Genomic DNA, 112,342 nt, shown 5'->3' with positions numbered 1-112,342 from the left:
GATGCGACAGATCCCAGACACTTCACCTGGAACTGTACGCGGTCGAAATCGCCTGTGCAAGCCCGCCAGGGCCCACGGTGAGGTCGACCGCTCCCGGCTCAACCGTCCTTCGTATCCGTCGGCATTGACGAAGGCTGGTGAGGCACATGACCTGCAATTGCGCATGTCACAGCCCCTCCCGGAAGCGCCTCGACTGGGTGAAGTGGGTGGGTCCGATCTACACGATCGGCAAGCTCGTCTTGGACCTGATCAAGCCGCTCTGGGGCGGGTAGCAGCACAGGGAACTAGCTAGCCGGAAGGCCCAGCTGGCCACTGTCTGAGGCGGCGGCACGACCGCCGCCGCCTCAGGCGTCCCCCTCCGGGAAAGGCCTAGCAACTGTCAGAATTTGGGCCCGGCGGGCTCACGTGCGCGAGGGGGGATTGCTAACCGATAGTGAGGGGCACATGCACCAGCTGAGGGACGTTGCTGTCAATTCGAGCAACAGAGAGTTCGATCGTGAGTTCAGTGCGCCCAAGGAGGGCGGTGTAGACCTGGACAGGTTCGGCGGTTCCCCAATCGCTCACCTCCAGGTACATGGCGCTGTAGGAGTATCCCGTCGTCAAGATCAGCTTTTCCCGATCCAGGGATACCGGATGTCGTTGATGACCACGGAAGACGTCGCCCCCGCCATCCGGGTCTTCGCTTACCACCGATACTGTCGCGCTGGTGGCGGATATTCCCATCAGGCTCAAGTCGACGCGCACGACGTCGTTATCACGTTCGCCCACCATCGCAGCCACGTAGCCCGCGGGGGTTGGCTGCGGTCTGCGCCCGAGTGCAACGGCGAGCACCTCATTTGCTGTGCCGATCGTTGGAATCACTCGAGAGTCTCGACCATCCTGATTTGAGCCGAACGCACCGAGGAGGTTTTTGAGGAAGTCCGAGTTCCCAGGACGCCAGGTCTTCTCGACAATGCCGATCGTCCGCGCGGGATCCGCGAGCAACCAGTCACGTATCAATGCGTTGATGTGGGGGTCTGCGAAGGAGTATCCGACAACGACCAAATGCGAAGCGCAGCGCAGCGCATTCTCAGCAGCTCGCAGCAACGCGAGCATCGGGCCGTCCGCCGAGAGCTTCTCGCGTTCACCGACAACAATCCAGGGCCGCCTGGGGCGGCCGTAGTCGTCGAGGTCTGCGGCGCCAAGCGTGTCAGACAACGTCACGACGATCGCGGGAGCTCCCATCGGATAGGTCGTCGAATCGAGTTCCCAATCAAGCGATCCGTGAAGTTTGTAGAGGTTCAGTCGGCCATCCACTTGATCGAAGATGAGCTCGACGCCCGGTGTCCACCGTTCGATGCCGCGATCAATCGGCGTATTCGTACTCGCCGCGAGCTCCTCGATTGTCGGGTCATAGTTGAGCGTTATGACGTCGAGGCCACCAGCCTGATCCTGAGCGAGTTGCGCGAGAGGGGTCAGGTACTCGACCGTTTGCACGGCGCTGAGGATGTCCCTCAGCTTGAACAAGATCTGTTCTTCTGCAGTGCGGAAGGGCTGGCTCCCAGGTGTTTGAGTGGCTGCTCGCGCTAGTTGAGAGATGGCGCTCGTCACAGAGGAGGCCGAGGGGCCCCGCGTAGCACGGTCGGGCGATAGCGCACGAATTACGTCTCTGCCCAGGTAGTCGGGTATGCGCGGGGAGCCGACCCCGAGTGCGCCCGGCTTCCAGGAGGCGACGAACGGTGCGGCTTCATGCGTCTTAGCTGCCTGAAGGAGACGTAGAGCGGATATCAGGCGCTCGATGTTCACGGCGTCGAGCGGGTTGTTACCGTCGTCAGCCGCGTACCCGACCATGGATCCATAGACGAAGTTCAGCGCCCGCACCCAGTCCGCCCCGGCGCTTTGACCTTGATTTGCGGCCTGAACAACGCGTTCGGCTAGGGAGACGGTGAGCGGGAGCCCTGCGTCTGCGGATGCGCCCGCGCCGAGAAGCACTGCCACACGTCCGGTCATGGTCACCATCCTTGCGCGGGGAGGTAGGAGAAGACGCATCTCGTCGCGCTCGGCGTGTCCACTCGTGGGAAAACGAGGCAGGCTTCTGTGTGAAGAGCGCTGAGCGCCATGTGCAGCTTGCCGCTCCGATCCGCGGGCAGCGTCGCTAGGCGGCGTGATTACTGAGTGACAACCAGGTTCGGTTCTGGAATTGGAACGGCATGCCAGTGCGCTAGGAGAACCCCGCGTCCCTCGCGGACCCGGCCCGCCGCGGCGAGACCCTGTCGCTCGTCTTCCTCATCGCCTACTGCGGGCTCGCGCTCCCGGTGCTCGCCATCGGGTTCGCCCTGACCTTCGCGCCCGAGATCGAGGTGCTGCTCATCTTCGTCTCGCTCGTGCTGGTGACGACGGTGCTCGCCGGTGTCGCGATGACGCGTCGGGCGGCCCGGCGGGCCTGACGAGGCGGAGCGGCCACCGGGGTCCCGGCCTCGCGTCTACCCCCGCCTACCCGTACGTCTCGGCCAGATAGCGGTGGGTGAGCGAGACCGCCATGGCGCCCTCGCCGACCGCTGAGGCCACGCGTTTGATCGAGTTGGCACGGACGTCGCCCGCGGCGAACACTCCGGGTTGGTTCGTCTCCAGGTGCATCGGCTGACGCGCGAGCGGCCATCGGGTGAGGTGGTCCGGCAGGAGGTCTCCGCCCGTCAGCAGGAAGCCCCGGCTGTCGAGCGCGACCGCCGAATCCTCCGCCCAGGCGGTGTTGGGCCGGCCGCCGATGCAGATGAACAGGCGCGCGGCCGGCACCTCGGTGGTCGTCCCCGCGGACGCGATGGTGAGCGCGCGGAGACGGTCGTCTCCGTGGAGCGCCGTGACCCTGGTGTCGACGAGGATCTCGATGTTCGGAGCCGCGAGCAGGCGACGGAGGAGGTAGGTCGACATGGTCGAGGACAGCGACGGACCACGGACGAGGACCGTGACCAGCTCGGCATTGGCCGCGAGGTTCATCGCCGCCTGCCCGGCTGAGTTCGCTCCCCCGACGATGTAGACGTGCTCGCCGACGCAGGACGACGCCTCGCTTGTGCCGGCGCCGTAGAACACGCCGGACCCCTCGAGCTCGTCCTCGAGTGGCAGGCCCAGCCGACGCCACTGCACCCCGGTGGCGCAGATGACCGCCCGCGCGGACAGCCGGGAGCCGTCCGCCAACTCCGCCTGCATGTGGTGGTCGCCGAAACTGCGGCTCAGGCTGTGCCGCATGACGAGGAGTTCGGCGCCGAACGCGATCGCCTGTCGTCGCGCCTGTTCGGCGAGCGCCGCCCCGGAGATGCCGTGCGCGAAGCCGAGGTAGTTCTCGATGAGGCTGCTCGAACCGGCCTGACCACCGACGGCGTCGCGTTCGACGACGGCGACGTCGAGGCCCTCGGACGCCGCATAGACGGCTGCGGAGAGCCCAGCCGGGCCGGCACCGTAGACCAGGACGTCGTACTCGCTGCGCTTCGGGCGCTTGATCCACCCGAAGTGCTCCGCGATCTGCGCCGGGGTCGGATCGGCGAGCCGGGTGCCGTCCGGGAAGACGACGACCGGGAGGCGGGTCTCCGTCAACCCGGCGCCGAGCTGGTCGCGGCAGTCCTCCTCGGTCTCGATGAGGACCGTCTCGAACGGGACGCCGCTGCGCGTGAGGTAGTCGCGGATCGCGAACGCCTCGCGCCCGAACGACCGCTCGAACACGAGCAACGGCGCCGTCGCCACCTCACCCACAGCGGTCATGAACCGAGCAGACGTTCCCAGTCGGCCGGCACCCGCTCACGTGGACCGGGGACCGTCTGCGATCGTGGGTGGCTGAGCGGGGGCGCGAGCGTGGGACCGGCGAACGACTCCTCCGTGCCGTAGTCGTAGAACCAGTCCTCGCCCGGTTCGTAGCTGCGGATCACCCGGTGGCCGGTCGCGGTCGCGTGCTTCGTGGCGTGCTTGTTCAAGGAGTCGTCGCAGCACCCGATGTGGCCGCAGAACGTGCAGCGGCGCAAGTGCAGCCACCAGCTGTCGGTCGCCTCGCACTCGACGCAGCCGGGGCCGGACGGCGCGACATCCGGCTTGATGAACTGCTCGACATCGTCCATGGTGGATCCCTTCCTCGCCTCGTCGTCCGACGACGTGGACCCACCGTACGTCGGCCGGGATGGACTGGCCTTCGACGGGCGTCGGAAGTCCGCAGGAGGGCCGGATCGGCGGTGCGTCAGCGTCAGCGCCGGGCGCGCTCGACGATGGCGGCGAGGGCGTCGAGATAGGACTCGAAGGCGACCCTGCCCTCCGCGGTGAGGGCGATGCGGCGACCGCGCCGGTCGGTGTCACTCTTCCCGACCTCGACCACCCCGGCATCGGCGAGCGCCGAGAGGTGCTTCGAGAGCGCCGACTTACTGACGCCGGTGATGCGCAGGAGCGAGGCGAAGTCGGCGTATTCGGCGGGAGCGAGCGCGGACAGCAGGGCGAGGCGTGCGGGCTCGTGGAAGAGCGGGTTCAGCGCAGGACGGCTGATGGCGGCGTCTTCGGCTCGGTGCTCGTCAGACATCGCGCGACCCCGACCGCCCGCCCAGCGTCGCGGAGCCGTTCGCTAGCCGCACCAGCGCGGGCAGGCAGGCGGCGAACACGACCACGGCTGCGACGACGGCCGACACCGTGTTGGGTACGGGGACGCCTGCGGAGCGGGCGATCCATTGGGTCACGACGTAGACCACGGCGACGGCCACGCCACTCGCGGTGAGCAGCAGGACGCCCCTCCGGTCAGACCAGTCGAGGCGGAGTCGCACCGGCCGCGCAAGGGACAGGGCGACGAAGCCGATGGCGACGAGTCCGAGCAGCCAGACCATGTCGAGGTCGACGACGACCCCGAGCGCGATGATGAGCACCGCAGTGAGGATCGCGGTGGTGAGTGCTCCCTCGCGGGCGGAGCGGCGTGAGGCGTCTCGCGCCTGGTTCAAGCGGTCCTGTGCGTCTTCATGATCCATGATCGACCTCCAGTCGTTGCGTCTGGAGAAACTATCACAGTGTTTCCCCAAAGGAAACAACCGACGCCGAGGTCGCTGCATCACCGGCCACGCGGTCGCGGCCGGTGCGGGTCAGAGCGACGGGAGCTTCGCGAGCGCCTCGTCGGCCTTGGCCTCACTGATGCCCAAGTCGTCGACGAGCAGTCGCCGCGCAGGCCCGGAGTCACCCCGGCGCAGGGCTTGGTACGCCGAGTCCGCGTCCGGTCCGAGCGCCGGCGTCGGCGCCTTCGTCACGCCGAGCTGGTCGGCGAGTTCCTGGGCGGTCGTGACGCCGTACGCCTTACTGATGGCGGCGGGCAGGCGGTAGCCCCCGAGTGCTCCGAGGTCCATGGGGTTCCTTTCGATGAGCCGGATCCCAGGAGCGTATGCGCGCGCACGAAGGCCGTCCGCACTCTTGCCCTCGGCCGACCATGGTGATACCTGCAGCCGGCTGCCGCTAGAGGTCGAGCGACAGCCGCCGACCGAGCGCCTCGATCGCCGCTTCGTCGCGCTGATAGTGCGACCACTGGCCGATGCGGGTGCACGTCACCAGGCCGGCGCGCTGCAGGGTCGCCATGAACTGCGAAGCGGTCGACTGGGAGACCTCCGCCCGCGCCTGGATGTGCTTCAGGCAGACGCCCACCTCGCTCGCCGGCCGATCCTGTGGCGGGAACGATTCGGGGTCCTTCAGCCACCCGAGGATCGCGAGGCGCGTCGGATGCCCGAGCGCCTTGAACACCGCCACCAGATCAGGCTCATCTGCGTTCACCATGGCCCAAGTCTATCGCTATATCGCGATTCACCGATGTTGTGTGAGACTGTGCATCGGTAAATCACGATCTAACGATGGAGAAGACATGACGCAACACACAGCACTCGTCGTCGGCGCCCGCGGCGTCATCGGCGGGAACCTCATCGCCCACCTCGAGACGCTCGGGTGGGACGTCATCGGTCTGTCGCGCCGCGGCGGAACGGACCGAGGTGCCGTCCGCCACATCGCCGTCGACCTGCTCGACCGCGACGTGACCATGCAGGCCCTGCACGGCCTGACCGAGGTGACCCACGTCTTCTACGCCGCCTACCAGGACCGCCCGAGCTGGGCCGAACTCGTCGCCCCGAACCTCGCCATGCTCACGAACGTCGTCGACGCCGTCGAACCCGTCGCGACGCACCTCGAGCACATCAGCCTCATGCAGGGTTACAAGGTCTACGGCGCGCACCTCGGACCCTTCGCGACACCGGCGAAGGAGTCCGACCCGCCGCACATGCCGCCCGAATTCAACGTCGACCAGCAGCAGTTCCTCGAACGCCGACGCGACGGGGCGAGCTGGTCCTGGTCGGCACTGCGCCCCTCGGTCGTCGCCGGGATCGGCCTGGGCAACCCCATGAACCTCGCCATGGTCATCGCCGTCTACGCGTCGATGAGCAAGGAACTCGGCATCCCGTTGCGCTTCCCCGGCCGACCCGGCGCCTACACGAGCCTCATCGAGATGACCGACGCGGACCTCCTCGCGAAGGCGACGGTGTGGGCGGCGACCACCGATGACGCCCGCGACCAGGCGTTCAACATCACGAACGGCGACCTGTTCCGGTGGTCGTCGATGTGGCCGAAGATCGCCGCGTTCTTCGACCTCGAGGTCGCGCCACCGTTGGAGATGCAGCTCGCCGAGGTCATGGCCGACAAGGAGGCCCTGTGGAACGCGATGGTCGACCGGCACGGGCTCGTCGCCACGCCCTATCGGGACGTCTCCTCATGGACGTTCGGCGACTTCGTGTTCGCGTGGGACTACGACGTCATCGCAGACACCTCGAAGTCCCGGCGAGCCGGGTTCCACGAGTACGTCGACACCGAGGCGATGTTCCTCGGCATCTTCCAGGAGCTGCGCGACCAGCGACTCATCCCTTAGCGGCGGACCCGTGACCGCTCGCCCGGCGGCCACGCTGACGCTGGCTCCGCAACAGCCCCAGCGCCATGGGCATGGCGATACCGAGGAAGCAGATCAGGGCGAGCACCGGTGTCGTCATGCGGGCATCCTGGCCGACCGAGCTGGGAACCAGCGGTCAGGATGCGAACGCGGAGAGCGCGGCCTTCGCGACCGCCGCGACGAGCGCGTCGTCATAGTCGGCGTCGGGGTCCAGGGTGGTGGTGAAGATCGACAGGATGATCGGCTCCCGACCCGGCGGACGGATGATCGCGACATCGTTTCGGATGCCACCCGCGCCACCCGACTTGTCGGCCACCGGCCAGTCGGCGGGCGCGCCGGCTCGGATCAGGGTGTCGCCGGTCGCGTTCCCGCTCATCCAGGTGAGGAGCGTCTCCTGGTCGGCGGACTCCAGCACGGAACCGTCGATGAGGCGGGAGAGGTCGTCGGCGAACGCGGCGGGCGTGCTGGTGTCCTCGGTGCTGCCGGGCTCGATCACGTTGAGCGTCGGCTCCGCGTTGACCACCGCGATCACCTTGTCACCGAGGTCGGCGAGCGCCGCGTCCAGTCCGCTCGGCCCGCCTATCCGGGCGAGGACGAGGTTGAGCGCCGTGTTGTCGCTCTGGCGGACCGCGGCTTCGGCGAGTTGCGACAGGGTGAGGCCGGTGTCGATGTGCTCGCTCGTCACCGGTGAGTAGCCGGCCGCCTCGACGTCCTCCGCCGACCAGGTGACGAGCTCCTCCCGCGCCGCGGCGGGCACCTCCTGGAAAAAGACGGCTGCGGCGAGCGCCTTGATCGTCGAGGCGTATCCGAAGCGCTCATCGGCCCGGTAGGACAAGCGGGCCCCGGACCCGGTGTCGATCGCGCTGACCCCGACGCGCGCGCCGAACTCGGCCTCCAGCACTTGGAACTCCGCCGAGCGGTCGGGTGCGGGGATGGGCGGTGACGACGGAGAGGTGGAGGCCACGACGCTCGGGGAAGGCGAAGAGGAGGGGGCGGTTGCGGCACACCCCACGAGGCCGAGCAACAAACCACCGGTGAGAGCGATGGCGACGGTGCTGCCGATGCTCCGGGTCATCGACGAACACCGGCGGTCGGGCCATGTTCCAGCTCGAACGAACGCTGCCGGCGGCGCGCACGCATCACCCGCCTGATGCCGAAGCACGCCCAGACGACCCAGAGCACCGCCATCGCCCAGCTCACGGTCATGCCGGTGACGGCGAACCAGACGCATCCGACGGCGAACAGCAGACCGGCGGCGAACAGCACCCAGCCGGTGAGGCGCTCGCGTTCGAAGGCGAGTCGTTGCTGCACGAGCGATTCCATGTGGAGGACGCTATCGCGAGATCGGGTGCGACCACTCACGAACCGATGAGATGCGGTCACCTCGCTCGGCCGCTGGTCACTCCTGCCCGGTGATCTGCTGGTCGAGCCGCTCGAGGTCTTTCGAGACGAGCTCGATGTCGCGGGCGAACTCGTCGTCGTCGAGCTCGATCTGGCGGACCGTGAAGACGACCTCCGCGCCCTCCGGGTGCGACAGGACCCGCACGGGGTTCGTGACCACCGTGCCCGTGGGCAGGGTGACGTCGTGATCGAGCACACCGAACCGGTTGTGCTCGACGAACCGGACCTCCACGCGGCCCATCGGCGATTCGACGAACAGGGAGTCCCCCTCGCGCACCACCGCGGCCTGCGCGAGCCCGGCGGCCCAGCGCGGCAGGTTGTCGACGTCCGACGCGTACTCGTAGACGGCTTCCGGCGAGGCGGCGATGACCCGACTGACGTGGTGGCTTCTCATCGTGGCATCATGCCAGCCCTGACGGCCGCACGGCCACCGCGTCAGCCGACAGCGCGGAGGCCGACCAGGCCCGCGGCGATGACCCGACGCGCTGCGAGAAGGCGCGCGAGAACGCCGGCGCACTGGCGTACCCGAGGCGCGAGGCGGTGCGGCCGACCGGCTCCCCGGCACGGAGCATGCCCTGCGCGAGCGTCACGCGCCAGCTGGTGAGGTACTCGGCGGGAGGCATCCCGACCAGCGCGGCGAACCGAGCCGCGAACGTGCTTCTCGACAGCCGTGCCTCCTCCGCCATCGACGTCAACGTCCACGGCTCACCCGGCGCCTCGTGGATGGCGACGAGCGTGCGTGCCAGCGCGGGATCCGCCAGCCCGGTGAGGAGGCCCGCCGGCAACCCGACCTCGTCCGTGTGGTCGAGCATCCAGCGGAACAGTTGCATGAGGACCACCTCGAACAGCCGGTCGACGATGACCCGCTGCCCGCAGGCACCGGCGTCGACCTCGGTGAAGAGGAGATCGAGGGCGGGCCGGAGCGTTGTCACTGCGTCGAGCGGGATCACGACGACCGGCGGCAACGCGAGGAGGAGCGGATGTGTGGCACCGCCCTCGACGTCGATGGTGGCGCAGGCGAATTCGGAGTCCTCGGTCGGCGCGTTGTGGAAGGCGTGTTCCAGCGGCCTCGGGTAGAACAGCAGGCTCGGGCGATCGACCTCGACGGTCTCCATCCGGCCGTCGGCGTGCTGATGCGTGACGGTCATCTCGCCGTCGCGGAGCACGTGCAGGAAGCCGCGCCCGGGGCTCGCCGCGAACGTGGTGACGCCGCACAGCGGGCCCGCGTGGAAGAGGCTCGCCCGGATCCGGAACTGTTCGAGCATCGACGACAGGCGGTCCACGGGGTACATACCGCCAGCATCTCAGACGATCTGCACCGAAGTCCAGACGTATTGCAACGAATCGTCCGGTGTCGGCGCGCAGGATGGGATCACCCCCGGAGACACCGGGCCAGTCAGAAGAGGAACCCAGCCATGTCACTCATCCCCCTCGTCGATCCCGAGACCGCGACCGGAACCACCAAGGAGCAGCTCGACCAGATCCGCGCCGCCTTCGGCACCGTTCCGGCAATGTTCAAGACCGTCGCGAACTCGCCCGCTGCCCTGACGAGCATGTGGTCGGCCTTCGGCGCGTTCGGCGCGAGCAGCTCGCTCGGCGCAGCCCTCGGCGAGCAGATCGCCGTCGCCGTCGCCAACCGCAACTCCTGCGAGTACTGCCTCGCCGCGCACTCCGCGCTCGGCCGGAAGGCCGGTGTCAGCCGTGACGCCATGGCGGCTGCGCAGACCGGGCAGTCCCACGACCCGAAGACCGCCGCCATCCTCGCCTTCGCGCTGCGGCTCGTCGAGCTCCGGGGTCAGGTCCCGTCCTCCGACGTCGAAGCGCTGCGCTCGCACGGCGTCACCGACGAACAGATCGTCGAGATCGTGGGCCAGGTCGCCCTGAACCTGTTCACGAACTACCTCAACGTCGCGCTCGAGGTGCCGGTCGACTTCCCGACCGTGGCGCTTCGCCCTGCAGCCTGAGCGGGGTGGTCCCGATGACCGAATCCTGGCTCCCCACCCTGCTGGCCGCCACACCGGAGGATGGCTATGCGCTCGCCATCAAGCTGTCGAGAACCGGCGTCAAGATGACCCAGCCTGACGCGGACGTCCGCGCACGTCTGCGGGTCGCCTATGCGGAGAACGCCGACAGCCTGATGGGCGCCTCCCAGGTGATCGCGATCAACTTCCAGACCGTCGCCGCAGCGAACGGCTACTGGCGCTGACCGCCGAACCGCCGCACCACGATCCCGCCCGCGGATGACGTCCACGAGGCGGGATCGTCCTGCGGACGGACGCCTCGGGCGGCAGCGGTTCGTAGCGTGGAAGCATGCCCCGAACCACCCGTCACCACCCTCCCCTGCAGCAGCCGATCACCGGGCGGAGACGACGACGGGGCCGCATCGTCGGCGTCGTCGCGGCGTCGCTCCTCGCGGTGATCGTGGGTGGCGCGATCGTCGCCGCACCGCTCCTGCGGTCGTTCGGGATCTACCTCGTCCCGCCGTCGCCGCAGACCTACGCGGAGGTCGCGCTCGACGGCATGCGCCAGGGCATCGAGGCGACGCCGAAGCGGTACGCGGAGGTCCGGGCGCGAGTGCTCTCCGAGGTCGCCGACGCCGACGTGTACACCGACACCTATGGGCCGCTCGCCGCAGCGGCATCCGAACTGGGCGGCCCCCACACGACGTTCGCCGATCCCGCTGCGGCCGCGGAGCAGTTCGGGCCATCCTCCGGGAACGAAGCGGACAACGAGCTCCCGACCGTGACCAGCACCGACGGCGTGACGACCATCCGCCTGCCGACCCTGATCGGCGGCGGGACGGGGCCGGACTCCTTCGGCCAGCGGTACATCGACACGGTGACGACCGCCATCGCAGACGCGGCGCCCAGCACGACCGACTGGGTCGTCGACCTCCGCGACAACCACGGCGGCAACGTCTGGCCGATGCTCGCGGCCGTCGCACCGCTGTTGGACGACGGCACGGTCGAGACGTTCGAAGCCGTCGACCGATCCACCGTGGTATCGGTGGACGGCGGCACGGTCTCCTCGGATGGTGCGCAGCAGGCCGCGGCGACGAGTCCGCAGCAGAAGGTGGACGGCCCCATCGCCGTGCTGATCGACGGGATGACCGGCAGCTCCGCCGAAGCGGTCGCGATCGCGTTCATCGGCCAAGCGGACGTGCACGTGTTCGGGCAGCCGAGTTACGGCTTCAGCACCGCCAACCAGCCGCTCCGCCTCTACGACGGAGCGGTGGTGAACCTGACCGTCGCCGTCGACGCCGATCGCACCGGCAAACGGTACGGGGTCCCGATCCAGCCGGACACCGTCGTCGACGACACGCAGCTGCAGGCCGCGGTCACGGACTGGCTCGCGACGTTCCGCTGAGCGGCGACCGCCCGATCAGCGGAAGTCGCCCACTTTGCCGCTCAACGGGCGTGGACGGACGCTCGACTCAGCGACGCACACACGGACCGGATGCGGACAGCACGATGACCGGCCCCCACTCGGGCGTTGTCGCGAACTCGCCAAGACGCATGTAGTAGCCGTTCTCGGAGAAGAACGAGACGGCGGTGGTGGCGTCCGAGGAGTTGTCGGCTGCGACCTTCTTCTCGACCCTCCACGCCGCTCGGTCGGCATACATCGCGGCAGCTTCGTCCAACCAGGCGTTCCGGTCGAAATCCTCCGCGACGCTCACCGTGACGATGCCGTTGAACTCGACGGCACCGCCGTTACATGCGACGTCGACCTCGTCCTCGCTCACCGTCGACGCTCCGTCCGGCAACGTCGCTTCGAACTCCTGACGCAGGGAGACCGCCGCCGCCTTGGCGGACTCGTAGCTGGGCCCTCGTTGGAACGCTCCACACCCCGCGAGGGCACCGACGATGCAGATGGCGAGGAGAGTGCTGACGGCGCGGCGCATGGGGACCTTCCTACCACGAAGGTCTGGTCCGGTGGACTCGCGAGGAACGTCCTCCGGCCCCCGCCCCCGGATCCTGACCTGCGGCGTTCCGAGCTGTCGGGCGCCTGGCCTCAGCGGAAGTCGCCCACCTGCCGCTCGACGGGCACGGTGCGCTCGCTGACCACATCGCCGGTGTGCGCGGTCGTGACGGTCTCGATGAGAACGATCTCGACCTCCTCCTCGGCGATCGGATTGTGCTGCACGCCTCGCGGCACCACGTGGAACTGCCCCGGGGTCAGCACCACCTCCTGGTCGTCGGGGAGCTGGATCCGGAGGGTGCCTGAGACCACGAGGAACATCTCGTCTTCGTTCGCGTGGTCGTGCCAGACCAATTGGCCGAGCAGCTTGGCGACCTTCACGTACTGATCGTTGACCCGCCCGACCACCCGTGGGGTCCAGTGGGCCTCGACCTGTCGGAGTTCGGCCGCGATGTCGATGCCGTTCAGAGCTGTCATACGACCATCGTCCCGGACCGGGTGCACGGGGTGCCGCACGACACCTCCAACGTTCCGGACACCGGTTTGGAGGACGCGCGGCCGGCGCATGCCTCGGCGCACCAACCGCTCGGCACACCTGGGGCGACCGACTGCTCGACTCCCCCGGCCCGGGGAACACCCGCGTAGGCTGCGCGCATGGGGTACCGGGACTGGGATGAGACCGCTGCGGTCGACCGCGTCAGCGACTGGCTCCTGAAGAACTGGGCGGTGCGGGTCGTCCTGGTGTCCGCCGTCGCACTGCTGGCGTTCGGCGTCGACGTCGCGTCCTCTCCCGCCGCCCTCCGCACGTGGATCATCATCGCGGTCCTGGTCGCGGCCTCGACGATCGCGCTCGTGCAGTTCGTCCGCGCTCGTCGACGTCGCCGGACGCACCCTCGGCCCGACCGAGCCGAGTAGGCGCGCCTGGGCCCCGCGAGCAACCGCCGATCGGTTCGCACCGGGAGCGGTCGGCTCCAGCCCGGCACGTGCACACCGACCGTGTCCTGGGCGGTGCCGTTCCACGTCACGTCGAGGCCGGCCACGTCTTTCGTCGATCGAGACGAAACCGGGGTACAGCTCCCGCTACCCCTGGAGCGCGGCGAGGATCGGCAGATACGCGAGGAAGACCGCACCACCGGCACCGAACCCTGCGATGACCTGCGCCGTCGTGTGCGCCCCCTCGCGGACGCGGGCCCAGCCGACGACGAGCGGCACGAGGAGCAGAGCCGCGGCGAGCGCCACGGGCAAGGACCCGAACTGCAGGATGGCGACGAAGGCCGCGATGGCCGAGTGGATCGACAACTTCCACACCAGGTTCACCGCCGTGACGACGAGCAAGCCGATGATCGCGGCGATGCCGACGGCCAGCAACCCGGCGTCTGCGCCGAGCCAGACGAGCAGTGACACGCCCAGCAGCACGGACACGAGCACGCACGCGAGGATCGGTCCCCGCTGCCGTCGCTCGGAGACGAACCGCCCGCTGACCCGCCCGGAGCGCGCCAAGAGGATGAGCGCCGCGTAGGGCAGGACCGCGATCAGCAGCGACGCGAGCAGGGCCGTCCAGACGCCGTGCGGCGCGGTGCCGACACCGGCCTGGACCAGTGCGAACGTCAGGAGCGGCGCGGGCCCGAAGACCTCCGAGACCACCTGGGCGACACGGAGGCTGCCGGTGGAGCGGGGAGCAGGGCGCATCCCTCGACGGTAGTGCCCGTTGGTGGTGGCCGCGTCATGTCGTCGGGCGTCGACCCGGTCGAACGGCCGACTATCCTCGGGAAGGTCAGGGCAGACGCGACGCCAACTCTGGACGGCAGCGCGGAATGGCGTCCCATCCATCGGCGTTCGAGCCGACGATCGAACGGAGCACGGCGATGACCTCACACGGGTTCGCGGGTCAACGAGTCGCACTGGTGACCGGTGCGTCGAGAGGGCTTGGTGCGGGGATCGCCCGTCGGCTGGGTGCTGACGGGTATTTCGTCGCCGTGAACTACCGATCAGGTGCCGAACAGGCGGCTGACGTCGTCGAATCGATCCGGCAGGCCGGTGGTGCAGCCGAGGCGTTCAGCGCGGACGTGACGGACGAGGAGTCGGTGGCCTCGCTCGTCGAGCGCATCACTGAGGCAGCCGCGCCCATCTCCGTGCTCGTCGCCAATGCCACCGGCCCCCAACCGTCGGTGCCGATCGACCGGCTCGGCTGGGACGACCACGTCGCCCAGTTGGCGTTCTTCGTGAAGAGTCCGACGCTGCTCGTGCGGGCCATCGCCCCGCACATGCGGGAGCAGCGGTTCGGCCGGATCATCCAGATCGGCTCGGACATGTTCGAGCGAGCGCTCCCCGAGATGTCCGCCTACGTCGCGGCGAAGGGTGCCCAGCTCGGGTTGACCAGGTCGTGGGCGCGCGAGCTCGGGCCGAACGGCATCACCGTGAACCTGGTCGCCCCCGGGTGGATCCCCGTCGAGCGTCACGCTGATGCGTCAGCGGACGACATCGCCGCGTACCTGGCCGAGGTGCCGATGGGGCGCATGGGCACGATCGACGACATCGCCGACACCGTCGCGTTCCTCGCCTCCGACCGGACCGGGTTCATCACGGGCCAGCGCATCACCGTCAACGGCGGCCACACCATCGACTGACGCGAGCACGCGACTCGCCGCGCAGCAAGCGTCGCCAGCGCGGGTCACATCCCAGGGGCGAGCCCACCGCGAAGCATCCGACGGAGGACCGCACGCTCCGCCACTGTCCAGAGCGCGCTCGTCGCCAGATAGACCGCGGCAGCGAACGGGACGATCGCCGCGAACCCGACGGAGACGAAGGGGAGCCAACGCACGATCACCGCGAGCGCACCAGCCTGAGCCGACGGGTTCGATTCCTCCGTGCCCGCTGGAGCGGCGTTCCACGCTAGCGTCGCGCGACGACTCAATTCGATCGCGCACCCGAGCAGCAGCAGAACGACGAGGAACGGCCAGATGGCGGTGACCGTGGTGCCGATCAGGTGGAACAGATTCGCGCCCAAGGGGACGCCGCCGACGACTGCGGAGAGGAGCTGGTTGGCGTGACCCGCGACCTCCTGATGTACGAACAATGCATAGACCGCAGACAGCACCGGGGCTTGGGCGAGTAGCGGCAGACATCCGGCGACGGGCGATGTCCTGTGGGCCTGGTAGAACTCGATGAGCGCGCGGTTCAGCGCTTCCGGCCTGCCGGCGTATCGGCGGCGGAGGGCAGCGAGCTCAGGGGCGAGCCGTCGTCTGGTCCGCTCAGCGCGCACCTGGGAGATGCCGACGGGGAGCAGGATCAGCCGGACGAGCGCGGTCAAGACGACGATGGCGAGCAGCGGTGCCCAGGAGCCCGTGACGGGTTCGAGCAGGGTGCCGATCGTTTCGACGAGCCCTGCCAGGCCATCGAGAACGGCGGAGAACAAGGGGATGGTGGAGAGGTCCATTGGTGGTCCTTCGATCGAGAACGGAAGAGGATCGTTCGACCGCCTCGGACCATCGGTGACGCGTTACAGCGCGCGGAACCGGGCCATCCTGGCGGTCACGATCGCCCGTCCGGGCGCTCGAGGGCGGGCATGACCCGGCGCATTCGGGTTGCCGTACGTGACCAGCACGCGAAGGTTCTCGACCTCGTGAAGGGACTCAGGGCCGAGACTCGAACGCGACATCCCGCGTGCGCCGAGGATGGCGGCGACGAGGACCACGGCGGCAGTCGCCGCTCCGATCAGACCGACCACGATCAGGGCCGGGATCACCACGCTCCCGCCGCTTCCCGAGCCGAGCAACGCGAACGTCCGCGCCACCAGCTCGAGCAGATCGATCATGGCTCGACGCTAGCACCGGTGACGGCCTGGATCGAGAGCGCCGTCGCCAGCGGGGGCCCGCGGCTAGGGTGGCCGGATGAAGAACACGGCTGGGGCACCCTGGGTGCGGCTCGGGCTCCTCAGCATCGTGGCGCTGACACTCGGATTGAGTACGTCCATGCCGCTGCCGCTGAAGCTCGTCGGAGTCGCGCTCCTCGCCCTCAACCTGGCGATCACCCTCCTCAAGTGGCGCGCCGCCCGCCGACGTCGAGCAGAGCAGCACGCGACGCAGGACGACATCGAACGCTCATAGTCGGCACTGCGCGCGAGCCCGCCGCCACGGCCGAGTCCTGAGCTCGGAGCGTGAGCAGACCATCCGGGTTCCCCTCCTCGACGTATGGATCCCCCGACGAATGGGATCCGGCGGGTTCGCGAGGCAGAGACCGGCCATCATGACCCTCGCGGCCATCCGTCGCAGCATCCCGGACCCGTTCGTTCCCGACCGTTGGCCGGGACACACGAGCCATAGCACCACAGACGTGATCGTCACCGACGTCTGCCCCTCGCGATCACGACCGAGGGCGACGGCGCGCAGTGAGGATGAATGCGATCAGTCCGCACACGAACTGCACCGCAGCGAGCACCAGCTGGAACACGTCGCCGGCCTCACCGGACCAGTCGACGAGGTGTAGCACGAGCTGCGCGAGCCCGGCGACCGTCAGCAGTGCTGCCGCAGCGAGCAGGAGGGTGGAACGTCTCCTACTCATGGGCGGCGGCGGCATGGACGTCAGCCTAGGTCGTCCCGGCCGGTCGTCGCCAGCGGTTCCCTCCCGTCATGCGCAGCTCCGTGTGCGGGGCACACTGCGCGCGCGACTCGCCAGCGGAGGCCTGCGGCTAGGGTGGCCGGATGAAGAACGCGGCTGCGGCACCCTGGGTCCGGCTCGGGTTCCTCGGTGTTCTCGCGTTGATCTTCGGCTTGAACCCGTCCATGCCGCTCCCGTTGAAGCTCGCCGCCCTCTCGCTCCTCGCCCTCAACCTGGCGATGACCCTCCTCAGGTGGCGCGACGACCGCCGGCGTCGAGCGGCGCAGCGACCGGTGCACGAGGACGGCGAACCCTCATAGTTCGCGGGCCACGCTCGAGTCCTGAGCTCGGAGCGTGAGGAGACCGTCGGGGTTCCGCTCATCGACGCATGGATCCCGTGAGGACCGGCATCCGGCGGGTCGGTGAGGCGTAGACCGGTCGTCATGACCCTCACGACCATCCTGCCCTCGCTCCGCCGCAGCATCCCGGACCCGTTCGTCCCTGACCGTTGGCCGGCACACACCAGCCTCAGCACCACGGACGTGATCGTCGCCGACGTCTCGATGCTGCACCTGGTCGCACGGCAGGGAACGCCGTGCGTCCACACGGCGGCAGCGGTGATCCCCTGCACCGGCGGGTGTCCGTCCTCCAGCGAGCAGACCTCCGTGATCGTCGCCAGCGTCGTCGCGGTGGCCTTCGGTGAAGACGGCCATCACCTCACCCTCGACGCCCGCCTGTCGGAAACCGACGCGTGCTGGTCGGAACTCCGCTTGATCGGCCGGGCGTCCACGACGCACTCCGTCGCCTTCCGCGTCGAGAACGAATCCGCCATCGATCCGGCGGGCGACGAGCCGTGCGTGCAGCTCCCGCGAGACCTCGTGGCTGGAGACCTGCTCGCCGTACCGTGTCGAGGTGGGGTCGCTCAGGCGGTCGGCTCGGTGTCCGGCTTCATCCAGAACGGTGAGTAGTGGTAGCCGTCCGGGTCGTCGAACTGGCGCTGGTACATGAACGGGTAGTCGTCGGTGTCGCCGACCCGTCCGCCCGCGGCGCCAGCACGCTCGACGAGTTCGTCGACCGCTTCCCGGCTGCCGAGGTCGAACGAGACCGTGACCTTCGACGGCGTGTCCGGTCCGCCGATGAGGTCCTCGGTGCCACCGACCCCGGCGTACATCTCGCGGCTGCCGAGCATGACGAACTGCTCGGGAGCGATCTCGAAGCAGGACACCTGCTCGGAGGACATCGCCGCGTTGCGCGTCCAGCCGAGGGCGTCGTAGAAGGCGGTCGCGCGTTCGACGCTCTCGACCGGGCAGGTGATGAAGAGGCTCATGCGGTCAAGCTACGCCCGGCACGAATCAGCCACAAGGACGATCTCCGGGCTGCGGTCGGCGCGATGCGCGACCGTCCGATGGCGACGCCGCGATGGTCGAGTCCATCGCCGCTGACCGGGCATGCTCTAGGCGAGTCCGGCCGCGTCGCCTTCTGCACCGTCGCCCGCTTGGGCGTGCACGATCCGCACCCGGGTGACCGAGAAGGCTGCTCGTTCGAACGCGTTCCGCATCGGCACGTTCGCGGCGTCGGTCGTGCCGACGATCCGGTCCTGCCCGTCGTCGTGGTGCACGTGGACCATCTCCGCCAGGAGGTCGTGGACGTACCCGTGTCCACGATGGTCGGGCAGCACGCCGAGATAGCTGATGCTCGCGTCGTAGGCGGTCCTGGTCGGGATGATGAACCCGACGGTCGTGCCGTCGAGGAGTTCGGCGACCCGCCACGCCTCGCGCTTCCCGGGCAGGGAGCGGTAGAACGCGAGGTCGTCGTCGGCGAGCGCCTGCACGCCTTCGCTGGCGACCATGTCGAGGGTGTGCGCGTCGAGCGTCCCGGTCGCGACCTGGGCGAACAGCTCGTGGAACCGCTCGTCCGGGGCTTCGACGAAGCGCAGGCGGGTCGAGCGCGGGGGTCTGGGATCGGTGCTCGACCTCGCGAAGCTGATGCGTTCGGTGGTGCGAGAAAGCCCTCCCCCGTGAGCCGCGGCCTCCCGCCAGCGGACGGCGGCGACCGCTCCGGGGTCATCCGCCCACCCCGGAGCGACGTCGACGTTGAACTCCAGTGCCGGGCCGGCGCCGAACGCGTCGACGCCGGCGCGGATGAGGGCCGCTCCGACCACCTCAGGGGCCGACAGCTCGGGGTCGGCAGCGAGGAGGTCGAGGGTGGCAGGTCTCGACGCGTCGGACTGTCCCCACCAGAGCGCGTGACCGACGATCCGCCCGTCCCGCTCGGCGACCCAGGTCCATTCCGGCCGATAGTTCCGGGCATCGACCTCGCCGCCGAAGCGCTCGAAGGCCACCGTCGTCACCGGGCCACTCATCGCCCAGTCGGGCAGGTGGCGCAGCTCAGGCTCGGTGGCTGGTCGGATCAGGACGTCTGCTCGGGTGTCGGTCATCCCTCCCACCTTGGCGAGGAGCGCTTGGTCTGTCCAGGGCGGATCTGGTGCGTCCAGACGCCGGCACCGCCGTCCGGCAGGGTGCCGCTCAGCGCGGTTCGGTCTTCGTCAGGTCCTGGGCGAGCATCACCAGGATGCCGCTCGGGCCACGCAGGTAGGTGAGTTTGTAGACGTCCTGGTAGTTCGCCACACCACGAAGCGGGTAGCACCCGTGTCGAGCCGCCGTGGCGAGGGCGACGTCGATGTCGTCGACCGAGAAGGCGACGCGGTGCATGCCGATCTCGTTGGGAGCTGTCGGTTCCGTCTCGATCGCATCCGGGTGCAGGTACTCGAACAGCTCGATCTGCCCATGACCATCCGGCGTCTTGAGGACGGCGATCTTGGCGTGGTTGCCGTCGAGACCGACCGCGGTGTCCGCCCAGTCGCCACTGATGGTGTCCCGCCCCGCGACCTCGAGCCCGAGATCGACGAAGAAGGAGATGGCCTCCTCGATGTCACGGACGGCGATCCCGACGTTCTCCAGCTTGATTGCCATGACCCGCATGCTACTCACCGATCGAGCGTTCACACCCTCCGGGAACGAACCTCGGCACCGACCGACATGCGGCCGACGCGGACGTCACTCGGAGGTGCGACGCTCCCGCACGGCGTCGAAGGTGCGCTGCAGGGCCGCCGTGGACGCCTCGTAGTCGACCTGGGCGACGCCGATGAAGAGGCAGTCGACGACCATGAGCTGCGCGATCCGACTTCCGAGCGCCCCCGACCGGAACGCGGTCTCCCGGGCGGCCGTCTGGAGGACGATGTCCGCGCCGCTCGCCAGCGCCGACTCCGCATGGTTCGTGATCGCGATCGTGGTCGCTCCTGAGCGGGCGGCGAGACGCAGGAAATCGACGGTGTCGGCGGTCGCGCCGGAGTGCGAGATGGCGACGGCGACCGACTGCTCGTCGAGGATCGCGGCAGCCGTCCAGGCCGCGTGCGAGTCGGGCCATTCGAGCGCGACGCGGCCGATGCGGGAGAGCTTGCGCTGGAGGTCGACGGCGACGATCGAGCTCGCTCCGACGCCGAAGATGTCGACCCGGCGAGCGCCGGCGACCGCTGCCGCTGCTCGCGTGAGCGCCTCGGTGTCGAGGGCCTGGGCGGTGTCGGCGATCGAGAGGGATTCGTTCGCGGCGACCTTCGCGACGATGTCGTCGAGGCTGTCGCCGGCGACGATGTCGGGCGATTGGGCGTTCGTGCCGGCCAGGGCGAGTCGCTCGCGGAGGTTCTCCTCGGTCAGGTCGTGCCGGAAGTCCTTGAAGCGGTCGTAACCGATCTTCCGCGTGAACCGCACGACCGTCGTCGTCGAGGTGGACGCCTCCTCCGCGATCTCCGCGACCGACCGCGTTGCGAACGCGCCCGGGTCGGCCAGGAGCGACTCCGCGATGCGGCGCTCCGAGGGGCGGAGTTCCTCGAGACGAGCGCGCACCTCGGTGGACACCGCCCGCGCTCTGCGCCCGTCGACTCCCATGCGTGCTCCCCTCGTCGGTCATCACTGTACCGTCGGCACCGCCCGACGACGGGTATGGAAAGTACCATCCCTCGCCCAAGCGTGTATCTTTGTGCCAAAGCTCCGAGCACGATCCAGGAACCAAGGGAGGTCCCGTGACCAGCTCCACACCGCCCATCACGATCAGCAGCGCCGCCCGGCGTCGCGCCATCGTGGCCGGCAGCGTCGGCAACTTCATCGAGTGGTACGAGTTCGGGATCTACGGGTTCCTCGCCACGATCCTCGCGGCCCAGTTCTTCAGCGACGGCGAGCAGACGGGTATCGAGTCGCTCATCGCGACGTACGCGTCCTTCGCCATCGCCTTCTTCTTCCGCCCGGTGGGTGCGGCCCTGTTCGGCCGGATCGGCGACCGGATCGGTCGGAAGCCGACGCTCATCCTCGTCCTCGTGCTGATGTCCGGAGCGACCGCCCTCATCGGCATCCTCCCGACGTACGCGTCGATCGGTGTCGCGGCGCCGATCCTGCTCACCCTCGTACGGATCCTCCAGGGGCTCTCCGCGGGTGGCGAGTTCGGCGGCGCCGTCTCGGTCATGACCGAGTTCGCCCCGCCAGGCAAGCGCGGACTCTATGGCGCCTGGCAGTCGTTCACCGTCGCGCTCGGCCTCCTCGGCGGCGCGGGAACCGTCGCGCTGCTGTCGGCCGTGCTGTCCGAAGCGGATCTGGCGGCGTGGGGCTGGCGGATCGCCTTCCTCCTCGCGATCCCGCTCGGCGCGGTCGCCCTGTTCCTCCGCCTCAAGCTGGAGGAGACGCCGGAGTTCCAGCAGATCACCGCCTCGGGTGCCGACGGCTCCGACACCGCCAAGGCCGCCGCCCAGCCAGTCGTCCGTGCCGGCGCTGCGGCGACCGCGAAGGCGATCCTCCTCGGCATCGGCCGCCTGATGGGGTGGTCCGCCGCGGGGTACACCTTCCTTGTCGTCATGCCCTCCTACCTGCAGAGCAGCCTCAACGCGTCGTTCCAGGAGGCCCTGATCTCGACCGTGCTCGCGAACGCCGGCTTCGCCGCGACGATCCTCCCGGCCGGATGGCTGTCGGACAAGATAGGACGCCGCTGGGTGATGCTCACCGGCACCGGCCTCATCGTCATCCTCGCGTTGCCCCTGCTCAACGTGCTCCAGAACCCGGACCTCGGAGTCGGCATCCACGGGCTCGCGGTGTTCGTCGCGGGAGCCGTCGTCGGCATGATCGCGGGCCCCGGCCCGGCCATGCTCGCCGAGATGTTCCCCACCTCCGTCCGCTACACCGGCCTCGGGTTGTCGTACTCGATCTCGAACGCCGTGTTCTCGGGCAGCGCCGGACTCATCATCACCTCGTTGATCGCCTCAACCGGCGACCTCGACGTGCCCGCGTACTACGTGATGGCGACGTGCGTGGTGAGCGCGATCGCGATCGGCACCCTCCGAGGCAACGCGCACCGGACGGAGCTGCGCAAGTGACCCGGCCCATGCGCGTCATCGGCCTCATGTCGGGCACGTCTCACGATGCGATCGATGCGGCCGCCGCCGAGATCAGCATCGACGGCGACACCCTCGTGGTCCGTCCGCTCGGCCTCATCACAGCCGGGTACGAGCCGGAGCTGAGGGCCATGATCACCGCAGCCCTCCCGCCCGCGGCCACGAGCGTCGAGGACGTCTGTCGCCTGGACACCCGGATCGGGCAGGCGTTCGCGGACCTCGCGGTCCGCGCCGTCGCCGAGTTGTGCGATGGGGAGGCAGATCTGATCGTCTCGCACGGTCAGACGCTGTTCCACTGGGTCGAGGACGGCCGGGTGGAGGGCACCCTCCAGCTCGGTCAGCCTGCGTGGATCGCCGAACGCACCGGCGTGACCGTCGTCGCCGACCTCCGTTCGCGCGACGTCGCGGCCGGCGGCCAGGGCGCCCCACTCGTGAGCATGATCGACGCCCTCTGGCTCGCGGGCGAGACCGCCGCAGCCGTCAACCTCGGCGGCATCGCCAACGCGACGATCCTGCGCCCGGGAACGGACCCGATCGCGTTCGACAGTGGACCCGCGAACGCACTCATCGACGCGGTCGTCGCCGAGCACACAGGTGGCGCACGGCAGTACGACGCCGATGGTGAACTCGCCGCGCGCGGCACCGTTCACGAGGAGACCCTCGAGCTGCTGCTCCGCGAGCCGTACTACGGGCGTCCCGCACCGAAGTCGACGGGCAAGGAACTCTTCCACCTCGCGTACCTGCGGCAGCAGCTCGCCGGCCGACCGGCGCTGCCTGTGGAGGACCTGGTCGCGACCCTGACCGAGCTGACCGCCCGGACCGTCGCCGACGCGGTCCGCGGGGTCGAACGCGTCATCCTCGCCGGCGGCGGGGTCCGCAACCCGCAGCTCGTCGCACGCATCCGTGCTGCGCTCCCCGAGGCCGAAGTCGTCATCAGCGACGACGCCGGGCTCCCGTCCGACGCGAAGGAGGCGCTCGCCTTCGCCGTCCTCGGCTTCCTGACGGTGAACGGACAGGCGGGCTCCCTGCCCTCCGCCACCGGCGCCTCCCACGGCAGCGTGCTCGGCGCGATCGTCCCCGGACGCGTCCTCCCGGCACGGACCCTCGACGGGCCGCCGCAGGGGCTACGGTTCGAAGCATGACGGCCGATGGAGCACCGCACCACCGCGACGGCCTCACACCGTCCGACCCAGAACGGAGGGCCCATCGTGCCTGAAGCCTCGAGTACCCTGGCCGCGCTCTCCACGGAGGGACGCAACCCGCGCACGATCGACCTCGACACCCTCGACACGCTTCGGCTGCTCGAGGTCATCAACGACGAGGACCGGCTCGTCGCGGACGCGGTCCGCGCGGAACTGCCGGACATCGCCCGTGCCGTGGAACGCATCACGGGAGCGCGACGGAACGGCGGACGCCTCATCTACCTGGGTGCCGGGACGAGCGGTCGGATCGGCCTGCTGGACGCGGTCGAGTGCCCGCCGACGTTCGGGACCGACCCTTCCGAGGTGATCGGGCTCATCGCCGGCGGTGAGCACGCGTTCGTGGTCGCCGTCGAAGGTGCTGAGGACGACCTCGAACTCGGTGCCGCGGAGCTCCGCGCAGCCGAGCTCCGACCCACCGACGTGGTCGTCGGGCTCGCGGCCAGTGGTCGCACCCCCTACGTCATCGGCGGCCTGCGCTACGCCCGCCAGCTCGGCGCAGCCACCATTGCGGTGTCCTGCAACAAGGGATCGCGGATCGGTGCCGAGGCGGAGATCGCCATCGAGGTGATGACCGGCCCCGAAGCACTGACCGGGTCGACCCGACTCAAGGCGGGGACCGCACAGAAGCTCGTGTGCAACATGCTCTCCACCGCGAGCATGGTGCGCTCGGGCAAGGTCTACTCCAATCTCATGGTGGACGTGCGGCCCACGAACGAGAAGCTCGTCGACCGTGCGCAGCGGATCGTCGTCGACGCCACCGGAGCCGATCGCGCCGTCGCGGACGCCGCCCTGGAGCAGGCCGGGTCACATGCCAAGACGGCCGTCGTCATGCTCCTCGCCGACGTCGACGCCGCTACGGCGACACGCTTGCTCGAAGCGAACGACGGCGACGTCCGTGCGTCCGTGTCCGCTGCTGCGAGCGCCTGAACAGGAACGAGAGGACCACCGTGGAGATCATCATCCTTCCCGACGCCGCCGAGGTCGGTCGGGTCGCCGGCGCGAAGATCGCGTCGATCGTGGCCGGGCGGCCTGAGCCGGTCATCGGCCTGGCGACCGGTTCCAGCCCACAGGGCATCTACGCGGAGCTGGCGCGTCGCGTCGCAGCAGGCTCGCTGTCGTTCGCCGGTGCCCGCGGGTTCGCGCTCGACGAGTACGTCGGCATCCCGGCGGAGCACCCCGAGTCGTACGCCAACGTGATCGCCCGCGAGGTGGTCGGTCCGCTCGGATTCGACCCGTCGCGCGTCCGCGTCCCCGATGGCCGCGCAGCCGACCTCGAGGCCGCCGCGCAGGAGTACGACCGTGCCATCGCCGAGGCCGGCGGTATCGACGTGCAGATCCTCGGCATCGGCGCGAACGGGCACATCGGGTTCAACGAACCCACCTCGTCGTTCGCCTCGCGCACGCGGATCAAGACCCTCGCGCCGAAGACCCGCGAGGACAACGCCCGGTTCTTCGACTCGCTCGACCAGGTGCCCACCCACTGCATGACCCAGGGGCTCGGCACCATCCTCGAGGCCCGCGAACTCGTGCTGGTCGCGCAGGGTGTCGGGAAGGCGGAGGCCATCGCGGCCTCGGTCGAAGGTCCGCTGAGTTCTTTCGTTCCCGGGTCCGCGCTGCAACTGCACGAGCACGCGACCGTCATCGTCGACGAGGCCGCGGCGTCGCGACTCAAGCTGGCGGACTACTATCGCTACACCTACGACAATCTGCCGGAGTGGCAACGCTTCGAATGATGGTCGGGCGATGGCCGACGACGCTCCATCCAGCTGAGGCGTCGCGTTCCCGCACCCGCATCCCCGCACGCCGCTGACGCCCGATCTCGAGAAGGAAGCCTCGTGGCCCACCCGACCACCGTCCCATCCCCCGCCACCCAGGCCATCGGCGAGGCTGTCGGTGATCCGGCCCGCATCCGGACCCGCGCGATCGACCGGGCCGCCTACGCCGGTGACGCGTCGCACTACCTGCTCACCCCGGAGGCCGTCGTCATCGCGGAGAGCGCGGCCGAGGTCGCCGCGATCCTGCGGGCGGCGAGCCGTTCCGCCGCTCCGGTCACGTTCCGGTCTGGCGGCACCAGCCTCTCCGGCCAGGCGTCGGGCTCCGGTTTCGTCATCGACACGAGGCAGCGGTTCAAGTCCATCGAGGTCCTCGACGGCGGCAAGCGCGTCCGGGTACAGCCCGGGGCGACGGTCGCTCAGGTGAACGCCCGGCTGACGCGACTCGGCTACCGTCTCGGCCCCGACCCGGCGAGTGAGGTGGCGTGCACGATCGGTGGCGTCATCGCGAACAACTCGAGCGGCATGGCCTGCGGGATCGACGAGAACACGTACCGCACGCTCGAGTCGATGGTGTTCGTGCTCCCGTCCGGCACGACGATCGACACCGCCGATCCCGCGGCAGACCGTCAGCTGCACGACGCCGAGCCGGAGCTCGCCGAGGGCATCGAGCGGCTGCAGCGGCGGGTGCGGTCCGACCCGGCGTCGGTCGCGTCCATCGAACGGCAGTTCTCGCTGAAGAACACCATGGGCTACGGGATCAACGCCTTCCTCGACTTCGACTCCCCCGTCGACGTCCTCCAGCACCTCCTCATCGGCTCGGAGGGCACGCTCGCGTTCGTCGCCGAGGCGACCTTCCGCACCGTTCCCGTCCTCCCGCTGGTGTCCACGGCGTTGGCCGTGTTCCCCTCCCTCGACGCGGCGACGCGCGCACTGCCGGAGCTGGTGGCGTCCGGCGCGGCGACGCTCGAACTCATGGACGCGACCTCGCTGACGGTCGGGCAGCGGCTTCCGGGCAGCCCGGCGGAGATCCAGGGGTTCACGCCGCAGGATCACGCGGCCCTCCTCGTCGAGTACCGCTCCGGCAACGCCGTGGAACTCAGGGACCGCGCGACCGCGGGCGGCACCTTCCTGAACGGCCTCGACGTGCACGCGCCGGTGGCGTTCAGCAGCGACGCGTCGCAGCGTGCGCGGGCGTGGGGGCTCCGCAAGGGGCTCTACGCCTCGGTCGCCGGCGCCCGCCCCTCGGGCACGACGGCGCTGCTCGAGGACATCGTCGTCCCCACGGCGGCACTCGCCGACACCTGTGCCAGCCTGCAGGAGCTGTTCGAGCAGCACGCCTATCGCGACTCGGTCATCTTCGGCCACGCGAAGGACGGCAACATCCACTTCATGCTCACCGACCGCTTCGAGGGCGATGCCGCGCTCGGTCGGTTCGTCGCGTTCACGGAGCAGATGGTCGACCTCGTCCTCGACGCGGGCGGCAACCTGAAGGCGGAGCACGGCACGGGGCGCGCCATGGCTCCGTACGTCCGTCGGCAGTACGGCGACGAGCTGTACGGCGTGATGCTCGAGCTCAAGCGACTCGTGGATCCGGCCGGCGTGATGAACCCCGGCGTGCTCATCGACGAGGACCCCGAGGCGCACCTCCGCGGGATCAAGCTGCAGCCGACGGTCGAGGAGGAGGTCGACCGCTGCGTGGAGTGCGGGTATTGCGAGCCCGTCTGCCCGAGTCGCGACCTGACGCTCACACCGCGGCAGCGCATCGTCGTGCGCCGCGCCGAGGAGTCCGCCCGGGCCCGCGGCGACATCGCTCTCGCCGAGGAGTTGGCGGACGACTACGACTACGCCGGCGTGCAGACCTGCGCGGTCGACGGCATGTGTCAGACCGCGTGCCCGGTGCAGATCAACACCGGCGCCCTGGTCAAGCGGCTGCGGCGCGAGGATGCGGCACCGGTCCCCGCCGCGGGGTGGAAGGCGGCGGCTGTCGGCTGGGGGCCCGCCACGAGGATCGGTTCGGTCGCGCTCTCGGGCGCCAAGCTGTTGCCGGCTCCCGTGGTCGGCGCGGTGACGGACGTCGCCAGGGCCGTGCTCGGCGCGGACACCGTGCCGAAGTACTCCGGCGACCTCCCTGGCGGCGGACGTTCGCGGAAGGCGCTCGGTCGCACCGTCGGTGCGGCGGACGGCCCGACGGTCGGCATCTACGTGCCGGCGTGCGTCAACAGCATGTTCGGTGCGGCGGATGGAGGCGACGGTGTCATGGGCGCCTTCACGCGACTCTTGGAGCGTGCGGGCCTGCAGATGATCGTGCCCGATGGTGTCGAGTCGATCTGCTGTGGGACGCCGTGGTCGTCGAAGGGCTTCGCGTCCGGGGCTGCCGTGAACGAGCAGCGCACGGTCGAGCGCGTCCGTGCGGCCGTCGCCGACAGTGGTCTGGTGGTCGTGAGCGACGCGTCGAGCTGCACGGAGGGCTTCGCGAAGCTGCTCAGCGAGAGTGGTGTCGTGGTGGAGGACGCGGTGGCGTTCGCGGCCCGCGAGATCCTGCCTCGGGTCGAGGTCGACGCCCGGATCGAGCAGTTGGTCCTGCACCCGACCTGCTCCTCGCGGCAGATGGGGCTCGACCCCGATCTCGTGCTGATCGGCGAGGCCGTCGCCGAGCGCGTCCACGTGCCAGACGACTGGGGCTGCTGCGCGTTCGCGGGCGACCGCGGAATGCTGCACCCGGAGCTCACCGCCTCTGCGACGAAGGCTGAGGCCGCTGAGGTCGCTGCCATCGCTGCTGATGCGCACGCTTCGTGCAACCGAACCTGCGAACTCGGCATGACCCGAGCGACCGGCGAGGACTACCGCCACGTGCTCGAGCTGCTCGACGCCGCGTCCGCCGGCTCTGCGGGTGGAGCTGGAGCACACCTGCGATGACGCGCTGAGTCACGGGTCGGCCACGTGCTTGTCGCCAACTCACCTGATAGTGTCACTTATACGTGTTAAGTGACACTACGTTGCGCGATAGAGACAGGTTTACGTGAACGGTTGGCCGAAGCATGAACTCCGCACGGTCGCGTGGCAAGCCACCGGCAGGCGCGGCAACCGTGACGACCGCATGCTCACGGAGATCACGGTGTCGTTGCCGCCGCACATCGCCAGGCTTACCGTTCCCCAGACGCCGCCGCGCGAGCTCCTCCGCGCCCGATACGAAACCGAGGAACTCGAGCGCGTCGCCGGCAATGCGCTGCAGCCGCTAGCCGGCTTCTTGATTCGAATGGAATCCGTAGCGTCCTCGCGCATCGAACAGGTTGAAGCCAGCACCACCGCGTTCGCGCGCGCCCTCGGCGGCCTGAAGGAGAATTCCTCTGCGGTGTCGATGGTTTCTGCCGGCAGTGCCATCACCGCACTGATCAGCGCATCCGAAACGACCATCGACCTCGACGACGTGCTCCATGCGCACGAGTTACTCATGCAGGACGACCCCGAAGAACGTCGCTACGCGGGCCGAGTGCGCGATGTCCAGAACTGGATCGGCGGATCACACTTCTCACCGCGCAATGCACTTTACGTGCCTCCGCCCCCGGAACTCGTGGCGGACTATCTCGCCGATCTTCTCGCTTTCGCGAACCGAGAGGACATCGATCCGATCACCCAGGCTGCTCTCGTGCACGCGCAGTTCGAGAGCATCCATCCATTCACGGACGGCAACGGTCGAATCGGCCGAGCCCTCATCGGTGCGGTGCTTCGCAGGCGTGGCGTGACTCCGGGAACCGTGCTGCCGATCGCGTCGGCACTCGCGGCCGACACCGACCACTACTTCCAACTCCTCACCGCTTACCGGGCGGGGGACGCCGAGGCGATCATCACCGATGTGGCTCTCAGCGTGGAAGTCGCGGCCCGGGAGGCTCGCGGAACCGCGAGGTCGTTCGCTCGCTACGCCGAGTCCTGGCGCCAGGAGACCGGCGTACGCGCCGGGAGCACCGCCGATCTCCTCCTCGACGTACTGGTGGCCATGCCGGTCTTCAATGCCGAGCAGCTCGCCGAACGTTCGGGGCTGGCGGATCGGGCGGTGTACCGGGCCATCGAACAACTCGAAGCGTCTCGGGTCATCGCCGAGGTCACGAACCGCAAGCGCGACCGCGTGTTCGCCGTCACTGACGTGCTCGACGAGTTCGAAGACCTCGACGAGCGGATCCGGTCGCGGATCACTCGACTGCGCACAGCCCCTTGAACAGGCCGACCGATGGAGCAGCGGTCAATCGGTGGGGCTACAGCGCGGGCGGGCGCTCGCCGAATCAGTCGGCGAGGATGACGTCAGCGCCGCGTACGGCGGGTGTTCAATAGGTAACCGGGACCGAGGCGGACGTTCGCCTGGCCCACCATGCGAGGCACAAGCCGCCTGAAGCCCTCGACTTGTGGAATCGTAAGCTCGGCTCAATCTTCCGAACTGCCAGCGATAGGTCAGAGCCGGGCGAGCAACTCAGCCTTCTTCGATGTGAATTCGGCATCGGTAAGGATGCCTGCATCTCTCAAAGAACCGAGTTTATGAAGCTGCTCGGTTATGTCGCCTTGAACCGCAGGGGTCGAGACCTCGGTCACGGCCTGCGGCTGTCCGGGAAAACGATCCTTGACCAAGCCCGATACCAGGTCGAAGGTCTTGTCCGCGATGGTTGGCTGCGCTTCATCCAACTCCGGCCGCGAAACGATATTCGGCTCGGCATCGGCAATGCGATGATCCGAAAGAACCAGATCGAGGTGCGTGAAGAGCGCCTCCGGCAGCTTCAAGAGCGACTGCTTGCCATCTTTCCAGACGACGCGTACGTGATGGTCGGGCTTCTTCGAGTCAAATGCCGCTCCCACGGCAGCTGATGCCGCCCTGCCGAACCGACCAGGAAGGGCAACTCCAGCCGCAGCCTTACCCATCGCGGTGAAGGCCCCGTCCTTCACTTCCACCGGAATCTCCTGCCAAGACTCGATCGTCTCAGACGTGAGTTTGCGCCCTTTGATACCGGTTTGGATCACGAGATCGCTTCCAAAGGTCGCGGTCGTAACGCCTGCGTCAAGGTAAGCGCCGCCGATAACGCGGCCAAAAGAACTCATAGGGTGACTCTACTCGTTTGAATCCGGGCCATTCGGGCCACTCGAAGTGTCATAGTCCAAACTTGTGACGGAGCCGGAGTCCTCGCATGGAGCACGAAGGTTGTCCGCCGGCAGGACGAGAGATAGCGGCTGTCAAGTCTCTGATCATCCCGTCGAGTCACTGGGATGACGACACCGGATAGGTGATGCGCGACAATACCGGCATGGATGGCACGGAGAAGCGTCGACGTTCGGTCTCGTGGTGGGTGCTGCTCGCGGTCGGGTTGGCGTCCGTCGTGGCGATGGGAGTGCTCGCGTTCCTGCCGTCGACCGTGCACGAGCGGGTCGACGGCGACGATGATCCCGGATACACGACCGTGTGCTCATCCGTAGTCGTCGCCGGCTGGCCCCGCGATCTGAGTGCGGGCGAGGACCGGATGGTCGCCCGCGGGATCCTCTCGACGGACACCTCGGAGCCGCCCTACGACGTCTGCGCGAACCGCCGCACCCTCTCGGCCGCGGGGATGGCCGTGCTCGCCGTGCCCGCCAGCGCGCTCCTCGTGCTCGCCGGGGGCTCCGTTCGCCCGGCCCGCCGGTCCCGCGAAGTCCGCGAGGCCGAACCGCGCTAGGCCGAGATCGGTCGGTCGATCCCCCTGCTCATCGCACGACCGCGACGCGCATGTCGATCCCGGTTGCGGAACGGTGTTCGGACATACGCGTCACGGCCGATCGCGAGCTGGCGCCGACGAGAGCCGGGTCAGTGGCCGGGGCCTCCGTAGGCGGCGTCGGCGACGGCCCCGCAGGAGGCCTCCCACGTGCTCTGCTCCGACTCGGGGTAGCTGGAGTCGTAACCGGACGAGTCGAGTCGCCACTGGTGGGCTTCCTCAGGAGACAGCCCGTCGGGCATCCCGGTCGCCTGCTGACCCTCGGGGTACGGGCCGACCTGCAACGTGAGGTCGACGTCGCCGACGAACTGGTGTCCGCGGTCGGCCATGCACGAGCGCATCGCGTCGATCCAGCCCTGGTACTGGGTCGCGAACGCCAGCGCCGTCGCACGCTCCTCCTCGCTCGGGACATAGGTGGCCTCGGCTGCGGCGACCGCGGCGTCGCGCACCTCCCGGCAGGGCTCTGCGGCGGTCTGCCACGCGGCCTGATCGGCCTCGCTGAGTGCCGGCGGCATCCCGTCGAAGGTGGTCTGGTCGAACCCGAACCCGGCGTCGGCCATGCAGGACGCCATCGCGACCTGGCCCGCCTCGCGGAACCGCAGCCACAGGTCCTGCAGGTAGAACTCGTCGATGTGCGTGGACGTGGCCGGCGGGGTCGGCGTGGGGGTCGCGGTCGGCGTTGCGGTAGGCGATGCCGACGGCGTCTCTGTGGAGGTCGCGGCCGATGCCGCTCGGATCTCCGAGGCGTTCGCGACCGCCTGCGCTGCCACGCCGCCCAGTCCGCCGGCGACCACCAGTCCGGACGCGAGCAGCACCAGGATCTTCTTGCGAGTCATCATCTCTCCAACCTCAGCAGAACGTGTTTATAGGAAGATAGCTTCCGCAAACCGTTCTCGCAACCCTCCCAAGCGGAGGAGACGCCCGTCGCCCAACGTCGATCGACGGCGTGAGCTCCGGGCCCACGAGGAGGCGACACGCGCCGAGGCTGCACCCCGCGCAGGCGAACCGCGGGTATTGAGCGTCAGCCGGCCAGGCTCCCCCGGGGCCGCGAGGTGGCGGCACTCGGCCGACGTTCGATGTCACGGAAGGCGTCCGCCGCGGCGCGGAGGGCATCGGCCCGAGCGGCGTCGTCGAGGTGCGCCGGTCCGTAGGTGATGACGGGCGCGAGGGCGTCGTACCCGACGAACTCGAACACGCCGCGGTGGATGTGGAACAGGAACTCGTCGATGCCGCCGAAGGCGCCGTCCGGGGCGAAGGCCGCCGCTGGGCCGCCGGTGGTAACGAGTGCCACCGCCCGTCGTCCCGCGAGCCGCGCGGTCTCGAAGAGACCGGCATCGCCACCGGCGACGCCACCCATCACGAAGACACGGTCCAGCCAGCCTTTGAGGATGGCCGGCATCGAGAACCACCACAGCGGGAAGGACAGCACGAGGAGGTCGGCCGCCAGGACGCGGTCGAGGTCGGAGCGCACGTCGTCGGACAGGGTGCCGTCGCGGACGGCGCTCCACTGCTCGCGTTGCGGCTTGAACGGGCCGTCGAACGACGGGAACTCGTGGCGATCCAGGACGGGCTGCCAACCCTGCGCGTAGAGGTCGAGGAGGTCGACCTGGAGGCCCTGCGCCTCGAGGACCTGGCGGACCCCGCGAGCCTGAGCGGTACTGAAGGAGGTGGGTTCTGGATGCGCGTGCACGATCAGCACGGTCGAGATGGGAGTCGTCGTCACCCGTCCATCATATCTACAAACCTCGATACGTAAATATGACTACGAGGAACCGATGGCGTCTCCCACGCGTCGCATGCGGTCTTCGTCGAGTCGGTAGTGCGTCCACTTGCCCACGCGGGTGGGGTGGACGAGGCCGGCGCGCTCCAGGGTTCCCATGTAGGAGGAGATCGTCGACTGCGCGAGGCCGCTCTTCGCCTGGATGTGGCTGACGCAGGCGCCGACCTCGGCGCGGTCCGCGATGGGCTCGTAGTCCGCGAAGGCGGTCTCCGGGTCGCGGAGCCACTGGACGATCTCGAGCCGCACGGGGTTGGCCAACGCCTTGAGCGCGTCGATCAGCGCATCCGGTTCGATCGCTCCCGAATCCTGCACCCTGGCCACCTCTTCCATCGACGTACCACTCTATGTCGACTCGTCGCGTTCATGCGCCGGTCAGGCGGGGCTCGCCAGGGCGAAGGCGCGCCACATCTGCTCGGGCCGGGCGATCAGGCAGGCCATCCCCAGGACCGCGCCGCCGACGTCGTCGTGTTGCGAGTCGCCGATCATCAGGCACTCCGTCGGGTCGACGCCGAGTGCGTCGGCGGCGAGCTGGAAGATCCGCGGGTCGGGCTTCACGTATCCGACCTCGTAGGACAGGATGACCGCGTCCAGTAAGGAGTCGATCCCCCACCGCTGCAGCGCGGGGCGGATGTCCAGCGCGATGTTGGAGACGATCGCCAGACGCACGCCGGCGCCTGACGCTCGGGCGATGAAGTCGAAGGCCCCGTCGTTCAACACCCACTGGTTCGGCATGACCTCGTACAGCGCTTCGGCGAAGTCGGTCGACACGGCTCCATCGTGCTGAGCGCTGTGACGAAGGCGTGCCGGTGGGCGACGGTAGCAACTTTTGCTTCGAACAGGTCCGGGGCATTCCACGCGTCCAGGGCTCGAGTGGCCTCATCTAGTCGCACCAGACAGCGAAACAACAATGAAGGAGTTCCATACCAGGTGCCGAGGATCGCAGTGCTAGTCCCCGTCAGCCGTTGACGCAGAAGTAGATGCTAACGGCCCGTAACTGTCATGGAGCAGCACATTGTTGGTTGCAAACTTCGTGACGATGACAATGGTGTCCGCCTGGCTAAGAGCGGCGTCGGTGGCAAAATCGACCCGCTTCAAGGGCGACGATAATCGGGGCGTTTCAGCCGACGCGTGCAGCCTCGCCGAACCTACTATGACCAACGTTCAGTCTGCCTGCCACGGACGCAGCAGACGGATGCACGCAAATGTCCGCGCTATTGCGACCCAACAACACCGATACCACACCGAACTTGAGCCGACCTTCAGGCTTGGTCACAGATCCCGCTACGTGTAGCCACACTTTCGTGCTCTGAAACCCCGAGCCTCACGTCCATACGGACTATCCGTAAAACATCGGTTCGTCGAGTGGTTTATAGGAAGCCACGCGCTTGAACCCTTGATAAAACTCCATTCCCGGTTCGGAAAGCCGTGCCGCTAGAACCGGAACAAGGCGGCGGAACCAATCGCCGAACCGATGTGCTCCGGACAGTGTGTCGCAGAGTTCTGCCACAAGGTGCAACCGTGCGAATGCGGCAATGCTCCACGCCGCCGAATCTCGCTCAAGCTCTTCGGGTTGCAAGTACCCCAGCCTGACGCCCGCGATGAGCGCCATCGCGACATGATCTGGCGGCATCCTGGTCTGGAGCGTCTCCTCGATAACTACCCAGGCCCTAGTCTTCACCTCCTCATCACCTGAGACCTGATGGCTCCAGGCCTTCCACCACAGGTAGGCCGGCTCGACCCCGGGCAACAGTCGTTCCGCCGCGCTGTGCGCCGGAACACGATCGCCCTCACCCACAGCATGGAGTGCGCACGCGGCGCTCCCGAGGCGGGTCCAATGCTCAAAGGGGTCGGGTACCAGCAGCGTAGCTACATCACCGGTCATTCGGTCTACGAGACCATCGAGCGCATATCTGTGAGTTTCCGCCTCAAGGCCCGCTTCTCTGACGAGCCAGCCGGTCGCATCTGAACTCATCCGAGAGAAAGCTAGGCGAGCGCTCGTTCCGAGGCTCGATAGCCAACCCTCCAACCTCTGGTGCACGTGTGTTGACTTGGTGACCTCAAGCACATGAAGTAGCCTCGGCAGTTGGTCCAGGTCCGGGAGCCACATATTACTTAGCCTGCGCACCAAGCGGTCGCCCGAAACCACCTGGCTCAAACTGGTTCCCCAGGCGCTGTCCCACATGAATGATAGACGGAGTAGATTGGCGACAATTTGAGGGCTGGCGATGAATCCGATGGTGTTCTGCCATCGTTCCTGCACGACACGACGGAGAACGGTACCAGTATCCGATCTCCGGCTGAGCACGGTCTCGCCCAATGCGTCCCCGTTGACAATGCGAACCCGCGCAAGTTGGAGACCGGTAGAGGCCTGCAATGCCGTGCTCTGCTCGTATTGGAATGTCTCCATAAAAGAGGCCCACGCACCTGTAGAGAGCCGAACTGCCGTCACGCCATCGTATTTCTGCTCAACGGGGCCACGGATTCCTTCCAGGAGGTCTGCCACCACGGCTGGATTTATCCTGTTGATGGCTACCACGAGATCGGTGAAGGTAGTCAACTCTCTCGTGGACTGCCTAAGTAGCTGACCAAGGAAGCTCCTTTGGCCCCTAACGTCTTCCACGATCCGCTCGGTCGTTGCGGTCGCAGACCAGGCCAACGAGTTTGAGGTCCCCCGATCCATCGTCTCTGGGCCCTGCGGCGAATCGTCCACCGTGAGTAGCTCCAGGACCTGCTCCGCGATCCTCTCGTCGAAGCGGTGCAGATGGAGGAGAATCGTTGCAACGTGGCCCGGACGGCCACGCAAGCCGCGGACCAGTCGATCCCAGTAGTGGGCGGTCGCAGGAGCATAGTCTCCATCCTGGGTCGCCCGCAGCAAGCTGATCACAGTATCCAATGGAGTTGGATCTCCGCCAGCGCGCAATGTCGCAGTCAGTTGCGTGTAAAACACGAGGGCCTCTGCGCCTCGCGCGCGCCAACTGGCTTCGATTCTCCCTGACCTCCGAGCTTCAATTCGACCGCGGAACACCATAGGAAAATCCGGGTGAGCTGAACGCGCAAGCCGATGCACATCTGAGAGCGTTTCAGGGAGAACGTGTGACGAGAGCGCTATGTCCACAAAACGCTCCACCGAAACAGAGTGACTAATACGTCGAAGCGCCTCCAGCCCATAGTCGGGATCTAGTGACATCGATACGCCAAGGCGGGCAGCAAAACGCTGGCGCCACGGGTCGCGCTGGTTGATGTGCTCGATCACAAGCCCGAGAGCACGCTCGGTCGTGTCATTCCTATAGCTTGCTTTCGCCAGCCAAAGGCCAGACAGCAGATAGCTCACAACAGACGGCCTGTTCTCGTATTCGAGCGCCTTCTGCATGAACTCGATTCCCAGATACTCCGCCAACGCGAAGGCGAATCCAGGTCCTGTAGCAAACTCTTCGTCAATGCGGTGGCAAGCGGGGAGCAACTGACCTGCGCCTTTGATGTCCACTGCACGGCTGATGCGCGCGGCTAGTGCCTCCGCGAGGGCGTCGCGGGGAACCGCATCCCCACTTGCTTCTGAAAAAAGGAGTTCCCTCGCAAGATGGGCGTGCACATTCGCAACGACTCGGAGCAGCTCGGCGGCGTCACCAGCTGGGCCGGAAATGAGGCGGGAACGCAGGATGTCTCGAAGCTCGAGCCCCGAAACCCCTGAGACTCCGCGTAGAGCCTTGACGAGCTTGTTGGCGAATCCCCGGTTCGTATTGGCAAGATGACCAAGCCCCGAACTGATCGTCCCAGGTGTGGCATTGCCCATCCCGTTCAGCACGGCTAGCCCGTGCAATTCTATGAGAGGCATCCAATCGGTTGCCCCTCCCCGTCGTCGAACCGACAGTGCCAACCAGGCCATTAGAGCGGAAAATCCCACCGGCGGGTGCGCCGTGATCTCAAGAAATGCGGGGAGGTCCGCCAGGCGATCTGCAGTCGCGTTGGTCGCCGATTCATAACGACGTCCGCACCGATCCATAGCGTCCTCCAGCACCAGTAACGCCCGTAGGTCTGATCCACGATCAGTCTCGATACCAAGTAGGAACTTCGGCATTAACCGGAGTACGAGCTCGTAAACTTCGAAGCTCCCCAGGAACGACGCAGATAGAGCTAAAGACACACGATCGCTAAAGTAGGCATTGCTCTCAAGACTGCGTTCCAGCCCGTGATCGTTTTTCAACCAGTGCACTAGTCGAGGCGTCAGATCGGATCCCGGCCAGGCAACTTGCAGGCGATCAATCATCAGTACGAGGCGAGCTAGCGCTCCCGCGGGGACTCTCCTGCTATCAAGGCTGTCAACCGCCAACGTGAGTAGCAGCGTCAGACTCACCTCGCCAATATGGGTTCGCACGGCCCGAACAACACTGACTATTGTGGAAACATCCCGTAACCGCAACCACTCCTGCAATCGGACGAGCGATACCGCACGACTCATCACTTCACCAAGGGCTGCGGGTGAGTACGCTGACGCACTCAGTAGTAGTCGAACCACTACTTGGTCATGTGAGTGCGACTTCGGGCACCCGAAATATCGCTCAAGGGTCAACTCGAGCGCCTCAGCGATGCCCTCCTCTCTCGCCGCCTCGTCTGCTTCAAGCCGCCTCCGATCGGAAGAACTCAGTGAAGCCCGGATGCTGCCGTCGATAATGACGGCTCCCGCCGCTAGGAGCGAATCCCTTTCCTGATCAGTTAGGCACTCGTCCCAGACCCCCTCCTCGATGAGGCCGAGCTGAACCACCCAACGGACGTTGGCCGCGTGAGGCGTAGTGGTATAAACATGTCCGCGCAGGAGTGGCTCAAGCGCAACGAGATCTCCACCTCCGGTCATGTCCCAGACCGAGTCAGGGGTGGCCGCGTCGGGAAGCGCCAGGGTACCTGATGAATGCCGAACCATTCGTTCGGCAAGATCGAATACCTGTTCCCTCGTGACAATGGCGTTCAGCGTTGCTACATTCCCAGAATCCCACGGCCTCCGCCCGTTATCACCGTACCGAGCAATGGCCAGCAAAGACACCTCACACTCAGAAGCCGCGGTAGCCAGTATGCTGCCCAGATCAACACTGTCGACCGGGCGAAGATCCTCCACAACAACGAGGCATGGGCGTCGACGGCCATGCAAATGAATGTCCCGGGCAGCGGCGATAATGTCAGAGAGTTCCGCGTCTTCTGCGATACTTCGCGAGTCCGGGCGTAATACTATTACGTCCCACATTGCTCGGCTGTGCAGCCAACCTGCCAACTGCTGAGCGATCACAGTCTTGCCGGTGTGCGCCTTCCCCCCGAGGATCCGCGCTGAGGCGGGCGAGTCTGCAAACGACTTCGTTAGGTAACTGACGGCCGACGTCGTGATCAAACCCTCCCGCCTTGGCTGGAACCACCCATCCTTCGCAAACGACTCTTGCGCCCTGGCGACACCTGCAACCGTCCATCCATGAACCGCGAGCGCTCTTCCGCGACGCCGCCTAGCAATTAGAGTCTCAAAATTCGGCCAAACTAACCGCGCCAGCGCCACTAGGGAGGCATCTTCCGCGCGGATATCAGAATACTGCCATGCTCCTGCCTGAACGGTAATCGGAGTCCATCCGGCATCCTCGATTATCGTCGCTAGCTCTGCATCGTCGCCGGCAGAAGCATAGTCCACACCGTTCCAAGTACCTATAGCGACGAGACGTCGAGAACTCGCCGAAGGCAGCTGCCAGACTGTCGCCAAATATCGAAGGACGAGGTTTACATGAACCGTTGCTGCGTGTGGGCGTGAGGGCCGCCGCACTCCGCCGAGTGGCAACCAGTCGAAGACGGGAGCCTCTCCCATGAGTTCATCGTGAATCGCGTCAACAGCGGCTTTTGCCGATGCTTCCTCCTTCGTCAGTGTGCCAGCCCTATCCTCAAGCAACATCGTAAGGACACCCCAACCGCGAACTGGTTCCAGCACGACGGGAACCCCATCAGCCGGCCCAAATCGGTCGGAAACTTCGTTGGTAGCAGCCGTCGTCCACCGATAGAGCTCGTCCTCTAGTCCGGCATCTGCGATCCACTCCGCAATCTGGGTATCTCGCCCACTCGCCGCGTCTAGTAGCGCCGCCGCGCCGACGAGAACATCGCGGCTCAGATCGCGCGGTGGTACTGCGGTTTCAGACGGAGAGACACTTAGGCTTACCAATTCCCCAAACAGCCCTAGCGCCTCACCTTCTGATCCGGTCGCCATCGCAACTGAAATAGCATGGAGTATTGTGTCAGGCGTTGCATTGCCACCGTACATCAGATGCCCTCCTCTGTTCTAGATCCCGCATACTTGATGCGCAAAGTACCGTGATCGGTAGAAATACCGCACTCACTTTGGCCCAAAAGTGCGATCGACGAGACGTCGAGTGGAAACTCGAATGACCACTGAAGTCTCGGCGCCTCCGAAACTTCGAAAACCTTTATGCTGCGATCTGCCATTGCAACCGCCACGTGAACACGATCGCCGGCTTCGAGGGCGCTGAAGTGCGTGGCTCCCCCACCGCTAACGATCGGAATGGCGCGCTGATGCTTGGCACGTTCCCAGGCCCAGACCGAACCATCTTCGGTCGACGCGAACAACCACTCGCCAGCGGCGTCCATTGCCAGAAATGTTCGATGGCCCTGCGGAATAGCACGATGAAAATCGTGCCCGTTGCGGCGCCATATAAGACCTGTCGAAGTGACTACTGCAACCTCGGCCGGGTTGAATGCCACGGCGCCAACCACCGCGGGGTATGGGAGCACTTCCGCTTTTTCGGCGCCGTCAACAGCTACACAAACCACATGGGATGCACTCGAGGCCGTCAGTACCCCATTTCGCACAAACAAAGCATGGACCACACCTGGCATCTTGAACATATTTGTCGGTACTGCTAACCCGCCAAATCCGAAAGACGCGTACGAAACAATCCCATCATGTGTTGACATCCACGCTCGGCTCCCACCTTCAGTGCAGAACGAGAGGATACCGTGACCGGAGATCGCTATTGGCAACCATGCGCTGGATACTGACCCTCCCAAGCTGGCAGCCGGCCCTTCTGAACCAACGGCAAGATTCCCGTCCGCCGCAAAGACCTGGCAATTGGGCGGAGCATCCGTCCACTCTGCCGATATACTAATGCCCGCTTGTTCGCGAGACAGCTCAGCCAGGGCGGCGAGGTTGAAGCCTCCCCCAAGGAGAGCGAGGGCCGACAGAAGATCGCCCTCGCCATTAGCTCGAATAATCGTCTGCAGTGCCCGTGCAACCGAGCTCGAGTCGAGGGCCAGCGACTGGATCAGCGAGACCCGGTCTAAGCTGGCCATGATTGAGGGTATTTTCGTCAGTTCGCCCAGCCGTCGTGCCCGGCGAAGGTGCTCGGCGAGATGCGCGTAGGCGTAAGACGCGATACGGGAATCGCGGTCCACTGGCGGCAGGCGCAACTCACGCAACAGCCGGCTCGCGAAAGTTGAATGCATCCTCTCCGCTCTTGAACTAAATGCGGCGACTATCGCCGTCGCCTGCAACCGCCAGGAAGACACAGGGACGCCCTCCGGTCCCGTGGATCGAACTGTCTCAAGGTGACTACCAATTGACTCGATGAGTCGTTGCCGGAGGAAGGGCTTTCGCACGAGCGCTGGAACTTCCGCGACATCCGCCCAAAGTGCGGCAGACGGCATACCGTCGCCCTCGGCAACGGCGAGCGCTAGCAGCGCCTCGCGCACTCGTCCTTGGAAGTCACCCGGGTGGAGTCCGTCCACTTCGAGCCTGTCGAGCACTCCTCGCACCAATACGTCAGCGAGCGCGTTCGCGACTCCCGTTCCCGCCCTTGAAACAGCTGGAAGCTCCATCTCCCCGATACTCGCGAGCATATAAACCGTAAGAAAAGAATTCCCTGCAGCATCAACGAGACTGTGGATGAAGTCACCGTCGTCGGACAAATTCGCGCCGGAGAGCACTTTGCGAGCGAGCTCGACCTGCGCGTGCCTCGACTCAGCCAAATAGCGATCGTCTGTAAGATTGATCCGATCGCCGCGAACGCCACCCCGCACAGATGGCGCAATCACAATCCGCGCACCCCCCACGTCTACTAGTGTGCGGACGAAAGAGTCCATCAGCGGCGAACCGCCCACCTCGTCAAGTACGATGCGCAACGACCGGCCTGCGATGGAACGTGCGAATGCGGGGACATCTTCCGCAGGAGGGGTGTCGATCCCGAGCTGATCGCGGAGCCGTTCCTGGATCTGCCGGGGATGTTTGCCGCGGCAGTCAATGTAGATCGCGCTATCGATTCCCCTTGCGCGCTGATCAGTCCGCGCTATCCAGCGCAGCATTGTCGACTTGCCAGTGCCGCCGGAACCCATGAGCGCGGTCGCTCCGCCTGTCCCGGCATCGAGGGACTCAAAGATGTCACGCTGCAGCAGTGGACGATCGATGTAGGCCCAGTTGGGGTCGGCCTCCTCTGCCTGCTTCCAAGGGACCTGTTCATTCCAGGCAGGATTCGGTAGCGCTATGTACTCGCCGGGCTCAATTGAACCGTCAATGAATGGCTTCAAGTCGACTAATCTAGGGTTGCTTTCACCAATGGCCCTCATGAGCTGGGCGGGGTGAATTGTCAAAGATTCTTTGTTCGGCCGGGTCAGCGTGTTTAGTGCGGTAGCGAGCGCTTTGCTAAATACGCCTTCATAGGCAGTCCCACCCGGTAGGGCTGAGGGAATAAGCACCAATCTGCGGTTGCGGCTTGCATTAATCCAGAACTCGTGTACGGTCCGCGCGATAGCCGCGCCATCCCCCGAGTTGCACGCGTCGAGAAATACCACTATTTCTTCAATCGCAACCGCCGCGCGATCAACGCAATCCAGTAAGCCCGTAAGGGAGATGTCGGAGCCATGTGCGCTAAGTATCCGAACGTCGGCACCGGTGAACTCACCATGACCGGCCAGATAGACGACAAGTGCTGTCGTCTCTTCGTGCGAGATGCCTCGTAACGCGTCTTCGAGAGCGTTACGTGTCTGTTCTCCTGTCGCGTCATCAATACGGATGGTTTCTAAACCGAGCTTTTTGAAAGCGACAGCCACTTCCAGACCCATGAAATTAGTCAAAGAGAGTCGTTGCGCGCCAGGAGGCCCGCCCGAAGTTGCAACGATGGCTATCCTTCTCGTCCCATCACTCTGCAAGTGCACCTCTCACCTTCTTGACGACTTCGTCAATTGCCAGATATGAGGATCGAGAATGTGCCGTTAACGAGGAATTGGCGAAAAGTCCGCTGCCGGGAAGAGATACATCTTGAACTCCGTGGTAGTACTCGCTCAGGATTGGAACAGCAGGCACCCAGTCGTCCGCGACTGACACATTTAGCCAGGATGCGACCGGCGGCGCGGGCAATCGATCCCCAACGGAGGCAAACCGACCCTGAAGGCTCGAGCGTATGGGCGACAGGCCAAGTGGAGATCCCAGCGTCACGAACACAGGTTGCCGCTCGATCCGATTCCCTAGTAGCGCTTCGTACGCAACCACACTGCCTAGCGAATGAGCGACTACAACACGGGTGTCTTCGGTGATCGCATCAGCCACTCTTCGTAGAGAGCACTCTCGAATTGCGTCTTTCGACAGATACCGGCTAACTGATCGAACCATGGCGACGACCGCGTTCTGGAGTGGAAAAGAGCTCGGCGACCGCATGAAGCTGTCGAGGAACGAGCGAGAAACTCCCATACCACCACTGCGTCCCGCGCGAGAGAGGAAAAGTGTCAACAGCTCAAGCTGTAAAGCGTCGTATTCGTCGAGACCATCGTGCAGGTTCGTGGTAGACAGATCACTCGAGGTTCCCATCGCCCCCACCTCATGGTGACAATCTTCGTAGTAAGGCGCATCAACGGTCGCGTCCGCGTCCATCAGGCCGTTCAAGATCATGTCCGCTCGCGTAACTGCGAGTAGGCCCTCTGGCGAAATCTTGCCCTGTCCGATTCCGTGGACAAATACGACTCGACTCAACGGTGCCCTCTCGACCTGCATCAGTGCGATCAATATAGCGCTTGAGCCGGTTCCGGTATAGCTCCGAGGCTAGGCCCCCCGAGGGGTCATCTCTCCCGGTGTTCCGCTTCTTACCGGGCCTGTCCATCCGCGCTCCGCATGTTTGTGCGGTCGCGATCGAAGTGAACCGCTCGCCCCGATGAGTTGCCTACAGCTTCGACGACCCTAATTGGTGCCAGCATGAATATCGGCCCCTTCTCGAGTAGCCACATCCCGGCGCGTTGAGCATCGGATCGATTCTTGCAGACGCAAGCCGCGCCGATATCGCTCAACCCTCGCCCTCCACGGGGCGAACGAACATACGCTGGACCAGAAGGGCGCGTCGACTCCGGCCTGCACGTGAAGCACCCCATTGAATAGACTCTTCGGCTGCAATCGTGCTGATCGATGGCCGAATTTTCTCGTAACTCTGTGGGCCCGTACCGTTTCTCTAGCGGCGAGGAGGCTCGAGCCTCTCTCGCGCTACTCACACCGCAGCGGCTACCGCCGCGCTCGTCGCAGGCGAGACTCGCCGCTCCTCGCCGAGTCGCGTCTTCTGGACAACATGTCTGCCGCTATCGCGAGCCACATCTACCGCACGCCCGCCAGCGACAATTACCCACCACCATTAGGCAGAGTTACACGCAAGGACCCTCGGTCTCCCGGCTTAGATGCTATCCAATACGTCGCCCAGCGACGGAATGAAACGTCAAGTGATCAGGCGATTTCATCCCATTGGGCGTCCACTACTGCCCCGGTGCCATGTCCGCGAAGCGCGAGAAGTGGCCGTGGAAGCCGACGGTGATGGTGCGGGTGGGGCCGTTACGGTGCTTGGCGATGATGAGGTCGGCCTCGCCGGCACGCGGGCTGTCCTTCTCGTACGCGGACTCGCGGTGCAGGAGCACCACCATGTCGGCGTCCTGCTCGATCGAGCCCGACTCACGGAGGTCGGACAGCGCCGGCATCTTGTCGGCACGCTGCTCCGCACCACGGTTCAGCTGCGATAGCGCGATGACGGGGACCTGGAGCTCCTTCGCCATCAGCTTCAGCGCACGGGAGAACTCCGAGACCTCCTGCTGACGGCTCTCGACACGCTTACCGGACGTGAGCAGCTGCAGGTAGTCGATGACGACCATCTTCAGACCCACACGCTGCTTGAGCCGACGGCACTTCGCCCGGATCTCCACCAGCGTCATGTTCGGGCTGTCGTCGATGTAGAGCGGCGCGTCGTTGATGCGACCACGCACCTGCGCGATCTTCGTCCAGTCTTGCGAGTCGACGGTTCCCTTGCGCATGAGCTGCAGCGGCACCGACGCCTCCGCACTCATGAGACGCATCGCGATCTCGCTACGACCCATTTCCAGCGAGAAGAAGATCGACGGCTGGTTGTAGTGGACGGACGCCGCACGGGCGAAGTCGAGCGCGAGCGTCGACTTACCGATAGCGGGGCGGGCCGCGACGATGATGAGCTGACCCGGGTGCAGACCGTTCGTCAGTTCGTCGAGCTCGCGGAAGCCCGTCGGCACGCCGGTCATCGAGCCGTCGGTGTGCTTCGCCGCCTCGATCTCGTCGATGGCCGCACTCACCGCGTCGGTCAGCGGGACGTAGTCCTCGACCTCCTGGTTGCCGGAGACGGCGTAGATCTCCGCCTGAGCGGAGTTCACGAGCTCGACGGCCTCACCCTCGGCCGCGTAGCCCATCTGCACGATGCGGGTGCCGGCCTCGACCAGGCGACGCAACAGCGCGCGCTCAGCGACGATGCGGGCGTAGTACCCGGCGTTCGCCGCGGTCGGCACGAGGCTCGTGAGCGTGTGCAGGTAGTCGGCCCCACCAGCACGCGACAGCTCACCCGTCTTGACGAGCTCGTCGGTGACCGTGATGACGTCCGTCGGCTCACCGTGCGAGTACAGCGTCAGCAGCGCGTCGTAGATGACCTCGTGCTTGGGGATGTAGAAGTCCACACCGCGGAGCGTCTCGACCACGTCGGCGACGGCGTCCTTCGACAGCAGCATGCCGCCGAGCGCGCTCTGCTCGGCCAGCAGGTCGTGCGGAGGGACCCGCTCGTTGCTGCGCGGCTCGTCGTACGAACCGCCGCCTTCTGAGCGGTTGAGGTGAGCGATCGACAAGTGGACATCCCTTCTCGATGTGGACTCGGGTGCAGCGGGCGGTGACGATTCAGGTGTATCAGGGGCGGAGGACATTCGGGCCGCCGCGCGGCGCCCGCGAGCCATGGACGAGGGCTTCGAGGCCTGCTCGCCCGGCTGTTCCGAGACGCCGATGACTCACGATAGGGCCACTCGTCTCCACAACCAACTCTGCCTGTGGATAACTCTGTGGAGAGATCGGGGGAAACGCCGCGTGTCGTGTGCACAAGCTGTGGGAAACCCTGTGGACAGAGAAGTATTCTTGTCAGGCAAAGAGGCTTTGACCAGGCGTTTCCTATTCCACAGGCTGTGTGTGGAAAGTTCTCTCGATCCTGTGTCGAACGTTGGGGAGAACGGGGGTCACCTGTGTACAACTTGCTTGACGCAGAGGCCGAAAACGGTGTAGCGATCGGCCTCGAGACGGCCGCTCCGACCCCGTTCAGGGCACAGAAAAGCGCGATGGTGGCAGACCTCTCGGTCCACCGCCATCGCGCTTCACGCGACGTGCATGAGGTGCCCCGACCCGAGGGTCGGGACGCCGCACGGCGGTACTACTTGGCCGCGACCACCTGAAGGGTGATCGTGGCGACGATCTCGTCGCGGAGGCTGATGGTGGCCTCGTGCTCGCCGACGTACTTGATCGGGGTGTGGATCTCGATCTTGCGCTTGTCGACCTCGCCCAGCCCGGCTTCCGCCACGGCCTTCGCGATGTCGGCAGGCTTCACGGAACCGAACAGACGGCCTTCGCCACCCGTCTTGACCGTGAGCTTGACCTTGGTGGCCTGGAGGCGAGCCTTCAGGTCCTGGGCCTCTTCGATCGTGGCGTGCTCGCGCGCAGCGCGGGCCGACTTGATCTGCTCGACCTGCTTCTCGCCACCTCGCGTCCACGGGGTCGCGAAACCCTGGGGCACGAGGAAGTTGCGAGCGTAGCCGTTCTTGACGTCGATGACGTCACCAGCGGAGCCGAGGCCGGAGACCTCGTGCGTCAGAATCACTTTGGACATGTGCGGCGCCTCCTAGCGGCCAGAGCCGGCGTAGGGCAGGAGCGCCATCTCGCGCGCGTTCTTGACCGCGCGTGCGATGAGTCGCTGCTCCTGAACGTTGACACCGGTGATACGACGAGCACGGATCTTTCCCCGCTCGGAGATGAACTTGCGAAGCGTGGCGACATCCTTGTAATCGATGACACCAACGCGGATCGCCTTCGCGGGAGCGACGTTCTTGCCGCCCTTAGCACCGCGGGCAGGCTTGCGGCGGTCGCCGCTCGACTTTCCAGCCATGGTTGTTCCTTTGCGTGTAATGGAGTGATCGGCTGAGCCGGCAGAACCGGACCGATCGAATCTGTTTAGAAGGGGGTCTCGTCGCTGTAGCTACCCGGAGTGTTCCAGGCATCTGCACCGCCGTTGCCGCCGGAAGCTGCGGGTGCGCTCTGAGCCCAGGGCTCGTTCTGCTGCACCTGCGGAGCTCCGCCGCCGCGCTGTCCACCGCCGCCGCCACCCGAGGGTGCACGGCTGATGGTTGCAGTCGCGTACCGGAGCGAAGGGCCGATCTCGTCGACTTCGAGTTCCATCGAAGTCCGCTTCTCGCCTTCCTTCGTCTCGTAGGAACGCTGCTTGAGACGCCCGGTCGCGATGACACGGCTTCCCTTGGTGAGCGATCCGGCCACGTGCTCGGCGAATTCACGCCAGACGCTCGCGCGCAGGAACAGCGCTTCGCCGTCCTTCCATTCGTTCGCCGCACGATCGAAGTTGCGCGGCGTGGAAGCGATGGTGAAGTTGGCGACAGCCAGGCCGTTCTGCGTGAAACGCAGTTCCGGATCGCTGGTCAGGTTGCCCACCACGGTGATGACGGTCTCGCCGGCCATGAGCCCTAGGCTTCCTTGGTCTCAGCCGCAGCCGGAGCCGCGTCTGCCTTGGGAGCCGCGGCGACAGCGGCAGCGGGCTTGGCGGCAGCCTTGCGGGCGGCCTTCTCTTCGCTGCGCTTCGTCTCGGTGGCGACCTGAGCGATGGCCTCTTCGGCACGCAGCACCTTGGTGCGCATGACGGCCTCGGAGAGCTTCAGCTGACGGTCGAGCTCCTGCGTGGCAGTGCTCGATGCAGTGAAGTCCACGACGGCGTAGATGCCTTCGGTCTTCTTGTTGATCTCGTAAGCGAGACGACGACGGCCCCAGATGTCGACCTTGTCGATGGTTCCACCATCGTTGCGGATGACGTTGAGGAACTTGTCGAGGCTCGGTGCAACCGTGCGCTCGTCAATCTCGGGGTCGAGGATGACCATGAGTTCGTACTGATGCGTCACTAACCCACCTCCTTCGGACTCGAACGGCCACAGACTTTCTGTGGCAGGAGGGTGTAAGCATCGTTGCTACCGGCCGAGAACAGAGCGGACGCGCCCGGGCAACCTTCATAGTGTACCGGACGGGGCCTCCCACCGCCACCGCGGGCCTGTCGCGCGGGCCGTGCACGTGGGATGCTGGTCCGGATGAGCACGCCAGCCAGCCGATCCCGAGCCGACCGACTCGTCGGCCTCGACCTCGCCCGCTTCCTCGCCCTCATCGGCATGATGGCGACGCACGTCTGGGCGTACGACATCTCGACCGGCGGCGACACCCCGATCACACAGCTGCTGTCGGGCAAGGCTGCCGCCCTGTTCGCCGTCCTCGCCGGCATCGGCATCGTGCTCACCAGCCGCCGCGACCTCGCCGCTGGCTCCCCCACCGCCGCGCGGCTCAACCTCTTCGGGCGCGGCTTCACCCTCCTCGTCCTCGGCCTCACCCTCGGTGTCATTCCCGGTGGCATCTACGTGATCATCGCCTACTACGGCGTCACCTTCTGGTTGGCGATCCCGGCCGTGACCTGGCGGCCACGCACTCTGCTCATCGTCGCCGGGATCTGGGCGATCGTCTGGCCGATCTGTTCCCAGGCGCTCCGCATGCCGCTGGACGCGGTGAACTCGCCGGAGATCGGGAGCGCGTCCTGGTTCGACGTCGCGAGCGGAGGGTTCGCCCGCGGGCTCCTCGTCACCGGCGTGTACCCGGCGCTCACGTGGATCGTGTACGTCCTCGTCGGGATGGCGATCGGTCGGATGCTCATGGATGCACGAGCCGGTGGGACGCTCCGCCGCTTCGCCCTGCTGCTCGCCGCAATCGGGCTCGGGGTCGCGATCGCCGCGGACCGGATCGCCGCCCTCCTCCTCGGCCCGCTCGGTGGCGTCCAGGGCATCGCCCGCGGCATGACCGGCGGCCTCGAGCCCGACCCGACGACGATCACCGCCGTCGAGGACGCCCTCACGGAGGGGATGTACGGCACGAGCCCGACGGACTCGTTCTGGTGGCTCGTCGCCCGCTCACCGCACTCCGGCACCACGCTCGATCTCGTCTTCACGATCGGCATCGCCGCGGTCGTCATCGGCCTGTGCCTGGCGCTCGGCACCGTGTTGAACCGCGGCTGGTCGCGCGTGCTCATGCCGGCGACCGGGGCCGGCGCAGCGCCGCTGACCGTCTACTCGGCGCACGTCTTCATGGCATCGGTCGGCGCGCTCATCGCGGCGATCATCGGGTCGTACCAGGACACCGCCTGGCTGATCTCGAGCCCCCAGCTCTGGGTCCTCCACGTTGCCGGTGCCCTGCTCCTCGGCTGGATCATCGCACTGACCCGTCGCCGCGGCCCGCTGGAGACGCTCGTGCACGCGTCGGGGCGCGCGCTCACCGTCCTCGCGAACCGCAGCACTCCGCTGCCCGCAACGCCCCCGCCGGCCCCGCGTCCGGCGGAACACCCCGACCTCCGATGAGCAGGTCGGTGACGCGAAGCACTGCGCTGGACACCCGGCCACTCACCGAACCGATCGACCGGCACGCACTCCGCGAGTACCGCAGACGGCTCCCCGGTGACGTCCGTCCGCCGCTCATCTCGGTGGTCTGGCCGGCCGTGGTGCTCTTCGTGCTGCCGGTCGGCTTCCTGTCCACCTGGTGGTTCGTCCTCGAGGACGGCTCGATCCCGGCCGAGCCCTGGGACGCCTCGGCCCTGATCCTCCTGCCGTACCTCGCCCTGCCCGTCGGGATGGTGTTCCTCCTGGTCCGCACAATCCGGCGGCGGAGCGGGGTCCGGCAATTCCGGCTCGACCGCTTCGCGCGGGCGAACGGGTTGAGCTACCGGCCGACCGCCGTTCCGGTCGCGTTGCCTGGCATGATCTTCACGATGGGCGGGACGAGCGTGGTCCGCGACCTGCTCTGGCGCGACGGGCGGTCACCGCTGTCGATCGGGAACCAGCGCACGATCATCGGGTCGGGACGGAACCGCAAGGAGCACCGCTGGGGTTACGTCGCGCTCCGCTTGCCGGTGCCGCTCCCCCACATCGTGCTCGACGCCGTCGGCAACAACTCCCTCCGGCACCCTCGGCTCCCCGTCACCTTCTCGAAGGACCAACGTCTGTCGCTCGAGGGGGACTTCGATCGCCACTTCGAGCTGTACTGCCCGCGCGGGTATGAGACCGACGCCCTATACCTGTTCACGCCCGACATCATGGCCCGGTTCATCGACACCGTGGCCGAGCTCGACGTGGAGATCGTCGACGACCACCTCTTCCTCTACGCGCCGAAGGACCTCGCGACCCTCGATCCCGAGGTGTGGACCTGGCTCATGTCCATCGTCGACATCCTGACCGAGCGCATCGCGCAGTGGGAGCGGTGGCGGGATCGACGGCTGGACCCGAGCGACACGGTGACGATGATGGGCTCGTTCCCGCTCCTCCACCCGCCTCGTGGGGTGGCCGGTCAGGGGCGGCGTCTGTCCCGTCGGACGGGATGGTGGTGGGTCATCGGACTCGTCCTCGCTGTCTACGGGTGGTACCTCATCATCAGCGACGCGATCCGGGCGATCACCGGCGGCTGAGCTCGGCCGGGCTCACCCTCGCCGATCACTTGGCGTCGGCGTAGGAGGTGACGACGGCCGTGGTGACCGGGAACTCGACGGGTGCCGCCCCGAAGATGAGGCGACCGGCCTCGGCCGCGGCTTCGCGCACGAGGGCGACCACGCGCTCGGTCTGCCCCTCCGGACAGTGGACGACGATCTCGTCGTGAAGGAAGAACACGAGGTGCGCCGATCCGATGAGCGCGGCATTCTTGCCCCCGACCTCCGCGGCGAGCGCCTGCAGCCGCGTGCGGAGGCCGGCCATCCAACACAACGCCCACTCGGCGGCGGTGCCCTGCACGACGAAGTTGCGGGTGAAGCGCCCCCAGCTGCGTGCCTCCATGCGGGCGCGCTGGGTCGCTGCGGCGTTGGCGCCCTCCATCGAGGCGGCCGACTGGATCTCACGCCAGGTCTCACCGGGAAGCGGTGAGGTGCGGCCGAGCCGGGTGCTCACCCGTTCGCCGCGTTCACCGGCCCTCGCGGCCGTCTCGACGAACTCGATCGCCCGCGGGAACGCCCTCGTCAGCCGGGGCAGGAGGCGACCGCTCTCTCCCGTCGTCGCGCCGTACATGGCTCCGAGCATGGCGATCTTGGCGTGCGGCCTGGTGTCGACCGCGCCGACGTCGACCATGCCCTGATACAGGTCGACCCCGCGGCCGGCGTCGGCCATCGCGCGGTCACCGGACATCGCGGTCAGGATCCGCGGTTCGAGCTGCGCGGCATCGGCGACGACGAACCGCCAGCCCTCGTCCGCGAGGACCGCACCCCGGACCTGGTGCGGGAGCTGCAGGGCTCCCCCGCCATCCGAGGCCCACCGGCCGGTGACGACCCCACCGGGCACGTAGGTGGGGCGGAACCGGCCGTCCTTCACCCAGGTCTCGACCCAGGTCCAGCCGTTCGCCGTGAGGAGGCGCGACAGCTTCTTGTAGCGGAGCAGCGGCTCGATGACGGGGTGCTCGATCTCCTGCAGCTCCCACTGGCGGGTGGAGGTGGCCTGGATGCCGGCGCGTTGGAGGGCCTTGAGGAGTTCGCCGGGCGACTCGGGGCTGAGCTCCTGCACCCCGAGGGCGGCCTTCACCTCTTCGAGGACCTCGACCAGCTTGGCCGGACGGACACCAGGCGGCACCTTCGGGCCGAGTGCCTCGGCGAGGATGCGGTCGTGGGCCTCGGCGTTCCACGGCAGACCGGCGAAGGTCATCTCGGACGCGATCAGCGCGCCGGCGGACTCGGCGGCCAGCAGGAGTCCGAGCTGCGAACGCCCCTGCGGCGTCGCCCCGTCGACCGCGGCGCGCTGCAAGGCGAACTCGGCGACAGCGTCGCGCTCGCCACCCGGGAGGTCGAGGTCGAAGAGCGTACCGACCGCCTCCGCGCGCTGGGCGACCCGCGGGTCGAGGACCTCGTCCCAGGGGCCGGGCGGTGCCGTGGCGAGGGCTGAGTCGGCGGTGAACGCGGCATTGCGGAGGATGTTGTGGCAGAGCCGGAGGTCGACGCAGCGCGAGACGCGGACACCCGCGGCGAGGAGCGCCGGGTACCAGAGCGAGGTGTCGTCCCAGACCCAGCGCGGCGGGTTCGGGGTGGCCTCGAGGCGGCGGACGAGCGCGGGGAGTTCGGCGCGCGCGATGGTGGTCTCGGGCGTGGGAGCTGCCTCGCCGGGCGACGCCGGGCGGTCCTCGAGGTGCACGACGCGCACGCGGGCGCCGTCGAGCTGCTGGAGGACGATGTGCACCACCCCAGTCTGCCGTCACCCGCCGACCACGACCGACGCGGGAGGGCGGGACATCCCCCCTATGGGGGTCGGCGGGCCGGTGCCAGACTGCGACCATGCTGATTTCGACGATGAACGATGTCCCCGGCCGACAGGTCACCGAGGTGCTGGGCGAGGTGACCGGTCTCACGGTCCGCGCGCGCAACGCCGGCGTGCAGATCGGCGCCAACTTCAAGGCGCTCCTGGGCGGCGAGCTGTCCGGGCTCACCAAGCAGCTCGCGGAGAGCCGCGAGGAGGCGAAGCAGCGCCTCATCGAAGCGGCCACCGCCCTCGGCGCAGACGCCGTGCTCGCGATGCGCTTCGACGCGGCCGAGGTGGGCCAGAACTACCAGGAGGTCGTCGCCTACGGCACCGCCGTCAAGCTCGGCTGAGCCGGCGGTTTCTCAGCCGTCTGTCCCTGAGCCCGCCCGGCTCCTGAGCCGCCCCGGTCCCTGAGCTTGTCGAAGGGCGCACTTCGACAAGCTCAGTGACCGATCGGGTGGAGGTCAGTGACCGGGGTGGGGCACTTCGACAAGCTCAGTGACCGGGGTGGGGCCCTTCGACAAGCTCAGGGACCGGGGCGGGCGAGGGTCAGGCACGGAGGCGGCGGAGCTCCTCGCGACGGACGGCCTGCTCGGCCGGATCCGGCACGGGCAACGACGCGAGCAGCCGGCGCGTGTAGACGTCACTCGGCGCGCCGAGCACCGCCGAGCCGGGCCCCTCCTCCACGATGTCGCCGCGGTACAGCACGACGATGCGGTCGGCGAGGATGTCGACCACCGCGAGGTCGTGGCTGATGAACAACGATGCGAACCCGAACTCGCGCTGCAACTCGGCGAAGAGCTCCAGCACGCGCGCCTGGACAGACACGTCGAGCGCCGAGGTCGGCTCGTCCGCGACGAGCAGGGCCGGCTCGAGCGCGAGCGCACGGGCGAGGGACGCACGCTGACGCTGGCCACCGGAGAGTTCGTGCGGGAAGCGATCCCCGAACGCCTTCGGCAACTGCACGGCCTCGAGGAGTTCGTCCACCCGACGTCGGGCCGCTCGCGCATCGCCGAATCGACCGTGGACGACGAGCGGTTCGGCGACGCACTCCGCGATCGTGAGCAGCGGGTTGAAGCTCGTGGCCGGGTCCTGGAACACGAACCCGATCTCCCGGCGCTTCGGCGCGAACTCGCGCTCCTTCACCCGGTTCATCTCCACACCCAGCACCGACAGCGAGCCGCCGGTGACCTTCGTGAGCCCGGCGATCGCGCGACCGATGGTGGTCTTGCCCGAACCGGACTCCCCCACGAGGCCGAGGACCTCACCGGCGTGGATCGTGAAGTCCACGCCCTTCACCGCGCGGAAGCCGGCACGACCGAAGCGCCCGGGGTACTCGATCTCGAGTCCCTTCGCGACGACCACCGGCTCACCGAGCTGCAGCTGCTTGCCGCGCTCGACCTCCGCCGGCGCTGAGCTCTTGCCGCGGCCGACGTGCGGCACCGAGGACAGCAGCTTCTTCGTGTACTCGGCCTTCGGCGAGGAGAACAGCTCCTGCACGGGAGCCTCCTCGACGATGTCGCCCTGGTACATGACCACGACGCGGTCGGCGAGGTCGGCCACGACGCCCATGTTGTGCGTGATGAGGACGATGGCCGTCCCGAACTCGTCGCGGCACCGACGCAGCAGGTCGAGGATCTCCGCCTGCACGGTGACGTCGAGGGCCGTCGTCGGCTCGTCGGCGACGATGAGGCCCGGGTCGAGCACGAGCGCCATCGCGATGACGATGCGCTGCTTCTGCCCACCGGAGAACTGGTGCGGGAAGTAGTCGACCCGCTCCTCGGGCTCCGGGATGCCGACGCGGCGCAGGATGTCGATCGCCTTCGCCCGCGCCTCGGCCTTCGTGTACGTCCCGTGCGCGCGGAGACCTTCGGCGATCTGCCACCCCACCTTGTAGACGGGGTTGAGGGCCGTCGACGGCTCCTGGAACACCATCGCCGCATCACTGCCGCGGATCGACCGCAACTGCTCGGCAGATGCCGTGACGACGTCCTGCTCCGTCGAGCCGTCGCGCGAACGCAGCACGACCGCGCCGGACGCGGTCGCCGTCTCGGGGAGGAGACCGAGGATGGTCTTCGCCGTGACCGTCTTGCCCGACCCGGACTCGCCCACGATCGCGACGATCTCGCGCGGTGCGACCGACAGGGAGATGTCGTTGATCGCCTTCACCGCGCCGGCGTCGGTCGAGAACGAGACCCCGAGGTCGCGGATGCTGACGATGTCCTTGGTGCCGAGGTCGCGTGGACCGGTGGTCGGCTTCGACAGGCTCATGAGCGCTCGTCCTCTCGTCGGTTCTCCAGATCGCTGTCGGCCGCAGCGTCGCTCACGGCGCCCAGCGACTCGGCGTCCATCATCCCGGCGCCACCCGGGCTGTCGGGCGTGCCACCGGTGGTGGTGATGCTCGACGTGGCCGCGACGGACCCGCTCGACGCACCGACCCGACGACGGCTGCGCAGACGCGGGTCGGAGAGGTCGTTGAGGCTCTCACCGACGAGCGTGATGCCGAGCACGACGAGCACGATCGCGAGACCGGGGAACAGCGCGGTCCACCAGATGCCGCTCGTGACGTCGGAGACGGACCGGTTGAGGTCGTAGCCCCACTCGGCCGCCGCGGTCGGCTCGATGCCGAAGCCGAGGAAGCCGAGGCCGGCGAGCGTGAGGATCGCCTCGGAGGCGTTCAGCGTGATGATGAGCGGCAAGGTCCTGGTCGCGTTCCGCAGCACGTGGCGGAACATGATGCGGGAGCTCGACGCACCGATGACCTTCGCCGACTCGACGAACGCCTCGCTCTTGATACGGACGACCTCGGAGCGGATCACCCGGAAGTACTGCGGGATGAACACCACGGTGATCGAGATCGCGGCGGCGAGGATGCCGCCCCAGAGGCTCGACTGGCCACGGCTGATCACGATCGACATGACGATGGCGAGCAGCAGCGACGGGAACGCGTAGACGGCGTCGCACACGACGACGAGCACGCGGTCGAGCCAGCCGCCGAAGTAGCCGGCGACGAGACCGAGCAGCACGCCGATGAAGATCGACAGGATGATCGCGGACACGATGACGAAGAGCGCGGTCTGGGCACCCCAGAGCACCCGGGACAGGACGTCGTAGCCGCCGACGGTCGTGCCGAGGAGGTTGGTCGCGTTCGGCGCCTGCTGTGTGCCGAACGAACCGTCGTCGCCGCGCAGCTGGTTGTAGCGGTACGGCGCGACGAGCGGCGCGAGGATCGCGATGAGCACGAAGACGCCGGTGACGACGAGGCCGATCACGAGCATCGCCCGCTGCAGCCCCACCGACTGGCGGAACTGCTTCACGACTGGCAGGCGTTCCCGCAGGGGACGCTTCGCGGGTGCGGTGTGCACGGCGGTGGTGGCTGTCGGAGCACTCATGCTCAGTACCTCACCCTCGGGTCGATGATCGCCGCGATGATGTCGACGATGAAGTTGGTCAGGGCGACGATCACCGCGAGGAGCGCGACGATGCCCTGGACGGCCACGAAGTCACGAGCCTTGAGGTACTCGCTGAGCATGAAGCCGAGGCCCTTCCATTCGAACGTCGTCTCGGTGAGGACCGCGCCGGCGAGGAGCAGGGCGATCTGCAGCCCGATGACGGTGATGATCGGGATGAGCGCCGGACGATAGGCGTGCTTCGTGACGAGTCGGAACTCGCTGACGCCGCGCGAGCGGGCCGCGTCGACGTAGCCGGAGCCGAGCGTGCCGATGACGTTCGTGCGGACGAGACGGAGGAAGACACCCGCCGTCAGCAGGCCGAGGGCGATGGCAGGGAGTACGGCGTGCGCGAGGACGTCGCTGATCGCCGTCGGGTCACCGAGCCGGATCGCGTCGACTAGGTAGATGCCGGAGGGGCTGGAGATGGTCTGGAGCGTCAGCTCCGTGCCGGTGCTCGCGCGACCGGCGACCGGGAGGATCCCGAGCCACACGGAGAAGATGAGCTTGAGCAGCAGACCGGCGAAGAACACGGGAGTGGCGTAGCTGAGGATCGCGAAGACGCGGAGGCCGGCGTCCTGCCAGCGGTCGCGGCGGGCGGCGGCGAGCATGCCGAGCGGGATGCCGACGATGAACGCGACGATGAGCGCGTAGATCGCGAGTTCGAGGGTCGCCGAACCGTACGTGAGGAGGACCTCGATGACGGGCCGGTTGTCGGAGATCGTCGTGCCGAAGTTGCCGACCGCGATCTGTCCGAGGAACTCGAAGTACTGGACGAAGAGCGGCCGGTCATAGCCCGCGGCACTGATGCGTTCCGCGAGCTGGTCGGCCGGGAGCCGTCCTCCGAGCGCCGCGGTGATCGGGTCACCGGTCAGGCGCATCAGGAAGAAGACCATGGTGACCAGGATGAACACCGTCGGGATGATCAACAGGAAGCGGATGACGAGGTACCGCCAGAGTCCGCCACCTCCAGACCGTCTGGCCGCCTTGGGGGGTGGGGTTGCGACAGCTGCCGTCATTGCAGTGGATCCTCCTCGATCACCGACTCGGTAGAGCCCGGACACACGATCGGGGCGGCTCTGTGGAGCCACCCCGATCGCGACGTCCGACTCACCATAGTCGGATATCAGTTGGTCAGGCTACTCAGCCCTTGCTGATGGGTGCGTAGCGGAACTTGAACGACGCGTCGAGGACGGTGCCCTCGACATCCTTGCCGACGACCGCCACCTGAGCGCCCTGGAGCAGCGGGATGGTCGACAGGTCGGCCGCCTCGAGATCCTGGATCTGCTCGATGAGCTTCGTCCGTGCGTCGGCGTCCGTCGTCGAGCGCTGCTGGTTGATCAGGTCGTTGACGGCCGGGTTGTCGTAGTGGTTCGCGAGGAAGTTGTCCGTGGCGAAGAACGGCGACAGGTAGTTGTCGGCGTCGGAGTAGTCCGGGAACCAACCCAGCTGGTAGGCCGGGTAGACGTCCGTCGTACGGTCCTTCGAGTACTGCACCCACTCGGTCTGCTGCAGGTTGACGGTGAACAGGCCGTCCGCCTCGAGCTGGTCCTTGATGAGCGCGTACTCGTCGCCGGAGCCGGAACCGTAGTGGTCACCGTTGTACTGGAGGTTGAGCGCGACCGGAACGGTCACGCCGGCTGCCTCGAGCGTCTCCTTGGCCTTCGCCGCGTCCGGGCCGCCGTCGCCGTCGCCGTAGAGGCCCTTGAGGGACTCGGTGGCACCGGTCAGGCCGGCGGGCACGTAGGAGTAGAGCGGGGTGTAGGTGTCCTTGTAGACGTCCTTGGCGATCGCGGCGCGGTCGATGAGGTCGGCAGCGGCCTGGCGGACGGCGAGCGACTTGGCCGGGTCGGCGTCGGCGGTGGTCGCACCGTACGGCATGGTGTCGAAGTTGAAGACGAAGTAGCGGATCTCGCCACCGGGGCCGTCGATGACCTTGACGTTCTTGTCCTTCTTCAGGTCTTCGATGTCGGTCGCGGAGAGGCTGCGCGACGCGACGTCGATGTTGCCCTGCTTGACGTCGAGCTTCAGGTTGGACTCGTCGGTGTAGTACTTCACGTTGACGGTGTCGTTCTTCGCCTCGCCGAGGAGGCCCTGGTAGTCCGCGTACTTCTTGTACGAGATGAGCTCGTTGAACTTGTAGCTGTCGATCGTGTACTGACCGGCGAAGGCCTTGCCCTTGACGATGTCGTTGTCCGGCGTCAGCTCGGTGGCCGAGAAGACGTCCTCGTCGACGATCGGGCCGACGGGGCTCGAGAGCACCTGCGGGAAGGTCTGGTCGTTCTCGGTCTTCAGCGTGAAGACGACGGTGAGGTCGTCAGGCGCGTCCGTCTTCTCCAGGTTGCCGAGGAGCGACGACGGGCCGTTGTCGTCGGCGATGGCGAGCTGGCGGTCGAAGCTGAACTTCACATCGGAGGAGGTGAGGTCGTTGCCGTTGGCCCACTTGAGGCCTTCCTTAAGCTTCACCGTGTACTCGGTCGGCGAGGTGAACTCGGCCGACTCGGCGATGTCGGGCTCGACGTCGGGGCTGTTGTACGGCGTGTTCAGCAGGAAGGGGTAGATCTGGTTCATGACGGCGAACGAGCCGTTGTCGTAGGAACCGGCCGGGTCGAGCGTGGTGACCTTGTCGGTCGTACCGATGACGATCGTGCCGCTGGCACCGCTGCTGGAACCGCTGCCGCCACCGGCGGCGCAGCCGGCGAGGGCGAGAGCGGAGATGGAGAGACCCGCGAGCGCGACGGCGCTCTTCCGGAATCCACTACGTGGGGATGACATTGATGTCGACCTCATTTTCTGTGTGTGAGAGACGGCACGGCTGTGTGCAGGTTCTTCGCACGTGCTTGTAGAGGATTACAGCACGGTCCGAACAACTCCCTCAAACTCAGGAGGCTTCCGGTGCAGATTCGTTACGAGCACGAAACGTGCGCGCGCGGCTGTCGCGACGCAACGACTGCGCGTTTCCGCCGATCCCGACGAGTGTCGGCTTCGAGACGGATCATGGATCACCGGTTGTCGATAGTATACAGTCTACAGATGACAGGTCCGGATGAGGCGGACCTCATCGTTCTGAGGAGCTCGTATGTCTGTGCACCCGCCTGCGGCCACCACCGCTCAGCTCGGCGGCGACACGCCCGCCGCTCCAGGCCTGCGCCCCGCCCAGAGCGCCCGCGTGGCGCGAACACACCTCACCTACCGGGATGCCGCACCTGGGCTCTCGGTCCGCGAGGCCGACCTCTCGCTCCGCCTGGACGGCGGTGGCCACGGGCTCCTCGACACGACCCACTTCGACACGGTCCGCTTCCCGCCACCGGCCTGGGCGGACGAGGCCATCCGTGAGGCGGTCGCGACCGGCGCCTGGGCGTACACCCCCTACCGCGGCGACCCCGGCGTGCTCGCCGACCTCGCGACGGCGATCGGCGGTTTCCTCGGCAGCCCGGTGGGCCCCGGCAACCTGGCGCTGACGCCAGGCACGCAGGGAGCGCTCTTCACCACGCTCTCCTCGCTCGTCGACGAGGGCGACCTCGTCCTCCTCGCCGACCCGGACTACCTGTTCTGCGAACGCATCCTCGCCTTCCTGGGCGCGCGGGTCGAGCGCATCCCGCTCATCCTGGACGGAGGACAACCGAGCCTCGACCTCGAGGCAGTCGAACGGTTCCTCCCCGAGCAGCCGAAGCTGCTCATGTTCTCGCACCCCAACAACCCCACCGGCGCCGTGTACCCCGCGGACATGATCTCCCGGGTCGCCGACCTCGCCCTCGCCGGCGGGTTCCGTGTCCTCGTCGACGAGCTGTACAGCCGACTCCTGTACACAGATGTCCCGTTCCCGCACCTCCGCTCGGAGCCCGGCATGGCGGATCGCACCATCACGCTCCTCGGCCCCTCCAAGACCGAGTCCATGAGCGGGTTCCGGATCGGCGTCGTCGTCGCCCCGGAGGACGTCATCGCGTCGGTCGAGCAGACGCTCGCCATGACCTCGCTCCGCGCGCCCGCCTACGCCCAGCGCATGCTCGCCCGGTGGCTCGTCGACGACGACGACTTCCTCCGGGAGCGCATCGCCGACCTCGAGGCGATCAAGCGGACCACCGTCGAGAGCCTGTCGCGGGTGCCGGGGCTGCGGATGACGCCGCAGGACGGGACGGCCTATCTGTTCCTCGACGTCTCCGCCTTCGGGGTGTCGGACGTCGAGGTGGCCGGAGCCCTGCAGCGCGAGGCTCAGGTCGTCGTGTCTCCCGGGTACCAGTTCGGCCCCTCCGGAACCGGCCACTTCCGGATCTGCTACGCCCGCGACGAGACCGAGTGGGCGGCGGCGCTCGAGCGGATGGTCGCCTGCCTGACCGGACTCGCGTCCGCAGCGGGCATCCAGAAATGAGCGACCCCACGATCCGGCCGGCCGGTGCATATTCGGTCGCCCGGCTCGTCGGCGAACTGGTCCACACCGCCGGCATGACGCCTCGCGTCGACGGCGCGCTGATGGCCACGGGCCGGATCGGGCGAGAACTCGACGACACTGCTGCGCTGACCGCCACGCGGGTGGCGACCGAGCGCGCGCTCGCAGCCGCCGAGAGCGCCGTCCCCGAGGGCGCCACGCTCGCCGAAGTCGTCTCCCTGACGGTCTACCTCGCGGTCGCCGACGGCTTCGTCCGGCTGAGCGAGATCGCCGATGCGGCGAGCGCCGTCGTCATGGAGCGGTTCCCGGAGGCCGAGCTCCCCGTCCGCGCCGCGCTCGGGGTCGCCGCCCTTCCCGGCGATGCACCAGTCGAGATCCAGCTCGTCGCGCGATGCACCGACGGGCCGATCACCTGATCACTGCCGTGCACTCGACGCGTGTGGTCTGATGGTCGTCATGGCCGTCTCATTCAGCTTCACCGTCGGGGTCGACGAGCCCCATCACGTCACCGTGCGGGTCGCCGGGATCCGGAACCGGGTCACGATCGAGGTCGACGGGCGGCTTGCGGCGGACAGCGGGGGCAACCTCGGGCGCATCATGCCGAACGTCTTCGATGTCGAGGTCGGCGTGCACGAGCGACACATGGTGTCCGTCCGGGTGATCACCCAGCAGCCGATCGACGGCGGAGCACACTACATCGACGTGTTCATCGACGGCCGCTTCGCCGCGCGGCACGATTGGCGGGCGATCCGCGAGTCGTGATCGTGGCCGACCGGTCAGTAACCCCGGTCGGCGTCGAAGCGGTTCAGCAATGCCTCTCCCGCGCGGTAGCGGGCCAGGTTCTCGATGAACAGCGCCGTGAGGGTCGCGTTCTCGCTCTCCACCGTCGATGCCGAGTGCGGCGAGATGAGCACGTTGTCGAGGTCCCAGAGCGGCGAGTCCGCGGGCAGCGGCTCCTCGCGGAAGACGTCCAGGGCCGCACCGCCCAACCGGCCCGAACGGAGGGCGTCGATGAGGGCGTCCTCGTCGATCACCTGTCCGCGCGAGATGTTGACCACGGCGGCCCCCTCGGGGAGGAGCGCGATCCGCTCGGCGCTGATGAGGTTCTCGGTCTCCGGCGTGAGCGCCGTGCACAGCACGAGCACGTCGGTGCCCGGCAGCACCTCCTCGAGGCGGTCCACATCGCTCAGCTCGACGCCCTCGGGCAGCTCGTAGGAGCCGCCCACCCGACCCACGGCGGTCACCCACGCACCGATCGCGTCGAAGGTCCGCACCACGTTCGACCCCATGCCACCCACGCCGACGACCGTGACCCGCATGCCGGCCAGCTGCCGGGTGGTGTAGCGCTCGAACCGGCGCTCGCGCTGCCGACGCTGCAGATCCGGGAGGCCCTTCACGACGAAGAGCGCCCCGGTGAGGGCGAACTCGGCGAGCGGCACGGCATGGACGCCACCGGCCGTCGTCGCGACGATGCCGCTCCGGTCGAGGCCGGTGCGACGCATGAACGCGCCGATGCCGGCGCTCGTCGCCTGGATCCACCGCAGCTTCGGAGCGCGCTCCGGCAGCGCAGCGGGATCCTGCCAGTCGAAGTCGAACGCGACCTCCGCCCGCGCGAGCATGTCCTCCCACCGCTGTTGGTCGGCCGCGGAGAGCTGCGGCGTGGGGCCGTGGTGGTCCGACACGTACTGCGGGGCACCGACGAGCGCGGGGTCGTAGAGCACCTCCACGTCCGGGTGCGAGGCACGGATCGCCTCGACGTGCTCGGGTTCGAGGTGGCTGGCGATGAGGATCTGCATGATGGTCCATCCTGCCGCGGGCGCGGCGGTGCGTTGGTCGTGACGCGGCGTGCCGCGATGTCGTCCGGTCAGGCGGTCGGCCAGGGGGCCACCGCTGCGAGCCGTTCGGCGGTGAGCGCGGGCCGGACGCCGTCCGTCCCCTCGGTCACCGCACGAACCCGCAGGACCGAGCTCGGTCCACACGCGATCGGGACGAAGCCGGGCCCGTGACCGGGCATGGGTGAGCCACCGTGCACGATGATCCCGACGGTGATCCAGTCGCGCCGGTACCCCATGTTGTGGCGGACGTCGAGGTGCTCGACCGCGAACAGGTCCCCGAGCCGCATGTCGATCCCCGCGAGTTCAGGCGAGTCCGGGACGACGGCGAGGTCCACGTCCCACTGGTGTGCGGGCCGACCGATACCGTTCCCGGCCACCTTGCCCGGCAGCACGCCGACCACGTCGAAGCCCACGACACCCTGCTCGACGGTCATCGGGAGGGCGTCGAGGAGCGCCGGGTCGACGTTCAGCAGCACGACCTCCTCGGGTAGGTCCTCGCGTCGGAGCCCCTGGCCCATCGCGTGCACCGCGATCCGGTCGCCGGGCAGGAGCGCCGCCATCGTCTCGTCGTCGAAGGACACGATGACCCGTCCGGCCTCACCGCGCTTGCCGACGACCGAACCGGTCGCCCCCGTCGCGGCACCGGAACGCACGGTCGCGCGGTTGCCGATGCAGGCGAACGAGGTCAGCCCGAAGCGCGAACCGGCGTCCGGATGGACGAGCGTGACCCCCGGTGCCGCGTGGTCGGCGTCGGTGGCGAACACCGAGTCGCCGAGGTGGACGCCGAGCACGATGCCGCCGTCTCCGATCGGCACGTAGGGGTGCCCGTCGCGGTCGATCCGGTACGACACCATCGGGGTGAGGCCGGCGTGCTCGACGAAGCCGAGCAGGTTGTTGGCGATGATCGAGCTCATGCGTCCGTCTCCGTCGTGGTCGTGGTCGTGGTGGTCGCGCGGCCCATCCCTGCGAGCGCGACGCCGAGGTTCGCGGCCCGGTCGTCGACGACGGTGAACGCCGACGCCGGTCCGGACAGCAGAGTCGACGGCCCCGGACCGTGCCCGAAGAGCCGACACTCGCCCGTGGAGATGACGCCGATCGTGATCCAACCCGGCCGGTAGCCGCGGCCGTAGGAGTGGTCCTGGTCCTCGAGGACGACGATGTCGCCGATGCGGAGCGACTCGAGGCCGAGCGAGAGGTCCTCACTGAGCCCGGGGTAGGCGCCCATCAGGTCGGTGTTGGCGAACTCCGAGAGCATGCCGCCTCCTGCGCCCGCCGCCTCCGCCGGGACGCGCATGGCGACACCGACCTGGAGCGTCCCGTCGGTCGCCGTCGAGAACGGCAGATGCGGGAGCAGCCGCGGGTCGAGGTTCTTCACCCGGACGTCCGGGTGGTCGAGGAGGCGCAGGCCCTGACCGCGGGCCTCCACACTCACGGCGTCACCGGTGGTCACCTGGCGGAGCGAGCCGTCGGCGAAGTCGGCGAGGACATAGGCATGCTGACCGATGACCACACCCTCCGCTCCGACGGCGGCACCCGAACGCACCGTCACGACGTTGCCGACGCAGCTGAGGAACTGCAGTGCGGCGTTCGCCTCACCGCCCGCATGCCGGATCGACAGCCCGGGTTCGAGGTGGTCGCTCGCGTAGCCCGTGGCCGCCTCGCCGACGTGCGCACCCATCGTCACCCCGCCCATGCCGGGCAGGATGAAGGGGTGGCCGTCGGGGTCGACCCGGTAACCGTGTCGGTCGGCCTGGGGCGGCCAGACCTCGCCGGTCAGGATCTGCGTGACCAGGCGGTCCTCGTTCGTCCTGAGAATCATGCCGTCGTTCCCTTCGGGACCGGTGCGGTGCCGAGGGCGAAACCGCGGATACGGAGCGGCGGCGCGGTGGCGGCACCGTTGAACACGTTCATGAGCGGCTGGCTCAGGGAGACGGAACCGACGCCGTCGACCCGGGCGAGACTCTCGAGCACGCTCACCGTGAACCGCTGCGACTCGACCGGGCGCGTGATCCGACCGTTCTCGATGAGGAAGCACGCATCGCGCGTGACCCCGGTGATCGTCGAGCGGACCGGGTCGACGGTGCGCGTGTACCAGAAGCGCTGCAGGTAGACCCCGCGCTCGACACCCGCGATGAGGTCGAGCTCGGTGGTGTCGGCGGCGCGGAGGATGACGTTCATCGGGATCGCATGCGGCGCCTCCTCCCGGGCGATGTGGAAGTTGCCGCTCGACGCCGTGCCGAGGGCGAACGCGGTCTCGCGGTCGGTGACGACCTCGGCCACCCGCCCCTGGTCGAGGAACGGGACGTCGCGCTTCGTGGTGCCCTGGAAGTCGAACGGGAACGGGAGACCGAGGTCGGCCGTCGCGTCGTCGTGTACGGAGACGAGCGATGAGGCTGCCTGCTCGCCTGGGCGGGTCGCTGCCGTGCCGAAGCCGGATGCCAAGGCTCCGCCCGTGAAGCCGAACGCTCCGAAGAAGTCGAGGAACTCACCGGCGGCGAGCGCCCCGAGCACCACGTCGTACTCACCCGGGGCGAGTGGCGCACGGCCCCGCGCTGCGGACGCCTCCGCAAGCGTCCGCTCGACCGACTCCGCCGCGAGCAGACGGTCGGAGGATCGGGAGAGGTCCTTCCAGTGGGACGAACCGTCCTCGATGCGGACCGTGAGGGAGCCCTGCGCCTCGGTCGCCGCGGCGTACCGGGAGGTGCCGCGCTCGCGGTCGTGGAAGGCGACCTCGGTGACCGCGCGGCCGAACATGCCCGCAGCAACGCCACCGGCCCGGTCGGCCTCAGACATCGCGCGGTCGGCGAGGGCGACGTGTTCGCCGACGTCCCAAGCCGCCGTGTCCTCACCCCAGAGCAGGGCGCCGGACGCGGTGCGGCCGGACACCTCCGGCTCGTCGACCGGACCGGGATCGGCTCGAGGAGCAGCGGCGGGGAGTCCTCGCTCGGCCTGCTCGCGCGCGGCGGCACTCGCGTTCGCGACCGCCCGACCGAGCCCGGCGATCGAGCTGGCGGCAGCGAGTGACGCCCGCCCGTCCACCTCGGCGCGGACCATGATCTGCACCTCGTCGATGGCCTGGCTCTGGTGCACCCGGCGGCCGGCGAAGCGGGTGAAGTCCCCGCGCCGACCGGCGAGGAAGGCTTCGATGCGGTCGGCCGGGGCGTCGCGCAGGGCGGCCTCGAGCGCCTCCGCGGCTCGCTCGCCGCCCACGACGGGCCTGAACGCGGTGGTGGTCGTGCTGTCGGTGTCGCTCATCGGTCCACTCCGATCCGGAGGTTCCGCACGAGCGTCGGCGAGGCGCCGTGCCCGAGGAAGCCCCATTGCTTGGGTTCGCCCTTGCCGCAGGGCATGCCGAAGGCCTTGAACTCCTCCGGCCCGGCGACCGCCTCGACGGACTGCCAGAACTCGGGCGTCGTGCCGCCGTAGGAGAAGCCACGCAGCAGGCGACCCCGCCGACCGTGCTTCACCTCGTACGCGACCTCGGTGCCGAACTGGAAGTTGTGGCGCCGTTCGTCGATGGACCAGCTGCGGTTGTCGTCGATGTAGTACCCGTCGCCGAGGCGCTCCTGCAGTTCCTCGGTCGACCCACTGCCGGGTTCGAGGAACACGTTCGTCGCGAAGCACACGGGGGTGTAGCCCCAGCCGTCCGAGCGGGCTGCGCCGATCGACGGCACCCCGATCCGGGCGGCCGAGTCCCTGGTGGAGAGGAAGTTGCGGATGATGCCCTCGGAGATGAGCGGCTGACGGGACGCCGGGACGCCCTCGTCGTCGAACGCGAAGGAACCTCGGGTGCCGGGCACTGTCGGGTCCGAGGTGATGTTCACCGCCTCGGAGCCGTAGCGGAGCGAGCCGACCGCGTCCGGTCCGATGAAGGAGGTGCCCGCGTAGTTCGCCTCGTCGCCGAGGATCCGGTCGAGCTCGAGCGCGTGACCCGTGGACTCGTGGATCTGCAGCGCCATCTGGGCGGGGCCGATGATGACGTCGGCCGTGCCCTGCGGCGCGAGCGGGGCGGTCAACAACTCGACGGCCTCCCGACCGATGCGGTCGGCCTCCTCGACCATCCGGAGCCCCTCGACGTACTCCCAGCCCGCCTGCGCGGTGTTGCCGTGGAACGAGTTGGGGAAGGAGCGACGTTGCATCGTGCCGTTGCCGACCGCGTTCACGAGCGCCATCGCGCCGCTCTCGATGAGGTGCTGGTGCTGCATCGAGCCCTCGGTGTTGGCGAAGTGCCGGTGCTGCCGCTTCGCGTTCAGGCCGGCCTGCGCCATGACGACCTCGACGGGGGCGCTCGCGGCGCTCAGGATGTCGTCGAGCAAGGCCTGACGCGTCGACGCCGAGACCGCGAACGGGTCGAGGACGACGTCGGTCGCGTACCGGCCGCTCACCGGTGGCATCGGCGGCAGCTCGGTGCGGTGGGCGTCCGAGACCCGGTCGGCGTTCCGCGCGTTGGCGAGGGCACGATGGGCGGCGAATGTCAGGTCGTCGTCGTCGTCGATCGGCACGGAGGCGAACCCCCAGCTGCCGTTGAAGAGCACGCGCACACCGACGCCGAGGTTGTGCTCGATCCGCTCGTCGAGGCCGGACTCCAGCGTCGAGTACAGGCGGACCTCCTCGGCTTCGATCAGGCGGGCGTCGGCATAGCTGACGCCCGGCACGTCCACCGCGGCGAGGACCGTCGTGAGCATGGTCGCGGCGGCCTGGTCGTCCGCGAGCTCGCCCCACGCATGAGCCGCAGCGTCGACCGCGGCGAGCGGCGCGACCGTGTCGGCGCTCGTCACGCGCGGGCCGCCTCGGTGTCGTTCGCGTCCGACGGGGCGAGCGCGAGCGGGAAGTCGCACCATGCGCGGGTGCGGAACGACAGCTCGAACGCGTTGATCGTCTCCTGGACGAGCGCGCCCTGGTCGAAGTTGCCCTGGTTGAAGTCCTCGCCGGACAGGATCTCGGTGGCGAAGTCCTTACAGAGGTTCGAGTAGAAGAGGAACGGCCACGGCTCCGTGGACGCCCCGCCCTCGGGGAAGAACTCCTGCGGGATCTCGAGCTCCTCGAACTCGACCTGGTCCTTCTTCGCGACCTTGATCGTCTGGCAGATCCCGGCCTCCTCGACCAGGCGGACGATGATCGCACCCTCCGAGCCGTAGATGCGGGCCTCGATGCCGGGGAAGTTGCCGACGGTGACGTAGGACGACTGGATCGATGCGAGACGACCCTGCTCGAACTCGGCGATCCACATGTCGCCGTCGTCGATGTTCATGCGCTGCATGGCGCCCGTGTCGCGCACCATCCGCTCGGGGACGAAGTTGCGCATGGTGCCGACGACACTCGTCATCGGGGCGTCGAGCCACCAGTGCATGATGTCGATGATCGGTGCACCGTAGCCCTCGATGGAGGACACGGCGATGACGTCGGGGTCGGCGTCCGGGTCCACCTGGCGCAGCGGCGTCTTCGGGTCGATCCACTGGCTGTTCTGCTCATAGCCGTTGAAGATGTAGGGCTCGCCGATGAAGCCCTGGTCGATGAGGTGCTTCGCGTACTGGATCGCCGGGGCGAAGCGGAAGGTGAAGCCGAGCTTCGTCTTCACGCCCCGTTCGGCGGCGAGCGCCGCGGCGCGCCGGGTCTCGGTGTAGTCGCTGTTGACGGGCTTCTCGCAGAGCACGTGCTTGCCCGCGGCGATGGCCGCCATCGAGATCTCGAAGTGCATGGCGTTGCCGGTCGCGACGTCGATGACGTCGATGTCGGGGTCGTCGATCAGTTCGCGGTAGTCGGTGACGGCGCGCTCGATGCCGAACTCCGCGGCCGCCGAGGCGAGCGCCTCCTCGTCGATCTCGGCCAGCGCGACGACCTCGACGCGCGGGTCGCGCTGCCAGCCGGGGATGTGGGAGCGGACGGCCCAGCGGCCGGCACCGACGACGGCGACTCGGAGCTTGCGATCGGACATGGTGGTTCTCCTTCTGCGGGTGCCGGCATCGTGCGATGCGCGGACGGTGGTGGGATCGGTCGGAGGTTCAGGTCACGCGCGCTGCAGGCGGACGCGTGGGTCGATGACGGAGTAGAGGAGGTCGACGATGAAGTTGACGACCACGATGAAGAGGGCCGAGAAGAGCACCGTGCCGACGATCATCGGGGTGTCGAGGTTCGAGATCGCGTCGAAGGCCAGCCGGCCGATGCCGTTCAGCCCGAAGACGGTCTCGACGATGACGACGCCGCCGAGGAAGTAGCCGAAGTCGAGCCCGATCATCGTGACGAGCGGGATGGCGACGTGTCGGAAGCAGTGGCGCCAGAGGATGGTGCGCTCCGGCATGCCCTTCGCCCTGGCCATACGGACGAACGGCGAGTCGAGGGTCTCGATCATGTTGGTGCGCGTCATGCGGGCGTACCAGGCGCCGCCGCCCGAGCCGAGGGTGAAGGTCGGGAGCACGAGGTACCAGATGATCGGATCGCCGAGCCCGTTGAGCGGGAACAGTCCCCAGCTGAAGGCGAAGTAGTAGATGAGGAGCAGGCCGAGCCAGAAGGACGGTGCCGAGAGCCCGATGAGCGAGACGAAGGTCACCGTGCGGTCGACCCAACCACCGCGACGGTAGGCGGCGTAGATGCCGGCCGGGACGCCGAGGATGATCTGCCAGATGAGCCCGCCGATCGCCACGAGCACCGTCGTCGGCAGGGCGGAGACGATCCGCTCGAACACGCTCGTCTCCCGCAGGACGTAGGAGGTGCCGAGGTCGCCGCTCAGGAGCCGCCCGATGAATCCCAGGTACTGCTCCCACAGTGGGGCGTCGAGGCCGAGCTGTGCGCGGATGGACGCGATCGTCTCGGCGCTCGCGTTCGGCCCGGCGAGCGTGGCCGCGGGGTCCGCGGGCACGGCGTAGACGAGGAGGAACGCGAGGCTGACCACCCCGAAGAGGACGAGGGCCATCTGGCCGAGTCGTCGTGCAAGCCACCAGAACACGGTCTACCTCGCCATCGGTGCTGCGGAGTCGAGCATCTCGGACAGCCAGTCGCCGACCAGGTTGAACGCCATCACCGTGACGATGAGGCAGATGCCGGGGATGAAGAGCATCCAGGGTGCGATCTGGAAGTAGGTGCTGCCGTCCGAGATCATCTGGCCCCAGGAGGCTTGCGGGATCGGGACACCGATGCCGAGGAAGGACAGCGCGCTCTCGATGAGGATCGAGGACGCGACGCCGAGGGTGGCGTACACGATGATCGCCGGCAGCAGGTGGGGAATGATGTGCTTCCACATGATCCGGAGGTGACTGACGCCGAGCGTGCGGGTCGCGACGACGAACTCGCGGTGCTTCAGCGAGATGACCATGCCGCGGATGATGCGGGCGAGCGTCGTCCAGTAGATGAGGGCGATGACGATGATGACGTTCGTGGTGCTCCGGGTGGTGACCGCGATGAGCGCGGTGCAGAGGAGCAGGATCGGGAACGAGATGACGACGTCGGTGATCCGCATGAGGACGGCCTCGACGATGCCGCCGAAGTAGCCCGCGATGACACCGACCGTCACTCCGACGATCGTCGCAAGCCCGTTGGCGACGATGCCGATGACGAGCGAGACCTGCGTCCCGGAGATGAGTCGTGAGAGGACGTCGCGGCCGAGGGCGTCGGTGCCGAGCAGGAAGCCGGGCGTGCCGGGCGGGAGGGGCTGCCCCTGGGGCCCGAGCCCGATGTCGTTGTAGGTCTGGAGCGGGTCGTGCGGGGTGATGAGCGGCGCGAGCACGGCGATCAGGGCGATGAGCAGGAGCACGACGAGCGACACGAGGGCCGCGGGGTCGCGTCGGAGACTGCGCAGCACCTCGCGGGCGCGCATGGGCCGGTCGTCGTCGGTGGCCGCCAGGTCGACGCCCTGGCCGATCACGGGCGGGAGTGCTTCGCTCATGCCTCGGCTCCGATCCGGACGGGTTCCGGCACCAGCACCGGATCTGCGAAATGACAGGCAGCGTCCTGGCCCGAGCTCGTCGTCCGCAGCGGCGGGGCGACCGTGCGACAGACCTCCTGGGCCATCGGACACCGCGGGTGGAAGCTGCAGCCGCTCGGCGGGTTCGCGGCGCTCGGCGGTTCGCCGGTCAGGCGGACCCGCGGGAGGCGCGTCGAGCGGTCGCGGACGATCGGCTCCGGCACGGCCGACAGCAGCGCCTTGGTGTACGGGTGCTGCGGGTTGTCGAAGATCTCGTCGCGCGTCCCGATCTCGACGAGGCGACCGAGGTACATGATCCCGACGTGGTCCGCCATGAAGCGCAGGGTCGACAGGTCGTGGGAGATGAACAGGTACGCGAGGCCGAGGTCCTCCTGCAGGTCCTTCAGCAGGTTGAGCACCTGGGCCCGGACGGAGACGTCGAGGGCGGAGACCGCCTCGTCGCAGAGGATGAGGCGTGGGTCGACGCAGAGTGCCCGCGCGATCGACACACGCTGGCGCTGACCGCCCGACAGCTCGCGTGGACGCCGCTCGATGAAACTCCGGGAGAGGCCGACCTGGTCGAGGATCCCCTCGACCGCCCGCCTGGGATCGGTCGGCTTCGTGGTCCGGAGCGAGATCGCCTCGAGCAGCGTCTCCCCAACCTTCATCCGCGGGTCGAGCGAGTCGTACGGGTCCTGGAAGATCATCTGCATCGTGCGCCGGTACTCGGCGAGCCGACGTCCGCGCAGCGCTCCGACGTTCTCACCGTTCAGACGCATGCTGCCGGCGGACGCCTGGTTGATGCCCATGAGCGTCCTGGCGATGGTGCTCTTGCCGGAGCCCGACTCCCCCGCGATGCCGAGGGTCTCGCCCGCTCGCAGCTGGAAGCTCACACCCTGCACGGCGGGGACGCGCGTGGCACGGCGACCGATGCCACCGGAGCGTCGGAAGGTGACCTCGAGGTCCTGCACCTCGAGCAGCGCCTCACCGGTCCGCGACCGGCTGCTCGGACCGTTGACGAGGTCCGAACCGTCCAGCCGGCTCATGCGGCCGACTCCTGCTCGACGGCGAATGCCTCGGGGGCGACGACCCCGCACGCGACCCGCTGTCCGGTTCCGCCGAGCGGCGCTTGGACGAGCGCCGGATCGTTCGTGAGGCACGTGTCGATCGCGGCCGGGCAGCGCGGTGCGAACGAGCAGCCTCGCGGGCGGCGGCCGGCGGTGGGCGGGGCGCCGGAGATCGTGCGGAGGCGTGGCGGGATCGGCTCCGAGAGCTTGAGGATGGAGCCGAGGAGCGCGTGGGTGTACGGGTGCTGCGGGTCGCCGACGATCTGCTCGGCCGTGCCCTCCTCGACGATTCGGCCCGCGTACATCACGAGGATGCGATCGCAGAAGCTCGAGATCACGCCGAGGTCATGGCTGATGAGGATGACGCCCGTGTCCTGCTCCGAGACCATGTCGTCGAGCAGGTCGAGCACCTGGGCCTGCACGGTCACGTCGAGCGCGGTGGTCGGCTCGTCGGCGATGAGCAGCTTCGGCGAACAGGCCGTGGCGATGGCGATGCAGACGCGCTGCCGCATGCCGCCCGAGAACGCGCCGGGGAAGTCGTTCATGCGCGCCTCGGCGTCCGGGATGCCCACGCGGCGCAACAGGTCGACGGCACGTGCCCGGGCGGCGACCCGTCCCATACCGAGGTGCGTCTCGAGCGACTCGGTGATCTGACGACCGACCCGCATGAGCGGGTTGAGGCTCGACATGGGGTCCTGGAAGACCATGGCGACCTGCGAGCCGCGCCACTGCTGCAGCGCCCGATCCGAGTACCCGAGCACGTCCTCGCCGCCGAACCGGACCGAGCCACCGGCGATGACCCCCGGGTCCGACACGAGCCGCATGACGGCCTGCGAGGTCAGGGACTTGCCGGAACCCGACTCCCCCACGATGCCGACCCGCTCACCGGCCGAGACCTGGAACGAGACGCCGTCGACGGCGTGGAACGGGTCTCCCGACGAGGTCGGGAAGTCGACCACGAGGTTGGAGACGTCGAGCAGCGCACTCATGTCGCGTCCTTTCGGTGGGGGCGCCGCGGGTGGTCCGTCGAGGGACCACCCGCGGTTCGGGTGCCGTGGTTCCGTGGTGCGGTCGGCGCGCCGGTGCGCCAGGTGCTGCTGGACCGGTGGCTACCGCTTGGCGGTGCCGTCCGACTTCCAGTACTCGGCCATGTCCCAACCCCAGATCGGCTGCGGGAAGTACCCCTCGATGCCGGTGCTGTGGAGCTCGGTCTTGGTGCCGAAGTACAGCGGCACGATCGGGTTGTCGGCGAGCATGAGCTTCGACGCCTCCTCGTACTTCGCGGTCGCCGCGTCCGGATCGGTCTCGGCGAGCGCCTGGGCGACCAGCTCGTCCATCTCCGGGTTGCAGTAGTACGCGTAGTTGTGGCCCTGCGGGACCGCCGACGCACACGACATGAGTGCCTGCAGGAAATCCGAGCCCTCGGGGTAGTCGGCCACCCAGAAGGTCAGGGCGAGCGGGGCCTTGCCGGCTCCGGCCAATTCGCTGAAGGTGTTCGGGGCGAGCGTCTGCAGGTTCACGTCGATCCCGATGGCCTTGAGGTCCTGCTGCATCTGCGGCGCGAGGGCCGAGAAGGGCGGGACGTTCCAGGCGTACATGTCGGTCGAGATGCCGTCGGCGAAGCCCGCCTCCGCGAGCAGCTTCTTGGCCTTCGCGACGTCCTGCTCGTGGGTCATCTCGTCACCCGTGTAGCCGAGGACCTTCGGCGGGATGAACTCGGTCGCCGCAGTGCCCTGCCCGTTCACGAGCTTGAGCAGTGCCTTCCGGTCGAAGGCGAGGGAGACCGCTTCACGGACCTTCGGGTTGTCGAAGGGAGGCGTGTTGACGTTCATCGTGAGGTAGTAGGTGCTCGGCTTCTCGATCTCGACGAGCTGGTCCTTGAGCTTCGGGTCCGAGGTCACCTGGATGAACTTCGCGGGCGGGATCGGGCTGCCCATGAGGTCGATGTCGCCCTTCTGGAGCATGAGGACCTGGTTGTCGGGGTCGACGCCGAGGATCATGCGGATGTGGTCGGCGTAGGGACGCGGCGAGTCCCAGTAGTCCGGGTTGCGGTCGAGCGTGATCTCCTTGCCCGCGCTGAAGGTGTCGAGCGTGAACGGCCCGGAGCCGACGGGCTCCGTCGCGACGGTCCCGCCGCTGCCCTCGGGGATGATCGAGCCGGCGGGCATGGCGAGGATGTACTTGAACGAGGAGTTCGGCGTCGCCAGCGTGATCTTCAGGGTCTGGTCGTCGACGACCTCGATGCCGCTCGGCAGTCCGGTCGGGTTGGCGGCGTACTCCTCGGCACCGGCGATGCCACGCCAGAACTCCGCGAGGCCCGCCTTCGTGGCGGGGTCGAGGACGCGGGCGTAGGAGTAGGCGACGTCCTTCGCGGTGAGCGGGTCACCGTTGCTGAAGGTGAGCCCCTGCTTGAGCTTCATCGTGTAAGTGAGGCCGTCGTCGCTCACCTCCGGGAAGGACTCGGCCGCCTGGAGCTTCAGCTCGCTGGTGTCGCGGTCGTAGTCGTAGAGGCGGTCGAACATCATCCGCATCATGTTCCAGCACGTCGCGCCCGTGCAGACGGCCGGGTCGAAGGTCTCCGGATCGGATGCGGCTGCGGTCGTGATCGTGCCGCCGTACTTGGGGTCGCCGCCTGCGGCGGACGTACTCCCGCCGCCCGCACCGCCAGCGCTGCACGCGGTCAGGGCGACCGCGAGCGCTGCTCCGAGCAGCGCGCCTCGCAGTGTCTTCTTCACTGAGTACTCCTGTCAGGGTTGTGCCGGACCTCCTGAGGAAGCGAGCCGCCGACGGAACGTTCATGTGCTGTTGGTGGACAATATCACAGACTGCACACTGTCGACAATCGACAACAAGGAATGGCTTGAGCTAGGATTCGGGCATGGAAACTCTCGAACGAACCGGGTTGACAGGGGCCGCGGTCAACGAGCTGCGGGAGGCGATCCTGGAGGGTCGCCTCGTCCAAGGGGAGCGCCTCAGCGAGGTGAACCTCTCGACCACGCTCGGTGTCAGTCGAGCGCCGGTCCGAGAAGCGCTGCTCCACCTCGAGCAGGAGGGTCTCGTCGTGTCGCTGCCCTACAAGGGCGCGTCCGTCGTCACGCTGTCGCCGCAGGACTTCCTCGAGCTGTCCACGCTGCGGACCGCGCTCGAACGACTCGCCTGGTCACGCGCGATCGAGCGAGCCGGCGAGGACGAGGTGACCGCCATGCGCGCCATCATCGAAGAGATGCGCGTCGCTGTGGAGACGGATCAGAAGGCCAAACTCGTCCGCCTCGACATCGACTTCCATGATCAGGTGTTCCTGCTCGCCGACCACTCGCGTCTCTACACCGCCTGGCAGGCCATCAAGTGGCAGGTCGCGCTCTTCCTCCTCACGCGACGCGTCAAGGTCGACGATTACCACAGCATCATCGTGCAGGAGCACACCGAACTCCTCGACCTGCTCCTCGAACGACGGGCAGCCGAGATCGACGAGACCGTCGAACGCCACATCGGCTCCGGCTACGGGCGCGTCAGTGAGCGGCTCGCCGGAGACGCCCGAGCCGCGCAGCACGACGACCCGGCTGCCGGACCGGCGTGAGGCCCCGAGCGCGGTGACCACTCCGCGATGCGGGTGGCGCCACGCGCCTGCGGGACGACGGCTCAGTCGTTCATGGCTGCGTTGGCCGCTTCCTGCGCCTTCTTGAGTCCGTCGGCCACGGGCGTCGTACCGGCGAAGATCTCCTTGAAGATCGGATCGTACGCTGCGAGGCCCTTGGCGTAGCTGGCGCCCGTCGGGGGTGCGATCGTCTTCGCGTCGTCGTCGATCACGTCGAAGAAGGGCTGCACGTCGACGTCCTCACCCTTCCAGTACGAGAAGTACTGCTTCTGGGCGGCGGTCACCGCAGGCACGGCCGCGCCGGACGAACCGACGGGCGCGTTGCCCTCGGTGCTGCCGAGCCAGGCGAGCACCTTCTTCACCTGGTCGCGGTGTTCCGTCGCCGCGTTACCGGCTGCCGCGATGCCGTTCGTCACGCTCACCCGACCCGCCGGACCGGACGGGAGCTCGGCCACGCCCCAGCGGAAGTCGGCGCCGTCGTGCACGGCCTTCAGGCTGTAGAGCCCCGACTGGAACATCGCGACCTTGCCCTGGATGAACGCGTCGCGCGCGAAATCACCGTCGGCGTTGGTCGAGGCGGCCGGCGGGGCGACCTTGGCACCGTTGATCGCGTTGACGAGGTAGCTGATGGACTCACTGGTCTTCGGGTCGTTGAACGCGAAGTCGTCGCCGTCCTGGTAGGTGCCGCCGTTCGAACCGATGAAGGGCAGCAGCACCGCCTGCAGGTCGTAGCCGAGGCCGGTGCCGTAGGTGGCGGGCGCCGCCGGGTTGAAACCGGGCTGGTCGGCCGAGACACCGGCCGCGTCCTTCGTCAGCTTCTTCGCCAAGGGCAGGAACGTGTCCTTCGCCGTGTCGGGCGACCAGGTCGCCTTCGTGAGTTCCTCGGGCTTCACGCCGGCCGCGTCGAGCAGGTCGGCGTTGTAGTAGACCGCGATCCCGGCGTCCGACAGCTGTGGCACCGCCCAGAGCTTGTCGTCGCGGGTGAACTGATCAACGACGCTCGGCGCCCAGGCCTTCGAGGCGTCGTCGCCGAGGGTCTGCCCGACGTCGAGGAGGCTGCCGCTGTCGGCGTATCCGGCGAGGTACGTGTTGTTGAGCCAGAAGACGTCCGGTGCGGTGTCGGCAGCGACATCGGTGCGGAGCTTCGTCCAGTAGTCGGCCCACTCCACGACGTCCACCCGGACGCGGATGTCGGGGTTCTCGCGCTCGAAGGCGGCGAAGGAGGTCTCGTACGCGTCGGCGACGGCCGAGTCCCAGACCCGCACGGTCACGGTCGTGCGCTCCGTCGACCCGGCGGCACACCCGCTCAACAGCAGGGCCGAAGCGCCCGCGATCGCAAGGGCGGCGTGTCGCTTGTGCATGAGCATCCTTCGTTCCGGGGACCTCAGGGAGGCTAGCAGTTCAGTCTGAAGGCCCGCGAAGAGCCGCGGACGGGGTGGGACGGGGTCAGCGCGAGGCCCACCACTCGAGGAGCCGGCGCGTGGCCTCCTCCTCACCGAGCGGGCCCTCGTCGAGGCGCAGCTCCAGCAGCCAGCGGTAGGCCTCGCCGACCTCGCGACCGGGCGCGATGCCGAGCACCTCCTGGATGCGGTTACCGTCGAGGTCCGGTCGGACCGATTCCAGCTCCTCCTGCTCCTGGAGCTCGACGATGCGCTGCTCCAGGTCGTCGTAAGCGAAACCGAGGCGGTCGGCCTTGCGGCGGTTGCGGGTCGTGACGTCGGCCCGGACGAGCATGTGGAGCCGTTCGAGCAGCGGACCGGCGTCGCGCACGTACCGCCGCACCGCGGAGTCCGCCCACACGCCCTCCGAGTACCCGAAGAACCGCATGTGCAGCTCGACGAGCCGCGCGACGCTCTTGATCGTGTCGCCGTCGTAGCGCAGCGCGGTGAGGCGCTTCTTCGCGAGCTTCGCGCCCACGAGGTCGTGATGGTAGAAGGTCACCGCGGCGCCGGGGCCGATCTTCTTGGTCGCCGGCTTGCCGATGTCGTGCAGGAGCGCCGCCCAGCGGAGGACGAGGTCGGGCGCCTCGCCGGGGTGGCGCGCGTGCTCGTAGCCGATCGCCTGCTCGAGCACCGTGAGCGAGTGCTGGTAGACGTCCTTGTGGTGGTGGTGCTCGTCGGGCTCCAGCCGGAGCGCGGGCAGCTCGGGGAGGACGAGGTCGGCGATGCCGGTGTCGACGAGCAGCTCGAGGCCGGCGCGCGGACGGTCGGTCGCCAGCAGTTTGCCGAGTTCGGCCTGGATGCGTTCGGGGCTCACGATGGAGATGGTCTCGCGACGCTCCTCCATCGCCTGCACGACGTCGTCTGCGGGGTGGAACCCGAGCTGCGACGCGAACCGTGCGGCCCGGAGCATGCGCAGCGGGTCGTCGCCGAACGAGACCTCCGGGGCGCTCGGTGTCCGCAGCAGCTGGGCGACGAGGTCCTCGACCCCGCCGGACGGGTCCACCAGCGTGATCTCGGGCACGCGGAGCGCCATCGAGTTGACGGTGAAGTCGCGTCGTCGCAGATCGTCCTCGAGGGTGTCGCCGAACGCGACGACGGGCTTCCGCGTCACGCCGTCGTAGGCGTCGGCCCGGTAGGTCGTGATCTCGACCGTGTCGGCGTGCTCGATCCCGGCGTCGTCGACGACGGACACCTTCGCCCCGATCGTGCCGAAGTCACGGCCCACGTCCCACCACGCGCTCGCGATCGGCTTCAGCACGGAGAGGATCTGATCGGGTGAGGCGTTCGAGGTGAAGTCGAGGTCGCTGACCTGCCGACCGAGCATCGCATCGCGGACCGGACCACCGACGAGGGCCAGCTCGAAGCCGGCTTCGGCGAACACCGTCGCGACCCGCGCGACCACGGGCGACGAGGCCAGGTCCCGCAGGCGCACCAAGGATTCCGCCACGCTCACCATGGGATCAATCGTAGCCGGACGGCACCGGAGGCCCCGTCGCCGACAAGCTGACGCCGCGAGTGGACGACGGCCGTACAATAACGAGGAACCCACTCCCCAGCAGACCAGAGGCGGACACGATCACGAACGAACTCGACGACCAGCGGATCACCGTCGGCACTCAGGCACCGACGGCCTTCACCAGTACCGCGAAGGACCCCAATCCGCCGGAACTCCCGTTCACCACGGCTCCGGAACTCGTCCTCGTCACCGGCGGCTCCCGCTCACCGCGGTTCGAGCGCCCCGACGTGGTCCAGCGCAAGGGCATCTACACCCTCATCAACGGGCACCTGACGCCGCAGCAGTCGATGGTCGAAGACCTCCTCGCCGTCGCCGAGGCGCTCGACGCGGCGGAGATCGAGTACCTCCTCATCCGCGGGGAGCGCGACCGCCCCGTCATCGTCATCGACCACTCGCTCCGGAAGCGCCTCCAGGCCGCCCTCGCCGAGGCGTTCGCCGACGAACCGTTCTACAGCGTCCCGCTCAAGGCGCGCATGGACTCGATGAAGCCCGCCGGCGAACCGCACCTCCTCGCCGACGGCCTGCTCGCCGGCTCGCGCAAGGCCGAGGTGTTCCGCCTCTACCGCCCGCGCATCGAACCGCTCGGCCGCCTCCGCTACGGCATGGAGACGGCGCTGCAGCTCGAGTTCTGGCGGTTCGGCGACGAGGAGATCACCGCTCCGGTCGAGAACGTCCTCATGCGCACCTACATGCCGCGCACCGAGGCGGTCGAGACCACCGTCGAACGGTACGGCCGCACCTGGCGCACCCTCGAGCACATGTTCGGTGCGCTCGCGAGCGACGTCACGTTCGACATCGACCTCGTGTTCTCCTGGGTCGACGGCTCCTCGGAGGAGTTCCAGCGTGCCCGGGCGAAGCGGATGCAGAGCTACGTCGTCGGGGACGGCGACGACTCCGACGCCCGCTTCCGCCAGATCAACGAGCTGAAGTACGCGCTCCGCAGTGTCCACACCTTCGCCCCCTGGATCCGACGCATCTTCATCGCGACCGACTCCCCCGCGCCCGAATGGCTGGCGGAGCACCCCAAGGTCACCATCGTGCGCAGCGAGGAGTTCTTCGCCGACCTCGACGCCCTGCCGACGCACAACTCCATGGCTGTCGAGAGCCAGCTCCACCGCATCGAGGGGCTCTCGGAGCACTTCCTGTACTCCAACGACGACATGTTCCTCGGCCGGCCGATCAGCCCCGAGCTGTTCTTCTCACCCGGCGGGATCAGCAAGTTCGTCGAGGCGACGACCCGTATCGGTCTCGGCGCGAACGACCCGTCCCGCAGCGGCTTCGAGAACGCCGCCCGCGTGAACCGTCGCCTCCTGCACGAGCGCTTCGGACGCGTCACCACGAGGCACCTCGAGCACTGCGCCGCACCGCTCCGCCGCAGCATCATGGCGGAGATGGAACAGGAGTTCGCCGAGGAGTTCCGCTCGACGGCCCACAGTGCCTTCCGCGCGGCCGACAACATCTCGGTGACGAACTCGTTCTACCACTACTACGGCCTCATGACCGGGCGAGCGGTGCAGCAGACCCAGGCGAAGGTCCGCTACATCGAGACCACGCTCAAGCAGTCGATCGGACAGATGGAACGACTCCTGAAGCGACGCGATCAGGACATGTTCTGCCTGAACGACGGCAGCCGCCCGGAGATCTCCGTCGAGGAGCGCACGACCGCGGTGATCGACTTCCTCGACCGCTACTTCCCGTTCCCGGCTCCGTGGGAGCGCGAGGCCGCCGTGCCGAGCACCCTGGAGATCGAGCCCGCCAAGCTCAGCTGAGCGCCCTTCGACAGGCTCAGGGACCGGCACGGCGCTCAGGGACCGAACCCGTCACCGAGCCTGTCGAACCGGACTCACGGGACGATGCGTTCCTCGCGGAGGCGGTCGAAGATCGCCGTGAACGCATCCAGGGTGCGTCGGTAGCCGGTGAACCCGGCGAGTCGGCTCTTGCTCATGTCGGTGACGACCTCGATGTCGCGCCCCAGGTCTCCGTCGGTGTGCCACCAGGACGCCACCCGCGCGAGGTCGGCCTCGACCAGGCCGTGTTCGGCCACCAGCTCGGCCCACTCCCCCTCCAGCCCGACCATCTGCTGCTCGAGCGGACGTGGTGCGTCGCGGAACCCCTCGGCTTCGACGCCGAAGTACGCGGCCAGACGAGGCCACATCCAGCGCCAACGGAAGACGTCGCCGTTGACGATGTTGAACGGCTCGTTCGCGCCGGCCGGCGAGGTCGCCGCCCACAGCATCTGCTCGGCGAGGAGTCCGGCGTCGGTCATGTCGGTGAGCCCGTTCCACTGGGTCTCGGAGCCGGGGAACACGAACGGCCGGCCGAGCCGCTTGCAGAGCGACGCCTGGACCGCGATCGTCGACGCCATGTTCATCGCGTTGCCGACGGCGTGCCCGATCACCGTGTGCGAGCGGTGCACCGACCAGGTGAAGCCCGACCGCGCAGCCGCCGCGAACAGCTCGTCCTCCTGCTCGTAGTAGAAGTTGGGCGTGTCGAGGCGGGGCTCGTCCTCGTGGAACGGGGTGTCGGGCATCTCGCCGGCCGCGTAGGCCTCGAACGGGCCGAGGTAGTGCTTGAGGCCGGTCACCAGGGCGACGTGCTGCACCGGCTCGTCCGACAGCGCGGCGAGGAGGTCACGGACCATGCCGCCGTTCACCCGGATGTTCTCGGCCTCGGAGTCCTGCCGCGACCAGGCGGTGAAGAACACGTGGGAGACCCCTCTGCCACCGAGGACCCGGCGGAGGTCGTCCGCGTTGCGGAGATCGGCGGCGACGTGCTCGACCTGCGGGTGGGAGACGGGAGCGCTGCGCGAGAGGGCCAGGATGCGCCAGTCGCCGTCGGCCAGGAGGCGTGACACGATCGCGGCACCGGTGATGCCACTGGCGCCGACGACGAGAGCGGTGCGACGGTTCGGTGAAGAAGTCATCCGTCAACGATAGGCGCGTCGGACTGGGGGTCCTCCCGGAACGGCCGGGTCGCCGCCCTTCGACAAGCTCAGGGACCAGAGGAGGTGGCCCGGCCGCAGCCCTTCGACAGGCTCAGGGACCGAAGGGGGTGGCCTGGTCGCAGCCCTTCGACAAGCTCAGGGACCAGAGGAGGTGGCCCGGCCGCAGCCCTTCGACAGGCTCAGGGACCGAAGGGGGTGGCCCGGCCGCAGCCCTTCGACAGGCTCAGGGACCAGGAGGGTCTAGACCATCACGCCGATCGGCATGGTGAGCGGCGGCTCCGGCTCGACCCGGACCGTGTCCGACTCCGGGAGTTCGACGCCCGCGAGCGCGAGGCGGCGGGCACTCTCCTCGGGGTCGATGTAGTGGAGCGGGGGCGTCTCGCCGAGCGGGACGACCGAGTGCAGCACCGTGGACCCGTACACGTGCACGAGGTTGAAGGCCCGCGCGCCGTCGCGTCCTCTGGTCCCGCCGACGGGCACGTTGAGGTCCTGCGTGTAGCACGTCGCCGACGCGACCGAGACAGGGATGCCGGCGAAGGTCGCGGTCGACGAGTAGTGGAGGTGCCCGGCGAGGATGCTGCGGACGTCCGAGCCCTCCAGGACCTCGGCGAGCTTCGACTGGTCGCGCAGCTCCACGCTCACGGCCAGGTCGAGCACGCTCGGCACCGGCGGGTGGTGCATGGCCAGGATCGTCCCGTGCGGGGCCGTGAACGCGAGCTCCTCGGCGAGCCAGTCGAGCTGGGCGTCGGAGACCTCGCCGTGGTGGTGGCCGGGGACGCTCGAATCGAGGCTGATGACGCGGAGACCGTTGACGTCGTACACGCGGTCGACGGGGCGGGTCGTGGGGACCTCGCCGAACAGGCCGGCGCGGAACGCCTGGCGGTCGTCGTGGTTGCCCATGACCCAGATGATCTGGGAACCGAGACGCGCGGCGACCGGTTCCACGATCGCGCGGATGCGGTCGTAGGCGTCGGGCTCACCCTTGTCGGCGAGGTCGCCGGTGAAGATGATCGCCTCCGGACGCCCACCGGACGCCTCGAACTCGGCGAAGAGCTGCCGCAGGTGCGTCTCACTGTCGACCGCTCCGTACAGACTCCCCCCGCCGGCGAGGAGGTGCGTGTCGCTCACATGGAGCAGGAAGTGATCAGGCCTCGGGTACTCGGCCGTGCGAAGACTCACGTGACAACTCTCGTTCGAGCGATGCTCTCCGAACCGCATCGCAGCTGTTCGACCATCTGACCAGACTCTGTTGAACGGCAACGGAACGCCACGCTACGGAGTGGGAAACGCATCAGCAAGCGGAGGGGCCGACATCCAGGGGACTCACACCTGACGGTGGCCTGCGGGATGATGTCCGCATGCCGTATCTCGACGACGACGAGCAGCCGCTGCAGCGGATCGACCTCGCGCAGATCCCTCCGACCGGCCGCCTGTTCCGGCTCGAACGTCGGATCGGGTTCCAGGAGCACGCGCCCGAAGGTCCCGTGGTCTGGGCACCGGCACACGACGAGGCGGACGAGGACGACGCACGTCGACGGACGGATCTCGCGTCCGTACCCGGCGTGCTCTGGAGCTTCATCGGCAGCTACGGCCGCCAGTCCGCGCCCGCGATCGTGCACGACCATCGGGTGTCCCTCGCGCTCGGACTGCCCCCTGAGGAAGCGCTCGTCCAACGCTTCGAGGACGACCGGCAGTTCCGGGTCGGTCTGCGGCAGCAGCAGGTGCCGCTCCTCCGCGCCTGGCTGATGTGGACCGTCGTCTCGGTGGAACGGTACGTCCGGCACGCCCCGCGCCTCGCGGCCGCGCTCATCGGGCAGTCGGTCCTCGGCGTCCTCGCGATCGTGACCGCGACGATCGGTCTCGCGACCCCGCTGCTCGGTGCGCAGAGCCCCGGGTGGCTCGCCCTCGCGATCGCTCCCGCGGTCCTGGCGGTGTTCTGGCGGGAGGAGCGGAGACTCCTCGTCTGGTTGCCGTATGCGGGTGCACTGCTGGCACCACTGCTGCTCGTCCAGCTCGCCGCGGTCGGGGCCTTCCGCCTGCTCGAGTTGCTCGTGCGGGAGACGATCGACCGCCCGTTCCTCGACGACTCCCCCGGCCCGGTCGTCTCGCCGACGCTCCGCTGACCCGCCTCGGGCCAGCAGTCGCTCCCTGTCTCAGGAACGCCCCGGCGTGTCGGAGAGGGGGGGTCCGACACGCCGGGACGCACCTGAGACAGGGAGCGCGGCCTAGACGCCGGGGAGCGTGCCGAGCCCGTCGACGACCGGGATCGCAGCCAGGAGCCGCTGCGTGTACGGGTCCTGCGGGTCCGACCAGACGCGGTCCACCGGCCCGTGCTCGACGATGCGTCCCGCACTCATGACGGCGACGTCGTCGGCGATCACGCGGACGACGGACAGGTCGTGGCTGATGAACAGCAGCGCCGCCCCGGTCTCGACCGCCAACGTCCGCATGAGCTTCGCCACCCGCGCCTGCAGCGAGGCGTCGAGCGAAGCGATCGGTTCGTCGCCGATGAGCAGCTCCGGCCCGGCCGCGATGGCCCTGGCGATCGCGATCCGCTGCCGCTGCCCACCGGAGAACTGGTGGGGGTAGCGGGTCCGGCTGGCGGCGTCGAGCTCCACGTGTTCGAGGAGCTGACCGACGTCCCAGGCGTCGCGGACCGGGTTCACCCGGAGGCCGTCCTCGATCTGGCTCCCGATCGTCCGTCGCGGGTTGAGCGAGGCGTAGGGGTTCTGGAAGACCATCTGGATGCGCAGGAGCTCCGACGGGCGCTTGCGGAGACCGAGCTTGCCGATCGGCGTCCCGTTGAACGTGATGGATCCACCCGAGGTGGGTTCGAGCCCGCACACGGCACGGGCGAGCGTCGACTTGCCGCAGCCCGACTCCCCCACGAGCCCCAGCACCTGTCGGGGTTCCAGCTCGAAGCTCACGCCGTCGACCGCGTTGAGCGAGCCACGGCCGGGCAGCTTGTACGTCACACGGACGTCGTCGAGGTGCAGCAGCGTCATGACGCCGCCTCCGTTCCCGTGTCGGGCAGCGCGTCGATGAGCGCCTTCGTGTACTCGTGCTGCGGGTCGGTGATGACCTGGAAGCGGGTGCCGTGTTCCACGATCTCGCCGAGGCGCATGACCGCGATCGTGTCGGCGAGCGCCGACATCACCCCGAGGTCGTGGGTGACGAGGATGATCGCAATGCCGAGCTCGTCGCAAAGCTTCCGCAGCAGCCGCAGGATGCCGGCCTGCACCGTCACGTCGAGCGCGGTGGTCGGCTCGTCCGCGATGAGGACGGACGGGTCGCACATGAGTGCCGAGGCGATCGCGATGCGCTGCAGCTGTCCGCCCGAGAACTGGTGCGGATACTTGCGCAGCGCCGCCTCCGGATTCGGGACCGCGACCAGGCCGAGCATCTCGAGCGCCCGCGCACGCGCCGCCGCCTTCGAGGCTCCGGTGTGGTGCCGGTAGTGGTCGACGAGCTGCGCCTCGACGGTCAGCATCGGGTGCAGGCTCGCCGTGGGGTCCTGGAAGATCATCGCGATCTCCGTGCCGCGGTACCGGTTCATCGTGCGCTGCTTCAACCCGACGAGTTCGGTTCCGTCGAAGCGGATGCTGCCGCCGAGGTCGGCGCCGGCCGGCAGCAGGCCGCAGATGGCGAGGCCGGTCATGGTCTTGCCCGAACCGGATTCACCGGCGAGTCCGGTGATCCGCCCGGCTGGGACCTCGAGGTCGATGCCCCGCAGGATCTGCTTGGCCGCGGCACCTCGACCGAACCCGAGGGTGAGCCCCTCGATCACGATGCCGCCGCCCGTTCCGCCTGCCGCGCTCGCTCCGGGTGTCATGTCGTGTCCCTTCGGTGCGTCGGTCCCGCCATGCCGGCCGCTCACAGGGCACGCCCCTGGACGGCTTCCTGCGAGCGCGGGTCGAGGGCGTCGCGGAGGGCGTCGCCGAGGAAGTTGAAGGCGAGCACCACCGTGAGGATGGCGAGTCCCGGGAAGACCGCGATCCACCAGGAAGAGAAGTTCTGCACGCCGTCCGACACCATGGCACCCCAGTCGGGCGTCGGCGGCACCGCGCCGAGACCGAGGAAGGACAGCCCGGACAGCAACAGGATGGCCGTGCCGACGTCGAGGGTCGCGAGGACCACGACGGGCGAGACGACGTTCGGCAGGATGTCCTTGCCGAGCGAGGTGAACGGTCCGTTGCCGAGCAGTCGACCGGCGATGACGTATTCGGCACCCCGCGCGCCGATGACGAGCGAGCGGGTGACGCGGGCGTAGGCCGGCCAGGAGACGATGAGCATGGCGATGACGGCGTTCGTGAGGCTCGGGCCGAGCGAGGCGGCGATGACCATGGCGAGGATGATCGTCGGGAACGCGAACACGAGGTCGGCGATGCGCATGATCGTCTCGTCGAGGGCCTTACCGAAGTACCCGGCGATCGCGCCGAGCAGGGACCCGATGAGCATGGCGAAGACCACGAGCATGAGGGCGAGCGGGATCGAGACCTGCGCGCCACTGATGACCCGCGACAGGACGTCACGGCCCACCTGGTCGGTGCCGAACCAGTGCTCGGCGCTCGGCGCCTGCAGGCGGTCGAAGTCCTGCGCGAGCGGGTCGAACGGGCGGATCCACGGTGCGAGCACCGCGACGAGCAGCCAGAAGAGCACGATGACGCCACCCGCGACGGCGAGCGGGGTGCGCAGCTGCTTCGAGACGCGGAAGCGGCCCTTGCGCCTGGTCTGGACGGCGAGGACGTCGGTCATGCCACCCTCACTCTCGGGTCGATGAAGCCGTACAACACGTCGACGAGGAAGTTCAGGCCGATGTACACGAAGCCGACGATGAGCCCGACGCCCATGATCGCGGGCAGGTCGAGTTTGGTCGCGGCCGAGTACGCGTACTCACCGAGACCGTGCCACGAGTACACCTTCTCGACGAGCACCGTGCCGGACAGGAGCGACCCGAAGGCCACACCGAGCACGGTGATGATCGGGACGAGGGCCCCGCGGAGGACATACCTGGTCACGACGACGTGCCCCGGCAGGCCCTTCGCCCGAGCCGCACGCACGTAGTCGAGGTCGAGCACTTCAAGGATCGCCGACCGCGCGAAGCGGGTCAGCAGACCGATCGTGTACAGCGCCAGCACGGACGCGGGCAGGATCAGGTGGGCGATCGCGTCGCCGAAGGTCGACCACTGCCCTGCGAGCAGCGCGTCGATCGTGTACATCCCCGTGACTTTGGGCGGCGGGATGGCGGCGGGCGACAGCCGGCCGGAACCCGGGAACCAGTGCAACTGCGAGAAGAAGACGAAGTAGACGACGAGCGCGAGCCAGAACGACGGCACCGAGATGCCGATGAGGCTCACGACGCGGATGACCTGGTCGGTGATCGTCTTCCGGCGCAGCGCGGCCCACATGCCGAGGCCGACGCCGATGATGATCGAGATGACGATGGCCGTGAGCGCGAGCTCGGCGGTCGCCGGGAACGCCCGTCCGAGTTCGTCCGCGACGGCCCCGCGGGTCTGCTGCGAGGTCCCGAGGTCGCCCTGGAACAGGTTCGCGACATACGTGACGTACTGGACCGGCAGCGGCTTGTCGAGGCCGGCGTTCTCGCGGAACTGCGCCACGATCGCCGGATCCGCCGCAGCCTGCTCGCCGAGGGCCGCCTGCACCGGGTCGGCGGGGACGAGGTTGGTCAGCGTGAAGGTGACGAGCGTCACCCCGAACATGAGGAGGACCGTGAGGCCGAGCCGGATGCCGAGGTAGCGCGCGAGCGGGTGGAGACCCGCTCGCGCGCTCGACGTCGTCGGTGCGACGCTACTTGATTCCGGCAAGATCGACGGTCCACGTCGGGTTCAGCGGAACCTCGGTGATCGTGGTCGCGGTGACCACGTTCTGCGCCGGCTGCAGGAGCGGGATGAACGGTCCGCTCGCGTTCTGCGCCTTCTGGAGCTCTTGGTACGCGGCGGCACGGGCGTCCGTGTCGGTCGCGGCGAGCGCGGCGTTCGCCAGGTCCGTCACGGTCGGGTCGGCGCCTGCCGCCCAGCCGGCGCGGAGGCCGACGAGCTCACCCGGGGTGAACGCCAGGTAGTTGGACGGGTCCGGGAAGTCCGGGCCCCAGTACCAGAGGCCGACGGTCTCCTTGCCGTCCCGGTAGGCGTCGAGCTCGGTGGCGACCGGCGCCGGGGCGAGCGTGACGGTGATGCCGACCGACTTCAGCTGCGCCTGGACGGACTCGGCGATGCTCTGGAGCGAGAGGCCCTGCACGGTGATGTCGTTGGGGAAGTTGAGCGTGACCGCCTCCCCCGCGTAGCCGGACTCCTTCAGCGCCGCCTTCGCGGCGTCGGCGTCGAACTGGTTGCCGTCGGCCGCGTCGAGCGCACCGTTGAAGATCGAGGGGATGAACCCGCCGGGGCGGACCGAACCGTCACCGGCGAGGTCGACGATCTTGTCGTAGTCGATGCCGAGCTTGACGGCTTCGAGGAACTTCGGGTTGCTCGTGATGTCGCTGACCGCGGAGTCCTGGTTGAGCAGGAGGAAGATCATGTACCGCGAGGGGTTCGCGATGATCTTGACCTTCGAGTCGTCGAGTTCGGCGACCTGGTCGGGGTTGAGGTCGAGGGCGACCTGCGAGTCACCGGCCTCCACGTTGAGCTTCTGCGTGGGTCCCTGCACGTTCCGGAGGACGACGCGCTCGTAGGCGGGCTTCGTGCCGGTGTACTCGGGGTTCGCCGTGAAGACGACCTGTGAGGCGGCATCGAAGGACTCGAGCTTGTAGGGGCCGGAGCCGGCGGACGTCGTGTTCAGGAAGGACTCGGCGGCGTCGTCGGCGGTGGCGGTGCCACCGTTCTCCTCGACGACCTTCTTGTTGACCACGCCGAGGGCCGGGTTCGGGAGGATGAACGGCAGCGCGGGGTTCGGCGTCGCCGAGGTGAGCGTGAGGGTCGTGTCCGAGGTCTTCTCGATCGTGACGCCGTCGAGGAGGAAGGACGGGTTGCCCTTCACCCCCTGGACGCGCTGCAGCGAGAACACGGCGTCGTCGACGGTCACGTCGGATCCGTCGGAGAACTTCTTCCCGTCCTTCATCGTGAGCGTCATCACCGTGTTGTCGGCGTTCATCTCGTAGCTCGCGAGGCCGTCGACGGGAGCGGTCACGTCGTCGCCCTTGAAGGTGAGCAACGTCTCGTAGAGCGCCTTGGCGACGATCGAGCCGGTCGTCTCGTACTCGCGGTTCGGGTCGGCGGTCTTGAGGTCGAAGGACGCGTCGACGACGAGCGACTTGCCTGCCGAGGAGTCGGAGCCACCTGAGGGGGAGCAGGCGGCGAGCGCGAGGCCGGCGGCGAGGGCGAGGCCGAGGGCCGCCATACCGCGCCGACTGGTGCGGCTGAAGGATCGTGACAAGGTGGAGCTCCTTATCTGCTTGGAGGGATGAGCTGAAAGTAGTGTCATCAGCGATCATTCGTCAATCTACAAGCCATTACCAAAGAAGAATTGTCTCGATCTCGGGCGCGAATTGGCATATCCTCTCAATCAGCCGCCAGGACCACCGCTGAATCTGGACGTTTGGAGCATTCGATGCAACTCGACGACACCCACATCCGCATGTTGGAGCTCCTGCGCGAGGACGGCCGGGCCTCGGTCGCCGCCCTCGCCGAGCACCTCGGGATCTCGCGCTCGAACGCCTACGCGCGGTACGAGGCGATGGTCAGGGCCGGCGTGCTGAAGGGCGTCCACGCCGACATCGAACCGGCGACCGTCGGGCTCGGCGTCGCGGCGATGGTGTTCATCACCCTGCGGCAGAGCCAGTGGGCGGACTTCCGCGCGCGGCTCTCCTCGGTCCCCGAGTTGGAGTACTTCGCGGTCACCACCGGCGAGCACGACGCCATGATGCTCATCCGCGCCCCCGACGTCGCGGCGATCCACGAGCTCGTCGCCACGAGGCTCGCCCAGTGGCCGTCGATCAAGGCCACGACCACCGTGTTCCTCATGGACGAGGAACGCTCGGACGTGTCGCTCCGCATGGCGCGGTCGGAGCGGACGAGCGTCGAGGACTCCGGCGAGCGCTTCGGCATGACGCGGTTCGTCCGCACGAGCGACGAGCGGGCCCAGCGCGTTCCCGAGCGACGCGGCCGCTGACGACCGGAGCCGCACGGACCTCGCGCGGAAGCGTCAGGCCGCGACGATCTCCCGGCACACACTGACGTGGGCCTGGCCGTCGGGGCCGATGAAGTCCTCCGTGAGGATCAATGCCCCATCCTCGCCACGGGAGATGATCGAGCTGGCCTCGCCCCTCGTGGTGCGGTCTCCGGCGCGGTTGCGGTGGACGAACGAGATGTCGATCCGCTCGCCCGTCCGGACGCCGCAGAAGCGACCGACGGAGACGGTGTCCCCGACGTACTCCCCCCACAGCACCCCGTGCGCCTCGTGGTAGACGAAGCGGGTCGGGGCGTCGGCGTCGACGACACTCGCCGACGAGGACACCATGTCGAACACCCGCGCATCGAGGTCGACATCGAGCGGGGTGGTGGTGCCGGCGTCGGCGGTTCCTGTCATGCCGATCATTGTGCGGAGGGGCCCGAACAGGTGTCAATCCTTCGACGATCCGTCCACCAACGCCACGATCGTCGCCCGGCCTTCGGGACGAATCGTCGGTTCCGGCGGACCGGACAGGATGTTCCGCTGCGTGGCATCGTGCCGCCTTGACGCCGTCCACGCACGGTGGCTAACTGATCTCCATGTGTCCAGACAGCTTCGCCTTCCGTGACCCCCGCACGCAGCCACTCCCCCAGGACGACGCCTTCCGGGACTTCCTGGCGAGCGGCTGGGGCGAGGTCGACCGCTCCGTCGACCTCGCGGACGGTGCCGGTGCGGCCGCCGGACGACACCGCGCGATCGTCGGCGACCAGTTCGCCGGTCGTTGGATCGTGGTCACCGCAGGACGCGCCGTCACCCGCGCGAACGACACCGAGTTCCCGTTCCGTCCGGACAGCGACTTCGTGTGGTTGACGTCCTGTCAGGCCGAGGGCGCCGTCCTGATCATGCGCCCGACCGCCGGCGGTCATGACGCGACGCTGTACCTGCCGGAGCCCGTCGGCCCCGGTGAAGAGGCGTTCTACGCGGACGCCATGCGCGGCGAGCTCTGGATCGGCCCGTCCGCCGGACTCCGGCAGTGGGCAGACGCGCTCGAGGTCGAGGTGCGGTCCCTGGAGGCCCTGGACGAGGCGCTCGCGCTCGTGCCTGGCGACGCAGCCAGGGCAGGGGCCGCAGAGCCCCGCGTGGACGGTCGCTTCGGTGCCTCCCGCGACCTGCTCGTCGCGCTGTCCGCGGCGAAGCTCGTCAAGGACGACTGGGAGATCGGGCAGCTGCGAGCGGCGGTGGACGCCACGGTCGGCGGGTTCCGCTCGGTCGTGCACGAACTGCCCGCCGCGATCGAGTTCGGTGGCGAACGCTGGCTGCAGTCGACCTTCGAGCGCCACGCCCGCACCTTCGGGAACGGCGTCGGCTACTCCACCATCATCGGCAGCGGTCCCCACGCCCCCACCCTGCACTGGACCCGCTGCGACGGGCCGGTGCTGCCCGAGCACCTCATCCTCATGGACGCCGGGGTCGAGGCCCGATCGCTCTACACCGCGGACGTCACGCGCACCTTCCCGGCCGGCGGGACCTTCACCGCGGCCCAGCGTGAGGTACACGACCACGTGGAACGAGCCCATCGGGCGGCCATGGCCCAGGTCGGCCCGGGTCGCTCGTTCCTCGAGATGCGGAACACCGCCTACGAGCACATCGCGACGAGCCTCTTCGAGCTCGGGATCCTGCAGGTCTCGGTCGACGAGGCGATGTCCCCGAGCGGTCAGCAACACCGGCGCTACCTGCCGAGCGGCACCGGGCACCACCTCGGTCTCGACGTCCACGACTGCGCCCGCATCGGTGACGAACGGTACCTCGACGAGCCGTTGCAGCCGGGAGCGGTGCTGACCGTCGAGCCCGGACTGTACTTCCACGCGAACGACCTGACGGTCCCACCCGAGCTGCGCGGGATCGGGGTCCGCATCGAGGACGACCTGCTCGTGACGTCGACGGGCCACGAGGTGCTCTCGTCGGCACTGCCGATCAGCGCGGACGGGCTCGAGGCCTGGTTGCGGGGCTGACCCGGCCCTCCCGCTCCCCGCACACGCGTTCAGCGGCCGAGGGTGTTCCGAACGCGCCTAGGCTGGCACGGTGACTCAGCCCGACGCGCCCATGCGCACCGCCGTCCGCCCGAGCCCCGGCGTCATCGCGACCCTGCGCAACCCGAAGGCGTTCAGCGTCGAGATCCTCGCGGGGATCGTGACGACGCTCGCGCTCATCCCCGAGGTCATCTCCTTCTCGATCATCGCCGGCGTCGACCCCAAAGTGAGCCTCATCGCCTCCGTGGTCCTCGCGATCTCGATGTCGATCCTCGGCGGTCGCCCGGCCATGATCACGGCCGCCGCCGGGGCCGTCGCGCTCGTGGTCGCGCCGCTCGTGAAGGAGCAGGGCGTCGAGTACCTGCTGCCCGCGGTCGTCCTCGCCGGGCTCATCCAGATCCTCTTCGGTGTCACCGGGCTCTCGCGGCTCATGCGCTTCATCCCCCGCTCCGTGATGATCGGCTTCGTCAACGCGCTCGGCATCCTCATCTTCGTCGCCCAGGTGCCGCACCTGCTCGGCGTCCCGTGGCTCGTGTACCCGCTCTTCGTCGTCACGGTGCTCATCGTGCTCCTCCTGCCGAAGCTGACCACCGCCGTCCCGGCACCGCTCGTCGCGATCGTCGTCGTCACCGCGATCACGATGATCGCCCACGCGGCCGTACCGACCGTCGGTGACCAGGGCGACGTCTCCGGCGGCCTCCCCGGCCTCACGGCGCTCCTCGTCCCGCTCAACCTCGAGACGCTCGGGATCATCTGGCCGACCGCCCTCAGCGTGGCGTTCGTGGGACTCATGGAGACGCTACTCACGGCGAAGCTCGTCGACGACATCACGGACACGACGTCGTCGAAGGGGCGCGAGTCCTGGGCGCTCGGTGTCGCCAACATCCTCGCCGGTTGGTACGGCGGGATCGCCGGGTGCGCGATGATCGGCCAGACCGTCGTCAACGTGAAGCTCGGTCGGGCCAGGACCCGGATCTCCACCTTCGTCGCCGGGATCTTCCTCCTCCTGCTCGTGACGGCGCTCAGCCCCGTGATGGCGCAGATCCCGATGGTCGCCCTCGCCGCGGTCATGATGATCGTCGCGATCAAGACCGTGAACTGGCACAGCGTGCGCCCGGCGACCCTGCGCCGGATGCCGATCCCCGAGACGCTCGTCATGGTCGTGACCGTCGCCGTCGTGGTGATCACGCACAACCTCGCGATCGGCGTGGCCGCTGGCGCCGTGCTCGCGATGGTGCTCTTCGCCCGTCGGGTCGCCCACGTCATCCGGGTCCGGCGGGTGCCGTCGGAGGACGGCGGCTCCGTGCGGTACTCCGTGATCGGCCCGCTGTTCTTCGGGAGCAGCAACGACCTCGTCGAGCAGTTCGACTACGCCGCCGACCCCGCGGACGTCGTCGTCGACTTCACCGCCTCCCAGATCTGGGATGCCTCGAGCGTCGCCGTCCTCGACTCCGTGCAGGAGAAGTACGCCGAACACGGCAAACAGGTCGTGTTCACCGGCCTCGACGAGCGCAGCTCGGCCTTCCACGGGAAGCTCACCGGCCACCTCTGAGCCGGGGCGATCGCCAGGACGGCCCCGGAGTCGCCGATTCGCGGGGCGTCAGAGGATGATGGGGGCATGGCAGAAACCGGAACGCCCAGAGTCGCGGTCTACATCGACTTCGACAACATCGTCATCTCGCGCTACAACCAGCTCTACGGGAAGGCGGCGTTCAGCCGCGATCGCGCACGTTCCCACGTGCCGTCGGCAGCACCGGAGGGCGACGAGATCTCGGAGCGCCTCCAGGCGGCCCGCGTCGACGTCGGGGCGATCCTCGACTACACGTCCTCGTTCGGCAACATCGTCATCAGCCGCTCGTACGCCGACTGGTCGGAGCCCGTCAACTCGGCCTACCAGAAGGACCTCGTCGACCGCGCCGTCGACCTCACCCAGATGTTCCCGACGACCAAGGCGATGAAGAACGGAGCGGACATCCGCCTCGCGGTCGACGTCGTCGAGGACCTCTTCCGTCTGCCGGACCTCACGCACATCGTCATCGTCGCGGGTGACTCCGACTACATCTCCCTCGCCCAGCGCTGCCGCCGTCTCGGACGCCACGTGATCGGCATCGGCGTGGCCGGCGCGACGAGCCGGGCGCTCATGGCCGCTTGCGACGAGTTCTCGGACTACGACGACCTGCCAGGCATCGTCCGCCCCGTCGTCAGCAGGACACCGCGCACCCCTGCCGCCGTCGACGCCACGGCGTCCGGCGCCAAGGCGGAGACCTCCGCTGAAGAGACCCCGAAGGCAGCATCGAAGTCCGGTGGGCGTCGACGCGCCTCCTCCGCTCCGGCCACGACGCCCGACGCGCCCGCCACGCAGGCACCGCCTCGGATCGGCGGCCTGTTCACCGAGCCCGTCTTCAGCCACCGCGACGCCGACGAGCTGGACGACGCCGACGAGGAGACGGCCGACCCGTCCGGCCCCGACGCCCAGCGCGCGGCGACCGAACTGCTCGTGCGCGCGCTCCGCCTCGTCCACGCGAAGAACGACGACGAGGACTGGCTGCTGAACGCCGAGGTGAAGAACCAGATGATCCGGATGGATCCGGCGTTCAAGGAGAAGCCGCTCGGCCACCGCTCGTTCAGCGACTTCATCAACTCACGCTCGGACCTCGTCGAGGTCAACCCCGACGCGAGCCCCGACGGGCGACGTCTGCGGTTGCGCGAACTGGGCTGAGCCCGGCCCCGCAGTAGGAGATCAGCGGCGCAGGAGGACCGACCGTCGGACGGCCTCCTGCTCGCAGGCGGATCTCCTGCTGCGGCGCGGCTCAGGCGCCTCGGAAGAACGCCTGGACCGCCGCACTCAGGGCGGTCGGGTCGTCGATGTGGCACAGCTCGCGTGCGGAGTGCATCGACAGCAGCGGCGTTCCGACGTCGACCGTCCGGATGCCGAGCCTGGTCGCGGTGAGCGGGCCGATGGTCGAACCGCAGGGCACCGTGTTGTTCGACACGAAGTCCTGCGAGGTCACGCCGGCCGCGGCGCAGCTCCGCGCCCAGAGCGCAGCCCCGAGGGCGTCCGTGGCGTAGCGCTGGTTGGCGTTGATCTTGAGGAGCGGCCCTCCGCCGGCGATCGGCCGGTTCGCGGGGTCGTGGCGCTCGGGGTAGTTGGGGTGGATCGCGTGGCCGGCGTCCGCCGAGAGGCACCACGACCCCGCGTACGCCTGCAGCCGCTCCGCAGTCGTCGCGCCGAGGGTGGCGCCGATCCGGGTGAGGACGTCGTCGAGGAACGGGCCGCTCGCTCCGGAGGTCGAGGCTGAACCGAGTTCCTCGTGGTCGAAGGCGGCGAAGACCGTGATGTGGTCGGCTTCCGCCGTCGCTCCCCCGTCACTGGCGGCCATCAACGCCTCGAGTCCCGCGTGGACCGAGGTCAGGTTGTCCATGCGCCCTGCGGCGAACAGCTGGCCGTCGAGGCCGAACCGGCGCGGCTCCTGCGTGTCGGCGACGAGTACGTCATACCCCGCGATCGCGGTGGGGTCGATGCCTGCGATCGCCGCCAGGTGCGCGAGGACGTCCGCGTGGGCGAGGTCACCGACCCCGTAGACCGGCTGCAGGTGGCGTTGTCGGTCGAGGACGAGGCCCTCGTTGACTGCGCGGTCGAGGTGGATGGCGAGCTGTGGGATGCGCAGGAACGGCCCGGTGCGCACGAGGTGCACGGTCCCGTCGAGCGTCACGAGTCGACCGGCCAGCTCCAGCTCGCGGTCGAGCCAGGAGTTGAGCAGCGGGCCGCCGTACACCTCGACCCCCGCCTGCAACCAGCCCTGCGCACCGATGGTCGACTTCGGCTTCAGCTTGAAACTCGGCGAATCCGTGTGGGAGCCGAGGATCCGGAACGGGGTCGTCGGGGTGGCGCCCTCCGGCTGCACCCAGGCGATGATCGCGCCCTCGCGTTCGACGAAGAACCGGCCTCCACCGCCATCCCAGGACTCGGTCTCGAGCAGGCGCGTGAACCTGGCCGCCTCCAGCCGCCGCGCACTCTCCGCGACCGCGTGATAGGAGGTCGGTGAGGCGACGATGAAGTCGGCAAGGTCGGTGATGTGGGCGACGGAATCCATGCCTCCATCCTCCCACCAGCCGGTGTGCCGGACGCGGCGAGCCACGAGGCCCTACCCTGGACGGGTGACGAAGACCGGGACGCTCCTCGGGCCCGCCAGCGGCCTGTCCGAGGATCGACGCGGGCGCATCGCGCGCATCGTCGACGGCTGGTTCTTCGCCTTCGGAACGGCCGCTGCCGTCTTCCTCGCCTACGTCCTGCTGACGGAGGCCTTCGCCCGAGGGTGGGCCCAGGCCTGGTTCATCCTCGTCATCTACCTCGTCATCGCGTATCTCATCCTGCCGCGGCTGCACACGGTGCTCTCGCGCGTCTACCTGCCCGACTACTTCATCGGACGCACGCGCACCCGAGAGGGCATCCTCGGCGACCCCGTCAACCTCGGGTTCCGCGGCAGCGAGGAGCAGGTGCACACGGCGATGCTGACGGCCGGATGGACCCTCGCCGACGACCTCGGCCTCCGCGCCGACCTGCGGATCGTGTCCTCCACGCTGACGCGACGCAGCTATCCGGAGGCGCCGGTCTCCTCGCTCTACCTCTTCGGCCGTCCGCAGGCGTTCTGCTACCAGCAGGAGGTCGACGGCAGCCCGGGCAAGCGGCACCACGTCCGGTTCTGGCCGACCCCTGAGGGCTGGCTGCTCCCCGGCGGGTACCAGGCCGACTGGCTGGCGGCCGGCACCTACGATCGCTCGGTCGGCATCAGCGTCTTCACGCTCCAGGTCACCCACCGCATCGCCGACGACGTGGACGACGAACGGGATCACATCGTCGGATCGATCGAGGCCGCCGGGGTCGGCGCCTCCACCTCCGTGATCGAGAACTTCTCGACGGGGTACCACTCGCGGAACGGGGGCGGTGACGCGATCATGACGGACGGGAACCTCCCGATCGTGGACCTCACCGCCGTCGTCGTCCCGCCGACCGCGACGCTCCCTCCGGCCGACGCCCCACCGATCCGCTCGCTCATCCGAGCCGGTGAACCGCGCCCGCTCGACACCACCGTCGGCGTCCTGCTCATGGTCGTCGCGTCGTTGTCGTCGATCCTCTCCGGCGTCCTCCTCGTCACCGACTGGAAGCACGTGATGGCCGAGGCGACCGCGACCGTCACCACGGCGGACGACGCCGTCCTGGTGCCGTGGGTCGTCGGGTTCGTCATCGGCCTGTCAGCAGCCGTGACGTTGAGCTATCTCGTGCTCGCCTGGCGGGTCCACCTCGGCGGCAACCTCGCACGCCTGCTCGCCATGGCCTTCAGTTCCACCTCGATCGCCACCCTGACCGCGACCTACCTCGCGGGCGCCGGCGGCCTCACCCTGCAGACCAACCTGATCGGCTTCGCCGTCGACTGCTCCATCATCCTCGCCCTCTCAGGAACCGAGGCCCGCGACTGGGCCCGTGGGCGACAACGACGCACGAGAAGGACCAGAGCATGAGCGATCTCCCGGAGCCGAACCCTGACGGGCCACGGCCGGCGACCTCCCTGAAGCGGGCACTCCTGCTCGGTGCCGCCATCGTGACGATCGTCGCCGGGCTGACCGTGCACTGGTCGGTCACCGCCGTCTGGGCCAACCCGGTCACGAACGCCCTCTACACGGTGCTCGTCGCCCTGCTGCTGGCGTTCGCGGCGCCACGGCTCCCGCTGTGGCAGGTCGCCATCGGAGCGTTCGGGTTCTCCGCGGCGATCGAGTGCTTCCAGGCCACCGGCGTCCCGGCGGCACTGGCGGATCAGTGGGCGCCGTCGGCCCTGCTGCTCGGCACGACCTTCATCCCCACGGACTTCATCTCGTACGCCCTCGGTGCCGCGGCGTTCCTGTTCCTGTCGCTCGCGATCTCCCTCGCGATCCGGTGGATCCGCACCGACCTCCTTGAACGCCGGGCGCGTGCCGAGCGCGAAGCCCGTCGGTCAGAGCGTCGATCGGATCTCGATCCGGTCTGAGGACGCGTCAGCCCCGCGTCGACTCGCCGTACTGGACAGCCTCGAGGTCGAAGACGGCCTCGGCGAGTGCTGACCGCGCGGCCTCGAACGCCACATCGTCCCCGGCCGCGGTCACCCGGGCGTGTTCGAGGTGCCAGGTCGCGCTCCGGAGAAGGTCCACCGTGGTCGGGGCGGGGGAGGGTGCCCGGGTCGAGCCGGACGGCTGGCTCTCGGCGGCGGTGGAGCCGGCGGCCCCGCCCTCGACGAACTCGATCGCATCCGCTTTGGTGGTCTCGGTCTTTGAGTATGCCTGCTTGTTCATATGTCCTTCGAATATCGTCGACGAGGGCTCTCCGCGGGCGGCGTCGCCCGCGGTAAGGCTGGAATCACGGGGAAGTGGTGCTGGCTGCGCGTATGCACTCGTTGGCATGTATTCCGGATGCCGCTGTTCGGGTCGCGCCATCGCGAGAAGGGTCGGGACGCGCCCCTGGTCATCGGGCACGTCCGTAGCACCGAGGACCTGGAACCGCTCCAGGCCGTGTTCGTCCCAGGACGACGCCGTCCACGCGCAGAGGGCCGCGTCGATGAGGTCCTCCCGGTGCTTGTGCGCGGTCTCCTTCGTCGGGGAGGGCACGTCCAGGAGGAGCGTGGTCACCGGATGCGAGCGCAGCAGCAGCGGGGGGCTGGCGGTCGCCAGGCGGTCGAGTCGCTCGATCAGGTCGTCGCACACGTCAGCGCGCCGCTGCCGTCGCTCGGTCACCGGGAGCGAGGTGTCGAGCTTCTTGTAACGGGGTCGCGCCTCGGTGTAGCCGAGTTCCTCAGCACCGACGAGAGTCGTGTGCGGGTACGCCTCGAAGAAGACGATGTCCTCCTCGGCCGGGGTGCTCAAGCCGTCGAAGTAGTGCAGCCCGGCTGCCTCGAGCGCTCGGAACAGGGCTACCCCACCGAGTGCCGGGAGGCCGAGGTTCGACGGGTAGGCGGACACCTGCCAGCGGCCGTAACGCTGCCCGACCTCCCGCTCGCAGCGGCGCATGCCCGTGGCGTTCTCGACGAGCAGGGGCGCGTCGACCGCGATGACCGATCCGGGTTCGGCGGTCGCGAGGATCCACGAGACCACCGCGTCGATACCGATGGCCCAGCCGGCGTCGATCACCGTCCCGGTCTCGTCGATGCAGACGACGCCCGACTCGTTCGCCACCCGTCGCTCGGTCCCCTCGCCCCAGGCGAGGTCGACTCCGAGGTAGCGGGTCACGGGCGGATCCTTCCGGTGGACGCGGCGGGCACCGCGGACCCGAGCCTACTGGCCGAGCGCCGTGGGCTCCTCCGATCCGGCGGCGGGCCGGTTCGGAGGAGCCGAGCCGATGAACGGTCTCGTCAGGCGACCGGGCCCTCGATCAGTGCGATGTCGGCCGTCTGGCTCGCGCCGGCGGGTGTCGTCCACGTGATCGTGACCGTCTGACCGGGCTCGAGCGAGGCCATGGTCGCGGTGAGGGTCTGCGCGGAGTCGATGGCCACCCCGTTCAGCCCGGTGATGACGTCGCCCGCGGCGAGACCCGCCGAGGCGGCGGGGGTGTTCTCGATCACCGATCCGACGACGGCGCCCGACCCTGCCGCTGCTCCGCCGTCGCCAGCCGAGCTCAGCCCGATGCCGATGAAGGCGGGGTAGCCGATCGAGACCGTCTGGGTCTCGACGCCGCTGCGGATCTGACCGACGATCGACAGCGCGTCGTCGATCGGGATCGCGAACCCGTCGATGTCCGTGCCGCCGGAGGACGCCGCGGTGTCGATCCCGACGACTTCACCCTCCGCGTCGTACAGCGGGCCGCCGGAGTCTCCGGCCTGGATGTCCGCGTCGGTCTGGATGAGGCCCGTGAGTTGCTTGCCGGTACCCGTCGTCTCGTCCTGCACGGTGATGTCCTGGTCCAGCGCGGTGACCGATCCGTCGGCAGCGCTCGGGGTGCCGCCCGTCCCGCCCGCGTTGCCGACGCCGGTGACCGCGTCGCCGACGGCCGCGCCACCGTCGTCATCGATCGTCACGGTGTCGAGCCCGGCGGCGCCGTCGAGTTGCAGAAGCGCGACGTCGTCCGTGGCATCCGTCCCGATCACGCGTGCCGTGTACTGCTGACCCGTGCTGACGACCGTGACCACGATGCTGGTCGCCCCTGCGACGACATGGTTGTTCGTCAGGATCTGGCCGTCGGCCGTGAGGACCATCCCGGTGCCGGCGGCGGCACCGCCCTGGTAGCCGAGCTCCGTCTCGATGTCGACGACACCGACCGATTCGGCCGCGGTCGCGCTCCTGGTGTCCGCGGTGGCGGCATCCGGAGTCGTCTGCTGTTGCGGTGGCGTGAGGCCGCCCGGCGCTCGGAAGCTCTGACCGCTCTCATCGGGCACCGTCTCGGCCACCTGGGACGACGCCGCGACGCTGTGGAAGGCCCCCGCTGCCAGGGAGGCGATGCCCAGCCCGCCGGTGACGAGGGAGACGACGGTGGCTGCGGTCGCGGCCGCGATGATCCAGCCGATCGGCTGCTGCTTCGCCGCCGTCGGTGGCTGTGGCGGGGTGTGCGGCGAGGGAGGAGTCGCGGAGACGCCGTCGAAGCGCTGATGCGGCGCCGTGGCGTAGCCGTACGGGGTCGTGCCGGGCCACGGCCGAGCGGGTCCGGCCGTGTTCCCCGGGTATCCGGGTGGGGGAGTGACGTCCATGCCCGGGGTCGGCTGGTACGAACCGGTCGGCTGCTCGTAGGCGGGGGTTGTGATGGTCGGGTCTGCGGTGGCGGGGTCGGTGGCTTCGGGTTCCGGAGTGTCCGGGCCTGTGGTGTTCGTCATGGAGGTTCCTCTCGGCGGCGAGTGCTGAGATCATCTGACTCCTACAAACCGAGGGAATCGTCACCTGGGGCCAAGAGCCGCCTTTGAGGTTCCCGACCGTTCACCGGGTGTGGTTTGTGTACAGCCTGAGAGACAGGCCCTCGCACCTCCGGGGAACGGGGCCGGGCTGTCGCCGCGATGCGCCTTCAGGACCGGGACAGCAAGGCCTCGAGGGCGGGTCGAGCCTCGGTCTCCGAGATGTGACCGGCGACGACGAGCTCGGCCAAGCCGTGCACCGTCGCCCAGACCGCCGTGGTGAGGGCGGCGAGGACCTCGGCCGGCGCATCGGGCGCGAGGGACGCGGTGGTCTCGGCGAGGATCCCTTCGACCGCGGTGATGAGCGGCGCCATCGCCTCGCTCGGCGCGCCCGGAGCACAGACGTCCGGGTCGTAGATGACGCGGAACCGTTCGGGGTGGTGGGCTGCGTACGCCACATAGCTCGCGCCGACCTGGATGGCGATCTCCTGCGGCGTGCCCGCGGCAGCGGCCGCCCGCTCTGCGCGCATCGACTCCAGAAGTTCTGACATCGACCGTTCACTCAAACGCTTCAGCAGCGCCGTCCGGTCACCGAAGTGATGGTACGGCGCGTTGTGACTGACGCCGGCACGGCGGGCGACCTCGCGCAGGCTCAGCGAGACGTGTCCCTGTGTCCTCATGAGGTCGAGCGCAGCGTCTTCCAGCACGGGTCCGAGGTTGCCGTGGTGATAGGCCGTCGTCGATCTTGACACAAGCAACATCGTACCCGTACGGTCGTTGCCGTACCGATGTGGGCAGTGTCTAGATTCTGGACACTGTCAAAACCTACGACCCTTGGAGCACCAATGAGCACCCTCGTCATCGACGGCCATCCCAATCCCGACTCCCTGTGCGCCGCTCTGGCGGTGGCGTATGCGGATGCACACGGCGACGCGACAGTCCTCGCCGTCCGCGACCTCGCATTCGATCCGAACCTGCGGCTCGGCTACACCCACCGGCAGGAACTGGAGCCCGACCTCGAGTTCGCGTGGCAGCAGATCCTGGCCGCTGATCACCTCGTCGTCGTGGCCCCGGTCTGGTGGGGCTCCGTCCCGGCGCTGCTCAAGGGGTTCTTCGATCGGGTCTTGCTGCCGCGTCGCGCCTACCGGACGAAGGACAACGGGCTCCCGGAGGGCCTGCTCACCGGGCGCTCGGGCCGCGTGATCGTCACGACCGACTCGCCATGGTGGTACCTCCCGCTGGTGGGGGACACGACCGTGAAGCAGCTCCGCACCACGACCCTCCGGTTCTGCGGGATCCGGTCCGTCGCTGTGAATCGGTTCGGCCCGGTCAAGGGGTCGAGCGACACCCAGAGACAGGCCTGGATCGCGAAGGCGGCCCGGCTCGGGAGCGCGGACGCCTCGCGTCGGCCCGCCGGCGACATCGGGTCGTCGGCAGCGTCGGTCAGCGCCCGTCCACGAGCCTGATGAAGGCGCTGAGCTCGGCGACGCCCTCCGGGGTCGTCGGGAGGTATTCGGTGAGCGCGGGGGAGGAGACGAGGTAGGCAGCCCACTGCGCCCGCGAGATGCCGACGTTCAGCCGGTTCTTCATCAGGAGGAACGACATCCCGCGCGGTACCTCGGCCGGCGCGGACGCGGCCAGGGTCACGATCGCGATGACCGCCTCCTGGCCCTGGAACTTGTCGACCGTCCCGACCCGGACGGCATCGTACCCGGCCTGGTCGAGCGCCTGCCGCACCACCGCCACATGCGCGTTGTACGGGCAGACCACGATGATGTCGGCTTGCGTCAGGGGGGAGTCCGAGCGGCGGGAGTCGGGGTCGGTCCAGAGCAGGCCGATGCTCGAGCGGACGAGCTCGACGACGCGTTCGGCCTCCTCGACCGAGCTCGTGGCGTTGCCGACGTGACGGACGTCGACGATGTGGAGGCCTGGCTCGCAGCCGACGAGGCTGCGGTTCGCCGTGGCCGCCGCCGATCGCAGCTCACCGCCGTACGACAGGTGCGAGACCGGCTCCGTGACCGCCGCGTCCATCCGCCAGGTCTCGTGGAGGAAGTAGCCGAGTTCCGGTGGCAGCACGTCTCGTCCGTCGGCGACGAACCCGAGGGCGGAGGTGTCGATGGGCTCCGGATGCGTCCCCTGGCTCACCTGAGGGAGCTGTTGTGGATCGCCGAGGAGGAGCAGGTTCCGGGCCGCGACGCTCGCCGCGATCGTGTAGGCCAGGGAGAACTGACCAGCTTCGTCGACGACGAGCAGGTCGAGCGACCGGCGTGGGAACCGGTTGGGGTTGCTGAAGTCCCAGGCGGTACCGCCCACGACGAACCCGCCCGCCTGCTCGCCCGCGTAGGCCGCGTGGCCGTTGGACGGCAGGATCGTGTAGCCGCGGTCGGCGTCCGGGTCGGCACCGGTCCGCAGTGTCTTCGCCACGAGGCCCGGGTTGAGGCCGGCCTTCACGATGCGTTCGAGGAGGTTCTCCACGACGTCGTGCGACTGGGCCACCACACCGATCCGCCACCCGTGCTGCTGCACCAGCGCGGTGATGACGTGCGAGGCGACGTAGGTCTTGCCCGTCCCTGGCGGGCCCTGGACCGCGAGCGCGGAGTCGTCGAGGTCGAGCAGGGCGGCGGTGACGTCCTCGATCGTCTCGCGGTCACCCTGGTGGGGGAGGGGACCACCCGAACCGGTGCGCGGCGGCCTGCGGCGGAGGATGTCGACGACACCGTCGCTCGGCCAGTCGGGCGACGCGTCGACGATGGCCTGCCCCCATTCGGCGATGGCGTCGACCTGCGTCCCCGGCCGGGGTGGAGGAGACGGCGTGAGCGCGACCGGCAGCTCGGAGTAGGAATCCCGGTCGGTCTTCAGCGTCTCCTGGATGAGCACGGAGTCGTCGTCGACCTCGAGCACGGTGATCTGCCCGGCGGGACGGGAGCCGGGCTCGGCGCGGGGGACCGTGTACGGACCCGGGTACTCGTAGACGGCGAAGGGGTCGGCGCCGACCTTCACGCTGCTCCCCGGAGCCCAGCGGCCGAAGAGGCGGACGTGCCGGCGATCGCTCCGCTGCCGGCCCTCCCGGAACCAGTCGCGCTCGACCTCGCCGGCGGTGACCGTGAACACGTTGCGGGTGTCCTCCCAGTCGTCGCGCGTGGCGATGAGCCGTGAGAAGTGCTCCTGCCAGAACGACTTGTGTTCCCGACGGTGGTAGTCGATCGCGGCCGCAGCCAGGGCGTACGCCGCCGCGTCGTCGGAACGCTCGGGGTCGAGTGGGTCGCCGGCAAGTGCCGTCAAGGCGTCGTGCAGGGGCGTCGGGTCGTCGATGAGCGGCTCCGGCGCATCGTTCACGAAGGTGCCGGGGAGCACACCGCGCTCCTCGCCCAGGGCAAGCAGCCAGTTGCGGAGTCGGCGAGTGGACTCGCAGTCGTACTCGTTGTACTCGGCGATCTCCGCCAACTTCCGCTCGCCCTCCGCGATGAGGGCCGGGTCGTCGCTGCGGCTGAGCTCGCGAGCGTCGGCGTACTCGGTGATCGACGCGGCCGCGTTGGTGACCTCGCTGTCGCGGTGGTCGTCGCCCATGTAGAGGGGTTCGAGCTTCTTGATCGAGTACGACCGGGAGCCGACACGGACCGTCTTGCGGACGAACGGGTAGAGGTCGAAGAGCACGGCCTCCCGCAGGAGGTCGTCGACGACCTGCTCGCCGACGCCGTGTCTGGCGGCCAGGGAGAGCAGGTGCGTCCGTTCGTAGGCCGCGTAGTGGTAGACGTGCATGCCCGGGTACTCCGCCCGGCGCGCGGTGAGGTACTCGAGGAAGTCGATGAACGCGATGCGCTCCTCGTGGAAGTCGTGCGCCCACCAGGATCGGAAGACGCCGTCGGTGTCGACCAGCCCGAACAGGTAGTCGATGCCCCAGCGGGTGCGGTCGCCTCGCCGAGCGTCGCCCGGCTCGCCCTCCGTGTACAGCGGGTCTCCCTCGAAGTCGAAGAAGATGTCGCCGGGATCGGGCTGCGGGAGGAGCCCGAGTGCCGCGGCGTCGTGGACGCGGAACGCCGGGACGCCGGGCTCCGACGTGGGTTCGAGTTGCAGACGGGCTTGATCCCGGAGGGCGGCGAGCGTCGTCTCCGACACCCCGTCGACGGTGCCGCCACCGGTGGCCGGGTGCCCGTGGAACGCGCCACCGGGAGCCGACCCGGTGAGGGTGAGTGCGGCGAGGTCGTCGATGGTGCGGATCCCGGCGGCCAACAGGCGGTCGCGCTGGGTCAGCCGCAGACCGGCCACCAGCAGGACGTCGCGCGAAGCGGTGATCTCCGCGTCGCACCAGGTGCAGTGTCCGCAGACGCTGTACCGCTGGTCGCCCCACTGCACTGCATCCGTGTCCTGCAGCCGCTCCGCGACGATCTGTACGAGCCGCGCACGGCGACGCCGGTACACAGGGAGGATGTCGGAGACGGCGTGCGTGCTGATCGTCCCGTCACCCAGGATGAGGTCGACATCGTCGTCGACCGGCACCCCGGCCGCACTGAGCTGTTCCACGTAGGCCGCGAGCTGCAACAGCGCCGTCACCTTCGGGGAGCGAGCCAGCTTGGTGTCCTGGACCCGATACCGGCCGTCGGGCCTGCGGACGATGAAGTCGGCGAAGCCGATGAAGGAGCCGTCGAAGAACGCGGCCTGGAAGACGATCGGTGCGCCGTCCCGGAAGGCGGCGAGCGTCGACGCGACGGCTTCGGCGAGCGCGTCGGCATCCCGGACGTCGGGGCGCTCGAGCTCGACCACGCCTGCGCCGAACTCGGCCCGGTAGGACTCGAGCACGCGGAGTTCATGCTGATCGCCCAGCTTCGAGGTGCGCATGAGCATCTCGTCTTCGGGCTCCTCGATCGGGTCGATCCGTTTGAGCTTCGCGTCGATGGAGCGCAGGAAGGCGAATTCGCAATACGACGCGTTGGAGAGGTCGCTGGCACTCGTGATGGCGGAACCGTCGAGGAGGAACATCGGTGCGGTGGGTGCCTTTCGAGACGACGCTGCGGCAGGGGACCATCGCCCCCGATCGCTGTCAGTCTGGCACGCACCACCGACCCGCGGCCGCCCGTCCGCCACGCCATGAGCGGACGCCGTGCGACGCCTCCCTGGGGAGCACGGTCGCGCCGACCCTTACACCGGGTCCCCTACCCTGGAGTCTCCGACGACGACACGAGCGAGGGGGTCGGACCGGCATGGTCACCACGATCGAGGTCGTCGCGGGCGTCGCCTCCCAGGGCGACACCGTCTTCGCCTGCCGCCGCTCCCCTGAGCGGTCCTCCGGTGGCCGGTGGGAGTTCCCCGGAGGCAAGGTCGAGGTCGGCGAACGCCCCGAGGAGGCCCTGGCGCGGGAGCTGCGGGAGGAACTCGGAGCAGATGTCTCCGTCGGTCGTCTCCTCGACCGATCCGTCGTCGCGGTCGGCGCACTGCGGATCGATCTGGCGTGTTACGCCGTCACTTTCCGCGACGGTCCACCGGTGATCAGCACCGATCACGATGAACTGCGGTGGGTGCCGCGGAACCGCTTGGCCGAGCTGGACTGGGCGTCGCCGGACCTCCCCATGGTCCGGCTGCTCACCGAAGCCTGAGTCGACGGTCCGACGCGTCAGGCCGCAGCCCGCAGCGGGATCCGGGCCAGGGTGCGGCCGCTGAGCACCAGGTCGTCGTGGGTCGAGGTGACCGCCAGTTCGTCGACCGTCCACTCGAACAGGGTCGCGTCCTGCCAGCGTTCCAGGAAGGCAGCGAGTGCGGCGGTCTCCGCCGGGTCGAGCTCGTCCCGGAAGTGGTGCATGCCGACCCCCACGAGCGGGACGGCTCGTCCGCCGACCGCCCGCTGGATCGGTTCGAAGGCGTCAGCGGTGGCAGGGAGGTAACAGCGGCCGCGATTGAACCCGCCGATCACGGGTCCGGCGAGTCTGGCTCGGAACGGAGCGAACGCGCCGACTGCAGATCGCAGACCGGTGAGGAGGTCGTCGGAGGCGTCGACGGAGGCGAGCGTGGCGTGCAGCCGGTGGGCGCGACGCAGCTCGATGCCCCGCGCGAGCTTCGCAGCGAACGGCGCGGAGGCGAGGTCCGCCTCGTAGCTCAGGAAGATGGGGTCGACGAACAACCGCTCCACCGGCACGGGGACGACGACGGCGACGCGCGGTTCCACGTAGCGACCGGCCCGGTAGCTGCCGTCGGGACTGGTGGCGAGCGCCAGGGGGTGGTCCGCGTCGATGAGCGGGAGCTGGGCGTACCGGTAACGCTCGTCGAAAGTGAGTTCTTCGCCGGGTTGGAACCGCGAGCGCACCCCGTCCCACGTGGCGAGCGGGCCGGGCGATCGCCGTCCGTCCTCGGTGGAGACGGCATCCGTGCGGACGTCCTCGGGGTCGGCCGTGCTCGAGCGCATCGAGCCCGGACGTCTGAGCCCCGCGACCGCGCCGATCGGCAGCGCGCCGATGGTGTTTCCGGCTGGGCCGGCGGGAGAGGGCATGCCGTGAGGCTAGTCGAGCCTGGCTCGTCCAGCATCGGGGACACCCCGTATTCGGTTGATCAACTGAGTTTTTCCGGAACTCGGCCGATCGAACCCTGTGGTCAGTGCGCCTTGCCGACCTTCCAATACCCGCAGAACATGACGCGTTCCTTGGGTGTGCCGCTGCGGACCCAGGAGCGACGCACCGCCGCAGCGAGCGCCTGCTCACCCACGACCCATCCGTACGCCGACGGACCCGGCGCCTCGAGTGCCTCGGCCGCCGCGAGCGCCGCGCGGCCGGGGACGGCATGCGCATCGTCCCGGACGACCCATCGGACCTCGACCCCGGGCGGCGCCTCGAGCGTCTGGACGTCCGCTGCCGACGGCACCTCGACGATCGCGGTCCCGATCGTGTCGGCCGGAAGGTGCGCGAGGATCCCGGCGACGGCGGGCAATCCCGTCTCATCGGCGACGAGCACGATCCGGTCCGTGCCGGGCGGTGGGTTGAACATCCGACCCTCGTCGAGCAGCGCGACCGGGTCTCCCGGTCGGCACGTCTGCGCCCAGCCGGCCGCGGGTCCGGCGGTCCCGTCGGCGGCCGAGCCGTGGATGACGAAGTCGACGTCGAGTTCCGGACCCTCCGGCCCGTCCGCGCGGTAGTCGCGGACGGTGTAGTTGCGCAGCACCGGTCTGACCGACTTCGAGATCGCCAGGTACCTCGCGTAGGCGATCATGTCGAGCTTGGTCGGGAGCCGCTCGAGGCCGCCGTCGGAAACGGGGATGAAGAAGCGGAACCACTGGTCGTAGCCGAGGAAGGTGAAGTCGGCGATGTCTCCTCCACCGAGCGTGACCCGGGCGAAGTTCGGGGAGATCGTGGTCCTCCGCAGCACCCGGAGGGTCAACAGCCGCGCCGCCTCGGGCTTGATCCTCGACGCCTCAGCGTTCGTCCGCGCCATCCGGTCTCCTCCGTCCAGCGACCCCGTCAGCCGCTACTGAGGTAACCCTAACTCAGGTGACCCTTACTTCGAAGGTCCGGAGTCGACATCGGCCGCCCTGCGAGACCGCGTGTCGAGCAGCGCGAAGACCAGAGCGATCACGACGAAGCCGATCGTGACGATGGTGCTGTTGCGGTAGGCGTCGTGGTAGACGTCGAGCGAGGCGCCCGAGGCACCGCCGCCGTTCTCCGAGTACACCGTCGCGTAGAAGGTCGCCGTCGCCGCAGCGAGCCCGACCGCGGTGCCGATCCGCTGACCGAGCTGACCGATGGACCCGGCGACACCGCCGGATGCGACCGGGATGTCCGCGAGCATCAGCGTCTGGTTCGGCGAGATCACGGCACCGCCACCGATGCCCGCCAGGAGCATCGCCGCTCCCATGGCGTACGGGGTGACCTCTGGGGGAGTGATGAACGCGAGTACCGAGTTCAGGGTGAAGCCGACCACCACTAGTACGAGCCCGCCCACGACGAGCGGGCGTCCGAGCTTGTCGACGACCCGACCGCTCAACCACGAGCTGACGGCCGAGGCGAGTGCGAAGGGGATCGTGATCATGCCCGCGAAGACGGGCTCGAGGCCGAGGCCCTGCTGGACGAACAGCGTGAGGGTGAGGAAGGTGGCCGGCATGGCCGCGAAGTACGTCGTCGAGATGAGGACGCCGTTGCGGTAGCTGCCGAGGGAGAAGAGCGAGAAGTCGACGACGGGCGTCTGTCCGGCGCGCTGGTACCGACCCTCCCACCAGGCGAACAGGCCGGCGAACACGGCGAACCCGAGGAGGAGCCACCAGCGTGCCGGGTCGTCGTCCGGCGAACCCGTCGTCAGCACGAAGGGCAGCATGAGCGACAGCACCGCGAGACCGAGGAGCACGATGCCGACGGGGTCGAGCGAACCGGCTCCCGCCTCACGTGGCTGCTGCTTGGGCAGCAGGCGGGCGGCGATCGGCAGCAGGATGATCGCCAGCGGCACGTTCATCCAGAAGAGCAGGCGCCAGCCGTCCTCCGGGCCGCCGATGGCGATGAGCAAGCCGCCGAGCGTCGGACCGAACGCCGTCGACAGGCCGATGATGGCACCGAACAGTCCGAAGGCACGTCCTCGCTCCTTGCCCACGAAGAGCTGCTGGATGAGCCCGATCACCTGCGGCATGAGGAATCCGGCGGCGACACCCTGCAGGATCCGCCCGCCGATCAGGATGGCGACGCTCGGGGCGATCGCGCACACGAGGCTCGCCGCACCGAACACGCTCAGGCCGATCATGAACATCTGTCGACGGGAGTGCAGGTCACCGTAGCGGCCGGCGGGCACGAGGATCAGGCCGAACGCCAAGGCGTACCCGGCGACGATCAGCTGCAGTGCGGTCGGGCCGGCGTCGAGGGCCTGCTCGATGGACGGGAGGCCGACGTTCACCTTCGACAGGTCGAGGATCGTGAGGGCGGCGACGGAGACGCAGACCGCGAAGGCGCGCCACTTGGTCCGGTCGTCGAGGGCGGTGGGCTCGGTGGTCATCCTGGTCAGCCTATGCCCGGCTCGACGCCCTCACCCCGGGTTGACGAGCACGGATTTCGCCGTCCTCATCGCCGGTTGAGGGGTTGGAACGCCTTCAGACGATGACGGGACTCCCGTCACGGGCTACGCTCGGAAGATGCACATGGACGCCCCGCGAGGGCTGCAGGACCCGGACGAACTGGCCGAACGACACCGCATGCTGGCCGAGTCGCCGGCACTCGCGCCGCTGCGCGACTGGGCGGACGCGATGATGGCCCGCCGAGGACGGCGGCAGAGCGACCTCGTGCTCCCGCTCGTCGACCCGGCCGATGCAGCCGTCAACGCGAAGACCCTCATCCTCCTCGACGCCCCGGGCACCCTCGCTCCGGACAGCCTCGACGCACCTGGATCGGGGTTCGCCTCGGTCGACAACGACGACCCGGTCGCCGAGAGCCTCTGGAACCTGCGGAACGACATCGGCTTCGACGACGTCATGGTCTGGAACATCGTCCCGTGGTACCTGAGCGCCGGACGCAAGAAGCCGAACGCCCCCGAGGTCGCCCAGGGGGCCATGGAGTTGCGCGCACTGCTCCCGCTCCTCCGCAACCTCCGCGTCGTGGTCCTCTGCGGACCGCACGCCCAGGACGGTTGGTGGAAGCACGTCGAGCCGCTGCTCGGGAACACCTACAGCGCGTTCAACGCGCCGCATCCATCGCCGTTGTCGCTGAAGCAGCCTGGTCGTCGCGAGGAGATCGAGAAGGTCTTCGCTCGCGCCAAGCAGGTCGCCGGCTAGCGTCCCGCACCTCGAGTCATCCGCAACCCCTTCGCCCCGGTCGGCGAGGGGGTTGCGTGCGTCTGAGCGCTTGCTAGCGTCGGACGGACGACGAGAGGAGCACCACATGGACATCGGAACCATCGTCATCCTCGCCGCGCTCGTCCTCCTGGCGGTCGGCGCCGTCTGGTACGTCGTGCGGCGCGACCGTGCAGCGCACACCACGGATCAACACCACTCCGCCGAGGGTGAGGCTGAGCACGTCCGCGAGATGGCGAAGGCCCGCGCCCAGTCGACGGGGGTCATCCGTCGGGGCGGCGGACCCACCGGCGTCTGACAACTCGCCCACAGACGACGACGGTCGTCATCCCTGCAGGATGACGACCGTCGTCGCGGGCGTGGGGCCCTCGCTCTAGACGAGCGGCGGGAGTCCCGCCGAGACGCGCGCACCGAGCGTCTGGTCGACGGCCGTCCAGTAGGCGACGACCCGGGCGCGGAGGTCCGGGCGGGTCACCTTGGAGACGTGGCCGATGATGTTGCCGACGAGGCGATCGCGGGCTGCATCGTCGAGCACCTCGCGGACGAGGGTGCCCGCCTGCCCGAAGTCGTCGTCCTCGGCGTGGAGCGTCGCGGCTGCCCGGACGAGCTCGCCGTCGGACTGCCAGCCGGAGGACTCGGCCGCACGGGCCGGGTCGGCGTGGGCTCCGCCGACCGAGTTCGGCGCGTACACCGGGGCGTTCGCGTCGTTGAAGGTGTACGTCATCGCCCCTTCCTTCGAATAGGAGTGCACGGGCGAGTGCGGGGCGTTGACCGGCAGCTGCGCGTGGTTGGTGCCGACGCGGTACCGGTGGGCGTCCGCGTAGCTGAAGATGCGAGCCAACAGCATCTTGTCGGGGCTCGCCGCGATGCCGGGGACGAAGTTCGACGGGGCGAAGGTCGCCTGCTCGATCTGGGCGAAGTAGTTCTCCGGGTTGCGGTCCAACGTCATCTTCCCGACCTCGATCAGCGGGTAGTCGCTGTGCGGCCAGACCTTGGTGAGGTCGAACGGGTTGAACCGGTAGTCCGCGGCGTCGGCGTACGGCATGACCTGCACGGACAGGGTCCAGCTGGGGTGCTCGCCGCGGGTGATGGCCTCGGAGAGGTCGCGGATGTGGAAGTCGGCGTCCTCACCGGCGATCTGGTCGGCCTGGTCCTGCGTGAGGATCTCGATGCCCTGATCGGTCTTGAAGTGGTACTTCACCCAGAAGCGCTCACCGCTCGCGTTGATCCACTGGTAGGTGTGCGAACCGAAGCCGTCCATGTGCCGCCACGAGCCCGGCAGACCCCGGTCGCCCATGAGCCACGTGACCTGGTGGGCACTCTCGGGCGAGAGGGTCCAGAAGTCCCACTGCATGTCGTGGTCGCGGAGGTGCGAGCCCGGCAGGCGCTTCTGCGAGCGGATGAAGTCGGGGAACTTGATGCCGTCGCGGATGAAGAAGACCGGCGTGTTGTTGCCGACGAGGTCGTAGTTGCCCTCGCTCGTGTAGAACTTCAGGGCGAACCCGCGGGGGTCGCGCCAGGTGTCGGGGCTGCCCTGCTCGCCGGCGACGGTGGAGAAGCGGGCGAGCATCTCGGTCTCGACGCCCGGCTGGAACAGCGCCGCGCGGGTGTACTGGGAGACGTCCCCGGTCGTGACGAAGTGACCGAACGCGCCACCGCCCTTCGCGTGGACGACGCGCTCCGGCACGCGCTCGCGGTTGAACTGGGCGAGCTTCTCGACCAGGTAGTGGTCGTGGAGTGCGATCGCGCCGTCGGCGCCGACACTCTGGGAGTGGTCGTCGCTGGCGACGGGCGCTCCGCTGTTGGTGGTGGTGTAGCTGGGCTCGGACATGTCTCTCCTCGAGGGGTGGGGCTGGTCGGACGGTCGGTTGGCTTCAGCACTGCCACCATGTCGGTGCCAGCTGACGATCGGCATGGAAGTGCCGTCGAATGATCTGTGGAACGGCGTCAGGACGCATCCGCCTGGCACGCGGGACAGACGCCCCAGAACGTGATCTCGGCTGCGTCGACGAGGTAGCCCGCCGTGTCGTCAGGGTGGAGGCACGGAGCCGAACCCTGCGTGCAGTCGACGTCGACGACGGCGCCGCACGAGCTGCAGACCAGGTGGTGGTGGTTGTCATCGACGCGCAGCTCGTAGCGGCCGGGATGGCCGTCGGGCTCGATGCGACGCACCAGACCGGCTGCCACGAAGGCGTTGAGCACGCTGTAGACGGCCTGCGGAGACGTCTGCGGAGCGCGTGGTCGCAGGCTCGCCACCACCTGCTCCACGTCGGCGTGCGGCGTGCTGGCCAGGATCTCGAGCACGGCGAGGCGCCCCGTGGTGACGCGCAGACCGGCGGCGCGGATCTTGGCGTTGAAGTCGCTCGCCGCCGACGCCACCCCCGATCCGTTCATGCCCCCACCGTATCGAGTTGTTTTGAATTTATCAAAATAAGGACTTCCCCTCAGGTCTTCCCGCAGCCCCCACCACTCTAATATCTGATATGCGCAGGAGCCCGACGGCACGACGATTGTGGAGAAGCGCGAGGGCTGTGGAGGAGGTCTCCCGCTACAACTCGACCGTGAGCAGCGGGCGCAGGGAGCGGCGCGTCTCCTCGGCCATGTCGACGGCGTCGCGATCGAGCAGCCACTGCAACTGCAGGCCGTCCATCATCGCGATGAGCATGCGCGCCGCACTCGCCGGCTCGACGCCCGGCACCAACTGACCCGCGCGAGCCATCACCTGGAACGAGAGGGTCATGCCGTCGATCAACCAGCTGTACCGCCGGACGAAATGGTCGTGTGCCGGGTGGTCCGGTGACGTCGCCTCCGCGGAGAGGACGCAGTGGAGTTCGACGAGACCCGGCACGCGCATGTTGTGCTCGACGAGACGCAGGAGCCCCCGGATGCCCTCGAGACCGCTGCCGATCTCGATCGCGGACTGCTCGCGGTCCCGGTCGTCGCGGAAGTCGAGGATCGCGGCGAGGAGGTCGTTCTTGGTCGAGAAGTGGTGGAGCAGACCGGCCTGACTCATGCCGACACGTTCCGCGACCTCCCGGAGCGAGCCGCTGCGGAAGCCCTGTTCCGCGAAGACGTCCATGCCCGCCTCGAGGATCTCCCGGCGCCTGGCCGCCGTCTTGGCGTAGCTGCCACGGGGGCGGCCGGTCTGCGTTGCCGTCATCCCGCGATCGTATCGCCCGGTCGGGCATCGCGAGACGGACCAGCTCACCGCCGCCCGTCGCACTCCGGCACTTCCTCAGGTGTCTGTCGTACGGTGTCGCCATGAGACGCCCCATCGAGCCCGTATACGACACCGCCGTCGGTGTCGGTCGCTCCCTGTTCGGTGTCTGGCGCCTGCGCCGTCACACCACCGGTATCGAACACCTCCCGGACGACGGCGGGGCGGTGATCGCGATGACCCACTTCGGGTACCTCGAGTTCGCCCTCGTCGAGTGGGCGACCGTGCTCCACAACCGGCGTCGCATCCGCTTCATGGCCAAGCAGGGCGCGTTCGACAAGCCGCTGGTCGGTCGACTCCTGCGCAGTATGCGCCACATCGCCGTCGACATGCGGGCCGGCGGTGCCGCCTATGCGAACGCCGTCGCGGCACTCCGCAGTGGAGAGCTCGTCGGGGTCTTCCCTGAGGCAGGCGTCAGCGCCTCGTTCACCGTCCGGGAGCTGAAGTCCGGCGCCGTCCGCCTCGCCCAGGAGGCCGGCGTCCCGATCATCCCCGTCGCCGTGTGGGGCGGCCACCGGCTCCTCACCAAGAACCACAAGGTCGGCTTCCGCGAGCGCTTCGGCGTGCCGGTGCACTTCTCCTTCGGTGAGCCGATCCAGGTCCACCCCGAGGACGACGTCGCGACGAGCACCGAACAGTTGCGGGACCGCCTGCAGG

At 68.3% G+C, this 112,342-nt stretch carries 109 protein-coding genes (1 of these 109 cut by a window edge); 37 read left to right on the top strand and 72 right to left on the bottom strand.

The annotated features are described in order from the left end of the window. Nucleotides 1–423 precede the first annotated feature (423 nt). Nucleotides 424–1,989, bottom strand: coding sequence for an SIR2 family protein (locus QRN27_RS12225; protein WP_285042451.1), 1,566 nt, complete (start codon nt 1,987–1,989; stop codon nt 424–426). Between the two features lie 305 nt (nt 1,990–2,294). Here QRN27_RS12225 and QRN27_RS12220 point away from each other — a divergent pair, with 305 nt between their 5' ends. Continuing rightward, entirely contained in the window at nt 2,295–2,426 is a 132-nt protein-coding gene (locus QRN27_RS12220; RefSeq protein ID WP_285042450.1) for a hypothetical protein, read from the top strand. A gap of 46 nt (nt 2,427–2,472) precedes the next feature. Here QRN27_RS12220 and QRN27_RS12215 read toward each other — a convergent pair whose 3' ends face one another. The 6 genes from QRN27_RS12215 to QRN27_RS12190 form a co-directional block, all read right to left on the bottom strand. After that, a complete protein-coding gene (locus QRN27_RS12215; RefSeq protein WP_285042449.1) occupies nt 2,473–3,732 on the bottom strand; it encodes an FAD-dependent oxidoreductase in 1,260 nt (419 codons plus the stop codon). Further along, nucleotides 3,729–4,082 carry a UBP-type zinc finger domain-containing protein gene (locus tag QRN27_RS12210; RefSeq protein WP_285042448.1) on the bottom strand — a complete coding sequence of 118 codons (354 nt, stop codon included), beginning with the start codon at nt 4,080–4,082 and terminating at the stop codon, nt 3,729–3,731. The genes QRN27_RS12215 and QRN27_RS12210 overlap by 4 nt, the downstream gene beginning before the upstream one ends. A 122-nt stretch (nt 4,083–4,204) precedes the next feature. Then, nucleotides 4,205–4,531 (bottom strand): transcriptional regulator, encoded by a 327-nt coding sequence (locus tag QRN27_RS12205; protein ID WP_285042447.1) that lies wholly within the window; start codon nt 4,529–4,531, stop codon nt 4,205–4,207. After that, complete coding sequence (locus tag QRN27_RS12200) at nt 4,524–4,967, bottom strand: hypothetical protein (RefSeq protein ID WP_285042446.1); 444 nt, start codon at nt 4,965–4,967, stop codon at nt 4,524–4,526. The genes QRN27_RS12205 and QRN27_RS12200 overlap by 8 nt, the downstream gene beginning before the upstream one ends. Nucleotides 4,968–5,078: 111 nt before the next feature. Further along, a complete protein-coding gene (locus QRN27_RS12195; protein ID WP_285042445.1) occupies nt 5,079–5,336 on the bottom strand; it encodes a hypothetical protein in 258 nt (85 codons plus the stop codon). A 106-nt stretch (nt 5,337–5,442) separates the two neighbouring features. Beyond that, nucleotides 5,443–5,757, bottom strand: a complete 315-nt coding sequence (locus QRN27_RS12190) for an ArsR/SmtB family transcription factor (protein ID WP_285042444.1) — start codon at nt 5,755–5,757, stop codon at nt 5,443–5,445. Nucleotides 5,758–5,842: 85 nt separating this feature from the next. Here QRN27_RS12190 and QRN27_RS12185 point away from each other — a divergent pair, with 85 nt between their 5' ends. After that, complete coding sequence (locus tag QRN27_RS12185) at nt 5,843–6,892, top strand: SDR family oxidoreductase (protein ID WP_285042443.1); 1,050 nt, start codon at nt 5,843–5,845, stop codon at nt 6,890–6,892. Here the strand turns inward: QRN27_RS12185 and QRN27_RS12180 are convergent. The 5 genes from QRN27_RS12180 to QRN27_RS12160 form a co-directional block, all read right to left on the bottom strand. Further along, complete coding sequence (locus QRN27_RS12180) at nt 6,882–7,010, bottom strand: hypothetical protein (protein ID WP_285042442.1); 129 nt, start codon at nt 7,008–7,010, stop codon at nt 6,882–6,884. The two genes, QRN27_RS12185 and QRN27_RS12180, sit on opposite strands and share 11 nt — an antisense overlap. 36 nt (nt 7,011–7,046) lie before the next feature. Beyond that, nucleotides 7,047–7,874 (bottom strand): class A beta-lactamase, encoded by an 828-nt coding sequence (gene bla, locus QRN27_RS12175; RefSeq protein WP_285042441.1) that lies wholly within the window; start codon nt 7,872–7,874, stop codon nt 7,047–7,049. Nucleotides 7,875–7,981: 107 nt separating this feature from the next. Next, complete coding sequence (locus QRN27_RS12170) at nt 7,982–8,233, bottom strand: hypothetical protein (RefSeq protein ID WP_285042440.1); 252 nt, start codon at nt 8,231–8,233, stop codon at nt 7,982–7,984. A 76-nt stretch (nt 8,234–8,309) separates the two neighbouring features. Further along, the gene (locus tag QRN27_RS12165) at nt 8,310–8,705 is read right to left on the bottom strand and encodes an SRPBCC family protein (protein ID WP_285042439.1); all 396 of its coding nucleotides are present in this window, start codon (nt 8,703–8,705) and stop codon (nt 8,310–8,312) included. 7 nt (nt 8,706–8,712) lie between these two features. Next, nucleotides 8,713–9,603 (bottom strand): AraC family transcriptional regulator, encoded by an 891-nt coding sequence (locus QRN27_RS12160; protein ID WP_056780681.1) that lies wholly within the window; start codon nt 9,601–9,603, stop codon nt 8,713–8,715. A gap of 123 nt (nt 9,604–9,726) precedes the next feature. Here QRN27_RS12160 and QRN27_RS12155 point away from each other — a divergent pair, with 123 nt between their 5' ends. The 3 genes from QRN27_RS12155 to QRN27_RS12145 all read left to right on the top strand — a co-directional run bounded on the left by QRN27_RS12155 (nt 9,727) and on the right by QRN27_RS12145 (nt 11,677). Continuing rightward, a complete protein-coding gene (locus tag QRN27_RS12155; protein ID WP_056010419.1) occupies nt 9,727–10,275 on the top strand; it encodes a carboxymuconolactone decarboxylase family protein in 549 nt (182 codons plus the stop codon). 14 nt (nt 10,276–10,289) lie between these two features. Next, entirely contained in the window at nt 10,290–10,517 is a 228-nt protein-coding gene (locus QRN27_RS12150; RefSeq protein WP_056011878.1) for a hexameric tyrosine-coordinated heme protein, read from the top strand. Nucleotides 10,518–10,621: 104 nt separating this feature from the next. Continuing rightward, complete coding sequence (locus tag QRN27_RS12145) at nt 10,622–11,677, top strand: S41 family peptidase (protein WP_285042438.1); 1,056 nt, start codon at nt 10,622–10,624, stop codon at nt 11,675–11,677. 67 nt (nt 11,678–11,744) lie between these two features. On the opposite strand, the gene QRN27_RS12140 is transcribed toward QRN27_RS12145, so the two are convergent. Continuing rightward, nucleotides 11,745–12,212, bottom strand: a complete 468-nt coding sequence (locus QRN27_RS12140) for an LptM family lipoprotein (RefSeq protein ID WP_056010413.1) — start codon at nt 12,210–12,212, stop codon at nt 11,745–11,747. Between the two features lie 110 nt (nt 12,213–12,322). Further along, the gene (locus QRN27_RS12135) at nt 12,323–12,706 is read right to left on the bottom strand and encodes a cupin domain-containing protein (RefSeq protein WP_285042437.1); all 384 of its coding nucleotides are present in this window, start codon (nt 12,704–12,706) and stop codon (nt 12,323–12,325) included. A gap of 177 nt (nt 12,707–12,883) precedes the next feature. Between QRN27_RS12135 and QRN27_RS12130 the strand changes: the two genes are divergently transcribed. Then, a complete protein-coding gene (locus QRN27_RS12130) occupies nt 12,884–13,144 on the top strand; it encodes a hypothetical protein (protein WP_285042436.1) in 261 nt (86 codons plus the stop codon). 165 nt (nt 13,145–13,309) lie between these two features. On the opposite strand, the gene QRN27_RS12125 is transcribed toward QRN27_RS12130, so the two are convergent. Continuing rightward, complete coding sequence (locus QRN27_RS12125; protein WP_285042435.1) at nt 13,310–13,918, bottom strand: phosphatidic acid phosphatase; 609 nt, start codon at nt 13,916–13,918, stop codon at nt 13,310–13,312. Between the two features lie 176 nt (nt 13,919–14,094). On the opposite strand from QRN27_RS12125, the gene QRN27_RS12120 reads away from it, so the two are divergent. Further along, nucleotides 14,095–14,856: an SDR family NAD(P)-dependent oxidoreductase gene (locus QRN27_RS12120; protein ID WP_056011875.1), complete on the top strand. Its 762-nt coding sequence runs from the start codon at nt 14,095–14,097 to the stop codon at nt 14,854–14,856. 44 nt (nt 14,857–14,900) lie between these two features. Here QRN27_RS12120 and QRN27_RS12115 read toward each other — a convergent pair whose 3' ends face one another. After that, a complete protein-coding gene (locus QRN27_RS12115; RefSeq protein ID WP_285042434.1) occupies nt 14,901–15,665 on the bottom strand; it encodes a YidC/Oxa1 family membrane protein insertase in 765 nt (254 codons plus the stop codon). A gap of 63 nt (nt 15,666–15,728) precedes the next feature. After that, nucleotides 15,729–16,043: a DUF6412 domain-containing protein gene (locus QRN27_RS12110; protein WP_285042433.1), complete on the bottom strand. Its 315-nt coding sequence runs from the start codon at nt 16,041–16,043 to the stop codon at nt 15,729–15,731. Between the two features lie 76 nt (nt 16,044–16,119). Here QRN27_RS12110 and QRN27_RS12105 point away from each other — a divergent pair, with 76 nt between their 5' ends. Continuing rightward, entirely contained in the window at nt 16,120–16,335 is a 216-nt protein-coding gene (locus QRN27_RS12105; protein ID WP_285042432.1) for a hypothetical protein, read from the top strand. 256 nt (nt 16,336–16,591) lie between these two features. On the opposite strand, the gene QRN27_RS12100 is transcribed toward QRN27_RS12105, so the two are convergent. After that, a complete protein-coding gene (locus QRN27_RS12100; protein WP_285042431.1) occupies nt 16,592–16,804 on the bottom strand; it encodes a hypothetical protein in 213 nt (70 codons plus the stop codon). A gap of 125 nt (nt 16,805–16,929) precedes the next feature. Here QRN27_RS12100 and QRN27_RS12095 point away from each other — a divergent pair, with 125 nt between their 5' ends. Next, nucleotides 16,930–17,145 (top strand): hypothetical protein, encoded by a 216-nt coding sequence (locus QRN27_RS12095; protein ID WP_285042430.1) that lies wholly within the window; start codon nt 16,930–16,932, stop codon nt 17,143–17,145. Nucleotides 17,146–17,268: 123 nt separating this feature from the next. Further along, nucleotides 17,269–17,793: a hypothetical protein gene (locus QRN27_RS12090; protein WP_285042429.1), complete on the top strand. Its 525-nt coding sequence runs from the start codon at nt 17,269–17,271 to the stop codon at nt 17,791–17,793. On the opposite strand, the gene QRN27_RS12085 is transcribed toward QRN27_RS12090, so the two are convergent. The 4 genes from QRN27_RS12085 to QRN27_RS12070 all read right to left on the bottom strand — a co-directional run bounded on the left by QRN27_RS12085 (nt 17,748) and on the right by QRN27_RS12070 (nt 20,769). Then, on the bottom strand, nt 17,748–18,152 hold the full coding sequence (locus QRN27_RS12085) for a VOC family protein (RefSeq protein ID WP_056780664.1): 405 nt from the start codon (nt 18,150–18,152) through the stop codon (nt 17,748–17,750). The two genes, QRN27_RS12090 and QRN27_RS12085, sit on opposite strands and share 46 nt — an antisense overlap. A gap of 126 nt (nt 18,153–18,278) precedes the next feature. Then, nucleotides 18,279–19,262: a GNAT family N-acetyltransferase gene (locus tag QRN27_RS12080; RefSeq protein WP_056010394.1), complete on the bottom strand. Its 984-nt coding sequence runs from the start codon at nt 19,260–19,262 to the stop codon at nt 18,279–18,281. A gap of 88 nt (nt 19,263–19,350) precedes the next feature. Beyond that, nucleotides 19,351–19,797 carry a VOC family protein gene (locus QRN27_RS12075; protein WP_056011872.1) on the bottom strand — a complete coding sequence of 149 codons (447 nt, stop codon included), beginning with the start codon at nt 19,795–19,797 and terminating at the stop codon, nt 19,351–19,353. Between the two features lie 84 nt (nt 19,798–19,881). Beyond that, complete coding sequence (locus QRN27_RS12070; protein WP_285042428.1) at nt 19,882–20,769, bottom strand: MurR/RpiR family transcriptional regulator; 888 nt, start codon at nt 20,767–20,769, stop codon at nt 19,882–19,884. 134 nt (nt 20,770–20,903) lie between these two features. Between QRN27_RS12070 and QRN27_RS12065 the strand changes: the two genes are divergently transcribed. The 6 genes from QRN27_RS12065 to QRN27_RS12040 all read left to right on the top strand — a co-directional run bounded on the left by QRN27_RS12065 (nt 20,904) and on the right by QRN27_RS12040 (nt 29,449). Next, nucleotides 20,904–22,241, top strand: a complete 1,338-nt coding sequence (locus tag QRN27_RS12065) for an MFS transporter (RefSeq protein WP_285042427.1) — start codon at nt 20,904–20,906, stop codon at nt 22,239–22,241. After that, nucleotides 22,238–23,401, top strand: coding sequence for an anhydro-N-acetylmuramic acid kinase (locus QRN27_RS12060; RefSeq protein WP_285042426.1), 1,164 nt, complete (start codon nt 22,238–22,240; stop codon nt 23,399–23,401). The genes QRN27_RS12065 and QRN27_RS12060 overlap by 4 nt, the downstream gene beginning before the upstream one ends. A 6-nt stretch (nt 23,402–23,407) precedes the next feature. Next, nucleotides 23,408–24,388 carry an N-acetylmuramic acid 6-phosphate etherase gene (gene murQ, locus QRN27_RS12055; protein WP_285042425.1) on the top strand — a complete coding sequence of 327 codons (981 nt, stop codon included), beginning with the start codon at nt 23,408–23,410 and terminating at the stop codon, nt 24,386–24,388. Nucleotides 24,389–24,408: 20 nt separating this feature from the next. Then, on the top strand, nt 24,409–25,194 hold the full coding sequence (gene nagB / locus QRN27_RS12050) for a glucosamine-6-phosphate deaminase (RefSeq protein ID WP_285042424.1): 786 nt from the start codon (nt 24,409–24,411) through the stop codon (nt 25,192–25,194). Between the two features lie 102 nt (nt 25,195–25,296). Beyond that, the gene (locus QRN27_RS12045) at nt 25,297–28,152 is read left to right on the top strand and encodes an FAD-binding and (Fe-S)-binding domain-containing protein (protein ID WP_285042423.1); all 2,856 of its coding nucleotides are present in this window, start codon (nt 25,297–25,299) and stop codon (nt 28,150–28,152) included. 103 nt (nt 28,153–28,255) lie between these two features. Further along, on the top strand, nt 28,256–29,449 hold the full coding sequence (locus tag QRN27_RS12040; protein WP_285042422.1) for a Fic family protein: 1,194 nt from the start codon (nt 28,256–28,258) through the stop codon (nt 29,447–29,449). Nucleotides 29,450–29,679: 230 nt separating this feature from the next. Here the strand turns inward: QRN27_RS12040 and QRN27_RS12035 are convergent, their stop codons facing one another. Beyond that, nucleotides 29,680–30,318, bottom strand: a complete 639-nt coding sequence (locus QRN27_RS12035; protein WP_285042421.1) for an SHOCT domain-containing protein — start codon at nt 30,316–30,318, stop codon at nt 29,680–29,682. A 203-nt stretch (nt 30,319–30,521) separates the two neighbouring features. Here QRN27_RS12035 and QRN27_RS12030 point away from each other — a divergent pair, with 203 nt between their 5' ends. Continuing rightward, nucleotides 30,522–30,926: a hypothetical protein gene (locus tag QRN27_RS12030; protein ID WP_285042420.1), complete on the top strand. Its 405-nt coding sequence runs from the start codon at nt 30,522–30,524 to the stop codon at nt 30,924–30,926. 128 nt (nt 30,927–31,054) lie between these two features. Here the strand turns inward: QRN27_RS12030 and QRN27_RS12025 are convergent, their stop codons facing one another. The 12 genes from QRN27_RS12025 to rpsF all read right to left on the bottom strand — a co-directional run bounded on the left by QRN27_RS12025 (nt 31,055) and on the right by rpsF (nt 47,175). Next, a complete protein-coding gene (locus QRN27_RS12025; protein WP_285042419.1) occupies nt 31,055–31,801 on the bottom strand; it encodes a hypothetical protein in 747 nt (248 codons plus the stop codon). 182 nt (nt 31,802–31,983) lie between these two features. Beyond that, on the bottom strand, nt 31,984–32,685 hold the full coding sequence (locus tag QRN27_RS12020; RefSeq protein ID WP_285042418.1) for an NAD(P)H-dependent oxidoreductase: 702 nt from the start codon (nt 32,683–32,685) through the stop codon (nt 31,984–31,986). A 39-nt stretch (nt 32,686–32,724) separates the two neighbouring features. After that, entirely contained in the window at nt 32,725–33,054 is a 330-nt protein-coding gene (locus tag QRN27_RS12015; RefSeq protein WP_285042417.1) for an ArsR/SmtB family transcription factor, read from the bottom strand. A 60-nt stretch (nt 33,055–33,114) separates the two neighbouring features. After that, the gene (locus QRN27_RS12010; RefSeq protein WP_285042416.1) at nt 33,115–33,510 is read right to left on the bottom strand and encodes an HAD family hydrolase; all 396 of its coding nucleotides are present in this window, start codon (nt 33,508–33,510) and stop codon (nt 33,115–33,117) included. A gap of 568 nt (nt 33,511–34,078) precedes the next feature. Continuing rightward, complete coding sequence (locus QRN27_RS12005; RefSeq protein ID WP_285042415.1) at nt 34,079–39,022, bottom strand: hypothetical protein; 4,944 nt, start codon at nt 39,020–39,022, stop codon at nt 34,079–34,081. After that, nucleotides 39,022–41,832 carry a caspase family protein gene (locus QRN27_RS12000; protein ID WP_285042414.1) on the bottom strand — a complete coding sequence of 937 codons (2,811 nt, stop codon included), beginning with the start codon at nt 41,830–41,832 and terminating at the stop codon, nt 39,022–39,024. Before QRN27_RS12000 ends, QRN27_RS12005 begins: the two co-directional genes overlap by 1 nt. Before the next feature lie 76 nt (nt 41,833–41,908). Next, nucleotides 41,909–42,655 (bottom strand): hypothetical protein, encoded by a 747-nt coding sequence (locus tag QRN27_RS11995; RefSeq protein WP_285042413.1) that lies wholly within the window; start codon nt 42,653–42,655, stop codon nt 41,909–41,911. A gap of 845 nt (nt 42,656–43,500) precedes the next feature. Continuing rightward, complete coding sequence (gene dnaB / locus QRN27_RS11990) at nt 43,501–44,874, bottom strand: replicative DNA helicase (RefSeq protein WP_369796480.1); 1,374 nt, start codon at nt 44,872–44,874, stop codon at nt 43,501–43,503. A gap of 575 nt (nt 44,875–45,449) precedes the next feature. After that, complete coding sequence (gene rplI / locus QRN27_RS11985; protein WP_056780635.1) at nt 45,450–45,902, bottom strand: 50S ribosomal protein L9; 453 nt, start codon at nt 45,900–45,902, stop codon at nt 45,450–45,452. Nucleotides 45,903–45,914: 12 nt separating this feature from the next. After that, nucleotides 45,915–46,178, bottom strand: coding sequence for a 30S ribosomal protein S18 (rpsR, locus tag QRN27_RS11980; RefSeq protein ID WP_056010351.1), 264 nt, complete (start codon nt 46,176–46,178; stop codon nt 45,915–45,917). A gap of 65 nt (nt 46,179–46,243) precedes the next feature. Continuing rightward, nucleotides 46,244–46,762, bottom strand: coding sequence for a single-stranded DNA-binding protein (locus QRN27_RS11975; protein ID WP_056010349.1), 519 nt, complete (start codon nt 46,760–46,762; stop codon nt 46,244–46,246). A gap of 5 nt (nt 46,763–46,767) precedes the next feature. Then, nucleotides 46,768–47,175 (bottom strand): 30S ribosomal protein S6, encoded by a 408-nt coding sequence (rpsF, locus tag QRN27_RS11970; protein WP_228506624.1) that lies wholly within the window; start codon nt 47,173–47,175, stop codon nt 46,768–46,770. 204 nt (nt 47,176–47,379) lie between these two features. Between rpsF and QRN27_RS11965 the strand changes: the two genes are divergently transcribed. After that, nucleotides 47,380–48,687, top strand: a complete 1,308-nt coding sequence (locus QRN27_RS11965) for a heparan-alpha-glucosaminide N-acetyltransferase domain-containing protein (RefSeq protein WP_285042412.1) — start codon at nt 47,380–47,382, stop codon at nt 48,685–48,687. A gap of 8 nt (nt 48,688–48,695) precedes the next feature. Beyond that, a complete protein-coding gene (locus QRN27_RS11960) occupies nt 48,696–49,787 on the top strand; it encodes a hypothetical protein (RefSeq protein ID WP_285042411.1) in 1,092 nt (363 codons plus the stop codon). Between the two features lie 25 nt (nt 49,788–49,812). On the opposite strand, the gene QRN27_RS11955 is transcribed toward QRN27_RS11960, so the two are convergent. Next, a complete protein-coding gene (locus QRN27_RS11955) occupies nt 49,813–51,531 on the bottom strand; it encodes a bifunctional 3'-5' exonuclease/DNA polymerase (protein WP_285042410.1) in 1,719 nt (572 codons plus the stop codon). A gap of 95 nt (nt 51,532–51,626) precedes the next feature. On the opposite strand from QRN27_RS11955, the gene QRN27_RS11950 reads away from it, so the two are divergent. After that, a complete protein-coding gene (locus QRN27_RS11950; protein WP_056010341.1) occupies nt 51,627–51,941 on the top strand; it encodes a YbjQ family protein in 315 nt (104 codons plus the stop codon). A 199-nt stretch (nt 51,942–52,140) separates the two neighbouring features. Here the strand turns inward: QRN27_RS11950 and QRN27_RS11945 are convergent, their stop codons facing one another. From QRN27_RS11945 to QRN27_RS11930, 4 genes are all read right to left on the bottom strand, one after another. Next, the gene (locus tag QRN27_RS11945) at nt 52,141–53,862 is read right to left on the bottom strand and encodes a dipeptide ABC transporter ATP-binding protein (RefSeq protein ID WP_285042409.1); all 1,722 of its coding nucleotides are present in this window, start codon (nt 53,860–53,862) and stop codon (nt 52,141–52,143) included. After that, complete coding sequence (locus QRN27_RS11940) at nt 53,859–54,983, bottom strand: ABC transporter permease (protein ID WP_285042408.1); 1,125 nt, start codon at nt 54,981–54,983, stop codon at nt 53,859–53,861. Before QRN27_RS11940 ends, QRN27_RS11945 begins: the two co-directional genes overlap by 4 nt. A 2-nt stretch (nt 54,984–54,985) precedes the next feature. Then, nucleotides 54,986–56,059, bottom strand: a complete 1,074-nt coding sequence (locus QRN27_RS11935) for an ABC transporter permease (protein ID WP_056780617.1) — start codon at nt 56,057–56,059, stop codon at nt 54,986–54,988. Between the two features lie 124 nt (nt 56,060–56,183). After that, complete coding sequence (locus QRN27_RS11930; protein ID WP_285042407.1) at nt 56,184–57,815, bottom strand: ABC transporter substrate-binding protein; 1,632 nt, start codon at nt 57,813–57,815, stop codon at nt 56,184–56,186. Nucleotides 57,816–58,119: 304 nt separating this feature from the next. Between QRN27_RS11930 and QRN27_RS11925 the strand changes: the two genes are divergently transcribed. The 3 genes from QRN27_RS11925 to QRN27_RS11915 are packed head-to-tail and all read left to right on the top strand — an operon-like array spanning nt 58,120 to nt 60,189. Further along, a complete protein-coding gene (locus QRN27_RS11925; protein WP_285042406.1) occupies nt 58,120–59,409 on the top strand; it encodes a pyridoxal phosphate-dependent aminotransferase in 1,290 nt (429 codons plus the stop codon). Continuing rightward, nucleotides 59,406–59,843 (top strand): RidA family protein, encoded by a 438-nt coding sequence (locus QRN27_RS11920; protein WP_285042405.1) that lies wholly within the window; start codon nt 59,406–59,408, stop codon nt 59,841–59,843. Before QRN27_RS11925 ends, QRN27_RS11920 begins: the two co-directional genes overlap by 4 nt. A gap of 40 nt (nt 59,844–59,883) precedes the next feature. Next, nucleotides 59,884–60,189: a hypothetical protein gene (locus QRN27_RS11915; RefSeq protein ID WP_285042404.1), complete on the top strand. Its 306-nt coding sequence runs from the start codon at nt 59,884–59,886 to the stop codon at nt 60,187–60,189. A gap of 14 nt (nt 60,190–60,203) precedes the next feature. Here the strand turns inward: QRN27_RS11915 and QRN27_RS11910 are convergent, their stop codons facing one another. The 11 genes from QRN27_RS11910 to QRN27_RS11860 all read right to left on the bottom strand — a co-directional run bounded on the left by QRN27_RS11910 (nt 60,204) and on the right by QRN27_RS11860 (nt 72,961). Further along, entirely contained in the window at nt 60,204–61,223 is a 1,020-nt protein-coding gene (locus tag QRN27_RS11910; RefSeq protein ID WP_285042403.1) for a D-2-hydroxyacid dehydrogenase, read from the bottom strand. 68 nt (nt 61,224–61,291) lie between these two features. After that, nucleotides 61,292–62,176: a DUF4438 family protein gene (locus QRN27_RS11905; protein WP_285042402.1), complete on the bottom strand. Its 885-nt coding sequence runs from the start codon at nt 62,174–62,176 to the stop codon at nt 61,292–61,294. Beyond that, nucleotides 62,173–63,081, bottom strand: coding sequence for a DUF4438 family protein (locus QRN27_RS11900; RefSeq protein ID WP_285042401.1), 909 nt, complete (start codon nt 63,079–63,081; stop codon nt 62,173–62,175). The genes QRN27_RS11905 and QRN27_RS11900 overlap by 4 nt, the downstream gene beginning before the upstream one ends. Then, nucleotides 63,078–64,517, bottom strand: a complete 1,440-nt coding sequence (locus QRN27_RS11895) for a metallopeptidase TldD-related protein (protein WP_285042400.1) — start codon at nt 64,515–64,517, stop codon at nt 63,078–63,080. The genes QRN27_RS11900 and QRN27_RS11895 overlap by 4 nt, the downstream gene beginning before the upstream one ends. Then, a complete protein-coding gene (locus tag QRN27_RS11890) occupies nt 64,514–66,040 on the bottom strand; it encodes a TldD/PmbA family protein (protein WP_285042399.1) in 1,527 nt (508 codons plus the stop codon). The genes QRN27_RS11895 and QRN27_RS11890 overlap by 4 nt, the downstream gene beginning before the upstream one ends. Further along, on the bottom strand, nt 66,037–67,197 hold the full coding sequence (locus QRN27_RS11885; RefSeq protein WP_285042398.1) for a Gfo/Idh/MocA family protein: 1,161 nt from the start codon (nt 67,195–67,197) through the stop codon (nt 66,037–66,039). Before QRN27_RS11885 ends, QRN27_RS11890 begins: the two co-directional genes overlap by 4 nt. A gap of 72 nt (nt 67,198–67,269) precedes the next feature. After that, complete coding sequence (locus tag QRN27_RS11880; RefSeq protein ID WP_157579953.1) at nt 67,270–68,205, bottom strand: ABC transporter permease; 936 nt, start codon at nt 68,203–68,205, stop codon at nt 67,270–67,272. Between the two features lie 3 nt (nt 68,206–68,208). Next, nucleotides 68,209–69,141, bottom strand: coding sequence for an ABC transporter permease (locus QRN27_RS11875; RefSeq protein ID WP_056010316.1), 933 nt, complete (start codon nt 69,139–69,141; stop codon nt 68,209–68,211). Continuing rightward, nucleotides 69,138–70,205, bottom strand: a complete 1,068-nt coding sequence (locus tag QRN27_RS11870) for an ABC transporter ATP-binding protein (protein WP_285042397.1) — start codon at nt 70,203–70,205, stop codon at nt 69,138–69,140. Before QRN27_RS11870 ends, QRN27_RS11875 begins: the two co-directional genes overlap by 4 nt. Then, nucleotides 70,202–71,215, bottom strand: coding sequence for an ABC transporter ATP-binding protein (locus QRN27_RS11865; protein WP_056780603.1), 1,014 nt, complete (start codon nt 71,213–71,215; stop codon nt 70,202–70,204). The genes QRN27_RS11870 and QRN27_RS11865 overlap by 4 nt, the downstream gene beginning before the upstream one ends. A gap of 120 nt (nt 71,216–71,335) precedes the next feature. After that, nucleotides 71,336–72,961, bottom strand: a complete 1,626-nt coding sequence (locus tag QRN27_RS11860; protein WP_056010310.1) for an ABC transporter substrate-binding protein — start codon at nt 72,959–72,961, stop codon at nt 71,336–71,338. A 143-nt stretch (nt 72,962–73,104) separates the two neighbouring features. On the opposite strand from QRN27_RS11860, the gene QRN27_RS11855 reads away from it, so the two are divergent. Then, nucleotides 73,105–73,803, top strand: a complete 699-nt coding sequence (locus tag QRN27_RS11855) for a GntR family transcriptional regulator (protein WP_285042396.1) — start codon at nt 73,105–73,107, stop codon at nt 73,801–73,803. A 62-nt stretch (nt 73,804–73,865) separates the two neighbouring features. Here the strand turns inward: QRN27_RS11855 and QRN27_RS11850 are convergent, their stop codons facing one another. Continuing rightward, nucleotides 73,866–75,182, bottom strand: coding sequence for an ABC transporter substrate-binding protein (locus QRN27_RS11850; protein WP_056011853.1), 1,317 nt, complete (start codon nt 75,180–75,182; stop codon nt 73,866–73,868). 85 nt (nt 75,183–75,267) lie between these two features. After that, nucleotides 75,268–76,719 (bottom strand): CCA tRNA nucleotidyltransferase, encoded by a 1,452-nt coding sequence (locus tag QRN27_RS11845; protein ID WP_285042395.1) that lies wholly within the window; start codon nt 76,717–76,719, stop codon nt 75,268–75,270. A gap of 287 nt (nt 76,720–77,006) precedes the next feature. Here QRN27_RS11845 and QRN27_RS11840 point away from each other — a divergent pair, with 287 nt between their 5' ends. Continuing rightward, on the top strand, nt 77,007–78,548 hold the full coding sequence (locus QRN27_RS11840; protein ID WP_285042490.1) for a stealth family protein: 1,542 nt from the start codon (nt 77,007–77,009) through the stop codon (nt 78,546–78,548). Between the two features lie 74 nt (nt 78,549–78,622). Here the strand turns inward: QRN27_RS11840 and QRN27_RS11835 are convergent, their stop codons facing one another. Both QRN27_RS11835 and QRN27_RS11830 read right to left on the bottom strand, forming a co-directional pair. After that, on the bottom strand, nt 78,623–79,702 hold the full coding sequence (locus QRN27_RS11835) for an SDR family oxidoreductase (protein WP_285042394.1): 1,080 nt from the start codon (nt 79,700–79,702) through the stop codon (nt 78,623–78,625). Between the two features lie 261 nt (nt 79,703–79,963). Continuing rightward, nucleotides 79,964–80,941 carry a phosphodiesterase gene (locus QRN27_RS11830; protein WP_502929520.1) on the bottom strand — a complete coding sequence of 326 codons (978 nt, stop codon included), beginning with the start codon at nt 80,939–80,941 and terminating at the stop codon, nt 79,964–79,966. Nucleotides 80,942–81,081: 140 nt separating this feature from the next. Here QRN27_RS11830 and QRN27_RS11825 point away from each other — a divergent pair, with 140 nt between their 5' ends. Continuing rightward, nucleotides 81,082–81,846: a DUF1353 domain-containing protein gene (locus tag QRN27_RS11825; RefSeq protein ID WP_285042392.1), complete on the top strand. Its 765-nt coding sequence runs from the start codon at nt 81,082–81,084 to the stop codon at nt 81,844–81,846. Nucleotides 81,847–81,948: 102 nt separating this feature from the next. Here the strand turns inward: QRN27_RS11825 and QRN27_RS11820 are convergent, their stop codons facing one another. The 5 genes from QRN27_RS11820 to QRN27_RS11800 are packed head-to-tail and all read right to left on the bottom strand — an operon-like array spanning nt 81,949 to nt 87,115. After that, nucleotides 81,949–82,728 carry an ABC transporter ATP-binding protein gene (locus tag QRN27_RS11820; RefSeq protein WP_285042391.1) on the bottom strand — a complete coding sequence of 260 codons (780 nt, stop codon included), beginning with the start codon at nt 82,726–82,728 and terminating at the stop codon, nt 81,949–81,951. Beyond that, nucleotides 82,725–83,555 (bottom strand): ABC transporter ATP-binding protein, encoded by an 831-nt coding sequence (locus tag QRN27_RS11815; RefSeq protein WP_056011847.1) that lies wholly within the window; start codon nt 83,553–83,555, stop codon nt 82,725–82,727. Before QRN27_RS11815 ends, QRN27_RS11820 begins: the two co-directional genes overlap by 4 nt. A 41-nt stretch (nt 83,556–83,596) precedes the next feature. Beyond that, the gene (locus tag QRN27_RS11810; protein ID WP_056010297.1) at nt 83,597–84,478 is read right to left on the bottom strand and encodes an ABC transporter permease; all 882 of its coding nucleotides are present in this window, start codon (nt 84,476–84,478) and stop codon (nt 83,597–83,599) included. Continuing rightward, a complete protein-coding gene (locus tag QRN27_RS11805; RefSeq protein WP_056010295.1) occupies nt 84,475–85,548 on the bottom strand; it encodes an ABC transporter permease in 1,074 nt (357 codons plus the stop codon). Before QRN27_RS11805 ends, QRN27_RS11810 begins: the two co-directional genes overlap by 4 nt. After that, entirely contained in the window at nt 85,532–87,115 is a 1,584-nt protein-coding gene (locus QRN27_RS11800; RefSeq protein ID WP_285042390.1) for an ABC transporter substrate-binding protein, read from the bottom strand. Before QRN27_RS11800 ends, QRN27_RS11805 begins: the two co-directional genes overlap by 17 nt. A 174-nt stretch (nt 87,116–87,289) precedes the next feature. Between QRN27_RS11800 and QRN27_RS11795 the strand changes: the two genes are divergently transcribed. Then, the gene (locus tag QRN27_RS11795) at nt 87,290–87,850 is read left to right on the top strand and encodes an Lrp/AsnC family transcriptional regulator (protein WP_056010291.1); all 561 of its coding nucleotides are present in this window, start codon (nt 87,290–87,292) and stop codon (nt 87,848–87,850) included. A 33-nt stretch (nt 87,851–87,883) separates the two neighbouring features. On the opposite strand, the gene QRN27_RS11790 is transcribed toward QRN27_RS11795, so the two are convergent. Continuing rightward, nucleotides 87,884–88,267 carry an avidin-fold protein gene (locus QRN27_RS11790; RefSeq protein ID WP_200921069.1) on the bottom strand — a complete coding sequence of 128 codons (384 nt, stop codon included), beginning with the start codon at nt 88,265–88,267 and terminating at the stop codon, nt 87,884–87,886. 182 nt (nt 88,268–88,449) lie between these two features. Here QRN27_RS11790 and QRN27_RS11785 point away from each other — a divergent pair, with 182 nt between their 5' ends. The 3 genes from QRN27_RS11785 to QRN27_RS11775 all read left to right on the top strand — a co-directional run bounded on the left by QRN27_RS11785 (nt 88,450) and on the right by QRN27_RS11775 (nt 92,599). Continuing rightward, entirely contained in the window at nt 88,450–89,862 is a 1,413-nt protein-coding gene (locus QRN27_RS11785; RefSeq protein ID WP_285042389.1) for an aminopeptidase P family protein, read from the top strand. A gap of 91 nt (nt 89,863–89,953) precedes the next feature. Further along, nucleotides 89,954–91,432 carry a SulP family inorganic anion transporter gene (locus tag QRN27_RS11780; protein WP_285042489.1) on the top strand — a complete coding sequence of 493 codons (1,479 nt, stop codon included), beginning with the start codon at nt 89,954–89,956 and terminating at the stop codon, nt 91,430–91,432. Nucleotides 91,433–91,498: 66 nt separating this feature from the next. Next, nucleotides 91,499–92,599 (top strand): NYN domain-containing protein, encoded by a 1,101-nt coding sequence (locus QRN27_RS11775; protein ID WP_285042388.1) that lies wholly within the window; start codon nt 91,499–91,501, stop codon nt 92,597–92,599. 91 nt (nt 92,600–92,690) lie between these two features. Here QRN27_RS11775 and QRN27_RS11770 read toward each other — a convergent pair whose 3' ends face one another. Then, nucleotides 92,691–93,974, bottom strand: a complete 1,284-nt coding sequence (locus QRN27_RS11770; protein ID WP_285042387.1) for a M18 family aminopeptidase — start codon at nt 93,972–93,974, stop codon at nt 92,691–92,693. A 64-nt stretch (nt 93,975–94,038) separates the two neighbouring features. Between QRN27_RS11770 and QRN27_RS11765 the strand changes: the two genes are divergently transcribed. Both QRN27_RS11765 and QRN27_RS11760 read left to right on the top strand, forming a co-directional pair. Further along, entirely contained in the window at nt 94,039–95,400 is a 1,362-nt protein-coding gene (locus tag QRN27_RS11765) for an LssY C-terminal domain-containing protein (protein ID WP_285042386.1), read from the top strand. Next, nucleotides 95,397–95,903 (top strand): DUF2809 domain-containing protein, encoded by a 507-nt coding sequence (locus tag QRN27_RS11760; protein WP_285042385.1) that lies wholly within the window; start codon nt 95,397–95,399, stop codon nt 95,901–95,903. Before QRN27_RS11765 ends, QRN27_RS11760 begins: the two co-directional genes overlap by 4 nt. A gap of 7 nt (nt 95,904–95,910) precedes the next feature. Here QRN27_RS11760 and QRN27_RS11755 read toward each other — a convergent pair whose 3' ends face one another. The 3 genes from QRN27_RS11755 to QRN27_RS11745 all read right to left on the bottom strand — a co-directional run bounded on the left by QRN27_RS11755 (nt 95,911) and on the right by QRN27_RS11745 (nt 99,475). Further along, the gene (locus tag QRN27_RS11755; RefSeq protein WP_285042384.1) at nt 95,911–97,134 is read right to left on the bottom strand and encodes a DUF429 domain-containing protein; all 1,224 of its coding nucleotides are present in this window, start codon (nt 97,132–97,134) and stop codon (nt 95,911–95,913) included. 122 nt (nt 97,135–97,256) lie between these two features. After that, a complete protein-coding gene (locus QRN27_RS11750) occupies nt 97,257–98,708 on the bottom strand; it encodes a S1C family serine protease (protein ID WP_285042383.1) in 1,452 nt (483 codons plus the stop codon). 185 nt (nt 98,709–98,893) lie between these two features. Beyond that, nucleotides 98,894–99,475 (bottom strand): TetR/AcrR family transcriptional regulator, encoded by a 582-nt coding sequence (locus tag QRN27_RS11745; RefSeq protein ID WP_285042382.1) that lies wholly within the window; start codon nt 99,473–99,475, stop codon nt 98,894–98,896. A gap of 93 nt (nt 99,476–99,568) precedes the next feature. Here QRN27_RS11745 and QRN27_RS11740 point away from each other — a divergent pair, with 93 nt between their 5' ends. Further along, nucleotides 99,569–100,189, top strand: a complete 621-nt coding sequence (locus QRN27_RS11740) for an NAD(P)H-dependent oxidoreductase (RefSeq protein WP_285042381.1) — start codon at nt 99,569–99,571, stop codon at nt 100,187–100,189. On the opposite strand, the gene QRN27_RS11735 is transcribed toward QRN27_RS11740, so the two are convergent. Continuing rightward, nucleotides 100,167–103,700 (bottom strand): TM0106 family RecB-like putative nuclease, encoded by a 3,534-nt coding sequence (locus QRN27_RS11735; RefSeq protein ID WP_285042380.1) that lies wholly within the window; start codon nt 103,698–103,700, stop codon nt 100,167–100,169. The two genes, QRN27_RS11740 and QRN27_RS11735, sit on opposite strands and share 23 nt — an antisense overlap. A gap of 221 nt (nt 103,701–103,921) precedes the next feature. On the opposite strand from QRN27_RS11735, the gene QRN27_RS11730 reads away from it, so the two are divergent. Then, entirely contained in the window at nt 103,922–104,314 is a 393-nt protein-coding gene (locus QRN27_RS11730) for a (deoxy)nucleoside triphosphate pyrophosphohydrolase (RefSeq protein ID WP_285042379.1), read from the top strand. A 17-nt stretch (nt 104,315–104,331) separates the two neighbouring features. Here QRN27_RS11730 and QRN27_RS11725 read toward each other — a convergent pair whose 3' ends face one another. From QRN27_RS11725 to QRN27_RS11715, 3 genes are all read right to left on the bottom strand, one after another. Then, nucleotides 104,332–105,201, bottom strand: coding sequence for a 2'-5' RNA ligase family protein (locus QRN27_RS11725; RefSeq protein WP_285042378.1), 870 nt, complete (start codon nt 105,199–105,201; stop codon nt 104,332–104,334). 101 nt (nt 105,202–105,302) lie between these two features. Then, nucleotides 105,303–106,136, bottom strand: coding sequence for a siderophore-interacting protein (locus QRN27_RS11720; protein WP_285042377.1), 834 nt, complete (start codon nt 106,134–106,136; stop codon nt 105,303–105,305). A gap of 63 nt (nt 106,137–106,199) precedes the next feature. Then, on the bottom strand, nt 106,200–107,678 hold the full coding sequence (locus QRN27_RS11715; RefSeq protein WP_285042376.1) for an MFS transporter: 1,479 nt from the start codon (nt 107,676–107,678) through the stop codon (nt 106,200–106,202). 136 nt (nt 107,679–107,814) lie between these two features. Here QRN27_RS11715 and QRN27_RS11710 point away from each other — a divergent pair, with 136 nt between their 5' ends. Both QRN27_RS11710 and QRN27_RS11705 read left to right on the top strand, forming a co-directional pair. After that, nucleotides 107,815–108,450, top strand: coding sequence for a uracil-DNA glycosylase (locus QRN27_RS11710; RefSeq protein WP_082456009.1), 636 nt, complete (start codon nt 107,815–107,817; stop codon nt 108,448–108,450). A gap of 106 nt (nt 108,451–108,556) precedes the next feature. After that, nucleotides 108,557–108,766, top strand: a complete 210-nt coding sequence (locus QRN27_RS11705) for a hypothetical protein (RefSeq protein WP_194668396.1) — start codon at nt 108,557–108,559, stop codon at nt 108,764–108,766. Nucleotides 108,767–108,841: 75 nt separating this feature from the next. Here QRN27_RS11705 and QRN27_RS11700 read toward each other — a convergent pair whose 3' ends face one another. The 3 genes from QRN27_RS11700 to QRN27_RS11690 form a co-directional block, all read right to left on the bottom strand. Then, a complete protein-coding gene (locus tag QRN27_RS11700) occupies nt 108,842–110,299 on the bottom strand; it encodes a catalase (protein WP_285042375.1) in 1,458 nt (485 codons plus the stop codon). Between the two features lie 116 nt (nt 110,300–110,415). After that, nucleotides 110,416–110,862 carry a Fur family transcriptional regulator gene (locus QRN27_RS11695; protein WP_285042374.1) on the bottom strand — a complete coding sequence of 149 codons (447 nt, stop codon included), beginning with the start codon at nt 110,860–110,862 and terminating at the stop codon, nt 110,416–110,418. 154 nt (nt 110,863–111,016) lie between these two features. Then, nucleotides 111,017–111,628, bottom strand: coding sequence for a TetR/AcrR family transcriptional regulator (locus tag QRN27_RS11690; RefSeq protein WP_285042373.1), 612 nt, complete (start codon nt 111,626–111,628; stop codon nt 111,017–111,019). 101 nt (nt 111,629–111,729) lie between these two features. Here QRN27_RS11690 and QRN27_RS11685 point away from each other — a divergent pair, with 101 nt between their 5' ends. Beyond that, nucleotides 111,730–112,342: the 5' portion of a lysophospholipid acyltransferase family protein gene (locus QRN27_RS11685; protein ID WP_285042372.1), read on the top strand. The gene runs 161 nt beyond the window's last position; the window shows 613 of its 774 coding nt (coding positions 1–613); it begins with the start codon at nt 111,730–111,732; the stop codon falls past the right edge of the window.

This window comes from Plantibacter sp. LMC-P-059a (genome assembly GCF_030209505.1).
In the GTDB taxonomy this organism is placed as follows: domain Bacteria; phylum Actinomycetota; class Actinomycetes; order Actinomycetales; family Microbacteriaceae; genus Plantibacter.
This window is presented reverse-complemented; position numbering and strand designations above follow the sequence as displayed.

Coding starts and splice junctions, on each gene's coding strand:
- QRN27_RS12225 (WP_285042451.1), bottom strand. CDS start 1,989: ATGACCGGACGTGTGGCAGTGCTTCTCGGCGCGGGCGCATCCGCAGAC.
- QRN27_RS12215 (WP_285042449.1), bottom strand. CDS start 3,732: ATGACCGCTGTGGGTGAGGTGGCGACGGCGCCGTTGCTCGTGTTCGAG.
- QRN27_RS12210 (WP_285042448.1), bottom strand. CDS start 4,082: ATGGACGATGTCGAGCAGTTCATCAAGCCGGATGTCGCGCCGTCCGGC.
- QRN27_RS12205 (WP_285042447.1), bottom strand. CDS start 4,531: ATGTCTGACGAGCACCGAGCCGAAGACGCCGCCATCAGCCGTCCTGCG.
- QRN27_RS12200 (WP_285042446.1), bottom strand. CDS start 4,967: ATGGATCATGAAGACGCACAGGACCGCTTGAACCAGGCGCGAGACGCC.
- QRN27_RS12195 (WP_285042445.1), bottom strand. CDS start 5,336: ATGGACCTCGGAGCACTCGGGGGCTACCGCCTGCCCGCCGCCATCAGT.
- QRN27_RS12190 (WP_285042444.1), bottom strand. CDS start 5,757: ATGGTGAACGCAGATGAGCCTGATCTGGTGGCGGTGTTCAAGGCGCTC.
- QRN27_RS12185 (WP_285042443.1), top strand. CDS start 5,843: ATGACGCAACACACAGCACTCGTCGTCGGCGCCCGCGGCGTCATCGGC.
- QRN27_RS12180 (WP_285042442.1), bottom strand. CDS start 7,010: ATGACGACACCGGTGCTCGCCCTGATCTGCTTCCTCGGTATCGCCATG.
- QRN27_RS12170 (WP_285042440.1), bottom strand. CDS start 8,233: ATGGAATCGCTCGTGCAGCAACGACTCGCCTTCGAACGCGAGCGCCTC.
- QRN27_RS12165 (WP_285042439.1), bottom strand. CDS start 8,705: ATGAGAAGCCACCACGTCAGTCGGGTCATCGCCGCCTCGCCGGAAGCC.
- QRN27_RS12160 (WP_056780681.1), bottom strand. CDS start 9,603: ATGTACCCCGTGGACCGCCTGTCGTCGATGCTCGAACAGTTCCGGATC.
- QRN27_RS12155 (WP_056010419.1), top strand. CDS start 9,727: ATGTCACTCATCCCCCTCGTCGATCCCGAGACCGCGACCGGAACCACC.
- QRN27_RS12150 (WP_056011878.1), top strand. CDS start 10,290: ATGACCGAATCCTGGCTCCCCACCCTGCTGGCCGCCACACCGGAGGAT.
- QRN27_RS12145 (WP_285042438.1), top strand. CDS start 10,622: ATGCCCCGAACCACCCGTCACCACCCTCCCCTGCAGCAGCCGATCACC.
- QRN27_RS12140 (WP_056010413.1), bottom strand. CDS start 12,212: ATGCGCCGCGCCGTCAGCACTCTCCTCGCCATCTGCATCGTCGGTGCC.
- QRN27_RS12135 (WP_285042437.1), bottom strand. CDS start 12,706: ATGACAGCTCTGAACGGCATCGACATCGCGGCCGAACTCCGACAGGTC.
- QRN27_RS12130 (WP_285042436.1), top strand. CDS start 12,884: ATGGGGTACCGGGACTGGGATGAGACCGCTGCGGTCGACCGCGTCAGC.
- QRN27_RS12125 (WP_285042435.1), bottom strand. CDS start 13,918: ATGCGCCCTGCTCCCCGCTCCACCGGCAGCCTCCGTGTCGCCCAGGTG.
- QRN27_RS12120 (WP_056011875.1), top strand. CDS start 14,095: ATGACCTCACACGGGTTCGCGGGTCAACGAGTCGCACTGGTGACCGGT.
- QRN27_RS12115 (WP_285042434.1), bottom strand. CDS start 15,665: ATGGACCTCTCCACCATCCCCTTGTTCTCCGCCGTTCTCGATGGCCTG.
- QRN27_RS12110 (WP_285042433.1), bottom strand. CDS start 16,043: ATGATCGATCTGCTCGAGCTGGTGGCGCGGACGTTCGCGTTGCTCGGC.
- QRN27_RS12105 (WP_285042432.1), top strand. CDS start 16,120: ATGAAGAACACGGCTGGGGCACCCTGGGTGCGGCTCGGGCTCCTCAGC.
- QRN27_RS12100 (WP_285042431.1), bottom strand. CDS start 16,804: ATGCCGCCGCCGCCCATGAGTAGGAGACGTTCCACCCTCCTGCTCGCT.
- QRN27_RS12095 (WP_285042430.1), top strand. CDS start 16,930: ATGAAGAACGCGGCTGCGGCACCCTGGGTCCGGCTCGGGTTCCTCGGT.
- QRN27_RS12090 (WP_285042429.1), top strand. CDS start 17,269: ATGACCCTCACGACCATCCTGCCCTCGCTCCGCCGCAGCATCCCGGAC.
- QRN27_RS12085 (WP_056780664.1), bottom strand. CDS start 18,152: ATGAGCCTCTTCATCACCTGCCCGGTCGAGAGCGTCGAACGCGCGACC.
- QRN27_RS12080 (WP_056010394.1), bottom strand. CDS start 19,262: ATGACCGACACCCGAGCAGACGTCCTGATCCGACCAGCCACCGAGCCT.
- QRN27_RS12075 (WP_056011872.1), bottom strand. CDS start 19,797: ATGGCAATCAAGCTGGAGAACGTCGGGATCGCCGTCCGTGACATCGAG.
- QRN27_RS12070 (WP_285042428.1), bottom strand. CDS start 20,769: ATGGGAGTCGACGGGCGCAGAGCGCGGGCGGTGTCCACCGAGGTGCGC.
- murQ (WP_285042425.1), top strand. CDS start 23,408: ATGGAGCACCGCACCACCGCGACGGCCTCACACCGTCCGACCCAGAAC.
- QRN27_RS12035 (WP_285042421.1), bottom strand. CDS start 30,318: ATGAGTTCTTTTGGCCGCGTTATCGGCGGCGCTTACCTTGACGCAGGC.
- QRN27_RS12030 (WP_285042420.1), top strand. CDS start 30,522: ATGGATGGCACGGAGAAGCGTCGACGTTCGGTCTCGTGGTGGGTGCTG.
- QRN27_RS12025 (WP_285042419.1), bottom strand. CDS start 31,801: ATGATGACTCGCAAGAAGATCCTGGTGCTGCTCGCGTCCGGACTGGTG.
- QRN27_RS12005 (WP_285042415.1), bottom strand. CDS start 39,022: ATGTACGGTGGCAATGCAACGCCTGACACAATACTCCATGCTATTTCA.
- QRN27_RS12000 (WP_285042414.1), bottom strand. CDS start 41,832: ATGGGTCTGGAAGTGGCTGTCGCTTTCAAAAAGCTCGGTTTAGAAACC.
- QRN27_RS11995 (WP_285042413.1), bottom strand. CDS start 42,655: ATGATCTTGAACGGCCTGATGGACGCGGACGCGACCGTTGATGCGCCT.
- rplI (WP_056780635.1), bottom strand. CDS start 45,902: ATGTCCAAAGTGATTCTGACGCACGAGGTCTCCGGCCTCGGCTCCGCT.
- rpsR (WP_056010351.1), bottom strand. CDS start 46,178: ATGGCTGGAAAGTCGAGCGGCGACCGCCGCAAGCCTGCCCGCGGTGCT.
- QRN27_RS11975 (WP_056010349.1), bottom strand. CDS start 46,762: ATGGCCGGCGAGACCGTCATCACCGTGGTGGGCAACCTGACCAGCGAT.
- rpsF (WP_228506624.1), bottom strand. CDS start 47,175: ATGGTCATCCTCGACCCCGAGATTGACGAGCGCACGGTTGCACCGAGC.
- QRN27_RS11965 (WP_285042412.1), top strand. CDS start 47,380: ATGAGCACGCCAGCCAGCCGATCCCGAGCCGACCGACTCGTCGGCCTC.
- QRN27_RS11950 (WP_056010341.1), top strand. CDS start 51,627: ATGCTGATTTCGACGATGAACGATGTCCCCGGCCGACAGGTCACCGAG.
- QRN27_RS11945 (WP_285042409.1), bottom strand. CDS start 53,862: ATGAGCCTGTCGAAGCCGACCACCGGTCCACGCGACCTCGGCACCAAG.
- QRN27_RS11940 (WP_285042408.1), bottom strand. CDS start 54,983: ATGAGTGCTCCGACAGCCACCACCGCCGTGCACACCGCACCCGCGAAG.
- QRN27_RS11935 (WP_056780617.1), bottom strand. CDS start 56,059: ATGACGGCAGCTGTCGCAACCCCACCCCCCAAGGCGGCCAGACGGTCT.
- QRN27_RS11930 (WP_285042407.1), bottom strand. CDS start 57,815: ATGTCATCCCCACGTAGTGGATTCCGGAAGAGCGCCGTCGCGCTCGCG.
- QRN27_RS11925 (WP_285042406.1), top strand. CDS start 58,120: ATGTCTGTGCACCCGCCTGCGGCCACCACCGCTCAGCTCGGCGGCGAC.
- QRN27_RS11920 (WP_285042405.1), top strand. CDS start 59,406: ATGAGCGACCCCACGATCCGGCCGGCCGGTGCATATTCGGTCGCCCGG.
- QRN27_RS11915 (WP_285042404.1), top strand. CDS start 59,884: ATGGCCGTCTCATTCAGCTTCACCGTCGGGGTCGACGAGCCCCATCAC.
- QRN27_RS11910 (WP_285042403.1), bottom strand. CDS start 61,223: ATGCAGATCCTCATCGCCAGCCACCTCGAACCCGAGCACGTCGAGGCG.
- QRN27_RS11905 (WP_285042402.1), bottom strand. CDS start 62,176: ATGAGCTCGATCATCGCCAACAACCTGCTCGGCTTCGTCGAGCACGCC.
- QRN27_RS11900 (WP_285042401.1), bottom strand. CDS start 63,081: ATGATTCTCAGGACGAACGAGGACCGCCTGGTCACGCAGATCCTGACC.
- QRN27_RS11895 (WP_285042400.1), bottom strand. CDS start 64,517: ATGAGCGACACCGACAGCACGACCACCACCGCGTTCAGGCCCGTCGTG.
- QRN27_RS11885 (WP_285042398.1), bottom strand. CDS start 67,197: ATGTCCGATCGCAAGCTCCGAGTCGCCGTCGTCGGTGCCGGCCGCTGG.
- QRN27_RS11875 (WP_056010316.1), bottom strand. CDS start 69,141: ATGAGCGAAGCACTCCCGCCCGTGATCGGCCAGGGCGTCGACCTGGCG.
- QRN27_RS11870 (WP_285042397.1), bottom strand. CDS start 70,205: ATGAGCCGGCTGGACGGTTCGGACCTCGTCAACGGTCCGAGCAGCCGG.
- QRN27_RS11865 (WP_056780603.1), bottom strand. CDS start 71,215: ATGAGTGCGCTGCTCGACGTCTCCAACCTCGTGGTCGACTTCCCGACC.
- QRN27_RS11855 (WP_285042396.1), top strand. CDS start 73,105: ATGGAAACTCTCGAACGAACCGGGTTGACAGGGGCCGCGGTCAACGAG.
- QRN27_RS11850 (WP_056011853.1), bottom strand. CDS start 75,182: ATGCACAAGCGACACGCCGCCCTTGCGATCGCGGGCGCTTCGGCCCTG.
- QRN27_RS11845 (WP_285042395.1), bottom strand. CDS start 76,719: ATGGTGAGCGTGGCGGAATCCTTGGTGCGCCTGCGGGACCTGGCCTCG.
- QRN27_RS11835 (WP_285042394.1), bottom strand. CDS start 79,702: ATGACTTCTTCACCGAACCGTCGCACCGCTCTCGTCGTCGGCGCCAGT.
- QRN27_RS11830 (WP_502929520.1), bottom strand. CDS start 80,941: ATGCGGTTCGGAGAGCATCGCTCGAACGAGAGTTGTCACGTGAGTCTT.
- QRN27_RS11825 (WP_285042392.1), top strand. CDS start 81,082: ATGCCGTATCTCGACGACGACGAGCAGCCGCTGCAGCGGATCGACCTC.
- QRN27_RS11820 (WP_285042391.1), bottom strand. CDS start 82,728: ATGACGCTGCTGCACCTCGACGACGTCCGTGTGACGTACAAGCTGCCC.
- QRN27_RS11815 (WP_056011847.1), bottom strand. CDS start 83,555: ATGACACCCGGAGCGAGCGCGGCAGGCGGAACGGGCGGCGGCATCGTG.
- QRN27_RS11810 (WP_056010297.1), bottom strand. CDS start 84,478: ATGACCGACGTCCTCGCCGTCCAGACCAGGCGCAAGGGCCGCTTCCGC.
- QRN27_RS11795 (WP_056010291.1), top strand. CDS start 87,290: ATGCAACTCGACGACACCCACATCCGCATGTTGGAGCTCCTGCGCGAG.
- QRN27_RS11790 (WP_200921069.1), bottom strand. CDS start 88,267: ATGACAGGAACCGCCGACGCCGGCACCACCACCCCGCTCGATGTCGAC.
- QRN27_RS11785 (WP_285042389.1), top strand. CDS start 88,450: ATGTGTCCAGACAGCTTCGCCTTCCGTGACCCCCGCACGCAGCCACTC.
- QRN27_RS11780 (WP_285042489.1), top strand. CDS start 89,954: ATGCGCACCGCCGTCCGCCCGAGCCCCGGCGTCATCGCGACCCTGCGC.
- QRN27_RS11775 (WP_285042388.1), top strand. CDS start 91,499: ATGGCAGAAACCGGAACGCCCAGAGTCGCGGTCTACATCGACTTCGAC.
- QRN27_RS11770 (WP_285042387.1), bottom strand. CDS start 93,974: ATGGATTCCGTCGCCCACATCACCGACCTTGCCGACTTCATCGTCGCC.
- QRN27_RS11760 (WP_285042385.1), top strand. CDS start 95,397: ATGAGCGATCTCCCGGAGCCGAACCCTGACGGGCCACGGCCGGCGACC.
- QRN27_RS11750 (WP_285042383.1), bottom strand. CDS start 98,708: ATGACGAACACCACAGGCCCGGACACTCCGGAACCCGAAGCCACCGAC.
- QRN27_RS11740 (WP_285042381.1), top strand. CDS start 99,569: ATGAGCACCCTCGTCATCGACGGCCATCCCAATCCCGACTCCCTGTGC.
- QRN27_RS11735 (WP_285042380.1), bottom strand. CDS start 103,700: ATGTTCCTCCTCGACGGTTCCGCCATCACGAGTGCCAGCGACCTCTCC.
- QRN27_RS11730 (WP_285042379.1), top strand. CDS start 103,922: ATGGTCACCACGATCGAGGTCGTCGCGGGCGTCGCCTCCCAGGGCGAC.
- QRN27_RS11725 (WP_285042378.1), bottom strand. CDS start 105,201: ATGCCCTCTCCCGCCGGCCCAGCCGGAAACACCATCGGCGCGCTGCCG.
- QRN27_RS11720 (WP_285042377.1), bottom strand. CDS start 106,136: ATGGCGCGGACGAACGCTGAGGCGTCGAGGATCAAGCCCGAGGCGGCG.
- QRN27_RS11715 (WP_285042376.1), bottom strand. CDS start 107,678: ATGACCACCGAGCCCACCGCCCTCGACGACCGGACCAAGTGGCGCGCC.
- QRN27_RS11710 (WP_082456009.1), top strand. CDS start 107,815: ATGCACATGGACGCCCCGCGAGGGCTGCAGGACCCGGACGAACTGGCC.
- QRN27_RS11705 (WP_194668396.1), top strand. CDS start 108,557: ATGGACATCGGAACCATCGTCATCCTCGCCGCGCTCGTCCTCCTGGCG.
- QRN27_RS11700 (WP_285042375.1), bottom strand. CDS start 110,299: ATGTCCGAGCCCAGCTACACCACCACCAACAGCGGAGCGCCCGTCGCC.
- QRN27_RS11695 (WP_285042374.1), bottom strand. CDS start 110,862: ATGAACGGATCGGGGGTGGCGTCGGCGGCGAGCGACTTCAACGCCAAG.
- QRN27_RS11690 (WP_285042373.1), bottom strand. CDS start 111,628: ATGACGGCAACGCAGACCGGCCGCCCCCGTGGCAGCTACGCCAAGACG.